Source organism: Microcoleus sp. T2B6, from assembly GCF_036700475.1.
Taxonomy (GTDB): Bacteria; Cyanobacteriota; Cyanobacteriia; order Cyanobacteriales; family Microcoleaceae; genus Microcoleus.
In genome coordinates this window covers 1-115,343 of the sequence record NZ_JAUBOZ010000010.1, presented here as the reverse complement: position 1 = coordinate 115,343, position 115,343 = coordinate 1, and the positions used below count along the sequence as shown (strand labels likewise).

Here is a 115,343-nt window from a genome sequence, read left to right as displayed (position 1 = left end):
TTGCAGGAGTTGCCTGCATGACTGTAGCGCCCGATTCAGTGATTGTTTTAGATAACTTGATTGGATCTATGGCGACTGCGCGACTAACAATCACAACGCGAGCACCAACTATTAACGGTAAGAAAAGTTCTAAAACAGCAATATCAAAGGATATCGTAGTGACTGCTAGTAGTACATCTCGCTCTGTCAATCCTGGTTCTTGTTTCATCGAGAGCAGAAGATTGACTACAGCAGCATGAAGAATTTGCACGCCTTTTGGTTTACCCGTTGAGCCAGAGGTATATATTGTATAGGCTCACTTATCGGGCGAGACTTCGCTATCTAAATTATCTTGGCTGAATTGCTCAATTTTTTGCCAATCTGAGTCTAAACATACCACTCGCATACCATTGCTTTTAGGTAGGGATCTGGGAAGATGGGTTTGGGTAATTAGTATCGGAAGCTGGGAGTCTTCCAACATAAAAGCTAACCGATCTTCGGGATAAGTTGGGTCAAGAGGGACGTAAGCACTACCGGCTTTTAAGACTGCCAGGAGTCCGATTAACATATTCAGCGATCGCTCAACGCATAGTCCAATAAGCGTTTCTGAATTCACCCCTAAGCTTTTCAGATAATGTGCTAATTGATTAGCTTTATTATTTAATTCTTGATAAGTTATTTGCTCGGTGCTAAAAAGAGCAGCAATAGCATTTGGTGTTTGCCTTACTTGGGATTCTACTAACTTATGAATGCAGAATTTTTCGAGGATTCTCATTACAAACCTTGACAAATAAGTTATTACGAACCTAGATGACGACGCTCAGTAGGATTTTAAGCATTGATTAGGTAGCCATTGCTGGTGCTTTACCGTCTTTATTGTGCTTGCAAAGGCAGTAATCAATCACACCAAACTTTTGGTCGTGGTATAGCCTTATACAATTTACTAGACCTCACTATGTTCATCCGGAACAAAAGGTCAATTTAGGTGAATTTATGACTCCCATTCCGCAGCCTCAACAGTCACATGGGTTATTTCGAGCTGATGGCGGTGGCTCAATCTCGGATTATTAAGTAAAAATACTGAGAAAATCAGTTATTAAGGAAGTCTTCGGTACGATCGGCTGTTCCGGTTGAAATTGGGAGCTTACACCAGAGGGAGTAGTACACAGAACTCTGGATCTGCATAAGCTGTTGTGCATTTAAATTGTATATTTCGATCCCCGATCAAAAATCGTCAAATCCTCTCCCCCGATCCCCTTCTCCCCCTCTCCCTCTCTAATACCATAGGCAATCTAGATGCAACACAGCTTAGCAGCTCACACCCCCTACCCCCCGCCTAGCTCTACCGTCTACAGACAAGTTGCTCGCTGACCCATATTGGAGAAACGCTGTTTCCTAAAATCTTGATTTCTCGTTTGGCCGAATCAATAACTTAAAATTCAGGAAAATAAGCTTCCTTTCTGAGATTCATGCGAAACTTGGGTTTCAGGAATGGTGTTAAAAGATTTCGGACTTGTGTGTACAGGCTAGCCGCCTAGCCAGAGAGCCATTTTCCCTCTTTTTTCTGGCCCATCAAAATAAATAAAAGTTGTCTTCGCTCCGGGGCAGGCAGTATTATCAGGTACAATCTTGGTAGACAGTCTGTTTTTACGGGCTGCTTTGGTAGATGGAATCATAAATACCTTCGCTCGCTCGATCGAATTTATGGTTGACCACTCCTGGAGGGGCTAGGTGCATCGACGATGGACTAAAAAATCTAAAATCTGAAGTCTCAAATCTCAAATCGGTTAATTTTGTGTCGTTTCTAGGACTGTTGTGACGAGTGCAACCCAATCCACATATGGTACTTCGCACAGAAGGCGGCAATCGCTACTTGCCGCTCTCCGGCAGCAATTGCTGGACAGTAGGGCGGAGCGATGACAATAATTTTGTACTGACAGATCGCTGGATTTCCCGTAATCACGCGATGTTACAGCAAATGGAGACAGGAGAGTTCTACCTGATCGACTTGGGCAGCCGCAATGGTTCCTTTGTCAACGGGCGGCGGGTCAGTATTCCTGTCACTCTCAGAAATGGCGATCGGATTATTTTCGGTCAAACCGAATTGGACTTCTACAACCCAACCGCTGGCCACCGACACGAGCCAATACACGAGACAGACTCTGAAGATTTTACGGCGACTTTGACGGTGCGTAGCCTGATTAGCGTCATGGTAATGGACATCCGAGACTTTACAGTTTTGACTAGGCAGCTAGACGAAACCCTCCTCTCGGAAGTTATCGGCAATTGGTTCCGCAAAGCAGGACAGATCATTCGCGAACACGGCAGTTGGGTGGACAAATACATCGGTGATGCCATCATGGCCGTCTGGTTCCACAAAACCAGCGATGTCAGCAGCGAGGAAATGATGCGGATTTGCCAAGCTTTGAGCGAACTGCACAAGGCAACAGACGAACTCAGCAGCCGTTACCCCCTGCCTTTTCCTTTGCGAGTCGGCGCCGGCATCAATACCGGTTATGCAATGGTGGGAAATTCTGGCAGCAGCGACCGCTCGGACTATACCGCCTTGGGAGATACTGTAAACGCAGCATTTCGCCTGGAATCTTGCACCAAGCAACTCGGCAAGGATATCGCTGTGGGACAAACTACCTACAAATACCTGACGCAATTGGGGGCCCAGGGCGCTTTCGAGCAGCACACTGTTTCTTTGAAGGGTTACGAGAATCCCAGCGTGGCTTACGGCGGTACTTATGCTGACTTGAACGCTTTTCTCAAAAGCAAAGGAAAGAGTTCTCGATAGCTAGAAAATTGGGTGCAGGGCAAAAATTAACCCTTTAAAATGGCAGTCCGAGTTTTTAATTTGGAGTGCCTTTGATAAACTTGCCTGCGATGCTTAAAAAGCCGATTATATCATATATCCTCAGATTTGTCAATACCTAAAGGTAAATTTTATAACAGATATCTGCCTGCTGCGGATTTGTCTGAAAAACTGCATAAGCAAAATGGTAGTCTCTACATAAATGCTGTGTATGAAATTGGGAGACAAAACTTCATGAAACGATTGGGTCGTCTATTGGCAGTATTGGGCTTAGTGCTGGGCTGCTTTGCATGGGCTGGAGACCAAAGCGCGATCGCGGCGTCATTAAGCCGTATCGTCTTGCCATCATCCTCGCTCCTAGCTGTTGAAGCTCCGGCTAGAACCAATCGCGCCGATGAGAAGCTTGCCACAGAATACGGCAAAAAACTTGATTTGAACAACAGCGCCGTCCGGGACTTTCGCCAATATCGAGGGTTGTATCCCACTTTAGCTGGACTAATTATTAAGAACGCTCCTTACGAAAAAGTTGAGGACGTACTCAACATTTCAGGTTTGACGGAAGCTCAGAAAAAAGTGCTGCAAGCTAACTTGGACAAATTCACCGTAACTGATGTCGAATCAGTCTTTATTGAAGGAGACACCAGGTTGAATAACGGTCTCTACGACTAGGTAGCAGCGGGCCTCATTTGAAGGCAGAAGTCATTGGGCAGAAGGCAAACGGCCGAAAGAAAAGATTTTTTTTCTCTTAGGCTGATGACTTCTGCCTTTAATTTATCAAGACTTACTTTCAACCACCATTCGGCAAAAGCCGACCAAAATTCGCTAGATTGAAATCAGCGGGTTCCCCTGATTCATCTAAAATCTAAAATCTAAAATCTAAAATCTAAAATCTAAAATCCCTTGAGTGACATTAGTTCAAGTCCCCAGATTCATCTGTAGACTCAATTCTAAAATCTAAAATCTAAAATCTAAAATCTAAAATCGACTGGCGGCAGACTTATGACTGACAAATTTGACGTATTGGTAATAGGTGCTGGCGCGGCCGGTTTGTACACGGCACTTTGCCTGCCAGAACATTTGCAGGTGGGCTTGATCAATAAAAATACCCTGCCTGTTTCTGCCAGCGATTGGGCTCAAGGAGGGATTGCCGCAGCGATCGCCCCTGAAGATTCCGCAGCGCTGCACGTTCAGGATACACTGGCTGCGGGAGCCGGTCTTTGCGATTTGGATGCGGTGAAATTTTTAGTCGAGGAAGCTGGTGCTTGCATTGACTCCCTGGTGAAAATGGGCGTTGCATTCGATCGCACCGGCCCAGATTTAGCCCTCACCCTAGAAGCCGCCCACTCCCGCCGCCGAGTTCTCCACGCCGCCGACACTACGGGCAAAGCCGTTATCAGTACGCTGACAGCAAAAGTATTGAGCCGCAAAAACATTCAACTCGTATCTCCTGCCTTTGCTTTGAGTCTGTGGCTAGACGAAACCGGGCGCTGTCAGGGGATTAGCTCGATTTGCGGCTCACAAGTCAAGTGGCTGCGGGCCCCAGCCGTGGTGCTGGCGACAGGCGGCGGCGGACAGGTTTTTGCTCAAACGACCAATCCGTCGGTAAGTACCGGGGACGGGGTGGCAATTGCGTGGCGCGCCGGGGCGCTGCTGCGAGATTTAGAATTTGTGCAGTTTCACCCGACGGCGCTGAGCACAGCGGGCGCGCCTCGGTTTCTCATTAGCGAAGCGGTGCGGGGAGAAGGAGCTCATTTGGTTGACAGTAAGGGATATCGCTTTGCTTTTGACTCTCACCCCAGCGGGGAACTCGCCCCTAGGGATGTTGTTAGTCGCGCTATTTTCCGCCACTTGCAGAAGACGGGGGAACCTCATGTTTGGCTGGATTTGCGCCCGATTGCGGTCGATCGACTGCGCTACAGGTTTCCAAATATTATTCAAGTGTGCGCTGATTGGGGAATTGATATTTTTTCCGAACCGGTGCCGGTGACGCCTGCGGCCCATTACTGGATGGGAGGAATTGTCGCTGACAAGTTTAACCAAACTTCGATTCCGGGTTTGTACGCGGTGGGAGAAACTGCGAGCACGGGGGTACACGGCGCTAATCGGTTGGCGAGCAATTCGCTGCTGGAATGTCTGGTTTTTGGGGCGCAGATGGGACTTTTGCAGCTAGAAGGTGGAAGGCCCGAGGCATTCGCCGATCAGTTCGAGGCGGGGGAAATCTTGGAAAAATCGATTTCTGAAAAGGACATTGAGGCGATCGAAAAGTTGCGCGTCGAATTGCCGAATTTGGTGTGGCAGAGTGCGGGAATTTGCCGGGGACAGCGGGATTTGGAAAGTGCGATCGTCCAACTTGAGATTTGGCGGCAAGAATTTGCTTCGTTGCCTTTGAGTCAAACGCTTGATAATTTACGGCCCGGACAAATTATTGATTTTTCCCCTGCTGAGACGGAGAATAGCTCAATTTTGCGAAATTGGGGAGAAGTTGGGAATTTATTGGATATCGGCTATTTAATTGTCAAAAGTGCTGCGTTTCGCACTGAAAGCCGTGGCGGTCATTACCGAGTGGACTATCCCCTCACCGATCCGGATTGGTGCGCCCACACATTAATTCACTACTGCAATTGGTACAAATCTGGGCGAATAGAAGATTGAAAATTTGGGGTCAGCGCGTTCCCGTACCGTCACTTTTAGGGTTCCCGTTCGGGTCTGGTTCGTATTGTTGGGGATTTCCAAACCTAGAGGTTGGTGTAACTGTCCCAACTCTGGGGGTCGATGGCGTCGGGATCTGGCCCGCGCTACGGGTTTTTGTTAAGTTGCTAGTTGAGTTGCTGGCAAATCGGGCCGCATTTGCGGTGCCGACTATATTCACTTGCAGGCAGGCCGCCAGGGTTGCCGTTGTTGTGAGCTGAATCAAAGTACGCATAGTATTCACAGCCTTATTCAAATCATCGCAATAGATCCACGTCTGTACCACCTATTATATCTATCAATTTCCGTATTTCCACTGATATCTTTACATTTACTTTAATTAACTTTCGTAAGTTTACATAATTTTTTTTACATTAAGGCTTTTTGGCGATTGGAATTTGGTTTCAGGCTGTGATTTTTTTTAATATTTTGTAACATTTAGATGACACGGCAAGTTGCTCTCATAAGTTTTATATTTGGCTAAATCTATCTAATGACAGATGACAAATTAGAAAATTTTAAGTTACGTAATTTGAGATTTCACTACTTTGGACATTTTTTTGAACAGTTTCAAAAAGCTTAGATGGTTTACAGTTTAAGGAGCGAGCTAGTTTTTTGAAGTTACAGCATATTCCATGTAGATGTAGATCGCGATCGACCGGGTTTCGAGCAACAGAATCAGTAATGATGCGAGAACTGTAAAGAAACCCGGTTAGGAGTGCGTACTTCATAAACCTGGAATACGCTGTAGCTGCACAGGGAAAACCTGAAATAATATCTCCCTCACGGCCCAATTAGGGTTTGAGGTCTAAAAATTGCTCAAATTTTGTCTGAAATAATTGAGATTTTAGATAAAACAATTGAATAATTACAAATGAGTTATCAATATCGGGGTGGGGACTTTACCTACAGTTGTATTATGTTTTTAACTAATCTTAATTAATAAAAGTGATATTGATTTTTCCCGCGTTCCTTAGCACGATACATCGCAACATCGGCATTCTTAACTAAAATCTCTGGCTCTTGACCGTCAATGGGATATAAACTAATGCCAATACTTGTAGTTACAGAAACTGTATGTTCTTCTAAAATAAAAGGCTGCATCATGGCATCGCAAATTTTTTCAGCTACTTTCGCAGCATCCTCGCGACCGGGAATTGCGGGCAAAATGACTGTGAACTCGTCGCCGCCCAACCGCGAGATTGTATCACTGCCACGCAAGCATTTTTTGAGCCGACTGGCAACTGTTTTTAAGAGTAAATCGCCCACATGGTGTCCGAGAGTGTCGTTGATTGACTTAAATCCATCTAAATCTAAAAACAGTAAAGCTACCAATTCCTGATTGCTGGAGGCTATTTCTAGAGACCGATGCAAGCATTCGTAGAACATTTGGCGGTTGGGCAAACCGGTAAGAGGATCGTGATAAGCTTGGTGGCTGAGTTCAGCGTTTTTTTGTTCTAGGGCTTTTGCACGAAGTTGGCGCTCCGTAATATCTCTGATTGCTCCGACTAAAAATAGGTTGCCTGCAGCATCTTTATGCAGGGATCTTTTAGTCGCAATCAGATGCGTAATTCCGTGAGCGTCAGTAAAATATTCTTCATTTTCTCGCGGCTGGTGAGTTTGAAATACTAATTCGTTTTGCTGCCAAAATATCTCGGCTTCAGCTTGGGGAAATAATTCGTAATCTGTTCGGCAAGTTAAAATCTCTAAAGGATAGCCAATAAACCGACAATATGCCTGATTCAAAACTATGCAGCGGTGATTTCGATCTTTGACAAAAATGGGGTCGGGAATTGTATCGATTAGCGATTGTAAAAATTCTTTAGACCGTTTTAATTCTTCTTGCAAGTGAGCCAGATAACCCACAACTGCGGCGCCAGAACCCACAAGACTGAGGATTGGAGGAATTAACGGTAGCCACCAACCTGCTAAAAATGCTAAGTATAAACTCGCACTCAACCCTAGACAGATACTTAATAAACAGTAAGCCGATCGACCAAGCGATCGCAAATTCCAACTCACATTTGCTCCCGCCCAAGACCACAGTAAAATCCACAGCAACTCCGCAGCCTCTGGCCAGACATTGATACCCCCGCGCCCGTCGAGAGCGGCACTCAAAATTTGGCTCAAGAAATGAGCCTGAAGCTCGACTCCCGGTATTTGCTGGGGAGGACCAAACCAACCGGAACTGTAAGAATTTTGGTAAAAGTCTTTGAGGCTGGGGGCATTTGAGCCGATCAAGACAAGGCGCGATCGTACAAAATCAGCAGGTACTTTGCCAGAAAGCACATCGCCCATCGATGCAGTGCGAAAACTGCCTCGCGGGCCGCGCAGGTTGGTCAAAATTTGATAGCCACGGCTGTCCGATCGAACGTAAGCACCGTCATTCGGTTGAAAAGGCCGAAAAACCCCCTTGCCTAACTGCAAGTATTTAGGATTGACTCTGGCTCGTTGAGGGGAAATCCCTTCGCTTTTGAGGTAAAGCAAAGCCAGTCTGAGTGCGAAACTTTGATGAGTTTTGCCGTCTCCGGGCCAAGCGTAGAGCAAAGTTCGCCGCACTTTTGAGTCAGCGTCGATGACAACGTTGTTGAAACCGATTCGATCGAGCTTGTCAAGTACCGGAGGCGGGCGAACTCCTAACCTAGTTTCGTCTGGCATCAACTCAATGCCGATTAAGTTGGGAATAGTTTTAAAAGTTTTGAGCAATTCGGCGTTACCCGGTTGAGTTGGCAAATCTCGGTAAATGTCGAGGCCGATCGCCCGCGGCTTGCCAGCGTGCAATTTTTGCAGCAATTGGGCCAAGGCAGCATCCGAAATTGGGTAGCCGTATTTTTGCAAGTCAGCTTCCTTAATTTCTACAATGACGATGCGCGAGTCAATGGGTTCGGCCGGCCGCCAGCGCACAAAGTGGTCGAAAGCAGCCCATTCCCACACCTGCAAAAATCCGAACCAGCGCATTACAATCACCGTACTAGCAACGGCACTCGCAGTAATCAATACTCGGCGTTCTCGATCGACCCATTTTTTGATAGTTTTTAGCATATTTTGGGGATTTGGGCCTCGCCCTTTGAGCATCTAAACTACTACTACCTATAGGTTTTACATCTCCGGGGCGATCGGCTCAGTCGATTTTAGATTTTAGATTTTAGATTATCCAATTTTTTGGTTTTTGGGTGGGGGCGAGTCGATTTTAGATGTTAGATTATCTAATTTTTTGGTTTTTGGGTGGGGGCGAGTCGATTTTAGATTTTAGGAATGAGAATTAAATAACTTACAATGCGTGATGGTTCTTGTGGGATGGGCGTCCCGCCCGTCCAGAAAGGGCGGGCTATAAGCCCAACCCCTACTCCCCACTTTCAAGAGTGTAAATTATTTAATTCGCGATCCTTAGTAGATCCCCGACTTCTAGCATTAGCTTTGATGTTAAGTCTGGGAAACGGTTGCAGAAGTCGGGGATCTGGTGTTATATAATTTAACTCATCTACGATATTGAACAGTCCAATCTCAAATGGTAAGGTGCGTCGCCACGCTTGAATCTGAAAGTTTCATTTAGTATCTCATAGCGACGCACCCTACAGATTACTGTCAACTGTCAACTGTCAACTGTCAACTGTCAACTGTCAACTTTCTAACTCATTACTTTTTGAGCTTGTCGGAGAGATTGAATAGTTGCGATCGCGTGTTGGGAAACTGCATCTATTTCTGCTTCGGTATTGAACCGGCCAATACCGAACCGAATTGAAGCATAAGCTAATTTGTCCGATCGCCCGATCGCTGCTAAAACATGAGATGGAGATATTTTCGCCGAAGTGCAAGCAGATCCCGAAGAAACTGCCGCCGCCGGTTGCAAACCCAACATCAACGCTTGACCGTCAACCCCGGCTACACTAATATTGAGATTCCCCGGCAATCTCTTAGTAGCATGACCGTTGAGAAAAACATCGCCCAATTCACTCAAGTTTTCCCACAAACGCTGCCGCAAATTAACCACTCGTTCTGTTTCCGACTCCATTTCCGCAATTGCCAATTCTACTGCTTTGGCAAACCCAACTATTTGCGGTGGGTAGAGAGTTCCCGATCGCATTCCCCTTTCGTGGCCTCCTCCGTGCATTTGCGGCGCTAGCTGCACTCTCGGTTTGTTGCGGCGCACGTAGAGAGCACCGATGCCTTTTGGCCCGTAGATTTTGTGGGCTGTCAAGGACATTAGATCGATATTCATCTCCTCTACGTCGAGGGGAATTTTGCCGATCGCCTGTGCCGCATCTGTGTGAAAAAGAATGTCATTTCCCCGACAAATTGCTGCAATTTCTGCGATCGGCTGGATGACGCCAATCTCATTATTTGCCGTCATCACTGAAACTAAAATTGTCTCGGCGCGAATCGCTTTGATCAAATCGCCTATATCAATCAGCCCGTCGCTTTTCACTGGTAAAACAGTAATGTCAAACCCCAATTTTTGCAAATAGGTACAGGGGTCTAGAATTGCATTATGTTCGGTTTTTACTGTGATAATGTGCTTTCCTTTACTGAAATAAGCTTCGGCGATGCCTTTGATCGCTAAGTTATTTGCTTCGCTGGCGCCACTGGTAAAAACAATTTCTTCTGGAGAAGCATTGATCGCTTCTGCTATGATTTGTCGTGACTGTTTTACTGCTGCTTCTGCTTCCCAGCCGTAGACGTGGTTGATGCTGGCTGCGTTGCCGAATTGTTCGGTGAAATACGGCAGCATCGCATCAAGTACCCTTGGATCTACGGGGGTTGTGGCGTGGTTGTCGAGGTATATAGGACGTGCGGACATAGTGCAGTTTTGGGTGAAAAAAGTGTTAGGTTTATTGTAGACGAGCCCCTTGTTCTACTACAAAACTTTATAATTAAGAAATATTTGTGAAGATTTATGCGAGCTGACATTCAGGGATTAGAAATTACTGTCGGTGAGCTCAAGCACCTCACAGGCGCGGGGCCCGATCGCGTATACCGCCCGCCGACAGCGACTAAGTTTGCCCGCGAAGCTTTGAAAACTGTCGGTTTAATTGTTTTGCTTCTAATCAGTTGTTGGCTGCTGGTTGCGATATTTCCTAGAGCTTATTTGTTGTGGTTCGCCCTCCACTTGGTTGCGATACTCGGTTTAATCCTTGAGGATGCGTGGAAAATTCGGTGCAGTCGGCAAAACAAAGATTTAATCAATCTTTTTGATGATGTGGATCGCTATAATGGTATAATCGAAGCGATCGCCATTAATGATCGGATAGAAGATGCTGGCAATGCGGGAGTCAAAATCGGCGATCGGGCAAAAGTCATTCAAGCCTTGCAGCTAATCAGAGACGATTTAGTTCGAGCTTTGAAAACCGAAAGAATTCTCAGGGAAAACAAAAAATTTGTCGCTACTAACTCCGAATTGTTTGCCAATAATTTGAGAACTTTGAATGCCCTGCAAATTAGCGATAGATCGAGCCAGCCGGGACGATTACTCAACGAAGCTTTGCAGGTAGCCGTGGGAGTTCAAGCAGAAATGAAAAAGTTGCAAGAGCGAAACGCTGCTAATTTTAAAAATGGCAAAAGTAAGTAGCGTGCACGGCTGCGTGCGCCTCTTACGCAGTAGCAATATGCAGCTTGCTGAACCGCAACAGGCAGGATGCCTGTTCCACTCGAACTCAAAGACATTTTTAAAATTATGAATTAGGAGAATTGTTGAAAAAATATCATAATTATTGTAAATTTTTACCTATTACGTAACAGGTAAGGATATCTTGGAAAGGTGACGTTAACAACCAGGTCAGTATGTCTTCTGCCAAACCCAAGATTATAGTTCTCGACGACGATCCGACAGGTTCTCAAACCGTGCACAGTTGCTTGCTGCTGACACGTTGGGACGAAGACACCCTGCGTTTGGGGCTGCGGGACAAGTGCCCGATTTTCTTCATACTGACAAATACTCGATCGCTAACTCCCGAAAAAGCAGCCTCCGTCACCCGCGAAGTGTGCCAAAATCTAAAAAGGGCGATCGCCAGCGAAAAAATCGAAGACTTCCTAATAGTTAGCCGTTCCGATTCTACCCTGCGCGGCCACTATCCCATCGAAACCGACGCGATCGCTGAAGAACTTGGTCCCTTCGACGCCCATTTTCTAATTCCCGCCTTTTTTGAAGGAGGTCGAATTACCCGCCACAGCGTGCACTACCTAATAGTTAACAGCGTCCCGACACCAGTACACGAAACCGAATTTGCCAAAGATTCAGTCTTCGGCTACAGTCACAGTTACCTGCCAGACTATGTAGAAGAAAAAACCAAAGGTCGCATCCCTGCTGATGCAGTCGATCGCATTTTACTCGGAGACATTCGCTACGGAAGTTTAGATCGACTGATGGATATGACAGACAACCAATGTGCGGTTGTTGACGGCCAAAGCCAAGGCGATTTAGACACATTTGCCAAACACATTCTCAATGCAGTCAGTCAAGGCAAAAAGTTTTTATTCCGCAGCGCGGCGAGTATTTTAACATCCTTAGCTGACCTCGGCCCGCAGCCAGTAGCAGCCGACGAAATGGCAAAATATGTGAGGGATGGCAAACCCGGTGCAGTAATAGTTGGTTCCCACGTTAAGAAAACTACTGAACAATTGGAGCGCTTGTTAAAAGAACCCAATATAGTTAGCATTGAAATAGATGTATCTCACTTGTTAGAAGATTCACCAGAGTATCGCACCCAACTGCTCGATGAAATTATCGAAAAAGCCCGCAATTCTCATGCCGATGGCAAAACGCCTGTAATTTATACCAGCCGCAAGGAACTCGAATTTGAAAATACCGAAGTCCGGTTAAAATTTGGAGAGGCGGTTTCTGCTTTATTGATGGATATCGTGCGGGGACTGCCTGCGGATATCGGGTTTTTGATTAGCAAGGGCGGCATTACTTCTAATGATGTTTTGAGTACAGGTTTGTCGCTCAAAAGTGTCAGGCAAATCGGTCAAATTATCGCAGGTTGTTCGGTGGTGAAAACCGAGGCTAATCATCCTCTGTTTCCCAATTTACCAGTGGTTTTGTTTCCGGGAAATGTGGGGGATAGCCATGCTTTGGCTACTGTTTACAAGCGGCTGAGCAAGTAACCAGCAGACGGAGTTCAAAAAACAAAATACTCAGAACCCCGACTTCTTAGAGAAGTCGGGGTTCTAACATCTTGAAATTTTCATGCCAGAGCCTGTCTTGACAATCCCCTCAAATAAGCCCAATGCTGCAACTCCTGTAAAACTCGCTCTTCAGATTACGAATAAAACGGCATCCTCGTTGCGCTTCTAATAGTTAAATACAACGTTACAGATTCTAGGGCAAGATGGTAAAAAACTGCGGTAGATTGTATCTATCGCTACTTTTTGCACCAAGCATCCGGGAGAGCCGTTCTACTGCTAGTAGTAGGGAAAATTGGTCTAAAAAAGTTCGGTATTTTTACGGTTACAAGATTAATAGATTTGTCCTCATATATACAGTCAAAGGGAACCCAGTTGACTACTTTACAATTACTGGCATTGATGATTTAGTTGGCGCAATAGTAGAAACAGCTTTTCCTATTCAACTAGCTTTTTTGGAAGAAAGAGGGTAGCAAATATGACATCAGGAGAATCTTTTGAGAAGAGTGTAATCGAAGTGGATGGTGTCCAATTTGAAACTTTAATGCCACAGCGCACGTTCAGTATTCCAGTGGAACCACTCAGCCCCGATGGCAATATGGATATCCCTGTGCAGTTGGGTATTCGCATTACCAACAACACACCTATGCCGTTTCGTTTCAGTTCCTATGGCAGATTAACTCCAGAACTTATGGGTGCGGACAGTCAATTACTACCCAGCATTTTCCTTCGCATTAGACGCCTAAAACCTAAAGAGTCATATTTTCTGTTAGCTATGCCTGAAGAAAGCATTACCTTCTTTCCAAATGCAAGGCTCATCTGGTCTAAGCGTGTGCACCAGTTAAAAATTAGCATTGCCAAAGGCACGGGTGGCTATTGGAATTTTGACATTCTCAATCCGGGAGAATATCATGTTCGATTTATCTACAGAAATGAAAACGAGGTTGATAGAATAAACGATCGAGGCCAAGAAGGGACAAAGCCAACATTATTAGAAAGATTATGGACTGGTAGGGTTATTACACCATTTGTCAAATTCTGCATAGTCTCATCCTGAACAGAAGTTACCTCACAAGTGTTGTCTACCAACACTAACAACATTCATTACATTGATTCCAGAAATGGTAGGACAAAATGGTCGATCGCTGCGACTACAAAAAGCTAGAGATCGATCGCAGCTATTAGCATAATAGGAGGATAACAAACATGACATCTAGTGAAGGTGATGGCTGCAGAGAATCTTTTGACAACAATGCCGTTGAAGCAAACGGCATATTCATAGAAGTCACGAATCCAAGTCCAAGGTTTTATCCTACCTTAGTCTTTCCCATCCCCAAAAATCTGCTTGGCTCCCATACTTCTATCCAAGTGACGCTGCGTATTATCAACAACACTTCAACTTCTTTTCGCGTCAACCCATCCCAAACCTTTATTCCAGAGGTTTGGACATCTGATAATCAAACAAGACAAAGACTTCGAGATATTGATTGTCTTGCAGCTAGCACTCACCCAAACAGACCTTTCGATCGAGAAGCAACGAGCGGGTTAGCTGGTTTAAGACCCAACTTAGCCCCTGCGATCGAACACAACGAGACGAGAAATTTTGATTGGTGGGAAATCAAACCAGAACTTCCAAGAATTATTTTTCTAACCGCATTGCTTTATTGGGATAATAACTTGCTTGTACTTAAAGTTCCTACTATTCCTGACAATTCTCGAAGTTCGATAGACCATAACAATTGCTGGTATTTCGAGGTAATCCCCGAAGAAACCTATCAGCTCCGATTCGTCTTGAATACCGATTGCAATACCACACCTGTTTCCGAGTCAGATACCAAAGCAGCAAGAACTGCACAAGAAACGGGATCGGGGCTGTTGGCAAGCCCTTTTGTGAATCTTCGCCTAGTTATGCCCCTATCGACTGATAGTAGTGCAATTGAAGTGGATGGCATTCAGTTCAAAACAGAGATGCCGGAGTCCGTGTTAATTATCCCTCCTAATCTGCCTGGTGCTCGGACTGCTGTGAAGCTAGGTATCCGGGCTACTAACAATACATCAACCGCTTTTCGCTTTCAGCAATTAGATTCCCTTGACTTAACACTAATAGGTGACGACGGTAAAGAAATAAAATGGAGGAGCGACCTCATGAGAACCTGGGTAGGTAAAGGGCCAAACTATTACTTAGCTCCACCAAGAGATAGTGCCTTATTTGTTTTAGATGGAAGGCTTTCCTGGCATTGGAATCAGCTTCTACTCGCAATTCCCAACCAAGCTGGAGGCTTCTATTATTTTTATGACCTCAAGCCCGGTACATATCATCTTGGACTTAGATACCACATTGGCGCACCAAGAGCAACTAACATCAAAGAACAGGTATTAGAAAAAGTCTGGACTGGTTGGATAGCGATGCCTTTTGTGGACTTACACCTAGTAAATTTATGAACCGAAGTTAAATAATCCTTGCCATTTCAGTCGGTTTTCAAAAAACTTAAATTGCTTTGTTTGGTAAATTAATGTTAGAGGAGCTACGAAAAATGCGTTTAAGACAATATTTGCTAGCTGGATTTACGTCTGCCTTGACAGTCATGCTGACGGGTCTGGCAAGTTTTGCATTTAATATTATACCTCCAAAACCCGGTGCTACTTCAAACTGGAGACCAGTTTCACGCTACAATATAGGTGATTTAGAAAACCCGATGGAAGGCGTGACGGAGGTAGATACAACATTATGGACAGAACCTATCCCCCAAGGAGGAACATGGCTATTTTCTGCAACACTTAATCTGTGGGCTTTGAGCTCTGAAAAAGGTATTGGGGGTTGGAATTTTCAGACTGCACAACAAGAATTAAGAGGTAATTTTGAGATCGTCAATTATCTCGCTTGCGGTTATGAAGTTCTGTGCGGTATTGAAAACCCAGGAGAGCGAGATCCACGAAGCAATGGAGTGGGCGCTACTTTTTATTTAAAGTACCATCCAGCACCTACCGATCCTCAACCTGGACAAGAAGGTAAACAACTCCACTGGATTCAAATGGTACGAGCAAACTATGGCGACGGCGTTGATGGTTTTATACCCCATATTCCCTTCATTGACAATGGATTTAGAAGCGACGATCCTTACTACGATACTACTGGTATGGCGGGCGAAAGCTTTTTTATAGACAGACCTTATTCTCCGGGTGAACTCGCAGCTCAAAGAAATAATTACTTTGACGCAGAAGTCTACCTAGTTGAGGAGATTTTACGGCCAGCAACCGAGCCAAGAGAAGTCACCATTTACAACGGAATTAGATGGGGTTGGAGAAACGAAGTAATTCGTCCTCAAACCTCTAAAAAGTTTTCCGACAGCCTCGCCTCCGGTTTTGAACTAGATCGTTTTAACCTCTCTGACCTTACCCCTGGTTCAAAATATATAGCCTGGACAAACAACGACCTCCCATCCAATCGCTGCAACCCCAACACATTCTTAAGCACTGATAATGACTCGGGTTTTCAGCTAGGATTTGACGACGACAGTAGCCGTGTAGGAAATGGCTTTGCCTCCGCACTAACTGGTACTGTGGGCAGCAGTGGCAATATCAACCTCAATGTCGGTGCTGCTGGTGGAGGTGCTCGCGGTCAAGACACAGGCAATTACGAGCTTTTTGTTGATGTTTACGACCCACAAGACTCGCCAGATTTTAGCGTAGCAAGTAGCGGCGGCGGCGGATTCGGAAAAGAAATGCGCGGCCTGACACAGCAAAACCCCATCCTTCCCAATTCTATCCAAAATGGCTGGCAAGTCTTCAACAAAGTTCCCGGCTGCCGCTGGTTTGACCCTCCAACTACTTACGGCTTTGAATTCCAATCTCTGGAAGACACTTTATTTACTGAAATTCTCGATTTTCCTGCGGGCGATGACCAGGAATTTACTGTTGCAGTAGGAGATTCGATACTCGGTAATTTCAGTCCGGGAGATAAATTAGACTTTGTTTCTTTGTTGGGTTATCCAGTAGACAAGTTTAGAATCACTGGGATTGATTCATTATTTGGTGAGACAGCAGAAACAGCATTTCCAATTCAATTAGCTTTTAAGGAACGGGAAGGAAGTTTCAAGATGCGGCAAATTTCCAAGCCAATTGATGCGGAATCTGTACCGGAACCTGGAAGTATTGTGGCGGCTAAGGGAATGGTGTTATGGTTCGCTGGGATGCGGCATATTTTGCGGAAAAAGCGACAGGCTGGTTAATTTTTATAGACCCTAATATCCAGACAGGGGCGGGTTTTTGAGATTGTCAATTATTAGCCGGTATTGTTGGTGAACCCGCCCCTACAGGAATCACTATCGAATGAGCCTAATATCCAGACAGGGGCGGGTTTTTGAGATTGTCAATTATTAGCAGATATTGTTGGTGAACCCGCCCCTACAGGAATCACTATCGAATGAACTGAAGATGCTGCGATTGCTTCGATTCGCTGGCACTGACACAAAGCTCGCAATTACACAACTATATTTCATATGAAAAATATTTACACTTTGCTATATGCTTTCAGTCTCATTCTCATCAACCCTTGGGGAGGCAGCCGCGGCGAAATTTGGACGCAACCTAAAGTTTTTGTTGTCCTGCTGATTGTGCTTTCAAATTTATCATTTTTATGGGAAGAAAGGAAACTTTTAACTTTTTCCCGGCAGTGGAAAGTCTGCCTGATTTTGTGGGGAGTGTTTTTGACGGTGGGAGCGATTTCTACCCTCAACAGTCCTTTCCCGGAGCGTTCTTTTTGGGGACAAGACCAAATGGGAGACGGCTGGCTGTACTGGCTGTTAATTTCTATTTTTAGCCTCACCAATAGGCTGCTGTTAAAACTGCATCCAGAATTGTTTTGCTGTCAAATACGGGGTTTGCTGATAGGAGGTGCGGTTGTAGCTGTTAGCGTTTTTCCGCAAGTTGTCAACTGGCAAATTGATTATACAGCAACGAACGGTCAGTTGGTCGCAAATGATGTTTTGGCTAGTACGATTTTTCGAGGACAGCAGCCGATCGCACTTTTCTCCCATCGCGGTCACGCAGCTATAGTATTGACTTTGACAGCCGTTATTTGTGCGGTAGGTTGGAAGCGGAAATTAATTAGCGATCGCACTGCCACTCTCGCTTTATTTCTCATTCTCCCCGCTTTGCTATTTACCAACACTCGCACAGCAGTTTTATCTTTAATAATAGCAATATTTTACTTATTGGGACGGCAATATTACAAACAATTAATTCCCGCTCTTGCGATCGGCTTTGTGGCCATTAGTGCGATGACTTTTACGCTAACCTCTGGACTGGAATCGGGTATCTGTGGCACAAGTAATGTCCAGCCGATCGCCCTTGTGGGAAATTTCCGTGCGCGGGATTCAAAAACGACCTCTCTTTGGCTGGGGTTTTAACGGATTTGGCATCGCATATCCTTTCGTCGCCACTCCCAATAAGGTTCCTGAAATTGTGAATTTAGGTCAGTTTTCTTATGATTATATTGCCCCAAACGGACAGGTTCGCACTGAAAAAATACCGAGTTATAAAGCTCACAATTGGATTTTAGATACTGCTATTTCTACAGGCATTCTGGGACTAATCGCTGCTGTTGCTTTGTGGGGATATTGCTTGAAATGCGCGATCGTGTCGCTAAATACCGATTTATCAGCAGTGGCGATCGGCTATTTAACTTTCATTCTGCCTTGGTTTGAGTGCGCTCAATACGCGCAGGTGCTTTGGTTAGCGCTAGATGGCTCCGAATCGAGTTTTCCGAGTCCAAAACTCTCAATCCTGCAATAATAGTCGGCTTTTATCTTGCACCCACCGCTAACAAATGATATTATTATAAGTCTGCCTGCAATTAAAACCTCAGCCAAAAATTAAAAATCGTACCCGTAACAAAAACTCTTAAAAAAATTAGATTGCCAAAAAAGTCATGCTCGATACTCCACATCTAGGGCTGACCCCCCAAGTCCCACTCCTATCGGTAGCGTTTTGATACTTGTATCTGGCTGAGCCGGAAAACTCAGTACAAATTTTTGCCTCGTAATTTTTAGCTGAAAGGATTAACATATAAGGGTGACAGAACATTATCATCCCCTAAACTCATTAAAAGATGGCCATTGGTTCAAGCTGATCTGTGGGGCGAGCTTTCAGCACCTACCGGCTGTACGGAATCTCACCTTGGCTTACACCTTAGCAGGCGCTGACTGTATCGATGTCGCGGCAGATCCCGCCGCCGTCGCCGCAGCGAAAGAAGCCCTACAAGTGGCCAGCGAATTACAGGCAAGAACTCAAAACCGCAGGTTTGGCGGCAAAGGGTTGCCGTTGCTGATGGTGAGTTTAAACGATGGGGAAGACCCGCATTTTCGCAAAGCCGAATTCAACCCAGCCGATTGTCCGGTGGACTGCTGGCGGCCGTGCGAAAAAATATGTCCAGCCGAAGCAATAGTTTTTCAGAGTGCTGGCAGTGGTTTTTCCGGGGTGATAGACCAGCAATGCTATGGCTGCGGTCGCTGTCTGCCGATTTGTCCGAGCCAACTGATTTATACTCGTTCTTACGTGTCTGCTCCCGCCGCGATCGCACCTTTAATCTTGCAATCCGGTGCGGATGCCCTAGAAATTCACACGCAAGTAGGCAGAGAGGCAGATTTTGCGCGACTTTGGTCGAGCATAGCTCCCTGGGTCGCTCAACTCAAGGTAATAGCAATTAGTTGCCCCGATGGAGACGGTTTGATTGATTATTTGCGGACACTGTATCAAATAATTTCCCCCCTTCCTTGTCCCCTAATTTGGCAAACGGACGGTAGGCCAATGAGCGGAGATATCGGAACAGGAACTACTAGAGCCGCGGTCAAACTCGGTCAAAAAGTTTTGGCTGCCCAGTTGCCGGGATACGTGCAACTTGCAGGCGGCACTAATGCTCACACTGTCAGCAAGCTGAGAGCCGAGGGACTGATGAAGGATGCCGGGAAAAATTTGTCAGTTCCCCCTGTCCCATACATTGCAGGTGTAGCTTACGGCAGCTATGCCAGGGTTTTGCTATCGCCAATTTTAGAACAATTAGAAACAATGCAGACCGATCGAGCCTATGCCGTTCCGGTGGCAGTCGCGCGGCCAGCAGCCGGAGTTCAAACATCTCGGCTACCTCAGCTCGAAGCCGTCCCAGAACTTCTCTCACAGGCCGTGAGTTTAGCTTGTTCTCTAGTTTCCCAGCTCAAAGAAATTTAGTCACAAGTCATTAGTCATTAGTCATTAGTCATTAGTCATTAGTTACAAGTAAAAAACAACTGACAACTGACAACTGACAACTGACAACTGACAACTGACTAAAAAGTTGAAAAAGTCACCGAACACATCGAGGCGAATGCAGATTACAGACGACCTCAACAGATTATTAGACATCGTGCCAGATGAGATCCGGCAGCCCTTAGAGCAGCACCCGCAGCGCAACAATCTCATTGAGATTGTCATGGATTTGGGCCGCCAACCAGAAGCTCGTTTTCCATCCTTGGCCGAACCTCTTTCCCAAACTCCGATTACCAAAGCACACCTCAACTATTGCATCGAGCGAGTCGGCCACTTCGGCGGCGACAATCGAGCCGGTATCGAGAAAACCCTGCACCGAATTAGCGCCCTTCGCAACCGCAGCGGCGAGATTATCGGCTTGACTTTGAGGGTAGGCCGCGCTGTGTTTGGGACGATCGGCATTATCCGCGATTTGGTGGAAACCGGTCAGTCAATTTTGATGCTCGGCCGCCCCGGTGTTGGCAAAACCACGGCCCTGCGGGAAATTGCCCGCGTGCTCGCCGATGACTTGGAAAAACGGGTGGTAATCATCGACACCTCCAACGAAATTGCCGGAGATGGAGATATTCCCCACCCAGCGATCGGCAGAGCTCGCAGAATGCAAGTTTCCCGCCCCGAACTCCAGCACCAAGTCATGATCGAAGCAGTGGAAAACCATATGCCGGAAGTGATCGTGATTGACGAAATCGGCACGGAGCTCGAAGCTTTGGCGGCTCGGACGATCGCCGAAAGGGGCGTGCAGTTGGTGGGTACCGCCCACGGGAACCGGCTCGAAAACTTGATGAAAAACCCGACTCTGGCCGATTTAATTGGGGGCATCCAAGCGGTGACGCTGGGAGATGACGAAGCAAGACGGCGCGGTTCTCAAAAGACGGTTTTGGAGCGCAAATCACCGCCAACTTTTGAAATAGCCGTCGAAATGCTGGAACGCCAGCGCTGGGTAATACACGAGCGAGTTGCAGATTCGATCGACACTCTGCTGCGGGGACGCGAACCCAACCAGCAAATCAGAAGCGTCAGCGAGACAGGAGAAGTAATTATCGAGCGCGACTCAGCCGCTCCCCCCGCACGGTTTCCGGGGATGGCAGCTTCCGGCGGCCCGGCTGCTGTATCGGCAATCCGGCCCGTCACACCGATCTCTGGGTGGCGGAGTGCTGGCAAAATGGTGCCGATGCCCGCTCAAGGCGAGAACTTCGCTGCTAAAAGCGCGCCGGTTTCTGAGACTCGGTATTTCGAGCAACTGCTCGAAGAATCCCTGTCCGTCGAACCAGTACCCACCCCCGGACGCTATTCCCATAATGTCGGCCCTAACGGCGAAGATTTGCCCCTCCACGTTTATCCTTACGGCATACCTCGACACCAGCTCGAACAGGTGATTTCGACGCTGAATCTGCCGGTGCTGCTGACGAAGGATATTGAGAGTGCTGACGTGGTTTTGGCTTTGCGATCGAACGTTCGGAACCAGTCGAAATTGAGGCACTTGGCCAAAACTCGCCAAGTTCCCCTGCACACAATTAAGGCCGCCACTATTCCCCACGTAGCGAGAGCTTTGCGGCGCCTGTTGGACATGGATGACCCAGGTACCCCGGAAGTGGCCGACCTCGCTTTATTCGCCCGCAGCGGTTCTTCTGACGAGCTCGAAGCTCTCGAAGAAACGCGCTTAGCAGTGGAGCAAATTGTCATTCCGAAGGGACAGCCGGTGGAACTCCTGCCCCGTTCTCCCAACGTCCGCAAAATGCAGCACGAACTTGTGGAACACTATCACCTGAAATCCCACAGTTTTGGGGAAGAACCCAATCGCCGCCTGCGGATATATCCAGCTTAAAGTGGGAGGTTGATGCCTGTGAAGGCAGAAGGTAGAAGGCAGAAGGCAGAATTTTTTCCTGGCTTCTGTCTTTTACCTTTTGCCTTTTTCCTTTAAGTAGCTGACCACTTTCTGATATGATGTTGTGTGATACTGTTCTTGTTAAGGCGATCGGCTAAATTCTCAATTTATAATTCCAAATTCCCCAATTTCCAATTACCAATACTTCGACTACACGAGCTTACAAGTTCCCCAATTCCCAATAGTTCGGCTACCCACTTCCCTTCGGCTTCGCGAACCGACGAGCCGCAGGCTAGCAGCTATGCTCAGCACAAACTCAGCACCAGCTCAGTAAAAGTTGCCACTTCCCAAATTATTAAATGAATCTACCTCAGTTGACATGAATGATTCAATAATTCAGCTATTTATTAACTTAATTACTACTCAGATTGGTTTGCGAATACGGTCGCAAGATCGTTCGGCTTTGTCTCACAAAATTTTGACTCGGATGAGAGCCAAAAAAATTGCCGAACCCGAAAAATATTATAAACTTTTAACTGCCCAAACTTTGGAAAGTAAAAACGAATGGACAGAATTAGTATTACTATTAACAACAATTGAAAGTTATTTTATGCGAGATAAAGGACAGTTTTCTCTGTTAAATAGAGTAATTTTTCCTGAATTGATAGAGCAGAAAAGAAACTTGCACAAGACCTTGGGAATGCAGCCGACGCTGCGAATCTGGAGTGCGGGGTGCTCCACCGGTGAAGAACCTTATTCTTTAGCTATTGTTTTAAAACAGTTGATTCCCGATTGGGATCAATGGAAAATATTAATTTTAGGTACAGATATCAATGAAAAAGTAATCAAAAAAGCGCCCCAGGGAGTTTACAGTCATTGGTCGTTTCGCTTGGTTGAACCGCAGATACAAAAGCAATATTTTCATCCGAGGGAAAATGATTGGGAAATTAATCTAGAATTGCGCCAAAGTGTAAACTTTAGCTGTGTAAATTTAATCACAGATGAGTTTCCTAATATTTACCAAAATCTTTATAACATAGACTTAATTTTGTGTAGAAACGTTTTTGTGTATTTTGAACATAAGTATATTTCACTGGTACTGAAAAAATTTTCCAATACCCTGAGACCTGGAGGATATTTAATGACCGGTCACGCTGAAGTTTACGGTCAAATTATGAACGAGTTTGAACCCAAGATTTTTCCGGAGTCGGTGGTGTATCAGCGTCGGGATGCAGTACCGGAGGAAGGCGGTCAAATAGAGTCTAGGGTTGCAACGGTAAGGGAAGCCAACTCGGCATTTCGGGAATTCCCGAAAGCAGATACTATGGGCGATGATAGTGGTGAGTTGCTAACATGGGAAACTATGCCACCTAGTTTTACTACTAACAGCAATTTTACAGAGATAGAGATGCCGCCCGTATTAAAAATAAGTAATCCGCTGGGGAAGATGCTGCCATCTCCCTATCTGGAGGAGGGCTTGCCGAACAATGCCGTTTCAGTTACAGAAAAAATAATAGCAGAAAATACTCAAAATAAAACGCCTCAAATGCTAATTTTAGAGGCTAAAAAATCATTTAAGAATAAAAATTATGCTGAGGCGCTCAACAAGGCACAAGAGGCAATAGACTTGCAGGGACATAATTTTGAGGCTTATTATTTGATGGCTCAAGTTCAGGCAAATTCCGGCAATTATTCTCAGGCAATAGAATACTGTAATCGAGCTAGAAAAGTCGATCCGGGCTCAGTATTTACTGATTATTTACAAGCTCACATTGCTGAAGAACAGGGGCAATTGGAAACAGCAAAGAATTTATTAAAGAGGACTATTTATATGTGTCCCTCTTTTGTTTCAGCTTATATAGAACTAGGAAATATATACAATAAAGAAGGTCAAGTAAAAAGAGCTATTAAAATGTACAATTCATCTTGTGAAATCCTGAAAGCACTACCGCCAAATACTCCCATAGATTCACAGGGAAAAATGACAGCTAATCAAGTGCTGATGAATGTTAAAAAAAAATTGTTAAAATTATACAGTAAAGAAACTGTACATTAAAATATGGAAACTAAACCGTATCTTATTTTTGAACAGAACGGTTTTCTCTGCGGTATAGAAGCCTGTTACGTTCGGGAAATTTTCTTTCTGCCGGAGTTGACAGCAATTGCAGAAGCACCTCAAGATATTGTTGGGGCGATCGACCTTCGGGGCGAAATTCTGCCCGTGATGGATCTGAATCTTCGTTTTGGATACGTTTGGCAAGAGTATGCTGTGACAGATAGTACGATCGTCCTAGAGTGGCAAGAATCGAAACTCGGTATAATTGTCAATCAAGTTCGCGAAGTTAAGGAAATCTCAGAAGATGCCATCACTCCGCAGCTATCTTACGGGCGAGATAATTCAGAAGCCTCTCATCATTTTGTAGCGGGATTGGCCCGCTGCGAAGCGGATATTATCATGCTGCTGAATCTCGATTCCTTAATTAGATATTCTCCCAAAAAGTCAGAGGAAAGCTGGCCTCTTTCTCCAAGCAGTGCAGGTAGTGAAGAAACAGCAGGTGAGGCAGAGACGAAAAATTTAAAGTGGCAAATAAATGGAAAATGGTTAGGCGAAACTCCTAAAATTCTGAGCAAGCGGGACGTTTTTTGCCCGCAGGCTACGCCGGAAGAAAAGGCAATTTTTAAATTGCGGGCTAATAATTTAAGGCGGCAAGGCGAGGGGGAAAATGGTGCTGCACTTAATATGTCTTTGGCAGTGTTTGCTTTGAATGGCGAATACTTGGGTATTCCTTTAGATTTAGTGCGCGAATTTACTGACATTGGTCAAGTAACTCCTGTTCCTTGCACTCCAGATCGCATAGTGGGAAATATAAATTTACGGGGAGAAATTGTGACGCTAATTGATATTCGCAGTGTTTTAAATATGTCTTTAAATATGTCGGACTCTGCCAATTATCTCTCTAAGGCGATCGTTGTTGAAGTTGGGGATTTAGTCACTGGTATAGTTGTTGACGAAATATTAGATATTATATACTTAAATGTGTCGGAAATTGCGGCTGTTCCGACTGCACTGTATTCTGCCAACCGCGAATATCTAAGGGGGACAGCTCTTTACGGGGAAAAAATGATGGCTATTCTGAACTTGCCCAAACTCCTGAGCAAAGGAGGACTTGTTGTTGATGAGGAGGTTTGAATCAACAAGTTATCTCAATTATATCAATTTCGGTTGCACGATCGCGATGATTGTTGACGTTTCACGGTTGAGACTGAACGATTGACAGTGAGTCGAAAAGGTGCAAATTGCGCTGATATATGGAAGATACATATGGAGACGACTTGACTCGACTTTACCACGACGATGCTAGCAGATTTTATCTTCTATAGTGCGTCTAAATGAGTTGTAAAATTAAGGTATGTCCACTCCCCCCGTGCTTAAGCGGATCGGGGTAGGCACTCTTGCCACTAACCCTACCAATCTGCATAAATGATTTAGACTTGCTATATAGCAACCGCCAATACGGTGAGGAAGTTGTTTATGGCCCAAATCATTGATTTTATTGCTTCTTCCTTCTTTTTAACTTGCCATTCGACTAGGCTCAGGGGGCCGATCGCGCCCTGATCGTAACCGAATGGCGATCGGCTTCGCCTCCCCTGAGCGTAGTCAAAGGGAAGCGAGCCGAAGCGGCTTCTTCCTTCTTCCTTCAACATACGCTATACCAAATCCCCTCGCTTTTCAAGCCATATTGGACTAAAATTAAGGAGAAAAATATGTTTGCTAACTTAATAAAATTCAATATTAGAAAGAGAATGCTGCTTGCATATGTAGCGCCAGCAACTATATACTTGGGTTTTCCCGTGCTAGTTTATACAACCACTAATCAGGTATTGAGTAATTTTCAAGAAGTAGAAAGGATCGAAAATGTGATCAGACACACAAATAATATGTCTGCAGGTGCCGAGCAAATGGTACGGGGGTTGCGCGGGTATTTAATTAATAATAAAAACACTGACTTTTTAAATGATTTTCAAACAGGTTTAGAATTAGCTCGCCAGTCGGCTAATAGTGTTGAGTCAATGATCCAAAATCCTGAACAAAAAGAACGTTTAGAGAAGATGCTACAACTCTGCAACCAATATTATGAGAGTTCTAACGAAATGATGGTTTTTTTACAACAAAATAAGAGGGCGGAAGCCGTGGCTATATTTAACACCGGAAAACAGACAAAATTTGTGAATGAATTTGTGGAAGTGAATAAGCAATTTCGCGACATTGAAGTCAATGCGATTAAGCAAGCCACCGCAAAAACTAAGGAATCTTTAGTTTTCTTGCTCTGGGCTGTGGTATTTGCTTCCGTACTTTTATTGGTGTTAGGTACTATTATAGCTGGGTTGATTTCGTCAGGAATTGCCCAAACTATCGATCGGGCAATTAGCTCGATCGCCACTTCTTCCACTGAGATTGCAGCCACCGTGGAAGAACAGGAACGCATGGCAAGTCAGCAAGCTGCTTCAGTAAATGAAACTACTACTACAATGGACGAATTGGGAGCATCTTCCAGGGCTACCTCACAGCAGATAGAAACAGCCGTGGTTCAAGCAATGCAAGCTTTGAATTTAGCTGGAGGTGGCACAAAAGCTGTAGAACAAACTTTAGAAGCAATGGCAACTCTCAAAACTAAAGTTCAGGATATCCAAGGACAAATTATAGAGTTGAGCGAACAAACAGATCACATTGGTAATATCTCAACTGTAGTTAGCGATTTGGCAAATCAGACTAATATGTTAGCACTCAATGCTGCTGTGGAAGCCGTGCGGGCGGGGGAACATGGCAAGGGGTTTGGCGTGGTGGCGTCAGAAATTCGCAAACTTGCCGATCGCAGTAAAAAATCTGGAGCGCAAATTAATCTATTAGTTGCTGATATTCAAAGGGCGATTAACTCAACTGTAATGGTGACAGACGAAGGAACTAAAACAGTGGAATCCGGCGTGAATATTGCCTCAGAAACCGCAGTGGCATTTGCAGGAGTTGCCAATGCCATTAACAATGTGGTTTTGAGCTCTCAGCAAATTTCTCTGAATGCCAAACAGCAAGCGATCGCGATCGAACAGGTAGTGCAAGCTATGAACTCCCTCAATCAAGCGGCAGCCCAAACCGCTTGCGGTATCAGTCAAACTAAAGTCGGCACTCAAAAATTGAATGAAGCAGCCTTAGATTTGAAAGCAGTTTTGTAGGAGATCGATGAATTATGAGTAGTTCCCAAAAAAGGCCCAATATATCCTTAAAAATTAAATCAATTGCTTTGGCGATCGGCATCGCTACAATTCCAGCGATATTAACGGGAGTAATAACTTGTTTCTGGGCAAATCAGAACCTAATCTCAAATCAGCAGTGTAGTTAGTTGTGATTTGTGAGTTATTATTTGGGAGTTGTTATTTTTTCTTTAGTACCAATTCCCAATTCCCTATACTTAGGCTACGCGAGCGTACAATTTTCCAATTCCCTATATTTCGGCTACGCGAGCGTACAAGTTCCCAATTCCCTATACTTAGACTATGCGAGCGTACAAGTTCCCAGTAACCAATCCTCCGTAACCAATGATGAACAAATTTTTCCAAAAAATGCAGCACCGACTGCTCCTACTCCTAATTTTAAGTACCTTGATTCCAGTATCTCTGGTTGGTTGGTATGGAATTTCTTCTTCAACAGAAGCACTACAAAATTTAGCATTAATAACCCTTAGTGACAGTGTTAATTCCACCGCCAATCAAATGATTAACCAATTTGACAATCTGAGAGCCGATATTTTGTTTCTCCGCAAAACTCCCCCAGTTCAGGGAATGATTAGAGCTAGAGAAGGAAAGGGAGTAGACAAACAAACTAATTCAACTTATAAAGATTGGGTTTATCGAATGCAACTCACATTTTTATCGTTGATGGAAGCCAAGCCCTATTATATGCAATTGCGTTACATAGATAACAGCGGTAAGGAGATCGTGCGCGTAGATTCTGACGGCACAAATCTCCAAGTTATTCCAGATTCTCAACTACAAAATAAAGCAGACGCAGATTACTTTTCGGCAACTATGAAGCTAAAATCAGGAGAAGTCTATGTGTCTTCCTTAAATCTGAATGAGGAAAGGGGGAAAATAGAAATTCCTTACAAGCCAACCATTCGCTACGCCACTCCAATTTTTAATGCCAAAGGACAAAGACAAGGCTTTGTCATTACGAATGCTCTGGGTAGCACTTTGCTCGATATGGTTAAAAATTTTAATCCTGAACTATCAGACCAATCTTTTATCTTAAATCAAGATGGGTATTATCTGGCTCATCCCAATCCTCAAAAAGCATGGGGATTGGAACTCAAAACTAAGGAAAATGTCAAAAATGATTATTCAGGAGACATTGTTGCTAAAATACTCTCAGGTGGCAAGGGAAATATTGACAAGACGGATCTAGTGATTAGCTATAATACAGTTTTTCCCAGCCAGGAAAATAAAAATAAATTTTTAGTAATTGTGGATACTTCACCCAAAAGGTTGCTATTTTCTTCTATTGATTCTCTTCAGAAAATAGCAGCGTTTATTGCTATTGTTTCCCTGGCTGTGGTGCTGGGATTTGGCTGGTTTTTTTTGCAACAGATTGTTGCTCTCATTCGGGGGTTGATTTACCAAATATCGTCATTTTCACTGCAAATAGAATCTAATATGAATCGGCAAGAGCAAATAGCAGATCGGCAATTTGTCTCTGTCAATCAAACAACTATAACTCTAGAAAATTTGGGCAGATCTTCTCAGCAAACAGCCGAGCAAGCTGAGTCTGTTGCCGCTGCCGCTCGCCAAGCTTTAAATCTCGCCGAAGAAGGTACTAAAAAGGTAGATCAAACTCTCAATCAAATGCTGAATCTTAGAGAAGCTGTGGTGGCAATTTCTAAGCAAAATCATCGACTCGACGACAGCACGAGTCAGATTGGCAATATATCGACTCTCGCAAGTTTGGTTAGCGATTTAGCCAGCCAAACTAATATGCTGGCTCTCAACGCTGCTGTTGAAGCAGTCAGAGCCGGTGAGTACGGTAAAGGTTTTGCGGTGGTAGCAAGCGAAATTCGTAAGTTAGCAGATGAAAGCCAACAAGCAGCACAAAAGATTAATGGTATTGTTCCAGAAATTAAGGGCGCGATCGACTCTACGGTGAAAGCAACTGAAGATAGTCGCAAAACGGTTGCAGAAGGGGTGAAAACAGCACAAGATACGGCCGAAGCTTTTACGGGTGTGAGGGAAGCTTGCAATCTGGTGTTTGCTAGCAACCAGCAAATTTCATTTAATGTTAAACAGCAGGCGAGCGCAATTCAGCAAGTAGGTGATGCCATGAGTTCTATGAAGGAATCTGCGTCTCAAACAGTCAGCGGCATTAATCAAGTTAAAATCGGTACTCAACAACTCACAGAAGCTGCATTTAATCTTAAAAAAGTAGTGTAGTCAGTAGTCATTAGTCATTAGTCATTAGTCATTAGTCATTAGTCATTAGTCAGTAGTCATTAGTCATTAGTCATTAGTCATTAGTCATTAGTCATTAGTCATTAGTCATTAGTCATTGCCAATTTCCCATACTTCGGCTACGCGGTTCCTGACCTGCCACTACGCGGTTCCTGAGCGTAGTCGAAGGGCCGTACAAGTTCCCAATTCCTTGTATTCAGGACACGGAAGTCAGAGATACAGCAATAGTTGTTTTTCCGTTCTTCCTTCTTCCTTCTTCCTTCTTCCCTCGGACTGACATCCGTTATATCCGTTACATCCGTTACATAATCCGTTGCCGAACTTCTTCCTTCTTCCCCCTTCCCAGCAGTTACTGGACTGCAATTCTAGCCAAAGTAGCACCTCGGTAATAGTGCAACAAAATCTGCTGGTAGCCGTATCCCTGTCTGGCCAAATTGTAGGCCCCCCACTGACTCATTCCTACAGCGTGACCGAAACCTTTGCCAGCAACTTGAAAACCGGTAGGAGCTTGGCCGCTGTTCCTTGGGTTCCCACCGCCCCCATACTGAGGAATCACGGTAAACCGGGTACTCCTCAAATTTAGAACCCGGCGTAAATCTGCGCCAGTCATGACCCTAGAACCGCCATCTCCAACTACTTTCATCTTCAAAACGCTGCCGTGAGCGGTAGTGCGTTCTGGCTTCATCGAGATCACATTACCCACGCCAGAAATCCTATTGCTGATTTGAGCCCGGGAAAAATTTTCTTTCCATTGGTAAACCGGGGCCCCTTGGTCGAAGTCAGGAACAGCACGCAGGTAAGGCAGAGGTTCCGTCCAAACATCCTCGACATTTTCAGTATGTCCCCCAGAGGCAGAGTGGAAAGCGGCTAAAATAATCTGACCGTTGTAGGCCAGAACTTGACCGGCGGTTGCATCGACTGCGGAATAAGTGCCAGAAGATTCTGTTTGCAGTCCTTTGTAAACTTGGGAATACTGAGTGCTGTCCACGTCGTAAAGGTCGGTTTCGCTTTTGAGGCGCTGGTGGATAGCGTAGGAACGGGCGGCGACTGCTTGGGCTTTCAAAGCCTCTTGAGGCCAATTGCCACTCATCTCGGCGCCGAGAACGCTGTAGAGATATTGTTCGATATTGACGTAGTTGATGGCAGTCAAGCCTCCTTTTTGGGGAACTAGAAGCGTGCGTCCCCGATACCAACGATCGCCAATCCAGACATAACCGTTCCCCGTCGGCTCGATCCAAACTTGGTTGGCGGCCCAGCGACCAATTGCCACTGTTCCCGATCGAAATTGAGCTGACTGAGAACTGTTTGCCGGCAGTTCGCCCAAATTGCGCCCGCTACCGTCGCGGATTGCAGCCTTTGTAGAACTGCCGATTTTTATCTGACTTGCCCCGTCTTGTACCGCAACTCGCAAGATCAGCGCGGCCTGTGCTGGGGCTACCATTACCAGCCAAAACAACAGCGAAATCCAAAAGTAGCGTTTTTTTAATGTCGAAAAAACGGAACCAAAAAATACTCCTGACTGCATTTGAAAATTTTCCTCCTGTGCTGTATGAGTTTAAGAATTTTTAAGGGAAGGCAAGGCAAGGGAAAAAGGAAGGGGAACGGAAGAAAGAAAACGTTAGAATTGGGTTGATCGCTCTGTGCGCTTGTCGAAAATGATTTTAGCAACTAGATGTTCGCAGGAACAGCGATTTATCCCGGTTCCTGGCTGCGACTATTTCCTGTATGTCGGAGCAGCCGCACTCTGGATATATGTAACATATTTTTTAAGACTTAATTGAGGTGATTTGACTCTTGCAGATTACATTTCTCGGAACTAGCTCCGGCGTACCCACGCGATCACGCAACGTTTCCAGCATCGCCCTCCGGTTGCCCCAGCGAGCGGAACTCTGGCTGTTTGACTGCGGCGAAGGAACTCAGCACCAGTTTCTCCGCAGCGATCTCAAAGTCAGCCAACTGAGCCGCATTTTCATCACTCACCTGCACGGCGACCATATTTTCGGCTTAATGGGTTTGCTGGCTAGCTGCGGTTTGGCGGGGAATGTCAAGCGCATCGATCTTTACGGGCCTCCGGGACTTGAAGAATATTTGCAAGCTGGTGTTCGCTATTCTCAAACTCATTTTTCTTACCCGGTTAAGGTACACAAAATTCACGAGGGAGTTATCTATGAAGATGACGAATATATTGTTAGTTGTGGCCCTTTGAAGCACCGAGTTACTGCTTTTGGTTATCGAGTAACTGAGAAAGATCGTGCGGGACATTTTGATGTAGAAAAAGCGAAGGCAGCGGGCATTCCTTCCGGGCCAATTTACGGCGAGTTAAAACAAGGAAAGACGGTAAAGTTAGAGGACGGGCGACAGTTTAAAGGTACTGATTTTTGTGGCCCGGATCAAGTGGGGCGCAAGTTTGTTTACTGTACTGACACGGTTTTTTGTGACGGGGCGGTGGAATTGGCGAAGGATGCTGATTTGTTGGTGCATGAAGCTACTTTTGCTCATCAAGATGCTCAAATGGCTTTCGATCGCCTCCATTCAACTTCGACAATGGCGGCTCAAGTGGCTTTGATCGCTGGGGCGAAACAGCTAATTATGACGCATTTTAGCCCGCGTTACGCTCCGGGGAATGCGATCGTCCTGGATGATTTGCTCAAGGAAGCGCAGGCAATTTTTCCGAATACGAAAATGGCCTATGACTTTTTGACTTACGAAGTGCCCAGGCCTGTTTAAAACTAGGGTTTATCTGACCTGAGATGTGACAGCATTTTCCATAAGGGCGATCGGGGCGGGCAAGATGCCCAACCCCTACTCCCCACAAAAACATTAATCTCTTGTGGAACAGGCATCTTGCCTGTTGCTAAAATTAATCCCACAAAAACATTAATCTCTTGTGGAACAGGCATCTTGCCTGTTGCGGAAATTAATCCTACAAAAACATTAATCTCTTGTCGAACAGGCATCTTGCCTGTTACGCCCTGGAATTGTCAATAAGCATATATACCTCAGTGGCGATCGCTACCCACCTTCACCAACTTCAATCTAAAATCTAAAATCTCAAATCCAAAATCGAGCGATCGACCGCAGCCACGGCCGATGAGGGTCAATGGTTGCTACAATCGGGGAGGGTATATGTTGTGGCTAACACTACAGCCCGTAACCCTGAAAGCTAATAGCTAAATTATTAAAAATCTGCCTCTCCTGCCATGTTTAAAAATCTGCTAGGCGATCCCAACGCGCGCAAACTTAGAAAATTTCAGCCTTGGGTAGCTGATATCAATATTTTGGAAGAAGACTTCCGCGCACTCTCAGACGACGACCTCAGAGGCAAAACGGCGGAGTTTCAAGAACGTCTGGCAAAAGCGAGATCTCTCAACGAAGAGAAAGAGATCCTAGACGAAATCTTGCCCGAGGCTTTTGCAGTGGTGCGGGAAGCGGGACAACGGGTTTTAGGAATGCGCCACTTTGATGTCCAACTCCTCGGGGGCATTATCCTGCACAAAGGCCAAATTGCCGAAATGAAAACCGGTGAAGGCAAAACTCTGGTGGCGACGCTGCCGGCTTACCTCAACGCCCTCAACGGTAAAGGCGTACACATCATCACCGTCAACGATTATCTCGCAAGACGGGACGCGGAATGGATGGGACAGGTGCACCGCTTCCTGGGATTGACTGTGGGACTGATTCAGCAGGGCATGGATCAGGTGGAACGCAAGAAAAATTATAGCTGCGATATTACCTACGCCACTAACAGCGAAGTCGGCTTTGATTATTTGCGCGACAACATGGCTACTGTCATGGAAGATGTAGTGCAGCGTCCTTTTAATTTCTGCGTGATTGACGAGGTTGACTCGGTGCTGATTGATGAAGCACGCACGCCTTTAATTATTTCCGGCCAGGTGGAACGCCCCAGCGAGAAGTATATACGGGCGGCTGAGGTAGCTGCTGCTCTGAGAAAGGAAAATGAAGAACATTACGAGGTTGACGAAAAGGCTCGGAATGTGCTATTGACCGATGAAGGCTTTGGTGAAGCTGAGCGGTTGTTGGGTGTTACGGATTTGTACGACCCGGCTGACCCTTGGGCGCATTACATTTTTAATGCGATTAAGGCGAAGGAATTGTTTATTAAGGATATTAACTATATCGTCACTCCCGATCGCGAAGTCGTGATTGTGGATGAGTTTACCGGCCGGGTGATGCCGGGACGGCGCTGGAGTGACGGTTTGCACCAGGCGATCGAAGCCAAGGAACGGGCGGAAATTCAGCCGGAAACTCAGACGCTGGCGACGATTACCTATCAGAATTTCTTTTTGCTTTATCCGAAGCTGTCGGGGATGACTGGGACGGCAAAAACTGAAGAGACCGAGTTTGAGAAGATTTACAAACTGGAAGTGACGCTGATTCCCACTAACCGCATTACCAGCCGCACAGACCTTTCGGATATGGTTTACAAGGCGGAGGCTGGGAAGTGGAATGCCATCGCCCAAGAATGCGCGGAAATGCACGAGGTGGGTCGGCCGGTGCTGGTGGGCACGACAAGCGTAGAAAAGTCGGAGTTGCTGTCGCGGCTGCTGCTGGAGAGGAAAATTCCTCACAATTTGCTTAATGCTAAACCGGAAAATGTGGAGCGGGAATCAGAAATTATCGCTCAAGCCGGACGCAAAGGCGCTGTGACGATCGCGACAAACATGGCGGGACGCGGTACTGATATTATTTTGGGCGGTAATTCTGAGTACATGGCGCGCCTGAAGTTGCGGGAGTATTTTATGCCCCGGATCGTGCAACCCGAAGATGACGAGGGGTTTTCGTTGGTGCAAGTGCCTGGTATTAATGCCCGCCCCGCACCTCAAGGTTTTGATCCGACTAAGAAAAAGGTAAAGTCTTGGAAAGCTTCGGCGCAGATTTTCCCGACGGAACTATCGAACAATGCCAAACAAATGCTCGTGGCGGCCGTGGAATTGGCGGTGAAGGAGTACGGCGCGCGATCGCTCACGGAATTGCAAGCCGATGATATCGTGGCTATAGCTTCGGAAAAAGCGCCGACAAAAGACCCGGTAATTCAAAAATTGCGGGAAGCTTACAATTTAACTCGCAGGGAGTACGATGCTTTTACCAGCACCGAACACGATGAAGTCGTGCAGTTGGGAGGCTTGCACGTCATCGGTACTGAACGCCACGAATCGCGCCGGATCGACAATCAGTTGCGCGGCCGGGCGGGACGCCAAGGAGACCCTGGTTCTACGCGGTTTTTCTTGAGTTTGGAAGACAATTTGCTCAGGATTTTCGGCGGCGAACGGGTGGCCGGTTTGATGAAGGCTTTCGGTGTTGAGGAAGATATGCCGATCGAATCTGGAATGCTGACTCGTTCCCTCGAAGGCGCTCAGAAAAAAGTCGAAACCTACTATTACGATATCCGCAAGCAGGTATTTGAATACGACGAAGTGATGAACAATCAGCGTCGAGCAATCTATGCGGAACGTCGCCGAGTCTTGGAAGGTTTGGACTCGAAAGAACAGGTAATTAGATATGCCGAACAGACGATGGATGACATCGTGGGAGCATACATCAATCCCGATTTACCTTCGGAAGAATGGGAACTCGACAAACTTGTGAGCAAGGTGAAGGAATTTGTTTATCTGCTCGCTGACATGACGCCGGATCAGCTAGAAGATTTGTCCGTTGAGGAAATTAAAACATTCCTGCACGAACAAGTCCGCAATGCTTACGACATTAAAGAAGCGGAAGTTAATGCAATCCGAGCTGAATTAATGCGAGATGCGGAACGATTCTTTATTTTGCAGCAAATTGATACTTTGTGGCGGGAACACTTGCAGCAAATGGATGCTTTGCGCGAGTCTGTAGGGCTGCGCGGTTACGGGCAGAAAGACCCGCTGATCGAGTACAAAACTGAAGGTTACGAGCTGTTTTTGGACATGATGACGGATATCCGCCGCAATGTGGTTTATTCGCTGTTCCAGTTCCAGCCGCAGCCGGCAATGCAAGTTTCGCCAGAGATGGTTTGAAGATAGTTAACAGTTGACAGTTGACAGTTAACTGTTGACTGTTGACTGTTGACTGTTGACTGTTGACTGTTGCTTCCAGGCTCTTCCTGGAAGTTGATTTTACCGAAGAATGGGGTCTAAAGCCCCGTCCTTTTAGGACGGCTTTTCCTCTTTAAGCTTATCAATCCAGTCCTCTACAAGTTGGGTCATTGTTTTTTCTTTCTGTTTGGCAATTCTCCGCAACTTCTCTAGCCGACTCACGGCAATGCGAATACTTAATCTTTCTCTGACCATTTGGCTACCCACTTGCTACCTATTATGTTATCATAGTTAGCATGAAAACATTGAAGTTCAAGCTATATCAAAGCAAGCGGAATAAACACCTCAAGCGAAGTATCAATGCTGCGGGGGTGATTTATAACCATTGCATTGCACTCCATAAACGGTACTACCGGATGTGGGGAAAGCATTTGAATTGTGCAAAACTTCAATCGCATATTGCCAAACACAGAAAGCGTAAAGCGTTCTGGCAAACGGTCGGCTCTCAAGCTGTGCAGGATATCTGCCAACGAATCTCGATCGCCTACCAACTGTTTTTTAAGCATCACAAGAAAGGAGTTAGACCTCCCGGATTCAAGAAAGTTCGCAGATACAAATCGTTCACTCTCAAGCAAGCTGGCTACAAATTATTAGGCGGCAATCGAATTAAGATTGGGAATCGCGTTTATCAGTATTGGAATTCCAGAGAGATAGAAGGGAAGGTTAAGACGTTAACCATTAAACGCACGACATTAGGAGAGTTGTTCATGGTTGTGGTCGTTGACAGCGTTGGAGAGCCTGAAACCAAAGTCGAGACGAGTAAAATCGCTGGCTTTGATTTCGGCTTGAAAACGTTTCTCACCTGCTCAGATGGAACAAAAATCGAATCACCGCAATTTCTGAAACAGTCCCTCAGCGCTATTAAGAAAGCAAATCGTCAGCATTCCCAAAAACGGAAAGGCTCAGCGAACCGAGAAAGAGCAAGACTTAATCTAGTTCGCAAACATGAAGCCGTAGTGAATCGTCGCTCTGATTGGTTCTGGAAATTGGCTCACGAACTAACTGATAAGTTCGACGTGCTGTGCTTTGAGACGTTGAATCTAAAAGGAATGCAACGACTTTGGGGACGTAAAATCTCAGACCTGGCATTCGGCGAATTTCTCCAAATTCTCGAATGGGTTGCCAAGAAGAAAGGAAAACAAGTAGTTTTCATTGATCGTTGGTATCCATCTAGTAAGACTTGTTCCCATTGTGGACACGTTCTGAAAAAGTTGGATCTGTCAGTTCGTGAATGGCGCTGTCCGTCCTGTCAAAAGGTGAATGATAGAGACGAGAATGCAGCTAAAATTATTTGTGCGGTTGGGGCATCAACCGTTAAGTTAGGTGATGTTAGACAGGCTATGCCTGCAATTGCTGTTTGAGCTTAGAATCCCCTCGCCTGAAGGCCCGGGAGTATGTCAAACCACCCGTGTCATGGAAGAAGAATATAAGAAGACCAAATACAGATATTGGCATTGAAATATTGTATAACCGGGAATTATGCCAACTATTTTACGAATAGGCCCTTACCGACTTTACTTTTACAGCCATGAACCAAATGAACCACCTCATGTTCATATTGACAGAGACAAATAATCGGTTAAATTTTGGTTGGAGCCAGTCAGTTTAGGAAACAACCTTGGTTTTAGTGCTAAAGAACTTCGTAAAATACAGTCGGTAGTACAAGAAAATAAACAAACGCTATTGGAGGCTTGGTATGGGTATTTTGGCGATTCGAGCGGACGAGAGAGTTAAGCACATTCATTTTACAGAAGAAACCATTAGTGTTGATTTGATGGATGGACGAATCATTACCGTGCCTTTAATTTGGTATCCAAGATTGTTTCATGCAACGCCAGATCAAAGGGAAAAATGGGAAGTATGTGGAGGAGGCTATGGCATTCACTGGGAAGAAATTGATGAAGACCTCAGTACAGAAGGAATGCTGCGAGGTGCACCGGCTCCGAGGCCTAAAATTACTCATTAATTTCGATCGCTAGTTCACTTCTAAGCTTTGGTAAGATAGCCTTTCTCACGTAAGAGATAAAGGAGGTATTTAAGGTATATTTGAGATTAAAGCCAATCTTCTTGATCGCTTTTTTGTCGCCTGTAAACCTCACCTGTAGCGTGAATTTTACGGGTTTGTTCATAAAGAGTTTCTTCGGTATGATTCCATTTGTGCAGGACTTTTTTTAAGTCTGATTGAATATCTCTAGCGCCGGGAAAGCCTCGGTAGCGAATTATCAATCTTGCTAATTCCGATAAATTGTAGTCGGTTGCTTCTCCTGCTAATAAAGTATTGACACTGGCTCGATCGCGCTTGTATTGCGGATGCTGCTGATCTTGAGTTTTTTCTATTGAATCCATACTATTTATATTTCCCAATCATATCAAATCCGTTGACATCGGAATCATTATCTCTCTCTCTTCTCTTTCTCTGTGTCCTCTGTGCCCTCTGTGGTTTAATATTCCGATATAACCGGAATTGATATCATTTGAAAATGATGCTACAAGCAACCGCCACCCAAAAGCGCGGACATAAATAACTATCATGAATAGAGTCTTAAATCCGCGCTTCATAAACGGTTTGATTCGGGTATCATAACAGTTATTAGTCATTAGTCATTAGTCATTAGTCATTAGTCATTAGTCATTAGTCATTAGCCATTAGTCATTAGTCATTAGTCACCCGTCAATTGTTTAAATGGTCGCTTCAGTCAGTCCCAGAAATTTTTGTGCTTGTTCAGTAATACCAAATAGTCGATCGCCGTGACAAAAGATTTCCCAGGCGCGAATTCCCATAAAACCAATACCTGCAACCGCCAAGGGCATCGCTGCGGCACCTAAAAGCGCGGCAATTGGGGGAAATATCATACAGAGTGTTAAGAGAATGGCGGTAATTGCACCACCAGCAATGCCAGCTTTGGCGGTGGCGGTGGTCACTTTTTCGACTAACTCTGACTGGGTAATTTTGCCTTCCACGCACAATAGCGAGTTTTCTAAGATAGAAAATATTAACTCAATTACTGCTGCTGCGATCGCCCCTTTCATTGCAGCCCCAACGATTTCGGCCACTGCTGCTTTAAACGCTGCATCCGCTAAAACTTGCTTAGCGACTGCTAATTCTGCCGCAGTCATGTCTGCACCACCGCGAGCACGATTCACCCAAAAATATTCAAAAATCCCGTTAGCAGCTTCGCTTCCGCCTCCATTGACGTGCGCTTGGATGTGACTCCAATCTTTATCTTGACAGAAGTTGCGAATTGCTTCTGGGCCTTGGGCTCGAATTTGGGCGGGTATGGATTCAAATACTTTTGCTGCTTCTTGAACATTTCGCATTCCGTCACGCACCCCAGCCCTAGCAAATTTGAATTGCAGATTAGTTGGCAGGTTCTCAAAACGGATGTTATGTGCTATTTTAAAAGCTTCTTGAGTGGCGAGCGCCCCGGCACTAACCATTGAACTTGGCGCTGATTGTACCCACGCCGTTAATACAGTTGCACTTTCATCAAATTTTGCATCAATTTGGTTGCCTAAGTTTTGGATATCGGCAACAGTTTCTTGTACTTTAGCCGTTAGCAATTCGAGCGGATTCTGGTTAATTTCCATGTGGCTCCAGCTTGCATCGTTAATGATTGAATTATTTTGACTATAACATTCCTCTTCAGTAAGTGTTATTTTTTACTAAATTGCTTCTATTTTCTAACTCCGGCTGTAAATTTAGAGCTTTTTTTTGATAAAATAAACCTTCATTGATTCGCCCTTGATCTTCCAAACTTTTGCCTAAATTCCAATAAGCGACGGCTAAATCTGGTTGAAGAGCAATAGATTTTTGATAGTAAGTTATCGCGTCATCGAGCAGGCCTTGTTTGTAAAACATACTGCCCAAATTAACATATGCTTCGACAAAATTAGGGTCGAATTCGATCGCCTTGGAGTAGGCGCGAATCGCCGCGTCTATTTTGCCTTGGGCTTGCAGGATATTGCCTATAGTTTTGTAGGCGACGGCGAAATTGGGTTGCTGGCGAAGTGCTTGGTAACAGGATGCGATCGCCTCTGCAAATTTTTGTTGAGCATAGTAAACTTCAGCGATCTTGTTGAGTGCGATCGCACTATCCGCTTGAATGGCTAGTAATTTTTGATATTGAGCGATCGCCTCCTCAAGCTTTCCTGATTTCTGAAGGCTATCGCCCGCTGACAAATACTGCTGTGCTAACTCGGAATTTGCGGTCATAGATTTTACTTTAACAGCCGACACTACTTTACCACAACTGTTAGTTAACAACCGCGATTTCTAAAAATATTCTGACTATTTGAGATTTTAATTTTGTTTCTGTACCGGAATGCGGAAAAAAATAGTAGGATTATTTTGAACCAGCATCAACGCTAATTGCAGAGGAAATCTCATGGCATCACTAGCAGGAAAAGTGGCAATTGTGACGGGTGCATCGCGGGGAATAGGACGCGCGATCGCCCTCCGATTATCCCAAGAAGGCGCATCAGTTGTCGTCAACTACGCCAGAGGCGCAGAACAGGCTAAAGATGTTGTGTCAGCGATTGAAGCAGCAGGCGGCAAAGCATTAGCCGTGCAAGCCGATGTCAGCAAAACCGCAGAAATTCGCAATTTGTTCGATCGCACTCAGGAAACCTATTCACAAGTCGATATTTTAGTCAATAATGCAGGAGTAATTCTTTACAAACCTGTAGCCGAAGTTACCGAAGCAGAGTTTGATAATCTTTTTGCAATTAACGTCAAAGGCACGTTTTTTGCTTGTCAAGAAGCTGCTAAACGCATGGCGGAGGGAGGAAGAATTGTTAATTTTTCCAGTTCGACAACGGCGATAATGATGCCAACTTACGGGGTTTACGTGGCGACAAAAGGCGCGGTGGAACAGCTAACTCGATCGCTGGCTAAGGAATTGGGCGATCGCCAAATTACAGTCAATGTAATTTCTCCGGGCCCAACAGATACAGAACTCTTCACGATCGGCAAAACCGCCGAACAAATACAAAGATTTACCCAAATGACTGCTTTGGGAAGACTCGGAAAAGTTGAAGATATTGCCGATGTAACGGCTTTTTTGTGCAGCGACCAAGCCCGGTGGATTACCGGACAAAATATTCGCGTTAACGGCGGGACTGCCTAAATGTATACTTTAGTCCGCTTGAAGTGGACTTCGTTTGTATAGCAGCGATTTCAATCGCCGAGTTTAAGAATCTCCAACCAAAATCTTTGATTGTGGTTGGAGACTCTTAAACTTCGATCGCGCGGAAAATCGAAAAAATTAAGGAGACAGCCGCCACACCTTAATCGTGTCGTCAAAACTGCCACTGATCAGAGTTTTGTCTTGAGGATTAAAAGCCAATTCCACCCAAGTAGAATGACCCTTCAGCGTGCCCGCGATTTCGCCGGAACTCATGCGCCACAGCTTGATAGTCCCGCTCAAATCGGCGCTGGCGAGTTTGTCTCCGTCGGGAGTGAAAGCCAAGGACTTAACCTTGTCGGAATGGCCGCTCAAAGTCCGTAGCAGAGAACCGTTGGGCTGCCCGAACTGATTATTTGCGCTGATATCCCACAACTTCACCGTCTTGTCCCAACTGCCGCTGGCGAGAGTTTGACCGTCCGGACTGATGGCCAGAGACCAAACCGCCTCGGAATGACCCCAAAGAGTGTCTTTCAATTCCCCAGTCTGCCAGTTCCACAGGCTGATCTTACCGTCGCTGCTGCCGATCGCCAAAGTTTCTCGATCGGGACTGAAAGCCACCGACTGCACCTCGTCAAAAACCCCGTTGAGAGTTTCCAACTCGGCCCCGCCTTCGACTTGCCACAACTTCAAAGTTTTGTCCTTACCGACACTGGCCACGGCCTGGCTATCGGGACTGAAAACCACCGAGAACACGCCGTCTGTGTGTCCGTCCAAAGTCCGAATTAACTTGCCCGAATAGAAACTCCACAATTTAATCGTACCGTCAACGCCACCGCTGGCGATCGTCCTGCCGTCGGGACTGACAGCCACCGACCACACCGGCCCCAAATGTCCTGCTAAAACCTTGAGCAGCTTGCCGTGACGCTTGTGTCGCAGGTGAATTGTGCCGTCGTTGTTCGCGCTGACTATCACCCGGCCCTGGGGAGCAACTGCTACCGCCCAAATTGGGTTTTTGTCTTGATCCGCCAGAGTCCGTACAGCAGGCCCTGACGGCGATGCCTCACCCCTGAAATTCTGCATCGGGGGCGGATTGAACCGAATTTCGGGAATGCTAGAAGCAGGCTCACCAGAAGTGAAAGCCTGCGGTGCAGGAGATGGCAAGCGAACACCCAGCACTACGGAAAGCAGGGCAACCGTAGTTGCTCCCCACATTGCCAAAGTCCACTTGGGTTTGCTGAGAATCACGTCTACCGGTGCCGGGCCGTATTTCATGTCTGTGAGAATGGCCTCGGTCGATCGATAGCGTTTTGATGGTTCTCGCTGCACCATTTTATCCAGAATGCGGCCGAGTCGCGCCGAAACTGGTACTTTCAAATAATGTCTCCAAGTCCAACTTTCGGCTTTGATGTCAAACAAATCAAAGGGCGACATTCCCGTTAACAAGTGAATGCAAGTGACGCCCAAACTGTAGATATCGCTGCTCTTAATCGCTTTGCCTTTAATTTGTTCCGGGGCCGCGTATTCCGCAGAACCTGTCACCGTTTCGGTTTTGAGCGGCCCGCTATTAGCCGGAATTGCCGCGCCGAAATCGACTAAAACTAGCCCAGAGGCACTTTCCTGAGACACGGAATGTAAATCCTCTTTCCCTGCCAAAGCTGGGGATGCTTGGGGAGTTTTCCGGTGAATAATATTCGACGGTTTGATATCTCCGTGAATCAGTTGATTTTCGTGAACAAATTGCAGGACTGGCAACAATTCGCTCAGCAGATACCAAATTTGAATTTCTTTAACAACACCTTTTTCTGAAAGCCGAGCGGCTAAATTGCGGCCTTCGATGTATTCTTGCACTAAATACTGGCAGCCTTCGAGTTCAAAAGATGCCAGCAGTTTCGGTATTTGCGGATGTTTCCCCAACTCGTCGAGAACTGAGGCTGATCCGCGAAATGTCCGGTTTAGGGGGTTTTGACCGTCCGCTGTGCCTGCGGGCGCGCAGAACTGTTGAATGACGCAACGGGGCTGCGAAGGTTGGTCTTCATCGACGGCTAAGAAGGTGCGGCAAGTGAGACTTTGACCGAGGGTGTGAAAGACTCGGTAGCGGCCTTTTAGCAGCAAGTTCGACTCGCAACTTTTGCAGACTGTCGCGCGATCGAGATTTTGGGGATTCTGGCAATGGGGATTGATGCAGTAACTCATTTGTCTTTCCGCTGGAGACCCCCGTCCGACATTATTGCTGATGGGGGAGGAAAGCGGGGCGGTGCGTGCCGCTTCCTGTGGACAAATTAAATAATTAATTGGAATCTTTGCTTGATCATAATTGTTTCCCAGATTTTCGCCACAATTGCTGCCGTCGATCGCGCGTAAATAATTGCTGACTTTCCTGCGAGCGAGGTTTAATAGGTCGAGCATACGGGCGGGATATCCTGCCCAACCCCTACTCCCCACAAGAAAATCATTCTTTGTGGAACAGGCCGGAAAGCCTGTTCTTTAGGATGGTGCAATATCTCACTTGTTACCGAATTAAGCTATACTGTCATTGCGAATACTTGCATTGCGATCGCACCAAATCAATCGCGAGAGCTTGCCAAATATCCGCGATTCTTTGTTCTATGGAGTTAATCTAAAAGTTCAAATCTCCCATCTCAAATCGACTAACCGGTTAAAACTCAGGCAATTTTTTCCCAACTAACTACTAACTTTTAACTATTACTTATGCCGTTAATTCGCGTTCCCAAACCTTGGGAAATTCTCGAACCCCAAATTACCCCAGAAACAGCCTTTCTCAACCGCCGCCGGTTCATGACAAATTTAATCGGCGCCGGCGTGACAGCTTCGCTGCTGCCGCTGACCGGCTGCCAAAGCAATGCTAGCTCAAAAACTGCTCTGGATCAAAGCTCAACCCAAGCATATTCGGAATTGAGCCGGAATCCCGACTTTGCGAAAGTCGATCGAGCGATTACCGACGAAGCCTTAGCTACAAAATACAACAATTTTTACGAATACGGCGGCACAAAATCTATTTGGCAAGCCGCTCAAGCTTTGCCAACAGAAAACTGGAAGGTAGAAGTAGGCGGTTTAGTAAAAAATCCCCGTACTTATGATATTGACGACCTCTACAAAAAATTTCCTATCGAAGAACGAGTTTATCGATTTCGCTGTGTAGAAGCCTGGGCGATGGTAGTTCCTTGGGTCGGATTTCCCATGAAATTACTGATGGCTGATGTCGAACCGCAATCGAAAGCTAAATTCGTTCGCTTTACCTCATTTTACGACCCCAAAATTACTCCCGGCCCCGGTTTGATGTCGCAATTTTATCCTTGGCCTTATACCGAAGGTCTGCGAATTGAAGAAATGGCCAACGATTTAGCATTTTTCGCCACAGGCTTGTATGGCCGAAGGCTACCTAAGCAAAATGGTGCGCCACTGCGGCAAGTGATTCCTTGGAAGTACGGTTTTAAGGGCGCAAAGTCTATTGTAAAAATTGAATTTGTCGAACAACAGCCCGCCACTTTTTGGAATACAATCGGCCCCAACGAATACGCCTTTGAAGCAAATGTGGAACCCGACAAACCGCACCCCAGATGGTCGCAGGCCAGCGAACGGATAGTCGGTCCCGGTAACAGTTGGTCGTGGGAAACTCGCCCAACTTTGCCCTATAACGGTTACGGCGAATATGTAGCTAGTTTGTACAGTTAATTAACTACGCGAGATGTAATTCCCCTCGTTTCTAGGCTCTGCCTAGGAACGCAGATCCGGAGGCTCTGCCTCCTTATTCCCGCGAGGCAGAGCCTCCAATCCCCTCGTTTAGATGGGAAATATGAAATGTGCGATCGCAGTTTAGCATTTCCCTTTTTACCAGTTGCTGAAATTCCCGGTTTCATAGAACAAAGCCGAACAATCGGACAGCGTGCTGCTGTGCGTTTGTTTCGGCAAAGAATTAAAGAAATTTTGCCTAGTCAAAGTTAACCTCAAGTTATATAATACAGCATATTGCACCTCTATTTTGTAAAATTTACCTATGGTTGAAATAAATCCTTTCCCTGAAAAAATTTTAGACCAAGCCAGAGAACAAGCAGCCTCCACCACCCAGAGAGAAAAAGACATCAAAGCGCAGGCTGAGGAAGTAGAACGCCTTTGCAAGCTCTGGGACAACCTTAACCGGTTCCTCCACAAACAGTGGCCGCTGCACTGCCTGGATTTATTGGATAAGCACAAGCACCTTATAGAGAAGATGAGGGTTGATCAGTCCTCGGAAGTTTCCCTACTGGATGATATTTATCGGGTAGCCAAAGAGCGGGCCCAAGAGCTTAAGCCACATCGGTTTCCGGCCTATTTAGAAAAAGCTTGTCAGGCGACTAGCTTACAGTTAGATCAAGACAGTCGTCATCCCCGCTACAAGTTTGAGAAAGGATTCTTTCAGCTTTATATAGATGACCAGAAAAAAACAGCAAGCTTGTCTAACTATGAATCATCAAAAATGGTTGAATTCCCTGCTGACATAGGAGCTATAGTTGAGGTTGTACAACGAGAACACAAGAGGATTTTTGGGCGAACTTTTGATGGCAAAAAGTTTCTTAAAAAGCTCCTATCCCAATATTTGGCAATACTAAAGAAAGATAAACTATCAGATGGAGCAACGATTCCTATTCGCAATATCACGCAACGTCTCGGAAAGAACGAAAGTGGATTTCGTACAGATGAATTCCTCATCGACCTTTCACGGCTGGTTGAGCAAGGGCCAATAGAGATTGATGGCTGCCGTCTGGAATTACAACAGACGAAAGAAACTACTCAAGGAATGCTTCTTCACATAGAGCAAAAACGCTATATCGGTTTCATGTTCTTTAAAAAGGTGTAATTATGGAACAGCACATTGCTACTCAAGTTGTTGAGTCACTTCGCAAAGGTACTCCACCCCAGCGTGGTGTTGATTTATATTCCGTAGGAAATGAAAAATTAATCGCAGGGATTAAAAAATTTCATTTAAGCGGCATAGAAGAAAAGGGACTCATCCGTTTTCTCAGCGGTTCGTGGGGAGCCGGAAAAACCCATTTCTTTAGGTTGCTTCGGGAAGTCGCCTTTCAAAATAACTGCCTAGTCTCTAATGTACAGTTGGATCAAGCAGCAGCTTTAAATAAGTTTGAGAGCGTTTTTTATTCTATTTTGCAGAATATTTCAACGGCATCTTACTTAACTGAAACTGAAGCAGCACCCTTTGGGCAAGTTTTAAAAGAATCTTTAGCTTATTTATCTACAGGCAATCGTGAAGTTAGTAACGAAGTTTCCTACGAGGATTACGTTAAAGCTAGAGAAGCTCTGATTCTCGATAGGAGCATTGATATTGATTTTAAAAAGATGATTCAAAAATACTGGGAAACTTTTCTGCCTGACTCTCCCGATCTAGCTCTTCAAGAAAAAAATAGAGGTGAAATTCTCGAATGGTTCAGTGGAAAAGGTAGCGTGGCCATGTACCGGAAGCGATTTGAAGTTAATAAAATTGTCAACAAAGATAATGCAAAACTAATGCTACAATCCCTTGCCGGATTTGTGCGTCTTTCCGGCTACAAAGGATTACTCATTCTGTTTGATGAGGCTGAACAGTCTTACTCTATTATGCGTAAATCCTCTCTACGGGATGCTCACAACAATTTGTTATCTCTGATCAATAATATTGAAGCCCTGAAGGGTCTGTTTCTCATCTATGCAACCACGCCTGACTTTTTCAGCGACCCCAGACACGGAATCATAACTTATGGAGCTTTGTCAGGACGAATCGGCGAGCCAAAAAAAGAAGGTCAACCGAGAGCATTAGATACTATCTGGAATTTTGATCAGGTAGTAACAGACCTATCAGACTATCAGACTGCGGCTAAGAAAATCCTGAGTATTTATGCAACTGCTTATCCAGAAGGAGCAAGAGAATTACCTTCTGAAGCTAAAGTGGAAAATTTTGTCAAAGAACTTTATGACCAACCTTCGGTATCTTTTTTTAGCTTTTGGCGCGTCCTAGTAATAGCTTTGATTATACATTTTGATGACCATCTTGAAGGAGAAATCAGGTCAGCGGAAACTCTATGCGACGACGTAATGGCTCGTGCGAGGGAGGAATAATCGGTGAATGTAGAAGTGCAGCGAGTTATTGAATCTCTTCGCCTTGGAATTCCCCCTGATGGTCAGGTACGCTACTTCACAGTAGGTAGACTGTCAGAGATTACGGAGCTGACCGCTAGGCTTCAACAAGGAAAAACCGATGCGCTCTTGCTAAAAGCTAACTACGGTTCTGGCAAAAGTCACTTGTTGCGATTTATCCGTGAAACCGCTTTAAAAGCAAATTTTGCTGTTAGTTCCGTAACACTGGATGCTAAATCTGCTGTCCGTTTCAATCGCATGGATCAGATGTTGGGTGCAATCTGGCGTGGTTTAGAGATTCCAAACAACTCTGAAGATAGAGGTGTCCGCCCTTTCTTCGACTGGGTTTGCCAACAAGCGCGTGAGAGTAAAGGAACAGCAGGTAAGCAATGGCAAAAAATAACGAATAACGGGCAATGGAATTTTTCTCAATCCCTTGAATCTCCAGCTACTTTTATTGCCTTGCGCGCTTGGATGAGCGGAAGAGTTAATAAAGATTTAGTAGAGGATTGGCTGTTTCAAAAAAGTAATTATAAGACACAGGATCTTTATCAGGAGTTGATACATAAAAACCGGATGGCTTACAGAGAAGAACTAGCATTAACTCGCACGATTAGGTGGCAAAACTATACAACAAAGGCACTTTTGTTTGACTTTAAATCTCAAGGTTACGCTCAGTCGTGGGCAGCAATTAGAGATATTCATACCCTTGCCTGTGCTTCGGGAATGAGGGGGCTTATCATACTTTTCGATGAATTTGAGGATGTTTTATCTAACATTACCAATATAGCCCATCAAGAAATGGCATTTCAAAATCTATTCCAGTTTTTTGCAGGTCAGCAATTTCAGGGCATGAGTTTTTTTGCTGTGACACCAGAATTTGTCAGCAAGTGCAGGAATCGTCTGATTAGTAAGGGTCGGTGGGATTATGACTATGCTCAATTGGATGCGCTTTCTACCTTTGAAATGAGTCCCCTAGAACTCAGTCAGTTACAAGAGTTAACCATAAAGATTAAGGACTTTCATGGAATTGCTTATGGATGGGATACTAATTCATCGGCTATTGAACTAGGTCTGACTGCAATTGTCAAAAAAACTGGCACTATTGCAGTTCAAGACCGTACTCGTCAAACGATTAAGGAAGTTGTGAAGTTTTTAGACCGACAGCTTGAGGAAATAGAATGAGTAGCATTGAATTGTTGGAGCGCCGTGTTGCTTCAGCATTTTATGGAAGTTTTACAGCTTTGCGTCCGGTACAAGAAGCAGCTATTGAACCGCTAGTAAATGGTCAAAATATTGTCCTATCTTCTGGTACTGGTTCTGGGAAAACTGAGGCTGTTTTGGCTCCCTTGCTAAGTCGTTATTGGCGAAAAGCTGTCACAACTGAAGCCTTGACTCTGATTTATATTGCGCCTACTAAGGCACTGCTTAATGATTTAGAAAAGCGGCTGTATCCGCCATTGGCTCAATTGGGACTTCGTGTTGGCATACGTCATGGCGATCGCGATGATTTAGTATCTGGGCAAACACCCCATGTTCTAGTAACAACGCCAGAATCGCTGGAAGTGCTACTTTTCCGCAAAGATGCAACTTTACAAACAGTTTGCGCTGTAGTTATTGACGAGGTGCATCTTCTCTACAACACGCAGAGAGGATTGCAACTATCTATCCTATTTCAAAGACTCCAAAAAAGCTTAGGACAAGAGTTGCAATGGGCTGCCTTATCTGCAACAGTGGGGAGACTTTCAGACGTGCGCGATTTCTTGTTTGGATCAGCAGCTAGTGCTGAATTCCTTCAATTTCCTGCTCATCGTTCTATTGATGCCCATGTCCGGCATATTGCTGATGAAGCCAGCTTTCTGAAGCTCATTCGCAAGTTGACAGAAGGGAGGCAGACTAAACTATTGATTTTTACTAATTCTCGCCGAGAATGTGAACGGTTAGCAGGAATTTTGCAGCATGAAAAAAGCTTAAATCCCCTCATTTTTACTCATTACTCATCTCTCTCGCCAGAAGTTAGAGCGGAAACTGAGCAAAAATTTACTGCTGCAAGAACTGCGATCTGTATTGCTACCAGTACATTAGAACTTGGTATTGACATCGGTGATATTGATGCTGTAATTCTTTGGGGATTACCCAGCGGGGTTGAATCATTCCTACAGCGAATTGGTCGCAGTAATCGACGCGCCAATAAAACAAATGTTATCTGCCTAGTACCGGATAATTCCGATCATATAATCTTTGAGTCGTTGCGTTTTATTGCTCTTGTCGATGCAGCGAAAAAAGGTGAGTTACCTATTCGCTCTCCCTATGAATTATTTGGAGCGATTGGGCAACAGTGTCTCAGCGTCATTGCATCGGAGGGTGGTCGCTTCACTCGAATTGCAGAATTGTGCAAGCTATTCGATCACCAAGACTATCTAGATCGCTCATCTATCGAAACAATACTTGGTGAATTAGCTAATAATAGTTATCTTCAGCGTCATGGTTTCAAAAATCAATATGGTGCTGATGCAAACCTGCACAAACTTGTCGATTATCGAATGATCTACGGTAACTTTGGCCGGAGTTCCCAAACCATACAATTACGTTACACATCTAAAGTTTTAGGTGAAGTTCCTGCTGAGAACTTACTCAGAGTTAGACCAGGAATTCTGGTACGTTTTGCAGGTAAAATTTGGCGGGTACGCAAGGCTTCGATGGCTGGTATCCTTGTTGAACCATCATCTGAAAAAGGTAGTGCCATTGATTTTACCTATGGGGGTAGAGGAATTAGCACAGATGCTTTTGTTTGCGATCGTGTCTGGCAAATCATCCACAAGGAGGAATTGCCGAGTGAGGTTTTAACCCGGAGCCTACACGAAAGTTTAGAAAAAGCAAGAGATAACCTGCGGAGGATTTGTCGGATTGACCAAATTCCCTATATTCGTTCATCTAAAGGTATCCGCTATTTTACATTTGGAGGCTACTTGGTAAATAAGGCTGTAGCTCTGATTAATAAGCAACTAGATTACAAAGCTGATGATGTTTCGCTGCTGGTAATATCACCCATTAACTGGGCATCAATTCCCACAGAAGCACAAGCCTACGAATCAGTTTTTCATCGGCTGTTAGAGACATCTTCTGAACGCTCTATTTACCAAACATTGCTACCTGCTGAGCTTCAATTGCGCGAATTCCTGCAAGATTGGTTAAGAAATGAGACATTCTGCAGAGTATTGGTGAGATTGGCTCATTCTGATCCGGTGCTCGCCTCTCCTCAAATAGAAGTTTTATTTCCTGCTACTTATCGCTGAAAGGTTCAATATGATCTCACAGCTTTCTTAGATCATGGTCGTCCTTACTACGAACTTATTAACATGATTATTTGCGAGCCCCAAAATCTTCGTTGACAAATTCTTGCACTTTCTGCCAAACTCGCTCCAATAAATCTGGCGTGCTAACATCAAACCATTCAATTTCAGGATAGGCCCGGAACCACGTCCCCTGTCTCTTCGCAAATTGCCGCGTGTGCAAAATTGTTAATTCTTTAGCTTCTTCCAGCTTAATGTCGCCAGCCAAATATTGTTTCATTTCCTGATAGCCCAGCGTGTTCAACAGTGGCAAGTCGCAGCCGTATTTTTTACACAAATATTCTACTTCCGCGATCCAACCGCGTTCTAGCATTTGTTCGGTGCGCTGTTTGATACGATCGACCAAAACATCGATCGCGCAATCCAACCCAATTTGTAAAATAGGATAATTGGGAGGATTTTCGCCCTGCTGTTCGGAAATAGGGCGACCGGTCGCATAAAATACTTCCAGTGCTCTTAAAGTTCTTACTGGGTCATTGAGGTGAATTTTCTCAGCCGCAGAGCGATCGACCTGCTGCAACATCGCGTAACATTGAGATTGTCCGAGCTCCGCAAGTTGCGATCGCAATTCGGGCATCGGTGCTACCCTCGGAATTTTTAAACCGCGCACGATCGATTTAATATATAAGCCCGTCCCTCCCACCAACAACACAGGAGAATCAACAGCAGCAATTAAATTTTGAGCTTGTTGCTGGTAATCTGCTAGTGTCAGAGTTTCTGTCGGATCGCAGATGTCAATTAAGTGATGCGGTACACAAGTGCGATCGACCGCCGTCGGTTTTGCGGTTCCGATGTCAAATTCGCGGTACACTTGACGGGAGTCCGCACTCAGAATCGAAGATTGCAGTCGCCCCGCCAAAGCCAAAGCCACTCCCGACTTCCCCGTCGCCGTCGCCCCGCAAATCGTAATTAATCTAGGCATAAGCTGTCGCAAATTTCCCTATAAAAACTCTCAAATCCTCTCCTCTCCATGCTTTCCCCTCTCTCCTACACTGATTCACCGCGATCGGGCAGGGCATTCCTCCAGCAATCTGAAAACTATTCCCCTCCCTCCCCCCAATAAATTTCCCTTCAGAAAGCCCTAGCATCGCCTTTAACGGTTTTGTGCTATAATTTTAGGAGTTTTCCCATTTTAGAAGCTTTCGGGGCTTTAGGCCTCATTATTGGAGCTATTTTTGTATGACCAGCAGCTACAGCGCCGACCAGATTCAAGTTCTCGAAGGTCTCGAAGCAGTCCGTAAACGACCGGGGATGTACATCGGTACCACCGGGCCGCGAGGACTCCACCATCTAGTTTACGAGGTTGTGGACAATTCCATAGATGAGGCGCTGGCTGGCCACTGCACTCACATCGAGATTGACATCAACGCCGACGGTTCCGTTACCGTGACAGACGACGGCCGGGGTATTCCCACCGGCATCGTTGCCAAGACTGGCAAATCGGGAATAGAAACAGTAATGACTGTACTCCACGCCGGCGGTAAATTTGGCGGTGGTGGCTACAAGGTTTCTGGAGGATTGCACGGTGTAGGTATTTCTGTTGTTAACGCGCTGTCCGAGTGGGTAGAAGTGACAGTTTGGCGCGACCAAAAAGAACATTTACAGCGCTACGAAAGAGGCAATCCAGTTACTGAACTTACTGCCAAGCCCAACAAAGGCACTCGCGCCGGCACTTCAGTTTCTTTCTTGCCAGATACTCAAATATTTAGCACTGGCATTGAATTTGATTACACTACACTCGCGGGGCGCTTGCGAGAATTGGGTTACTTGAATGCGGGCGTGAGAATTACGTTTAGCGACCACCGTTTGGAACTGCTCAAAAGTAGCGAACCTCGCATCGAAACATACTGTTACGAGGGCGGAATCAAGGAATATATCGCCTACATGAACCGCGAAAAGCAGCCTCTGCACGAAGAAGTGATCTACGTGCAAGGCGAACGCAACAACGTGCAGATAGAAGTGGCTTTGCAGTGGTGCGTCGATGCTTTTAGCGACAACGTTCTAGGTTTTGCTAACAACATTCGGACGATCGACGGTGGCACGCACTTAGAAGGTTTGAAGGCAGTTTTGACGCGGACGATGAATTCGATCGCCCGCAAGCGCAACAAAATCAAAGAAAACGAGCCCAACCTCGCCGGCGAAAACGTTCGCGAAGGTTTGACAGCCGTCATTTCTGTGAAAGTCCCAGACCCGGAATTTGAAGGCCAAACTAAAACTAAACTGGGCAATACCGAAGTCCGGGGAATTGTGGATTCCTTGGTAGGCGAAGTATTGACAGAATATTTGGAGTTTCGCCCCCAAGTAGCCGACGCTATTTTGGAAAAAGCAATTCAGGCATTTAAGGCCGCTGAAGCAGCCCGTCGTGCCCGCGATTTAGTCCGCCGCAAATCAGTCTTAGAATCGTCTCCTTTGCCTGGAAAATTAGCGGACTGTAGCTCCAGAGACCCCGCCCTGTCTGAGATATACCTGGTCGAGGGGGATTCCGCGGGGGGCTGTTTTTTTTCATTTCAAGAAATAAAATTAGCTGACGGTACGACAAAAACTATCAAACAGATAGTTGACGAACAAGCAGAAGGCAAAGAACACTTTTGCTACACCATTCGCGAGAGTGGAAACATCGGGTTTGAGCGAATAACTAATGCTCGGATGACTAAAGCAAATGCTGAAGTTGTCAAACTGACATTAGACAATGGGGAGACAATAACTTGCACTCCCGACCATCCATTCATGTTGCGGGATGGCACTTACAAAGCAGCCGCCATGCTGACACCGGAAGATTCATTAATGCCGTTCCACAGCAAGTTGTCGGAAAAAAACAAACAGGGTCAGGGACTTAACGGTTACGAAATGGTTTGGAATCCCAACAGTGATAAGTGGATTTACACCCATCTTTTAGCGGATTTCTACAACCTGAAACACGGCGTTTATCAAGCATCTGACGGCAATCACCGCCACCACGTTGACTTTAACAAACTCAACAACAATCCGACAAATATTCAGCGAATGTCGGCTGAGGATCACTTGGCTTTACACCGCGCGAACCTTGAGAAAACCTTGCACAGGCCCGATGTCATTGAAAAGAGCCGTCAAGCTCACATGACCGATGAATTTCGGGCGATGATGAAAGAGCGGATGCGGCAGCCGGAAACGCGACAAATTCTTTCGGAACAGGCGAAAGCTCAGTGGGAAGATGAAGAGTATAAAGCTTACATGATGAGCAAGTGGCGGGAGTTTTACGATACTGATGAAACTTATCGCCAGCAGAATAATGAACTGCTGAACCAAGCCCAGCAAGAGTATTGGAGTTCCGAAGAAAACCGTTTGGCTCAGTCGGAACGGGTTCGCAATCATTTTGCTAACAATCCTGAAGCACGGGAGACTCATTCTCAACTTGCTCAAGAACAGTGGCAAGATGAGAATTTGTTGGAGTGGCGGCGCGAAAAAACTAAGGAACAGTGGACGCCGGAGTTTCGCCAGAAACGTAAAGAAGCTTTGAACGAAACTTATTACCGCAAAACTCTTGAAGCTTTGAAGGCTGTTGAGATGAAAATGGGCTGGATTGATGTTGATTATTACAATATCTACCGCCGCACGAAAAAAGATAAGTGTTTGTTGAAGTATGAGAGTTTTTGCGATCGCTACTTTAATGGTGATGCACTATATGCTCGCCAAGCGGTTCGGAATTACAACCACCGCGTTGTCAAGATCGAAGCTGTAGAGGAACGCTACGATGTTTACGACATCGAAGTGCCCAACAGTCACAACTTTGCATTAGGGGCGGGAATTTTTGTCCATAACAGTGCAAAACAAGGGCGCGATCGCCAATTCCAAGCAATCCTGCCTTTGCGCGGTAAAATTCTCAACATTGAGAAAACCGACGACGCCAAAATCTACAAAAATAACGAAATTCAATCGTTAATTACAGCCCTGGGTTTGGGCATCAAAGGCGAAGAATTCGATCCGGGTCAATTGCGGTATCACCACATCGTAATTATGACTGACGCTGACGTGGATGGTGCTCACATCCGCACGCTGTTGCTGACTTTCTTCTACCGCTATCAGCGTGCGCTTGTAGAACAAGGTTACATCTATATTGCTTGTCCTCCTCTCTATAAAGTGGAACGGGGACGCAATCATTACTACTGTTACAGCGATCGCGAAATGAACAATCTCATCCGCAATGAATTTCCGGCGAATGCTAACTACACCATTCAGCGGTTCAAAGGTTTGGGGGAAATGATGCCGACACAGTTGTGGGATACGACGATGAACCCAGAAACTCGGACGCTGAAACGGGTGGAGATTGAAGACGCTGCTGAGGCCGATCGCATCTTTACGATCTTAATGGGCGATCGTGTCGCCCCCCGCCGCGAATTCATTGAAACCTACGGCCCCAAACTCAACCTCCTCGACTTGGACATCTAAATTAGCTCGTAGTCAGTAGTCATTAGTCATTAGTCATTAGTCATTAGTCAGTAGTCATTCGCTAACAGCCAAGGACTAAGGACTAATGACTAAACTTTTTGTGCCTTCTACCTTCGGAGGCCTTCTGCGGAGTCTAGGTTTTGTTATAAAAATTAATACAATCTCTCATCAAATCGATCTAAGGTAAATGCTTAGGTAATTTTTAGATTTTTGGCGCATCCATCAACTACCACAAAAATAGAAGGTTGGACAGTATAGCGTCAACGACCCAGGTCTAAAGAGATTGGGCTTCTAGCCTAAGACTTAAACCACAGTTGACCAGACTCAGTACCTGCGTACTACGTTAACGGTAAGAGTTAAAGACCTACCAGGGAATGCGAAGCTAGTTCCTTGCTCTAGAAATTTAGGATTAAACAGACTTATTGGGTTAAATCAGTGTCCTAGATATAGTACCGGCCGTTAACTTTGTCGAAGCTAACATCACCCCGAAAGGGAGGCTCGAAAGAGCAAACATTATGTGATCGCGGGTTGCAAAATTAGAGAGGGTAATTTCGATGCACGCTCGCGTAGCCGAAGTGTCCCATCGAAATTACATTACATTCCTTACACTCCCATCTAGCAATCCTCGTGTAATGCCAAGATTCACGGCGGTTTCAACCGCCGATCCGTTTCCCTCTCAGGTCTAAAGACGCTGAGTTTCCCACTTACCGAATTTTTTTATGAGCATCAATTTAGCGACCAAATTGCGTGAGGGAACCAAAAAATCCCACACAATGGCAGAAAACGTCGGTTTTGTCAAGTGTTTTTTAAAAGGCGTTGTAGAAAAAACTTCTTACCGGAAGTTAGTAGGAAACCTCTACTTTGTCTACTCGGCAATGGAAGAGGAAATGGAACGCCAAAAGCAGCATCCGGTTGTTTCAAAAATTTACTTTTCTGAGTTGAATCGCAAACACAGCTTAGAGCAAGATTTATTTTACTACTACGGTGCGAATTGGCGCGAACAAGTAGCCCCCTCAGCCGCAGCTAAAGCTTATGTGCAGCGAATTCGCGAGATTTCGGCGACCGCACCGGAACTGTTAGTAGCTCACTCTTACACTCGCTACCTTGGCGATTTATCGGGCGGACAAATCCTCAAGGGAATTGCCCAGCGCGGGATGAATCTTTCCGACGGAGAAGGCACTGCTTTCTATGAATTCCAGGATATTCCTGATGAAAAAGAATTCAAGGCTAACTACCGTCAGGCAATGAATGAACTGCCGATTGACGAAGCAACAGCAGAGCGAATTGTTGACGAAGCTAATGCAGCTTTTGGCATGAACATGAAGATGTTTATGGAGTTAGAAGGCAATTTGATTAAAGCTGTCGGTCAGATGCTTTTCAATACCCTGACTCGGAAGCGCGGCGGTGCTAGTACCGAATTGGCTACTGCTGATTAAGTTAAAGCTCACTGGGGATAATTTGAGCCTCGTTTAAGAGGAAAACTTTAAATCCTGGGGGTTTGATGGCTGCTTTTACAGTCACCAAAGCTCCGGGATTTTGCATGGTGTTTGAATTGCGGGCGATCGACTTTTTAACTCATATCGTTTCCGGTTGTATCGGAATGATTTAACCGCAGAGGGCGCAGAGAACGCAGAGGGAGAGAATACAGAGAGGAATAATTCCGATGATACCGGATTTGATATCACAATTCAACACTATCACCTTCCCACGCCGCGATCGGGAGGCTCCTCGTCGGGGACAGGCAAAGAACTGGGCCTTACCTGTCGCTCCAAATACTTGCTCAAAGCGTAAGCGATATCTCCACGAGTCATCGGCTTCAAAGGATTAATCTTATTAGTTGCGATATCAACATTAACAAACCCTTCATAAAGTGCAGTAGCTATAGACTTTCTAGCCCAATTAGGAATTTCGCCTGCATCTGGATACTTAGCTAAAATTTCGGAAATGCTGGGATCGGGAAACTGAAAAACCCCGTAAGCCTGAGCAAAAATCGCCAAAGCTTCAGCGCGAGTCACCCTTTGATTTGGGAAAAACATTCCGTCGCGATATCCACTCATCGTTCCCGTTTTCAAAGCAGTTTGAATCGCACTGTAAGCCCAGTAACTCTTCGGTACGTCCGGCAATTCCCTATCCGGTTTCTGAGCGGTTTTCCGGCGTTCCAAACCAAAAGTTTTCACTAAAATCACCGCCAAATCGGCGCGACTGACAAGGCCATCAGCATTAAAATTGCCACTGGCATCTTTATTCATCAATCCAGCACTCACAACCCGATCGATCGGGTCAATTATTTGTTGAGATTGAACCGCCATTGGGACTCCTTGCATTAGCGCGATCGCCAAAAAAATACTCACTAACTTTTTCACGATTTTAATCCTTTCTGTCGCTAAAACCATCATGAAAACAGCAGTAATATTTTTTCTGGTTCCATCGGAATTATTCTGTGGTTTCGGCGGTGCGCTAGATTTGGGGATTATATATTAAAATCAAACATTTGCTTCTGGCAAAGCGCCCTGCATTTTACCCAACCAATCAATCAAATTATCCAATTGCTTTTGGGCCGTCAAAACCGCCATACCCCGAATAGTAACCTTCCCCTTGCTGTAGACAAAACGAGAGCGCAAATGTTCCGGCAAATTAGCCTTGAGCAAATTCCAAGCAGGCTCTTCCATAGCTGTTTCCAAAACTATGTTCTGCTTATTCTCCGGCTTAATCCGAGAAAAACCGATTTTTTTAGCGATTTGTTTGAGTTCGACCACACGGATAAGTTGCTGGGCTGGCAGAGGAATTGGCCCATAACGATCGCACCAATCAGCCTGAATCTGCTGTAACTCTTCTGAGTTATTAGCAGAAGCCACAGACCGGTAAGCGCTCATCTTTTGATCCAAATCTGCGATGTAATCAGCAGGAATAAACGCCGTCAAAGTGAGGTCAATTTGCGCGTCCTCCACTTTCGGAATTTCCTGACCCTTAATTTCCCGAATAGCCTCCTCTAACATTTCAGCATACAAATCAAAACCGATCGCCTCCATTTGACCAGATTGTTCAGTACCCAAAACATCACCCGAACCGCGAATTTCCATATCTCGGACAGCCAACTGATAGCCCGAACCCAACTGCGCGAACTCTTGAATTGCCCGCAGCCTCTGCCTTGCAGCATCAGACAGTTGGTTCTGCTTGGGGTAAAACAGCCAAGCATGAGCTTGAATCCCCGCGCGTCCCACCCGTCCCCGCAACTGGTAAAGCTGACCCAAACCAAACTTCTGCGCGTCTTCAATTAAAATGGTATTGACTCGCGGAATATCCAAACCCGACTCAATAATCGTCGTGCACACCAAAATATCAAACTCCGCCGCGCTGAAAGTCAGCATGATTGATTCTAGTTCCGAAGCCTCCATTTGACCGTGGGCGATCGCAATTCTGGCAGACGGAACCATCTCCTGCAACTGAACGGCCAACTCATCAATCCCCTCAATCCGCGGCACCACGTAAAAAACCTGACCGCCCCTATCCAATTCTTGACGAATTGCCGATCGCACCACTTCCGGGTTATAGGGAGCCAAATGCGTCTGAATCGGGCGCCTGCTGGGAGGCGGAGTCGCAATCAAACTCATCTCGCGAATCCCCGACAGCGACATATACAAAGTCCGGGGAATCGGCGTTGCTGTCAGAGTCAGAACATCTACCTCTGTTTTGAGAGATTTAATTGCTTCCTTTTGCTTAACTCCAAACCGCTGTTCTTCATCCACCACCAACAAGCCCAAATCCCGAAATTTAATCGCTTTGCTCAAAACAGCTTGAGTACCGACAATCACATCTAATTCCCCAGTCGCCAAACGCTTGTGAATCTCCCGGCGCTCGGTTTCCGTGCGAAAGCGATTGAGCAAACCAACTTCGATCGGATAAGGGGAAAAACGCTCCGAGAGCGTGTGATAGTGCTGTTGGGTCAAAATCGTCGTCGGCGCGAGCAAAGCCACCTGTTTGCCCGCCGTAACCGCCTTAAAAATCGCTCTCAGAGCCACTTCTGTCTTACCAAAACCGACATCGCCGCAGACCAAGCGATCCATCGGTCGATCGCCCTCCATGTCGCGTTTCACATCCTGAGTTGCCTTCAACTGATCCGGCGTTGGCTGGTAAGGAAAAGAATCCTCCAACTCTTGTTGCCAAGGCATATCAGGAGGGAAAGCGTAACCTGTTTGTTTAGCTCTTTTAGCATAAAGATTCAGCAAATCCACTGCCAATTTCTTAACAGCTTTGCGAACCTTAGTTTTAGTTTTTTCCCAAGTTTGACCTGTCAGCTTGTTTAAATCCGGTACTTTATCGCCTACAGTCCGAAACCTGGACAAAGCGCCTAATTGATCTGCCGCCACCCTCAGAGTACCGTCAGCGTATTGAATCAATAAATATTCGCGAGTTTCCCGATCGATCGTCAAACGTTCCAACTTGATAAATTTGCCCACTCCGTGCTGGCGGTGAACTACATAATCACCAGGGCTTAATTTATTCGGGTCTACTTGCTTAGAAGCAGCGCGACGGCGCTTGCGGACGTAGCTAAAAGTAGCGAGAGAATGCTGACCGTAAAATTCCCGATCGGTAATTAAAACAATCCGAAAAGTCGGCAGAATAAAACCTTCCAATTCTGCCAGCCCGCTGTACTTCAAAGCAACCGGAACGTGCTGCAATTGCAACTTGTCGATCGCCAAATAATCGCGCGGATTCACCACAAACTGAGCCGGACAGTCGTGTTCCGACAGCAGAGAAACAGAACGGCTGGGTTGAGCCGAAACCAGGAAAATAGTAAAACCCCGATCGCGCTCTTCCCTGAGCATTTGAGACAGCTTTGCAAATTGGTGAGGCATCACCGGCACAGGTCTAGAAGCCAAATTAATCGCAGACGGTAGCTGGTCGCCCTCCGCAGAGCTTTGAATTTTTTTAGCCGTAGAATCTTCTGCCAATTCTGAAAGTTCTAGCCTCTCGAAAGCTGCGACATCTGCCATAGATTCAGCAAAAGTGCGGTGAATTTTCGGAACTTTCAAATTAGCAATTGGCAGCTTTTCTGTTTCCGCACCAGCAACGGCAGATTCCCGATTGCAATTATTCCACTGTTCCTGTGCATTCTCAAACCAGCGGTCGCTGTGAGCTTCGCACCCTTGGGGTTCGTCAATAACCACTAAAGTATTTTCTGGCAAATAATCCAACAAAGATGCAGGTTGCTCGAACGCTAAACCCAACAACCTGCGGACAAATTTTTCCGCTTCATTTTCGGGTTCATTTTCTGTGTCAACAGAGCCTATGTGGTTGATTTCGTCAACTTTTTTTTCAGATAAAACTGCTTTAATAATTGTGTTAAAATTAGTAGGAGTTAACACCAACCGATCGACCTTATCGAGCGATCGCTGGGAAGACGGGTCAAACTCCCGAATTTGCTCCAAATCATCTCCGAACCATTCCAGGCGCACCGGCAACTCCGCCGCTACCGGAAAGACATCGACAATATCACCCCGGCGACTCCACTGGCCCTCCATTTCTACCAGATTCACCCGATCGTACCCCATCGACACCAGTTGGCGGTCAAGTATCTTCGAGTCTTGAACCGCACCTCGCTTCAGCGTCAGACAGTAGGGTTCAAAAGCAGCAGGCGGCGGCAAGTGAGACTGGAGAGCTCTTTCGGTAGCTACAATCGCGATCGGCTTAGAATTAGGGTTTGTTTCTTGTTTCTCGACCAAATCCGCCAGCACCTGCATTTGTCCCCAAGTCATTTCGTTCTCGTCGGAGTAAGATAGCTCGTAGGGCGAAGCCTCTGAAGTCGGGTAAAAATGTACGGTTTGCCAGCCCATCGCCTCTAAAGAGGCAACCCAGCGGCCGGCTTCTTCTAGAGTTGCTGTCACTACCAGTAAACTCCGCCCTTCTTGTTGTGCGAGGGCGGAAGCTACTAAACCTTTGGGCAAACGGGCTACGCCGGACAGTTGCACGTAGCGATGGCGCTTGAGCTTGTTGAGGAGTTCTGTTGCTAGGGGCGATCGCCCCAGGGTACGAATTATTGAAGAGAAAGTCATGCGCTTTTAATTTTAATCCCTGATCGGCGAAGGCTCTTTCCCTTTGCCTGTTAAGGAGATTGTACGACAAACATCCATGATTGTGCCGCTCTGCTGTTGACGGCTGGGAACTTAACTGGAGATAGATTTCTGCTTTAATGTGTCGATCCAGCGATCGGGATCGAGCCAGTTCCGTTAATCTAGTGACAGGTTTAGAAAAAATTTCGATTTTGCGATCGAGATTTGCAGCTTCCAGACCTCTCCTGTCAGAAACCTCAGCCTAAAGGCGTGAGGCTTGAAAGAGAAATCTAACAGGCCATTCTGACCAGACTAAGCTTTAAATAGCTATGTTATTTAGGTCACGACACCCGCTTGATGCGAAGCTAGTCCCTTGCTCTGTCGCTAGTGGTTAAACAGTCTTAAGGTCACTGAGACAGTGCTGCTAGCCTAACAAGCCTTTATAACTTTGTCCAAGCTAACTTTACCCCAGAAATGGGAGTTTGGGGCAACCATTCCCCAAAAATCGGAGAGGTTGCATTAAATTCCCTCTCCGACCCCGAAAGGGGATTTAATTCAATGTAAAGCCGTCCTATAAGGACGGGGCTTCAGACCCAGTTTTTTGGTGACTGCACCCAAAGACGGATACCCTGCCACGTACTCAAGTTGTGAAGATCGAAGAATTTTAGACATTAGGGAAATCCCCCAGATACTGGCGGCGTCGTCAATCTAAAATCTAAAATCTAAAATCTAAAATCGACTAACCGGGCAGAGCGCTTCGCCGTTACTACCGAAAATTTTAGAAATGTCCCCAAGTACCGATATTCTGATTGTTCTCCTGCTAATTTTCCTCAATGGCTTGTTTGTGATGTCAGAGATGGCCATCATCTCTGTACGGAAGGTGAGACTGCAACAGATGGCCAACCAAGGTTCCGCCAATGCCCGCGTAGCTTTGGATCTGGCTAATGCCCCCAATCAGTTCTTGCCGACAGTTCAAATCGGGATTACGATGCTGGCCATTCTGTCGGGCGCTTTCGGAGAAACGACGATTTCTAGAAGGGTAGAGCCTTTGTTGCGGCTGATTCCTGCCCTCGCGCCCTATTCTCAGACGATCGCCTCAGTAGTAGCAGTTTTAACCATCACTTATCTGACCTTAATTATCGGCGAACTCGTGCCGAAGCGGCTAGCGCTCAACAACCCGGAGCCGATCGCCTCAAGCGTAGCAATTCCCATGCGAATGCTCTCAAAAATTGGCGCTCCTGCGGTTTATTTGTTAAGTCATTCCACTGACTTAGTGATGCGGCTGATGAGGATATCGCCCTCGACAGAACCGCAAGTTACAGAAGAGGAAATTAAAGTTTTAATCGAGCAAGGAACCGAAGCCGGAACCTTTGAAGAAGCCGAACAAGACATGGTAGAAAGAGTCTTTCGTTTGGGCGATCGGCGAGTCAGCGCCTTAATGACCCCGCGTCCCGATCTTACCTGGCTCGATCTGGATGATTCAGTGGAAGAAAATCGCCAAAAAATGCTCGGCAGTGGTCATTCTCGGTTTCCCGTGTGTCAGGGAGGGCTAGACAACGTTGTCGGTTTAGTACACGTTACTGATATGCTGTCTCGGACTTTAACTGGTCAACCCCTAGATTTAAGCGCTTCTTTACGACGACCGTTATTTGTACCGGAAAGCACGCGGGGTTTAAAAGTATTAGAACTTTTCAAACAATCTAGCAATCAAATTGCCTTGGTAGTAGACGAATACGGCGTAATTCAAGGATTGGTTACAGTCAACGACATTTTAGTCGAACTCGTTGGCGACTTTCCCTCGATTGAAGATGCTGACGAGCCGGAAGCCGTGCAGCGCGAAGACGGTTCTTGGCTGTTAGACGGAATGCTAGCAGTTGAAGATTTTTTTGAGCTGTTTGGAATCGAAGAGTCAGCAGAACACAAAGGAAGTTACCACACAATGGGCGGCTTTGTAATTACCAATTTGGGGAAAATTCCCACAGCAGCCGAGCATTTTGAGTGGAACGGTTTGCGCGTGGAAGTAGTGGATATGGACGGGAACCGAGTTGATAAAGTCTTGGTAATGCCGATCGACTCAGCGGGCGATCGCTCCCCCAGCCAGCCAAAAACCCAAAACTAAAAACCATGTAATTTTAATCCATCCACATAATACCCGTAGGGGCGGGTTCACCAACCCTCATCGCCGGAAACAAACAATCTCAAAAACCCGCCCCCACCCAACGATAAATCATCACCTACATTTAGGAATTAAATATAAATATCAGGTTGATGTGAATTATTGGTGAGTGGGGCGGGTTTTTATATATTGTTGGTTATCGTTATATATTGTTGGTGAACCCGCTCCTACGAGTTCGCAAATTGTACAATAACGAATCAACCAGACATAATATCAATTCTTCTTTTTTCTTTCCTCCTTCCGCAAAGCTTCCAGAATAGAACGGCCCACATAATCACTAAAAATTACTTCCCCAGCTTTATTGTAATGACAGCAGCTATCTACATAAACAGCATCTTTAGTCCGATCAAATACATTTACACCATTCAATATATTAATATTATTTTTTTCCAAATTAGGAAACTTTGTGAAAAGAGCCGGATATCCAATTTCTACAGATTTAGCATAAGGAGTCTCCTTGTTAAAAGCAATCTTCTTTTCGGCTTCACCAAACACCCTTTTCGTCTGATAATATTGATTAGGCTGAAGAACATGAAAATAAGGCACATTACTAGCTGACAGCACTTTGTGCATAAAAATTGAACTTTTTGCCCAATTCCCTGCCATTTTTTCAAAAGCTACTGAATCCGGTAAAACCGCCTTATTAGTATTGATATAAATAACGCTACTACGGTCATCTTTTTGTTGTTTAGTCTGTTCTTCTTCAAACTTAAGAACATCTGTTTTATAGTTATTTACTAGATGTTGAACGTAAACAGAAGTCACAGCATCGCACGCAGCTAAAGAGCAGTTTTGTAAACGTTCCAAACCCTGATTAATCCTAGTTTTATTTTCTTGAATTCTGAGAGTTGCTTCCATAGCCTTAGTAGAAAGACTATTATTCGCGAAGTTAGCCAGTGGCAAAATATGCTGAATGCTTGGCATCGCAAAATCGACTTTATTTTTATTGTTTAAATTAGAAAGTGCTACTTCATTAAAACCATCTATATTGACGACCATATCTAATTCTTGACCTAAAGCCAAAAAGTAGTTTAAAATTAATAATTGCTGCGGCTGTTTGTAGCCTCCCGTTGCAAAAGACAAAATTACAAATTCTTTATCTTTTAAACCGGGCAACTGTTTGAGGTATTTAGGTAAAATTTGATTCTGAACTTGAAATATTGCATAATCGGAAGCCACAGAACCGCCAAAAACTCCGATAAAAAACTGATTATTTTTAGTTTTTTTGAGAGGGTAATCGTAAGGAGAAATAAACCCATAATTATTGACTTTAAAACCCGGTCGAAAATCGCGGCTGGGTTTTTGAATAAACCCAAAAAAAGGATGAAATCTTTCCACAATAGACTGATTCAGCCGCACTCCTTCTAAATTTATTCCTAAATCCGACTTATCTTGCACTTTTTCTCTAGTATAGAAAAATTGCTTGTGCTTGACAAAATACCATCCCAAGGAACCGAGTTCCAGGAAAACCAGTAAAAGCGCTAAGTTAATCAAAGTTATCTTGAGAACTTGTTGTCCGTTTTTGAGGAATTTTAAATCTTTCATAGACTTTTATTTCGACTCTCTTACTACTTTAATAATTGAACTAGAAACATAGTTTGCCAATACTTCGTCTCCGACTGAATTATAGTGGCAGCAGGCATCTTTGTAAACCGTCTCTTTTGTATTATCTAAAATATTCACTGCGCTAAAAACATTAACCCCAGCTTTTTGCAAATCATCGACTTTAGACAACAATACCGGATAACCTTTTTTCACCCCTTCAATGTAGGGACTCTCTGTGTTAATCGCGATTTCCTTTTCCTTGGCGGTAAACGCTCGCTTAGTAGGATAATACTGGTTGGGCTGGATAAAGTGAAAATACTTAATCTTTCTACTTGATAAAATTTGATTCATCCCGATCGACGATTGGTACCACATTGATGCCATTTTGTCAAAAGCAGCGGCATCCTGCAAAACAGAGTCAGCTTTGGGAATGTACACTATACTGCTATTTGCCGTGTCTGGGTTGGATGGTTTAACTTGCGAATCGTACTTGAGCACTGCTTGCTGGTAATTGTTGACTAATTGTTTCACCTGTAGCGAGGTGACAGCGTGACACAAAGCAAGTTGACAAGTTTGCAATTTGTCAATACCTGCTTTCAATTGTTTTTTGGTTTCGTTAATTTTCACTATGGAACTCATCACTTCTGGCGACAAGTTATTGCTCGCTAAACCTGTTAACGGCTGTATGTGCTGAACGCTGGGCATTCCTATTTCAACTTGGGCTTTGTTGTTTAAATTTGACAGTGCTACTTCGTTAAAACCGTCAATATTGATGACTATATCTAACTCTTGACCCAAAGCCAAAAAGTAATTTAAAATTAACAATTGTTGCGGCTGTTTGTAGCCTCCGTTGCCAAAATTTAAAACAATAATTTCCTTGTTGGCAAATTCTCGATAAGTCTTCAATTTGTTAGACAATCGACGATTTACGTATTCAGCAACGGCAAAATTATTTGCAACTGAACCGCCAAAAACTCCGATGATAACTTGATTTTTATTGGTTTTCACAACCGGATATTCGTAGAGGGAAAAAAAACCCTGTTTGTTGACTTTTAACTTTAATTTTTCATTAGTGAAAGCACCTTGTTTTAGCACATACCCAAAAAGGGGGTGCAGTCTTTCTACGATAGATTCATCAAGTCTAATACCGATCCTTTCAATATCTTCTACTACTTTTTCTTTGGCTTTAGTTCGGGTATAAAAAAACTGCTTTTGGTTGATAAAATAAAAAGCTAGCGACAAAGCTTCCAGACAAATAAAGGCGATCGCCAAATTAACCGCGATTATAATTAATATGTTTTTGCTTTTTTTTAGCGCCGTTGAATCTTTCATGAAATTTGACTGATTACGGTTGTTTTTTGGGTACTTGAGACTGCTTCAAATTTTCGCACAAATTTCGGTTAATCAGGATACTAGCCAGCCGATGTCCGAGTTCATTCCAGTGACCCCCACAGGGTACAGAATTCTCAAAACCGTGGGCGCAGACTTGATATTTTTCAGTGTAACCTTGGATCTGTTCGGATAAATTCAGTACCCGAAAACCCTCGCGCGCGCCCAATTTTTCCAGCCGCCTATCGGGATAAAACAAATCCTGAATGTTGTTCTTTGTCATAAAATCTTTTCGCACCGGGGCCTCCGGTCTAACTTGCGTCGGATCGCCGATCGTCACAAGCAAGAAATCAGCATTTTTCTGCACGACTTCATTCCGCATCGTCACAATCAAACCCTCTGTCACCCTCCAAGCCTCTTGCCAAGCTGCATTCTGAGGTTCCTTGAGGTTTTGGGTACTTAAATTGGTAAAATCCTCAGATAACTCGCGCTTTTTCCTTTCTAAGTCTACTTTTTTAATAACCTGCAAAATGCGCGAATTGTTGACTAGCCAACTTGGCATCCTGTCTACGAAGGAAACTGCTCTTTCGTTGCGATCGATCGGCGGCAGATTGCGAAAAGACATATCCGGTACTAACTTGCCACTAGAATCATAAGCAAAAAATGGTCGGTAGCGATCGTATTCCAGTTTCGGAGAATTATTTATCACATCATTGCCAATAAAAAAAGCAAGAATTACAATATCAGGATTGTAATCCCACACTTTTTTTCGCAGCATAATTAATTCTTGAGCAGTACCGTAGCCCTGCACCCCGAAATTAATTACCTCAACATTTTTGCGTCCCTTAACAGCTTCGCAGTTGCCTAACTTTCGTTCCAATTTTGACCAGAAAGTTTGTTCGACAGGTACGTGAATTGCTTCGGTGAAAGAATCGCCCAAAACCGCAACGCGCAAAGTATTTGGAGGTTTTGCTTTTGTATGTTCCCGATCGCGCAAACCCTCGCTATTCACCTGCACAAAACTCGCACCTTCCCCATTCCACTCGCCCGACACACCAGGTTTCAGCTTCCAGCCCAAATTCGGATCGGAAGTGTGAAAACGAGTTGGCGCAGAGTCTGCGAAATCTCCTATTTTTGGATAGCCCTCAACTTTAGCCACTCGCAATCCAATTTCACCAATTACCACCCCCATCAATAAACCGCCGAGTGTCAAACCCAAATTGACACCCAAATCTTTCAACTTGCTCATTATTTCAAAACAGGGTGTAAATAAATGGAGCAATCACAGAACCCTGACTCAATACAATCAAAGCTCCCAAAAAGACTAAAGTCACAATGAGCGGCAACAGCCAATACTTTTGGCGTTCTTTCATAAACGCCCACAAATCTTTGATAAAATCTAAAGTTGCTTCAAACACTTAGAAAGGACGCTCCATACTAACTTTTGTTCTTGCTTTACTTGGGACGCGGTAAGTATCCATTTTAGGATTGAGTTTTCGCCGCATGGCATCTTCGCCGAAAATGTTTTTGATCACTCCCATCGGCCAAACTATCAGGTAAAAAACTATCCCTAGGACGATCGGCGTTTCGATTTTGTTAAGAATAATTCCAAAGCGCATCCACCCGTGATAAACGGGATTAAGCGATTTCGGCGCCACCAATGCTAGCAGCACCATCACCCCGCAGATTGCCCAAGGCCACCAAGGTAGAGAATGCCGCCGCAGTAAAGGTACTGCTAAACCGAACAGCACTGCAATCAAGCCGCCAATTAGCAGCCCGAAATCGCGCAAGCCTTTTTTGTCGAGTTTTTTAATTTCGTCGCTCATTAGAAATGGGGAATGGGGAATGGGGAATGGGGAATGGGGAATGGGGAATTAGTTATTAGTTATTAGTTATTCGTTCCAACTAATAACTAATGACTAATGACTAATGACTAATGACTAATCTAGTTCAAATTCATTTTTCCAAGCATCATCTTGTTTCCAAGGAATTTGTTCGGACTTGGGAAGCAAGTAATTTTCCAAAACCAGATAGTCCATTTCGGTTCGCATGAAACAGCGGTAAGCATCCTCTGGAGTGCAAACAATGGGTTCGCCTCGGACGTTGAAAGAAGTATTTACCACAATAGAACAGCCCGATCGCTTTTCAAAATGGCTGATTAAGTCATAGTAGCGAGGATTGGTTTCTTTGTGAACAGTTTGGATGCGAGCCGAGTAATCGACGTGGGTGACAGCCGGAATCTCGGAACGCGGAATGTTGAGCTTTTCAATGCCAAACAACTGCTCTTGTTCCGCAGTCATCGGAATGCGGAGACTGGCTTTGACAGGTGCTACTAATAGCATATAAGGGCTAGAATGGTCAATCTCGAAATAATCCGCCACTCGTTCGGCTAAGATTGACGGCGCAAAAGGTCGAAAAGATTCCCGATATTTAATTTTCAGGTTCATCACGGACTGCATTTTAGCACTGCGGGGATCGCCAATGATCGATCGACCGCCCAGAGCCCGCGGCCCAAATTCCATCCGCCCCTGGAACCATCCCACCACATTTCCCTGTTCCAAAATTTCCGCCAACTGCGGCATTAATTCGGCATCATCTAATCGGTGATAGCTGGCTTTGACAGCATCCAAATATTCCAGAATTTCTGCGTCAGTAAACCTCGGCCCCAAATATGAGCCCCGCATTTGATCGTGACAAGTTAAATGAGCAACAGACTTCGCCACAGTTGCCACCGCTGGGTTTGCAGTGAGAACTTCAGTCCTCTCCTCAACCGCTGCGTTTGTAGTGATAAGTTCAGTTTTGAGGGATTCTATACTATTTGCTGTCGAGTTCGCGCTCACAGTGCGAGTTTGTTCGCAATACTGATACCAAATCGCCAAAGCCGCGCCCAAAGCACCGCCAGCATCTCCCGCCGCCGGCTGAATCCAAATATCTTTGAAAATACCTTCCCGCAAGAGTCTGCCGTTAGCAACACAGTTGAGAGCAACGCCGCCGGCAAGACAAAGATAATCGACATCCAATTCTTTTTTAACTGTTCTGCAAAGTCGCAAAACAACTTCTTCGGTAACAACTTGAATGGAAGCGGCAATGTCCATTTCCCGCTGAGTCAATTTTCCTTCAGCTTGACGCGGTGGCCCTTCAAATAGTTCGTCAAACTTCTTATTTGTCATGGTTAAGCCAACAGTATAGTTGAAATAATCCATGTTCAAACGGAAAGTTCCGTCATCTTTGAGGTCGATTAAATAGTTGAGAATCTTGTCTACATACTTGGGTTCGCCGTAAGGAGCTAAACCCATGAGTTTGTATTCACCAGAGTTGACTTTGAAGCCGGTATAATAGGTGAAAGCTGAATAAAGCAAACCCAAGGAGTGGGGAAAATCGATTTCCCACTGAGGTGTAAGTTGGTTCCCGTCTCCCAACCAAACTGAGGTTGTGGCCCACTCGCCCACGCCGTCGAGGCACAAAACGGCTGCTTTTTGAAACGGGCTGGGGAAAAATGCCGATGCTGCGTGGGATTGGTGGTGTTCGGTAAATAGCAGAGATGGCAGTTTATTTGTTTTGCAGTTTGCTATTGCTGCCAAATCTCTTTTGAGCATGGTTTTGAGGTAAAGCTTTTCTTTGAGCCATATCGGCATGGCTGCTAGGAAAGAGCGAAAACCTTGGGGTGCGTAGGCTAAATAGGTTTCGAGAAGGCGCTCGAATTTGACTAAAGGTTTGTCGTAAAAAACTATTCGATCGAGTTCCCGCAAATCTATTTTCGCTTCTTTCAAGCAATAAGCGATCGCATTCTTAGGGAATCTGGCGTCATGCTTTTTGCGGGAAAATCTTTCTTCCTGCGCTGCTGCTATAATTTCTCCGTCGCGAATTAAGGCTGCGGCGCTGTCGTGATAGTACGCCGAGATTCCAAGTATGTTCATCGCTCTCCTCACAAATCGCAATGCGTTTGCTTTTGACTATTTAGAATAGCTAACGATTATAGCTGCATAAGTGCTGATTGGGAATTGAATTTTGCGATCGCCTCTAATTTTACCTGGATCGATGTCGGTGGGCCGCCTTCGGACGATCGGCTGTTAGAGAGCATTTAAGCTAGCGCCGGCGTATCCTGCGCCCCCAAGCTCTGAAGTAAGTGACGACCGGGAATTGATAAAATTCACCTATCAACCACAGCACAATGCCTAAATGCGACAAAAAAGCTAAGCCTGTCCAAGCTAGGGGCAGCCACGACAACCGGCTGCCGGGAACCGGGGGAAAATAGTAAGCTGAAAGTCCCAGCAAGGTAGTGGGAAGGAAAATTAGACCCAAAGCCGCTGCCAAGTAGGGCCATCCGAATTCTACGCCTTCGAGGTGGGCTCCTATCCACTGTTTGCCGTTCCAGTGCCAAGTTACGGGCGGTTGGCGATCGGCCATTTGGAGCGATTGTCTTTCAACGCTGGCGGTATAAATGTGCTGGCAGAAGTTGCAAGCTAGGGCGTCCATCAGTGCTAGGGTGGAAATTTGACCGGTGCGGCACACGGGACAGGGATAGGTATCTTGAGGGTTGAAAGGTCGGGTTGATTTTTTGAAAATCTGCATAGATTAGGCTGTTTGTCAAGATATTGAGCGATCTTAACAAAGTACAGAGATTATGGGTTGGGTAAGGTGGGTTTTGCCTGTAAAATAGCATCCTGTAGGGGCGGGTTTTACGAATAATATTTAATGACCGCAAACCATCTATATAAACCCGCCCCCACACAACTAATAACCCATATCAACCTTTCTTTCGCTCGAAGCATAAAAATGTAAATTGCGATTTATGGCCTTGTGGGGGCGGGTTTATGAGATTATTGATTTTAGGCGATTATTGTTGGTAAAACCCGCCCCTACAGATTAATAATTAATGGTGGATGATTCGGATTAATTGCGGTGATTGTTGCTGTACCGAATTCTGGCTCCTGCCCAGTGAAGTTTTTCCCTCAAAGTGTTGAAATAAGAATAGTTTTCCCGCAAAATGATAAACTTGGCTTCGCAGTCTGCCCTCCGCACGTCTACGCGGTGTCCTGGCCAAATTGCAGTACCTAAAACCCCGTCTGTCCAGAGTTTGGTACTGAGTTCGTAATCTGCTAAAGGCCAAATGCTGACGACTGAACCGGGCGGCAGGACGATCGCCCGACTGGATAAACTCAAAGGGCAAATTGGAGTAACTGCGATCGCCTCCATTCCTGAGTGCATAATCGGCCCGTTGGCAGATGCGGTGTAGCAAGTCGAACCGGTGGGAGTTGCCACAATTAAACCGTCACCTTGATATTGATCGACTACTTCGCCGTCAACTTCCATTTCTAGAATACAGCTCGGCATTCGATCGGCTGAAGCAGGTTTGACGCACATTTCATTTAGTGCCAAAAATCGATCGCTTTGGGGTTCGAGATTGCTTCTGTTTCCCTCAAAAACTGTTGCCTGCAACATCATCCGCGTCTGCACAGCATACCTGTCTTCCGAAAGTCTGTCCCAAATCTCCTCAGTATTTTGGAAATCATCAAAAGACTCGGTTAAAAAACCCAGATGTCCCCCCACATTCGCTGCCAAAATCGGGATGCCGTCAGCCGCCAAATTCCGCGCCGCAGCTAGGGCAGTACCGTCGCCGCCGAGCACTACCGCTAAATCTATTGGGCTGTTACTAGAAGCTAAAAACACCGGATACGGGTTATCTTTGGGGCCACTCGGCCCCATTAAAACCTGACACCCGCGACTTTCTAATTGGCGGGCACACTGTTCTGCCCACCGCTGGCTGAGGGTATCTCTGGCTTTGTGGGCGATAATTACTTGTTTTAGTTGCACAACCTATCGATTTTAGATTTTAGATTTTGGATTTTGGATTGTTAGATTTTAGAGTGATCTCACAATCTATCGATTTTGGATTTTGGATTGTTAGATTTTAGGCTGAGCGAAATATCTTAAAATGTTCGATCGCACAAATTGGTTTTGGACATCAGGTTAGATTTTAAACTATTTTTGAGCATTGCGAGGCAGAGCCTGTGGATCTGTGTTACCAGGATTTGCCTGGTAAAAAGAAAGCCGGGAATAAGAAATATTATTATGACTGCATTTCCACATCTTCCGACTTCCCTCGGACTGACATCCGTTACATCCGTTACATCCGTTACATCCGTTACATCCGTTACAGAATCCGTTGCCGAACTTCCTTCACCCGTCGCTGCGGCTGGATTTGGGCCGTGGCCAGATAATGCTGGAATCGGCAGCGAGTAGGCTAGAAACTGCGCTCGCCCCAAAGCGGTTGAGGTGGCTGGGGTCCAAAAAATAGTCGTTGCGGCCAGGCCACCGCTGCGACAAGTCGCGGAAAGCGAAGCCTTTTTGCCGCGAGAGTTGCTGCATTCGCTGCCGGAACTGCTGTTCTGCCCGCAGGCGAGTTCCGTCTAAGTAGTCGTCGGTGAGGGGCAAATTGACGAAAATCAGGGGAATTTTGCGAGCTTTGGTAAATGCTACAACTGAATTAAAGGCAGTTGCTTGTTTGCCTCCGAGGTTGAAGTTTTCGTAGTCGCGATCGTACTGGCCTGAAACGTAAGCGCGTTCTCGATAATAAGTGTTGGGATTGTACTTGCCCGACATAGCCATGAATCCGTTGGAGTCGATCGAATCTGCCAATTGGTTGAGTTGTCGGATGGCTACTGTTGTGCGTCGCGAGACTGGAATCACTTGTGCTTTTTGGGTTGCTGCATCTGCTGCGATCGGTTTTAACTCATATTTTGCAGCCTTCTCAGCAACGGGCAAGATGCCCGTTCCACTAGATAGGAATTTGATTGTGGGGAGTAGGGGTTGGGTGTTAGCAACGGGCAAGATGCCCGTTCCACTAGATAGGAATTTGATTTTGGGGAGTAGGGGTTGGGTGTTAGCAACGGGCAAGATGCCCGTTCCACTAGAGAGGGATTTGATTGTGAGGAGTAGGGGTTGGGTGTTAGCAACGGGCAAGATGCCCGTTCCACTAGATAGGAATTTGATTGTGGGGAGTAGGGGGTGCGCGTCTTGCCCGCCCGTGAAAGGTCGATCGACAGATGCCCATGCTTTGCGGAAAGTATTTTTAGCGCAGGGCTGCGGGAATCTGTAACACTGGGGAATCACATTCGGTTCATCCAACTCCAGTTCGGGGCGAACGCCTGCGGCTATAAGTTGGCTGCCTTCAGAATCGAGGATCGAATTAAAAGTGCGATCGTCCCGGCCGCTGTTAAATGCGCGCACACCATCCGCCCAGACAATCATTTGAGGCAAATGATCCGGCTTCAAAAGCCGCCGCAGTTGAAAGTCAACTACTTGTGCAGTTGCACCGTTGACTGAAAAGTTAAATACTTTTAAGCCCGGACGGCCCCTTTGGGCCAAAGATTGTTTTAGCTGTTTGGGATCTACGCCCTGCAATGCGCGGGAACTGCCGACAATCAAAACATCTGGTGGCCCGACGGCAGCAACGTAGGATAGGTAAAGTTCGAGTTGTTCGTTGAGTAAATCGCTGCTGAAGCTGACTGTACTGGCTTGCGATCCGTTTGCGCCCGCTTGCTGTTGGGAATAAACCAGGTTTCTCATGTACTCCACCACTTTTTTCTCCGCAAAAGCCCGCCTGGGACTGCCGGGGGGAACGGCTTGCATCCAGGCGACGGCCTGCACCCACAGGGCGGCTACTTCGTCCCAGTCTTCTTTTGAATTGGCTGATTGAGCCAAATTAGAAGCTTGGGTGGCAAAGTTAACTGACTCCGTGAAGGCATCGTTTTGGGGGCATGAGGGAACGCTGAGGGATTTTCTGGTTTTGTTGGGGTTTTGAGCTAACAGAGACGTTGGCGACTGCGCTAGGACTGTGGATTCGATCGAACCCGATGGCCCTGCGGTGTTGGGTGGCTTCGTTGACGAACATCCCAAAGTTACGGCTAATACAGCGGCTGCGGCGCAGGTACGTTTGAGGATGCTGGTGCTGATGCTAGCAATGTAGCGGCGAATCATAAAGCTTTCAGCGATCGCGAAACATTACTAGATATTACTCATTATTCGGCGGATCGAGCAATTAGCTCAAACAGATGTTTTAACCATTCAATAAAAATTAAGGCGATCGGGCAATCGCACCTGAGCACCTGCGCTGTTATTGCTTGTCCCATCGGCATTGCAGGCGTTTTCTGCCATGCCAGCCAAGTGTGGATTAGCGCTTTGGGATGATGAGTTAAAGTGTAGCGGTTAAGTCCGGCTTGTTCGATCTCTTGTAAAATTGCTTCTGCTTTCGGATGCAGGGTGTCGCCAGGAGGGATGAGATAGGCGACAAAATCTTCTAACATTCCAGGAAGTTGATTGTTTGGCATCAACCAAACTCCGACGCGAGGCAAGTATGGATCTGAAGGTGTGCAAACCCAGCCTTCGGGAGGGGGAGATTGCGGGATGTCTCGATAGCCGATCGAACTCAGTTTATCTTTAAGAGATTGCCACCGCCCACTTAAATTGCGATCGGCATCTACCACAATTCCCAACGTGCGTAAATTCTCTGCTTTCAATCTTTCTGGCAAGCCATTTAGCAGCGCATCAACTCCTTCTGTACTTCCTTCTCTACCTTCTTCTTGCGGTACTTCGACGGAAAATGTTTCTGGCAGTTGATATTGCTGGCACAAAGCCCAGATTACGTGTCGGTCATTCTTACCTTCTACCAATAACTGTTGAGGTTTTGATTGAGGAGGTTTTCGTGCTTTTGGCATCAGCGCACCTCGATACTTTGGCGCACTGCAACGGACAATTCATCGGGAGTGTATTCAACTGCACGAATATCCTCGCCGCGCCGGCTCAAGCGAAATAATTTGCCAACCGAACTATCTTCTGACTGTTCTAAGGCTTCTTGAAATGCGGCTATACAATCCCAACTGTGGGTAGTTGCAAAGACTTGAACGTTCAATCGCTGTGCTGTTTCAAATATCAATCGCCACATATCAGTTTGGGTTTGATAGTAAAGACCTGTATCAATTTCATCAACCAACAAAAACCCATTCTCTGATGAGACGGCTGCCATTGCTATACTAAGAATTCGTTGCATACCCTCTCCCATACTGCCTAGAGGAACTGGGTGAGGCTGTCCCCGAAGTTTAAGCAAAATACCACTATTAGAAGTCTGGCGACTGGTGAAACTAATCCGTTCCACATCCGGCTCCAGAATTTGCAATGCTTCTACTACACTTTGTTCTTTCGGTGTGAGTGTTATTCTATCCCACAGTAGAGACAGTTGCTGAAAGCTTCTCTTAGTGGTTGTCAGAAAATAATTTTGATGGCTGCTCCTTGTAGGAACAACTAACTGAGATGTGTTGCCCAACTCCAAGTAACGCCAATCGCCAGTTCTATCAGTACGGATAGGAATTCTTATTGGGGTATACTGTCCGTAGGAAACAACTAGCTCAGCGACTAACTCTCCACTTGGAACTAAATCTTCAAATCCTGGAAGTGTAAGTTGTTGGAGAATACGATTAGGCTGAATATTCAATGAAAGCAGATGCTCTTTTGTAGAGCAGATATCAATAGCCAGATCGAAGTTATTAAGTTGATGTCCGTAAAAAATATGTAAAATATGATAATAATAACGCCTAGAAACGACTTCGCCATTTCTTTGTCTAGAACGATCGAGTGTTATTTCACCTCTGCTATTTAGCACCTCAAACAGAAAGGGAATATTTCCTTCATTAACTAATAAATAAATGGCTTCCAAAAAAGTAGTTTTACCGCTATTGTTCTGACCGACTATCAGATTAACCCTAGCTAGATCGTCGATATGAAAATCTTTAAAACAGCGATAATTTTGGATGGTGAGATCGCGCAACATTGATTCCTCGCATATTAACTAAATTCTATCATTTCTCCGTTCAGACTAGAAACCAGTATGGGATTCGAGGACTGCTTCGGCTTGCAGGGCGATCGACCTCAATTTATCCAATGTATCCTGGTTCGCACTCTGCCACAACCCCCGCTGACGAGCTTCTAGCAATCTTTCCGCCATATCTCGCAGTGCCCAAGGATTGTTTTCTTGAATAAATGCCTGCACTTTCTCATCAAAAATGTAAGCCTCTGCGATTCCTTCATACATAAAATCCTCTACACAATTTGCCGTAGCATCGTAAGCAAACAAAAAATCTACAGTTGCTGCTATTTCAAAAGCGCCTTTATAACCGTGTCGCATCGCACCTTCTATCCATTTGGGATTCACAGCCCTGCTGCGATAAACCCGCGCAATTTCTTCTCGCAGTTGCCGCACTTTCGGATTCTCAGGAATCGAATTATCTCCGAAATAGGTTTCAGGATTTTTGCCTTGCAAATTGCGAATTGCGGCCGTCATTCCGCCTTGGAATTGATAATAATCGTCCGAGTCGAGGATGTCGTGTTCGCGGTTGTCTTGGTTTTGCAGAACTATTTGCATTTGACCGAGGCGTTGTTCAAATGCTTCGGGTGCAGAACATCCCCATTCACTCTGTTTAACTCCTGCTACATCTCCCGGCAAATTTGAGGAACTAGAGGAGGTATAGGCGTAACTGCTCCAATTAATGTAAGCTTTTGCTAAATCGCTGTCGTCTGTCCAGTTTTGAGCTTCAATTATGCCTTGAAGTCCTGCCCCGTAAGCACCCGGTTTTGAGCCAAACACTCGAAATTGCGATCGCCCTTGCGCCTCTTCCTGACTCAAACCTGTAGATTCCCAATACAAAATCTCTTCCTTAACTTGTGCTGCTAAAGGGTTGTCTTCTGCTGATTCGTCTAAATCTGCCACAGCTTTTACCGCACTATCAAACAAATCAATTAAATTAAAAAAAGCATCGCGGAAAAAGCCAGAAATTCGCAAAGTAACATCAACCCGCGGCCGCCCCAAAACAGAAACGGGCAAGATTTCAAAATCTACAACCCGGCGCGAAGGGCCATCCCAAACTGGTTGAACTCCTATCAATGCTAGGGCTTCGGCGATGTCGTCTCCCCCTGTCCGCATGGTGGATGTTCCCCACACTGACAAACCCAAAGTTTTCGGATATTCGCCGTTTTCTTGGGTGTATCTTTCGATTAAAGTTTCAGCAGCAACTCTGCCAACTCTCCAGGCGGTTTCTGTGGGAATCGCGCGGATATCTACTGAGTAAAAATTCCGACCTGTGGGCAATACATCTGGTCGGCCACGAGTGGGCGCGCCGGATGCGCCGCTGGGTATGTGCCGCCCATCTAGTCCGCGCAAAAGGTTGGTAATTTCTTGGTCTGTTTGGAGGAGTGAAGGTAAAAGATAGTTATTTATCCAGTTTAATTCTTGTTGGGTCGCTTCTCCAATTTGCGGATTTGTAACCGCAGATGAACGCGGATTGACGCGGATGTTTTCGATTAAGTTATCTACTAATTCAGCGGCTTTTTCTTCGAGTTCTGCTGTTAAATCGCCTGCTGTGCGGTGCTGAATTATCGACATTGGATCGCAGGTTAAGGGGTCGAAATCGTAGCCTGAGTCTTCTGCTAGGGCGCGGGTTAAGCCCGATCGCCCGTTGGTGGGATGGCGGGCGATCGCAATTATCAAATCTCTCAACTGTCTACCTTCGGGACACTGCCCGAAAATGTGCAATCCGTCACGAATCTGGGATTCTTTGAGTTCGCAAAGATAGCCATCTGTGCGGGTGATAAATTCTGTAAATTCTGATTTATTTAGTTGTATTCCTAAGTCTTTATCTAAGTTTTCTTTGTTGGTGAGGGCGAGAATGCGATCGCGAATCATGGGCAATCTGGACGGATCTAAACTTTGGGCTTCGCAATACTCGTCGATTAAGGTTTCCAACTGTTGCAAAGGCCCGTAGAGTTCGGCGCGAGTCATCGGCGGCGTCAGGTGGTCGATAATCACAGCTTGCGATCGTCTTTTTGCCTGGGAACCTTCCCCCGGATCGTTGACAATGAAGGGATAAAAATTCGGCATCGCGCCTAATGCTACTTCTGGATAACATTTGTTAGACAAGGCTATACTTTTACCGGGAAGCCATTCTAAGTTGCCGTGTTTTCCAGCATGAATTATAGCGTCAATTCCCAATTTTTCTCGCAACCAATAATAGTAAGCTAGATAATTGTGAGTTGGTTCTAAGTCTGGGGCATGATAATTTAACGCGGGGTCAAGTTCGTATCCCCGCGATGGTTGAATTCCTACAAATACATTACCGAACTGAATCCCCGGAATCGGAAAAGACGTATTGTTACTTATAAAGTCTTGTGCATAGCTTCCCGGAATCCCCCATCTTTTACAAATCCCATCTTGCACTTCCTGCGGCAAACTAGCAAAATATTCTTCATATTCTGCCAAATCCAAAGATTGATGAACAGGCCGCAATTCGCGTCCTTCGGGGTCATTTGTCACGCCAGAAGTCAGGAGTTCAATTAACTCGTTGCCACTAGCCGGGATGTTTTCAATTTGATAGCCAGCTTGCTGCATAGCTTTGAGGATTTCGACACAGCTAGCGGGGGTATCTAAGCCGACCCCGTTGGCTAAGCGGGCGTTGCGAGTGGGGTAATTTGCCAGAATTATGGCGATGCGTCTGTTGGCGGCTGGGGTTTGTTTCATTTTCACCCAATTCGCGGTTAAATCTGCTACAAATGAAATGCGATCGCCCGCTGCTACATAGCCTACTACATCTGTTTCTAATTCGCTGTTCCAAGTCTGTACGGCTTTAAAAGAAACAGCCCTAGTAATGATTTTTCCGTCTACTTCTGGCAATGCTACATTCATCGCCACATCGCGGGGCGAAAGTCCCTGAAGTTCCGTTTCCCACTGTTCCAAACCGCCACCGCTGAAGATTGCTTGCAATACTGGAACGTCTAAGGATTTTAAGCTGTTTTGTTGCGGTTCTTGACTGCTGAAACCGGAGACGGCAAAACTTGTGGTGTTGAGCAATAATTGAATTGGTTCTGATTCTTTAGGTTGGAAATATTCCAGCAATTCTATTTGCAAATCTGGTTCCCGCAGAGAAGACACAAAGACGGGAACTGGTACTAAGTTTCGCTCTGCTAGAGCTTGACAAAGTGCATCAATTGGTGCTAAGTTTCCTGATAAATAATGAGCGCGATAAAATAATATTCCGACCGTAGGGGCGGTGCCCCCGTGCCCGCCCTCGTCGTGCCTTTTAGGGAGTGTTTCCCAACCCGGAGATCCCCCCCAGCCCCCCTTAATAAGGGGGGAGCAAGAAGTTGTCAAAGTCTCCCTTGTTAAGGGGGATTTAGGGGGATCTGAATCTGGTGGTAAACCCGGAGATCCCCCCCAGCCCCCCTTAAGAAGGGGGGAGCAAGAAGTTGTCAAAGTCCCCCTTCTTAAGGGGGATTTAGGGGGCTGAGCGTCGGTTGGTAAACCCGGAGATCCCCCCCTGCCCCCCTTAATAAGGGGGGGGCAAGAAGCGGTCAAAGTCCCCCTTATTAAGGGGGATTTAGGGGGATCTGAATCGGGTGGTAAAGTTTCAAAACACTCCTCCCCGCGCCCGATCCAATCATAAATTCCGACGCGGGAGACTGTTTGAGGTAGCGGTGGATTATAAGCAGTTTTCAGGCAAGTATCGGCGGCAAATTTGAGTGCGTTAACAAAGTTTTGGACTCCGCCTTCTGTGAAGTAGCGCCACAGTTTATTGACTGCTGACAGCGATACATTGGAATGGCTGATTAAATCTGGATCGGGACTGTCTTCTCCCGGCATTACAATCAGTGCTGCGTTAGTTTTCTGCACTGTTTCCCGCAGAATCTCTAAGCCGTAAGACCAATAAGAACGCCCTCCTAACAGTCTTAAGATTATGACCTCTGCGCGTTCTAAAACTTCCTCTGCATAAGTATCAATTGTTAGTTGTTGCTGCAACTGAAGCAGATTTACTGCGCGCACTTTGGGAAAATTTGCCGGCATTTTGGATGCGGCGGCTGCGAGAGTTTGAATGTCGGTGTCAGCAGCACTAATAAATACTATTGGTGCAGGGGTTTGCTGAATAAAAATTACTCCTTCTGATTGAGGGTTCCAACCTCCGGGCGTGGCTGCTATTTTGTGCATTAATTTTTTTTATTTTAATAAATAGTGAGAGAAAGTGCGATCGCCTTGAGTATAACATGACTTATACATAAATAGAGGCTAGAGCGTGTTTCCCAACCCGGACATTCCCGGCAAACCGAGAGAGGGCGGGCACGGAGGCACCGCCCCTACATTCGGGGGGAGAATGAGCGTCAATCGATTTTAGATTTTAGATTTTAGATTTTAGATTTACCCCACGGATAAATGCGGGGGCAATAAGTGATTTTCGATTTTCGATTTTGGATTGATTCCACGGATAAATCACGTGGCGAATACCCTCAATAAATTCGTGGTCAAAGTCCCGGAAATCTCAAACTATAAACTGATCAATAAAACTCCCAAAATCATGATTCCGGCCCCTAATAATCTTTGTTGAATATCTTTTTCCTTAAAAATGAAATGACCGAATAATACACCCATTAACACGCTAGTACGCTTAATCGCGATCACTTGCACTACCAAAGTTAATGTCAAAGCTTGCATTTGAAAAAGCACTCCAATAGCATTGAAAGACCCCATAGCAGCTAGCATTGGTAATTGTTTGAGAATTTTTCGCCCTGAATTTGGGGTTTTGTGCAATAAAACTGGCAGTAGCAAGACACTGATTGTACCAAACAAAGAGAATACCCAAAAAATAGGGGATGAATTTGTAACTCCTATTTTGTCAAAATTTGAGGCAATACTCCATAGTAATGCGACGATTAACATCAATTTGGGTCCTGGTTCATTCAGCAGTGCTTTGAATGGGGCTAAATATCCTTTTGATTTCTCTTTTATATTTAATAAATAAGAGCCTCCTACGATTAGTAAAATGCCAATATAATCAAAAAGTTGGGGATATTCACCGACAATTAACGGTGAAGTTACCAACATGAATAATGGTGTCAAAGCTACCAGCGGTAGTGTTAGGGATAAATCTGATACTTTGATGGCTTTGATGTAGAGGAGGGATGTGACAGCGTTGATGCTACCTCCGATTAATAGGGCAAGCCAAAATTGAGAGTTTAATGGCGGAATTCCTGTATATAATACCCAGGGAATCAAAAAGATGACTGAAAAAAATGAGAGAGACCAAGCGACGACATATTCGTCACTTTTTTTGAGGTTTTGTTTCCCAAAAACGTCTTTGACGGCTTCAAAAAAAGCGGTCAAGAGTCCTAAAATTAACCAAGTCATCCTAAATATGCGCTCCTGACTCGCTCGTCGTTTAGCAACTCCGCTCCCATACCTGTGAGAGTAATGTTACCAGCTTCTAGCACGTAACCCCGATCGGCAATTTGCAGTGCTAAACTGGCGTTTTGTTCGACTAAAAGGATTGTAACGCCTGTGGAACGCAGGTTGTGAATAATTCCGAAAATTTCTTTGACGATCGCGGGTGCTAAGCCTAAACTAGGCTCGTCTAATAGTAGCAGTTTGGGGCGCGACATCAACGCGCGGGCGATCGCCAGCATTTGCTGTTCCCCGCCGCTGAGGGTTCCTGCTAGCTGGCGGCGTCTTTCTGCTAAGCGCGGAAATATCTCAAATTGGCGCTCTAAATCGGCTTTTACTGCCGCCGAGTCCGATCGAATATAGGCCCCTAATTCTAAGTTAGTTAACACCGTTTGCTGCGCCAAAACCCGCCGCCCTTCTGGACTGTGGGCGATTCCCAATTTCACAACTTCGTGAGCTTGGCGGCGGCTAATGTCGCGCCCGTTATAAATAATTTGTCCTTGTCGCAAATTAACTATTTTAGAAATCGCTCTCAATGTGGTACTTTTGCCCGCACCGTTGGCACCGATGAGACTGACAACCTCGCCTGCATTAATCGTGAGATTAATATTTTGTATGGCTTGAATGCCACCATAATTTACCGAAAGATTCTTGAGTTCTAAGAGGATATTTTGAGATATTTTGGGTGGGCTTTCGTGCATTTTCTGTGACTTTGAGGTAGATTCCGATTTACCGTTGGGTGGGGGCGGGTTTATGAGATTGTTATTTTTAGGCAATTATTGTCGGTGAACCCGCCCCTACAGAATGTGTAATAATGGTGCAATATGTGATTTTTTAATATTACTCTTAGTCCGCGTAGGCGGACATTGTTTGTGTAGACGCGATTTCCAATCGCCGGGTTTCCTTAGTTATTTTTCATCTCCCAAATAAGCCTCAATCACAGCCGGGTCATTCCTCACAACAGCAGGCTCGCCCAAGGCAATAAGCTGACCGAAATGCAAGACGGCAATGCGATCGCACAATCCCATAACTAGCGGTACATGATGCTCGATCAATATTACAGTTAAATTGAATTGTTGTCGTACTTCGCGGATAAATTCGCTTAATTTGTGCTTTTCATTGGGATTCATCCCCGCTGCCGGTTCATCTAACAAGAGTATTTGCGGTTCTAGGGCTAAAGCGCGGGCAATTTCTAAGCGCCTCTGGTCGCCGTAGGACAAGTTTTTGGCTTGTTCGCCCGCGCGATCGCCCAATCCGACTAACTCCAACAATTCTAAGGCTTTCCGCTGGGTTGTGCGTTCCATTGCGTTAGATGCTGGCAAGCCGAAAATCCCCGCCAGCACCGATAAAACTGGATTGCCCGATCGACTATGGATGTGTCGGGCGATCGCCACATTTTCCACAGCAGAAAGTTCCCCAAATAACCGGATATTTTGAAAAGTTCTGGCAATACCTTTATTGGCAATTTGATAAGGCTTCAATTGGGAAATATTTTCATTTTGATAAATCAGGTTGCCACTAGAAGCAGGTATCAGTCCAGTCATGAGATTAAATAGAGTTGTCTTGCCCGCGCCGTTAGGGCCGATTAATCCAAAAATTTCGTGTTTTTGAACTGTGAAAGATACGTCGTTTACCGCAATTAAACCACCAAAACGACGAGTTAATCCTTTGGCTGCTAAAACAGGATTGCTTGTTGAGAGGGTAAGGGGTTCGGAAATCATAAACACATCATAGAACGAATATAAGATATCTCATTATGCCTTAGACTGCCGAATGTTCTTAAAGTCCCCCTTTTCAAGCAGTATTTAGGGCGATCGATTTCACCACGGACAAGCACAAATTTAGATGCCCCGGAGTCCTGAAACAGTTTGATGAGAATGTATACACAATTATTCCAATGGCTGAGACGGCTCATCAAACACAAGGATTCTAGCCCATGACGAAGCACTGCCGACAAAGATTAGCTGCCGTAATTGCCCTCTCGTTTCTATCTTTCACATCGCCTTTGCTGTTGACTCGCAATGCTGCGGGTGGAATTGGGGAGGAACCCACAGCTAATCCCAAACAGATTGCCTCCCTCACCGACAAGTTAAAGAGTAACAATGAAACGGCACTTGATGCAGCTATTAAGCTGTTACGAAAAATAGGTGAACCCGCCATCCCTGATTGGATGGAAGCTTTGCAGGATCAGAATTTGTCAGTCGGCCAGAGTGCTGCTGAGGTTCTAAGACAAATTGGTTTTCCTGCTATTCCTGCCTTTGTCAAAACCTTGAAAGACTCAGATGTGTCGGTGGGTGCAGAAGCTAAAATTGCACTGCCGCAGCTAATTCTGTTGCTGAAAGACTCCGATGCAACTGTGCGTAGCCGTGCAGACTATGCTTTGGGAAGGATGGGTGCAGAAGCTAAAACTGCTGTGCCGCAGCTAATTCTGTTGCTGAAAGACTCCGATGCCACTGTGCGTAGCCGTGCAGCCAATGCTTTGGGAAGTATCGGTGCAGAAGCTAAAATTGCACTGCCGCAGCTAATTCTGTTGCTGAAAGACTCCGATGCCACTGTGCGTAGCCGTGCAGACTATGCTTTGGCAAGGATGCGTGCAGAAGTTAAAACTGCTGTGCCACAGCTAATTTCCCTGCTTCAAGACTCAGATGCAACTGTGCGTAGTAGTGCAGCCAATGCTTTGGGGATGATTGGTGCAGAAGCTAAAACTGCACTGCCGCAGCTAATTGTCTTGCTGAAAGACTCCAATCCAAATGTGCGTAGTAGTACAGCCTCTGCTTTGAATAAAATCCGTGCAAAAGCTTAAACTGCACTGCCGCAGCTAATTGTCTTGCTGAAAGACTCCAATCCAAATGTGCGTAGGTAGTGCAACCTCTGCTTTGAGGAGGATTGGTGCAGAAGCTAAAACTGTTGTGCCGCAGCTAGTTCCGCTGCTGAAAGACTCCGATGCAAATGTGCGTAGCCCTGCGGCCCCTGTCTTGCTAAGTATTGCTCTTCACCTTCAAGAAAAAGCAAAGACGCTAACTTCACCGGAGTTAAATCAGGCTGTATCAAACCTAGAATCAGCATTGAAAATTTTGGCACAACCTGAAGCTAATTGCTCACAATCAACGATCGCAAATCTCCGTGTATATAGCGGTTCTCAAGCGTGGTGAGGTATGCCCACGGAGGCCTATGCCCACGGAGGCCTATGCCCCCGGAGGCCTATGCCCATGAGTACCTCATCTTTCTGAGAAAGGCTATACATCAATGCTCTCAAAGCTGAACAAAGCAATCGCCCCTTCATCAAATCACTTCCCAAAAATGCCTACATCTGGGGAATTTACATATTTGTCCTCTTGGGAAACTTTGCCATCAACCCACTGCGGCTGCTCAAAATCTACGAAACCTTAAAACCGAAATAGCCGGCGACAGAAACATCACCGTTTTGCTAGCCCAACTTTCTGGCAACCCACTCATTGCCAAGAAAGAAGGCACAACAGACGGCCATTCACCAGCTAATTTTTTTGAGTTAAGGCTGCACTATTTAAACCCAATAAACCGCAGCGGAACAGAGGATAAACTCAGCGATTGCACCGCTAGATATTAACGACCAAGATGAGAGTTAATGGCAATATTTATTGAAGGTAGCCGACTCCCCAAATTCATCAGAAGCGATCGCAGGCTTTCTGTTAGCAGTAAAAAATTGCTATCTCGATAAAATTCCCGGTGCAAAAGATACCGACTTTCTGCAGCAAGAAATCACATCGCGCTATAATATTACAATTGCCGTACCGCTTCAATCTCCTCAAGCCGTCTCGCCCGGGTAATCTTATGACGATGTACGTACCGGATTCGCAGCATTCCCAGACAAAAGTCCTCCCTACGATGTACGATCTACCCAGTGAAGACCCGGAGGAACCAGGTTTGCCTGACGAATATCATCGGTGGCAAGCACAACTTTTGTGCGATAGCTGCCTCCCCTCTAATTATCCACCCGATCGCCTCTTCTCGGCCAGCGATCTCAATCTATACTACGACTCCAACCATCCCAATTGGTACAAAAGACCCGATTGGTATTTAGTTGTGGGGGTTTCGAGATTTTACCAAGACAGAGACTTGCGCCAAAGTTACGTGATTTGGGACGAAGCAGTAACTCCTTTAATTGCGATCGAATTTCTGTCACCTGGTACGGAAGATGAAGATTTAGGACTGACAGAATCAGAACCAAACAAACCGCCGACTAAGTGGCAGGTTTACGAAATAATTTTGAAGATTCCTTATTACTTTGTTTTTAGCAAATACAACAACCAATTGAGGGTATTTCGGTTAATTGGCAACCGTTACCGCGAACAATTGTTAACAGGTTCTCGATTTTGGATACCGGAAATACAGTTAAGTTTGGGTTTGTGGGAAGGTGCTTTCCTGCAAAATCAAAGGTTGTGGTTGCGCTGGTATGATATTAATGGCAATTTGATTCTGACTCCAGAAGAATTTGAAAGACAGCGAGCTCAATTGGAAAGCCAACGAGCCGAGTTTGAAAGGCAGCAAGCTGAAATTGAAAGACAGCAAGCTGAATCAGAAAGGCAACGAGCCGAGTTTGAAAGGCAACGAGCTGAATCAGAAAGAGAGCGAGCAAATCGTTTAGCCGATCGACTGCGAGCAATGGGCATTAATCCAGATGAGCTGTAAAATTAAATAGCAGCATGAAATTGTGCAAGCTGCAAGCGCTGTCGATAAAAACTTATTAACTAAAAATAAATTATGCCTGAATCTACCTCATTGCGCGATCGCTACCTAGCACTAATCGACAAAATTGTCGAAATCACCCTCAAAGGTCAAATTCGCTCCAAAGAACAAGTTTATCAAATGCTGGTGCAAGACATTAGCACCGGTACTGGCGAAATATTTGAACGCTGTTTCGGCGAACGCCTTGATGCCGCCGAAAATCAACTCAGAAATGAAAAAGACGAAATCAAACAAGCAAAGGCAAATCGCAGCCTCCGAGCGCTCAAAACCATCCAAGGAGAATGGGAACGCTGGCAGAAAGATAACCGCGTCGATCGCGCAATTGCATCCTCAATCCAACAAATCGTTACCGCCGAATCTAACGCCCGCCTCCTGGCATTATTGCAAGTAATCGATCCGAATAAAGAACATCCGCTGACTCTCGATCAATTGCAGCAATTAGCCAAATCTCTGCACCAACAAATGCTGCAAACTTCTAATCCCGAAACCGAACAAGATTTGCAGCAAATCACCGCCGGCATCGCTAAAGGTTTAGAATCTTGGCAGCGTTTGGAACCGGAACTTGTGGGCTGGATTTATCAGCCGCAGCAGCTAGGATTTGCCGGTAGTCCCGAACAAAATGGGCCTTGGGCTTTTTGGGCTAAAAAAGTTAACAGTCCCTTTCCCCAGGCTCTTTTGAATACTATTGCGCTAGGTGAATCTGTAGTTCAATTCGCAGCCCAGCAATCGAATTTAGATTTAGGCATATTGGTGGAAGTGGCGATTATTTTGCAGTGCTTGCAGCGGGCGTTGGCGACATGGTTTGACAAGCAAGTTTACGATTCCAAAGTGTCAACAAAAGCTTCAATTTCTACTTACATTACTTTTGCGGTAATTTGGAGTCAGCTAGCTAGTGGGTTTAATAATTCTACCAAGAGCGGGGAGCAGTTGGCAAATGCTTGTTTTCAAGTAACTTTGCAAATTTTGCGCGCTTTTTCTCAGCGAGAATACTTTCCACTTTACGGGGGGATTTTCGCTTCCTTTGATGGTAAAGCTCTGCGGCATACTTTGGATTATTTAGACGAACCGCTGCGCCGAGTTGAGGGCACTCAAGCAAAAGCTCGGATTCTGACGCTTTTGGGTTATTCGATGCAGGCGGCTGGGGCCTACGAGCGATCGATCTTGCTGCACAAGCAAGCGCTGGAAATTGCCCGTACCGAAGGAGACAAAGCTTGTGAAGTTGCCAATCTCAATCACATCAGCCGCAACTATGTTGCTCAAAAAAATTATCAGGAAGCGATTAATTACAGCCAGCGGGCTTTAATTATGGCACGACAAGCGGGAGAGCGACAAGGCGAGGCAAATGCTCTGGCTAATTTGGGTTACAGCGAAGTGTTTCAAGCGCGGCAGTTGGAGGAAGTGGAACCAGAGGTTTATGAGAGTGCGATCGGTTATTTGGAACAAGGTTTGTTGCTATCGGAAAGATTGGGAGACAGGCAAAGTCAAGCTTTTTGTTCCAGCAGTCTCGGTATCGCTAAAATCGCCCTGGAAAATGCTGAAGGTGCGATCGAATATTTGCTCAAAGGTTGGCAAGCGGCTCAATTCTCAGGGGATTTATATTTGCAAGGTCTGAATTTGGCTTACTTGGCTCAAGCTTATTACAGAATCAACTCACTAGAAAAAGCGATATTTGCCGGCAGTTTGGGGATGTATACTTTGGAGCAAATTGGTGCGATGGAGTGGCGTCAATCGGCTGGTTTGTTGACAATTTTGCGGGGTCAAATGGGGGCGGAATCTTTTAAACAAGCTTTGGCGAAAAGTCGAGCGAATATCATTCCGGCGATCGGTGTTGATGGCTACGATTACATCCCGGAGTTGCTGGAAAAATATCAGCAATCTATTTAATATCAAAATCGCTCGGCGGTTGAAACCGCTACTATACAAACGAAGTCCGCCTACGCGGACTAAGAAATTCTTCAGTCCGCGCAGGCGGACTTTGTATGTGTAGCCGCGATTTCAATCGCCGGGAATTATCATATCATGTCCGATCGATTAACCATAATATCCCGGTCGGGGCGGGTTTTTGAGATGGTCAATTATTAGTAGGTATTGTTGGTGAACCCGCCCCTACAAAAACCGCGGTCGCTCGACCGGACATGATATCACTCATTCTCCAGTTTAAAATCGAGACCATTACTACCTTTAAATACCTTGACGAGAACTGGTTTTTGGCCTTCGCGCTCACCGTTAACAAAACTTAGTGGACTTCCTGAAGTTTCATTTGCTGTAAGATTAATAGATTTGAGGTTTTTCAATACAGCATCGCGGGAGGGTTTTTGAGCCACAGGCAGAGCTTTAATTAAAGCTTGAGTCGCATCATAACTGGTTGCTGTGCGCCAGCTAACATTCCCTTTCCATCTTTCCTTAGCTTCAGCAGCAAATGTTTTTGAATTTTTTTGATCTCGAAACCAAGGTACAGCTAAAACCAAACCTTCCACAGCTTCTCCGCCGTCGAAAATCTTTGGATTGTACAAAGCATCCGCTCCGAGTAGCTGTAGCTTTTTGGTTCCAGACTGGCTTAGTTTTTCCTGGGCGCTGGCAATTTCAATTGCCACAGAAATTGTCTCTGTGTCTGGCAACAATACAGAGGCATTAGCTTGATTATTAAGCATTGTTGCAACTACGCCAGAAGCATCCAGTGCAGGATAGGTCAAATCAATCGGCTCTCCTACAACTTGTCTACCGTCTTTTTCAAAAGAGTCTGTAAACGCCTTTGTTAGGCTATCACTATATGTATTATTAGGGTTATTGCAAATACCAACTTTTGTGTATTTTTTGGCATAAATAGCTAATTTTTTAGCAGTTTCTGTGTCGTTCGGCACGGTTCTGAAAAAAACCCGGCTCTCCGGTTGAGCGCTAGTGAGTGTAGGGCTAGTGCTAGTGGTAGTGGGGGAGATTATGGCTAGCTCACCTGTTTGATACTGAGGTAGTGCAGCTTCCGTAACTGTACTGGTATTGTGTCCAATCACTCCCATAATATCTTGGTTTTTTATGAGCTTTTTAGCAACTTCTTCTGCTTTCTTGGGGTCATTCCCATCCTTAGCTATTAGAATCTTCAAGAATCGGTTCTGTTTTTTGTCGTTGAATTTATATTGTGCTTGTGCAACTCCTCGCAAGATTTCCTGAGCGATTTCGTCTTTACTATCCAGAGGTACAACTACTGCAAGAGTGACTAATTCTTTCTTTTCCTTGTTTCCGGATTTCTGCTCTTTCAAAGCTTTGGCATTATTGAAATAAATTTCTACTTCTGGATCTTTACGATCGGCTATTCTCGCTTTTTTAAAAAACCTATAAGCTTCTTCATATTTATGTTTTTTGAAAGCTTCAATACCTTTATCTCGATTAGAATTTTCAATGCCCTTAAAGAGAGTCCGCTCACCTCCGCTAGATAATTTATCATTCACATCCTTAATATGCCAGTTAGACCCGCCGACTACCAAAACCAAACCCACTAGGCTTACACAAATTGTTGAGATCAAGTGGCCCTGGCTCTGACGAATTGTTGAGATCAACTGGCCCTGGATCTCTCGCTCTTTCAATTCTATGCTTTTCATTATAAAATCATTGTCTTCTGGGCTTAATGTTTTACCCTCATACCATTCGCGTGCCTTAGTTAATTTTTGCCCGCGCAACAGTTTGGATTCGGGTCGATTATTAGCAAGCCATTGCGTTATTTCGTGTTGGTAAGGTCGCTGATTCTGTAGCTGATTTGATATCTGACTTTCGACCGATCTTAGCTGTTGTTTAAGCCATTGAAAATTAAAAATAATCCGATAAATAGGATTGTAAATCCTTAGTTTACTATCCTGTTTAACGACCAACCCTGATAACAGCAATTCTTGTTGTTCATAACTGTCATCAGCAGGGATTTCATCATTATCTAAAATTTGCTCATATAGCCTTAGTAATCGATCTACACTTTGCAGACGGGAGAGTATGTGACCAATACCACCGGGAACAATGCGAGCGTGTATAGTCCTCAAATGCTCCGGGTTATCCTGGGATTCCCAGTTTTGGACAATCTGCTGTTTCACCAATTGTTCTACTCCCGATGCCTCCATACCATCTGTTATAAGAGCGCAAAGTTTTTGGGTAAGAAAAGGTTGCCCACCCGTCCAAGCTAAGACCTCTTGCAGTACCGCTTGGGGATTGCTAACTCTCCCCTCTAATCCCTGAAGCAAAGGTCTAGCTTCATCCAGATGAAAGCGCTTAAGCTCAATTGCCGTACCAATATTAAACGAGGTGATCTTTGGATCTGCGATCAATTCTGAGATAGTAGCTACCCCTAACAGCACGAAAGTTATACGCTTGAATTCTGGTTGACTAGCCCCTTGGTTAGAACAACTTCGGATCAATGCGAAAAAGTCATCTAGCTTGCCCTTGAGGCTATTACTGAGCACAGAGTCGATTTCATCTACAAAAATGACAATTTTGTTGGGATGAGGAACCAATTTCTCTTCAATAAATTTTCTCAATCGATACACCGCCGACTGTTCACGATAAAGATTGCACCAGCTAGTGACATTAAAATCGGGGGGATTTATGCGTGTTGCCAGACAATCGATCACCGTTGCATACCATTGATCTATTGTGATATCCTTGCCGATCATATTAAGGTCAATATCAATACAATCAAACCCTTCTGTTTCCAACCGTTGCATTGTTCTCACTTTCAAACTTGATTTGCCAGTTTGTCGCGGACTCAGGACATAACAAAACTTCCCTGATATCAATGCTTTGTATAAGTTTTCATCTGCCTCACGCTCGACGTATGTGGGCGAATTGAGGGGTAAATTTCCTGAGAATTCGTACATAAATTAATTCTCCAATTACTGTGAAATACTGTTGATACCAATTATGCAAATGTGAAACCTCATTGTCTCGCTTCTGGCTATAAAAAATTAATTACTACTCCTACAGAAAAAGGCGGATTGTGGTCTTGAGAATACACAATTACCAACCGCAGTTTTTCCCAAGTCTTGTTGTTTGCAGCCTTATTACGCCAAGCTTTCAGCAATCGAAAAAAGTCGTCATCGCTCGCTCGATCTTCAAGAATCAACTCCACGTTATACAAGACCAAGACAAGGGCGGTTGGGATTTTCGGTAACAGGTATTTTTCAAAATAGTCAGTACAGTTCATGTTGCTCGATCTTTCTCCCTGCCAAGACTCAGCTAGTGTATTTTGTAGCTGAAGTTCCGACGTAATTTGGGCACAGAACCACTGCAATAACTGATCAGAGTTGGTTAAATCATTGTTTGCAAACTGAAAGTTCACGCGAACTGCTTTATAGTTTTTCGGAGTGTGAACCTTGATAATTTCATTGGGTATTAAATAGATTGTGGCCCTGGGTCTGGAAGTTTTTACGCGTATTAATGCCCCTGGTTGCTCAATCGCCTGATAAAGTTGTGAGCGTACAACTGATGGTTCTTGGGGAATTGATGGCGTTGTTTCACTAATCCGCTCATCAATTATTACTGGTGTGGGTGGAACTGGTTGATCTTGTTGTACTCTTTTTTTTTTAAGAGTTTTTTAATTCCCGCAAATACCCTTTTCAAGGAGATTTCTGTATCTAGTTCAAGCTCATAAGACATAATCCCAGGTATAAAAGGCAGAGTGGCTATCAGCTTACCTGCTGCAGGTGTCTGCGGTTCATTCACCTTGTCGAGAATCTTCTGCAACTTCTGCATAAACTCATCGGGATATTGATTAGGTTGGCTTTGAATCAGTTTTACTTCCTCCACAACCTTAACAATGGCGTGACTCGCAGCCACTTCGTCCACGCAATCGGGTGGTTCTTCCGCCAAAAGCGACCAATACTCCTCCTCGTACTTGCGAATTTCTGGTAAAACTTCCCGGCGAAGTCTTTGCTTTATCGAGTTTTTTTCAAAGATATCGTTAGCATAGGCACGACGCTTTTGTGCCTCACCGAGAGTTTCATATAACGAATCCAGAATATTTTCTAAGTCAGCTAACCTTTGCTTTGAGTTCATGCAAGCCTAACTCCTGTTAAATTAACGATATATCGTAGTCAGCTTCACCATTACTAGAAGCAATAGCTGCTGATACCTTGTTTTGTTTGTTACCTTAATCTTTTAGTATTATCATTGAGTCGCACAACCGATCCGGAGGGTAAAGAAATCTTTAGCCAATTCTGTGCTGACATTGGTGCGGTATTCAAAATGCGGTACCAACGGGGAAAATGCCCGATCGCTTTTCAACTATCCAACCAGCCGCCAAGGTGCGATCGAATATTTGGTCAAATCCGGGTTCGTTACTCGATCCCTCGGCGGTTGAAACCACACCCCTTGATCCCTCGGCGGTTGAAACCGCTACTATACAAACGAAGTCCGCCTACGCGGACTAAGAAATTCTTCAGTCCGCGCAGGCGGACTTTGTATGTGTAGCCGCGATTTCAATCGCCGGGAATTGATGTTTTTATACTTGCTAATAACTAATGCTCAACTATCACCGGTGTGCCAACTACGACTTTCTCAAATAAAGCCTGTGCGTCTTTATCAAACATTCTGACACAACCGTGAGAAGCCGCCCCCCCGATCGACTCTGGATTCGGAGTACCATGAAAACCAATCACATTCTTGCCATCCGTCCAAAACCCCATCCACCTACTCCCTAATGGATTGTCTGGCCCAGCAGGAATAAGTTCTCCTGTCCAAGGATTTTGCCAAACGGGATCTTTGATCATTTGCATAACTTTAAAATTGCCGGTAGGAGTTTCCCACCCGCCTTTTCCCACAGCAACCGGGAAACTGGTTTGCACCTTATTTCGTCGGTAAACATAGACGCGGCGTTCTCGCAATTTCAGCACTAAACGCACTTCCTCAATAGGATTTACCGCAGGATTTGGTTCCTGGGGAAGATAACGAAATGGTTCTCCCAAGGGCGGCAGTTCTGGGGCTCCGAGATTCGGCAATTGTGTCTCGGAGGTGGGCCGCTGCGCTGCGATCGCACTATTACTTGAATTAGCCACAACTTCGGCCGTCGCCTGCTGCTGTATGCCCACCGACAGCGCGGCTGCACTCAAGCTAAGCACAACTAGCTTATTAAATAAAAATTTGCTGTTCACCATTTTTTTGTTCGCTAAACTCCTAACCAGCAGTTCCTACAAAGTTCCTATCTAATTATCCGCCAACCGCACCCGATCCGAAAAATTTTGATATGGCTTTTTGACCAAGAATTTCAAAGGTGGTACCCGCCACGTGATTTATCCGTGGAATCAATCCCAAATCCAAAATCCTTGCATCCTCAAGCCCCCGGATTTATCCGTGGTGTCAATCTAAAATCTAAAATTTAAAATCTAAAATCGAATGACGGCAACTGCGCTGCACAGTTTTTAGTTGAAATTCCACCACCGATCACTTGTAACTCAACACAAAGCTTAGGCAATAATACCAAAACAACAAGGTTTTTATAAGCTGCTCAGTCGAGTTCCGCAATAGAATGTCGTTACAAAACCCGGTTTAGGCGTACATCTTGCCAGAAAATGATTAAATTTTACCTCCGACTAATTTGATTTTTTAGCAATGACCAGCGGGCGATCGAGTATTCAAACTATGGCGCTGCAGTATCCGGCAAGCACAATCTGTCTTTGGGTAGAGTTCCTCCCAGCAACAGTTAGGTCTGCGGAAAAAAACTGCTACGGTCGCTCGAATAAACTCAATATATCACGGCAACACTCTAGAGATGCAAACCGCTGAACTTGTTGTAAATCGGGAACTTATGATGTAAAATTTAGTCTTTCAATACTTGTTCGATAATCTTTTTTTGAGATTGTCATAAATTTCCTACTCTGGGGATTAAACTGGATTAGGTATAGAAGTTGGGACTTTCGTGCAGCGGAAGCAAACCCAACCCTGAATAGCAGTTAATGTGAGGTTTCAATGCGTCTTCAGAACATCAAATTATTGACAGGTGCAACACTGTCGGTGCTAATTTCGGCGGTCTCAGTACATCCTGCGATGGCTAACCCTGCAACTCAAATAGCCCAAACGCAGACCACCACCACAGCAAACACTACAACCATTGTCGGTTTTGTCAAAGATATTGTCGGCGATGTAGTAACTATTCGCGAAGAAAACGCGCCGTACAGGACTCTCAGGATTCAAAGATGCGTCCTGAGAATTATTGGCCTAGTACCGGGAATGAAAGTCAGAGCCACCGTCGCCGGATCTCAGATACAAAATATCGCGGTGATCCCCGATTATAAGGTCGTAGCCACAACGGTTGCTCGTCCCGCAACCCCAGCACCAGCACCGCGTCCGGCTCCAGAACCGCCACCGCGTCCGGCTCCTCGTCCGGCTCCTCGTCCGGCTCCGATGCCGGCTCCCCGTCCAATTCCGGCTCCGGCTCCTCGTCCGGCTCCTGTGAGAGGACTTTGGTAGAGCTAGGCTATACTATTTTCGGTTTTTGATTTTGGATTTTCGATTGGGAATTGGCAATGACAATCAAGCAATTTGATCCGGGGCCCCCGGATTCATTCGTGGGGTCGCGTTCTTCAATCTAAAATCTAAAATCTAAAATCTAAAATCTAAAATCGATTGACTGATCGAGCTCAAGGTTTGGATCGCTGGCCTACAATTGCATTGTTTTGTACAACTGGTATCAGTAAATAAAATTAAGCCACCGCCTGCGCGGTGGCTTAGCTGTTTAATAGCAGTTAGAATAATAGAATTGTCCAGCAATTGTGGAGAAATCGCTGCTATGTATTACCTGCATTTCTTGCTGCTAATTCTGCTGTTGCCGATGATTGCGTGCGATCGAGCTACAGATGCGATCGCCCCTGCTGTGGGCGACAACAGCCCCGTCTCGCAAATTCCCTCCCGTGCACCGGTGACAAATGTTGGGACAAATCAAATTGTACCGACCAAACCGCTGTCGCCGCAGCCAATCCGTATTGTTGCAACTTCTTTGCCGCAGCCAGGAGCCAGCGAAAGCGCCTCAAAACCTCCTCAAGTAATACCGATTCCCGCATCGCCAGTGCTGCGAGTGCCTCCTGGCTTTGTCGTCAACGTTTTTGCTGACAATTTAGACGCTCCCCGATGGCTAGCTGTGACGCCGACAGGCGATGTTTTGGTAACAGAAACCCGGCAGAATCGGATTACGCTGTTGCGAGATGCCAACGGCGACGGGGTTGCTGAGGTTCGCAAGACTTTTGCAAGTGCCCAAAACGGGTTAAATATTCCCTTTGGCATGGCTTTTGCCGATCGCTATTTTTTCCTAGGAAATACCGCTGAAGTCCGCCGATTTCCCTACACAAAAGGGCAGGAACAATTAACTGGTACAGGTCAAAAAATTGCCGATTTACCGGGCGGCGGCTACAACCAACACTGGACGCGAAATGTTGTCGTTTCCCCCGACAATAGCAAGCTTTTCGTCTCAGTTGGATCGCAGTCTAATGCCGATGTCGAACCGCTGCCGAGGGCGTCTGTTCAAGTCATGAATTTGGACGGCAAGAACCAGCAAATTTTTGCTTCCGGTTTGCGAAATCCGGTGGGATTGGATTTTCACCCAAAAACCAATCAACTCTACACGACAGTCAACGAACGCGACGGTTTGGGAGATGATTTGGTGCCGGATTACTTGACAAGAATTCGTCAAGGTGAGTTTTACGGCTGGCCTTACACTTATTTTAAGCCGAATTTGCTCGACCCGCGACACGCCAGAAATGGCAATAGCGATCGACCTGATTTAGCTGCTAAAACATTAATGCCAGACGTGCTGTTTCATGCGCACTCGGCCGCTTTGGGGCTTCAGTTTTACGACGGCAAAACGTTTCCCAAAAGATTTCTCAACGGCGCATTTGTGGCGTTTCGCGGCAGTTGGAATCGGAACGCTGGAACTGGTTATAAAATCGTGTTTGTACCTTTTAATGCGGCGAACGGACGCCCTCAAGGTTATTATGAGGATTTTCTGACTGGTTTTCTCACAGATCCGTCGGGCCCGAAAACTTGGGGGAGGCCGGTTGGTTTGCTGGTTTTACCTGACGGGAGTTTGCTGTTTACCGAGGAAGCGAATAACCGGATTTATCGGGTGCAGTATCGCCGCTGAGGATTGGGCGATCTATTAGATACCGACTTTTTCAAGAAGTCGGGGATCTGGTTTTTTAGTCAGCTTCAAACCTTGCTCAGTTGAGATTCGCCGGAAATTTCTTGAATAATTAATAACCTATCTTGTTCAGCAGTTTCGCGATTTAAATCAGACAGTTCGTAATAGGAATCTGTTTCGGGCAAGTAGATTGCCGGTAAATTTTCAGGCAGAATTAAATAAGTGTTTTTCACCTGTAAATCATTGTCTATATCTAATGAATATAGAAATCCGTCAACAGGATTTACAATTAACTCGTGCAATGAAACTTGTCCCTCTATGTAAAGCTTGAGAGTTAGTTGTGCAACTCTGAAAACCAACCAGCGATTGTACAAATTATCTACATCGCACCAAGAATAAAGATAGCTATCGCCGTATTCATTCTCAAAAAGCGATAGTAGCGGGCCCTCGAAATACTCTAAATTGACTATGCTTCTGAGAGTTAGAGGAAATTTACTTAGTTTAAATCCTATTAATTGTTCCATATATTCCAATAGGGTTCAGTTAAGCCCGATCCCGCCGGCGCCTAGGGCGGGCACGGGGGCACCGCCCCTACGAAGGGGGGGACAAGAACTTACTCTTGCGTCCCCCAACAATCAGGGGGATTTAGGGGGATATCGCCCGGAATAAACAGTTTTAACCCAAGCGTATTGCCATATATTCTTGGTGTTTGAAGCACATATTGATAATTTAAGTAGCCTAAAGGTTTTGCGAGCGCGCTTTAAAATCCCGAACCGGGTTGTTTCAGAAACTCGGCTTCTTCGGGAGTTGTTTCGCGGCCGAGAATTTGATTGCGGTGGGGAAATCTCCCAAAACGCTCGATTATTTCTAAATGCTGCATCCCGTATTCAATGAGTGAATCGCTGTCAGGTTCGCCGCTGAGTTGGCGAAATAGTTCGACAGATTTTTGCTGGTTTTCTAAATTTTCGCTGTGTTGAAAAGGCAGATAAACAAATAATTTTTGTACAGTCAGCAATTGGCGATCGAATTTATTATTAACAGCGTATTCGGCGGTGGCTAAAGCTTTGTTGTCTGTGGCGAATGCTTGAGGCGTTCCGCGAAACATATTGCGCGGAAATTGATCGAGCAGTATAATTAATGCGAGGCAGTTGTCGGGGGAATCTTGCCATGAGTCGAGTTTACCGGAGGCGGCTAGTTTGTATTGCGGCAGAAAGCGCGATCGCACTTGGGCATCAAAATCCGCATCTTTTTCAAACCATTTCTTTTGAACTTTGCCAAACTCAGGAGAGTTCGATCGACCAAACCAAAAATCTAAAACTTCATTCATTAGCAATCTAGTAGGCGATTGATTGTTGATTAAAGCTTCTGTGTCTGTAGTTGCACAAAATGCGCTATCTGTCCAACTACAAACCGCAGCGATTAATGATTAGCAATGATGACTCCACCCAAACACAGGTACTTGCTTTCCGAGGCTATCGAGGGTCTAGAAAAAAAATTAGATTACAGAGTTTAAGCTTCCAGATTCATCTGTTATCGAGTAAATCTAAAATCTAAAATCTAAAATCTAAAATCGACTGACTTAGGAACCTTTGTTGTCCGGTGCTTAAAGTTACAAACTAGCAAACAGTCTGTCCCAAGTTTTGCCTCCCACAACTCCGTCTACAGGAATATCCGCTTGTCGCTGAAATCTTTTCACTGCATCTTCGGTTGTCGGACCGAACACGCCATCAATTACGATCGGGTGTGGGGACAATCCCCGCGCGTTCAACAACTTTTGCAGTTTCTTCACATCGTGCCCTTTCGAGCCGCATTTTAAAATCCTTTTATGGTGTTTCACTGCTGGTTGATGGCAATCATCAGTGTGGCAAACTGCGGAGCCTGCTGCATAGTTGGCTCTACTTGTGCCAGTCAAAACTAATAGAGCGAGAATTGCTAGTAAATAATAAAAAGTCTGTGTTCCGGCCATACTTTCCCTGTTAAATTTTCAAGCGTTTTTTGTAATTTGGACGATTGTTTGAGGGTGAGAAACCGGGTTTATAGGATGGGGGCATCCAATCTTGATTGACCAGGTTTCTGGCAACAGTCAACCGACATTCTACAATATAAGTGGCTTTACTGCAAAATCTCCGATCGTGCAAGTTAAATTTTGTTGCTGTTTGGTAGCAGCAAAGGTAACAATTACTTCGCAAGCAACTGCAACCGTCAGCATTACCAAGTTTCGCGCCAGCGGGTAATCGCAAACGTCATCATTCGCCGCTGAAGGAACCCGATAGTGTTGGTTCCAAATTATTTCGGAATAATCGGCAGCTAATCCGACGTGCACGCAGGGAAGGGAGGCACTCGCACAGTAATCCTTGACTGCTTGCCGCCCGACACTGTTATCAAAAGTATCGATGACTGTGGCGCTGTTGGCAAGCAGCCGATCGGCATTTGCGGGTGTCAATTCTTTTGAGTGCGCGTCAATGCTGACTCCCAAAGCCCGGTAGAGGTTGTTGGCGAGAATTTTGGCTTTGAATGCGCCGATGTCCGATCGATAATAGGGTTGAGTGGAAAGGTTGCGTTCCTCGATGCGATCGCGATCGATGACTTTTAACTGACAAAAGCCCGATCTCGCCAGACTTTCTGTAATATTCGCACCCAAAGCGCCCGCCCCGCACACCGTTACCGGGAAATTTTTGATCTGCGACATCACTGCGGCACTTCTGTAAAGTTGTTCGTGAAAAAATATGCTCATGGTCAGTAGTCAGTAGTCAGTAGTCAGTAGTCAGTAGTCATTATTTCCTATCTATCTTCAACTACTCCAACCAATGATTGCAAGTCGAAGTCTTTGTCCAATCCGCTGAGACAAATGCCAGCACTCATAACTGTCAAGTCATTTTTGGCGATCGCAGAAGTGTGATGTTCTCCAGTCCCGCTAGTCCATTCAACCAGCCAATAATGTTTGCGATCGCAAAAATCCCGCAATTCACCGCCACCCATTTTTAGCGCCCGCTGCAAGCGCTGTTGATCCCGCACTTTCGGATCGAAATCTTTAATATTTCGGGACACCAATTCGTAAACAGTTCGCATTTCCGGCGTCATCCCTTTAAAGCGAACTTCTTGAGGCAAAATCAACTTTTTCAAAGCAGCTTTTAAGTTCTCAGACTGCCGCGGATCGGCGCGCCTGTCAATCTCTTCAAACCACAAACAATGACCGTCCCACCGCGCAACGATCTGCTCAAACTGCGAACCTTTAGTTACTAAATGCACTGCTACGGGTTTCGCAACACCAGTACGCTGTTTAGCATCAGATTCATTAACAGGATAAGCCAGCCACGTTTGCCCTTGCAGCACGCAGGCTAAGTGCAAGCGAACGGGTACGAGCAGTTGCAAATACTCTGCCACTTGCGGCAAAATCGGCTCCTCAATTACTGCAGCAATTTCCTCATTAATCGGCCTAAAAATCGCCCATCCTTCAAAGTTGCGCGGCTGCGGTTGAAAAGTATAAACCATTGAGCTAACTCTTACCCGCACGCTTCCCCCGCGCACGCATGGAGCCAGGAATTGGGTATCGAGTAGCTGCCCTTCTTGGGCAGCGAGTTGGCTGAGGATTTTGCGGATATCTGCCACTGAATTGACCTCCATCATCTTACTTTTCGTTACCTAAAACACTTTTAATTTAAAAGAAATATAAAGATTGTTTAACACTATTGACAGGACTTAATCTCCTAATCTAATATTGAGCGAACCTCGCAACTTAACCTGGTAAATATCGTAAGTAAATATGCTGAAAAAGCTTTTTTCTAAGTGGGTTGTAGTCACAGCTTTGACACTTCCTCTTTTTGGCTCAGTCCAGGTAGCTAAAGCTCAGGACAGCTATGGAGCTACTGCTTATTCTCCGACTTCTGACGCCACTGGTATTAGTTGGGATTATGCTACAGAGAAAGAAGCACTAAACGCTGCAGTAGCCGTCTGCAATGAACAAAGCGGAGGTGCTAACGATTGCGAAGCGCTGACATCTAATAGTAATAATTGTGGAGCGATCGCAGTAGGCAAAGGAGGAGCCGGTGCGGGCTGGGGCGACGATCAAGCCGCAGCAGAAGCTCAAGCTCTCGCCGGTTGCAGCGAACTAGAGGGCGGCAGTTGTAAAGTGCAGCTTTCAGCTTGCAACAACTAATTAAACTGATAAAAATCGGTGGAAGAGGTGTATATGTTGGCTGCTAAAACAGCTTAAAAAATAGTAAATGTATGGTGTGCATTGCACACCATACCAAATACAACTCAGCTAAAATTAGGGTACGCAATGCACACCCTACGCAGTTAATCTCCTACTTCGGAAGTAACTGCATCTGGTGGCAGCAAACTTTCTAATCTATCTTTAGACCAATATTCAGTAGGGTAAGCCAGTGCAATAATATCAGAGAGTCGAATCAGCCACGTAACTTGTCCGTAAGCATCGATATGTTCCGCCTGTTCGTTAGGGGGAACTATCACCAAAAGTTCCACAAACTCCCCGAACAAATTAATCGGGATGCCGCCGAAACTGCTATTATTTGTTTTAATCCAAACTTTGCTGCCTCGATCGAGAGCTTCTTGGAGTCGCTGGCAGAGCAAACTGGATTTTTTGACCTGGGATTTTTTGGCTTTCGACTTTTTTCCCATAGTTTTAAGTAGTTAAAGTAGTTGTATTGTGGATTGCACAGTGGGTTGCACAGTTCGTTAGACAGTGGGTTAAGATCTAGTGCGCTCGCGGTTTGGTATTGAAACGGACTGAAGCAAAAAGGTATCTCGCCCCGTCCCTACCCCATTACTCTAGTCTATAAGAAAGTGCTGTACTGCGATCGTAATAACAATTTAATGGCAAAATCGCGAAATGACACCAGTTCCCAAAAAATGCGACTCTAGCCAAGCTTCAAACCCTTAATTCATCAGTGATTCCCAATCTAAAATCTAAAATCTAAAATCTAAAATGGTATGACCTGCGGTGGCACTGTTACAAAGTCAGTCAACGATATCCGTGTTTCTACTGTGTCCAAATGCAGTATAATCGGCGGAATCTTCCCAAATCGTTTAAGTAAAACAATGGACTGGCGAAAGCTCATTCATCCAAACCCGAAAGCTTCAACAAGTCAACCAGCAGCGCCAGAAACTCGATTGTCTGTAGAATTTTTGCTAGGGCTCTTTGCTGCGGGATGGACTCAACAGCAGGTGTTAGAAAAATATCCCGCACTGACTTCGGAAAAGTTACGCGCTGCTTTGGCTGCTGCGGATTCCCACTTAGTCTCAGCCATCGCTAATCCAGAATTACAAGAAATTATTGATCAAACTAGAGAATAATTGAAAAAAGGTAAAAAGTTGTTGCTTGAGGATATTGAGGGAGATGTTTGGTAGTAAAGAACGATATTAAATCTCAGCTTCCCCTTAAATTTTCTCTAACTCTTTCCCGAAACTCCAACACAGCCTCAAGGGGGTCAGGCCGTTGTACATACTCTGCAATCACTGATAAATCCAAATTCGGCAGCAACTCGCTTTGCTGCATTTTTTCATATTCCTCTCCCCGAAGATGATAAACCTCAAAGCGACGATTTTTCCAGAACCAAACCTCTGTGATTCCGAGCTTTTTGTAAACTGCTAACTTGTCCAGGCCGCCACTGCTGAGTACAACCTCGATCGCCAAATCAGGAAATTCTTTTTCTGTACCGATACAATAGCACTCGTCCGGTTCTGTACCGCCCTTTTTTGCTTGAATGCGGAAGGTAGTTGAACCCAATCCCCAAAACCTAGTCCGTGTTTCTTGAAAATACGCTTCTAGCAGCATCCCAATATTGGTTTTATCTCGATCGTGACGGCGACTTGGGGACATAATTTCCAGCACTTCATCTAAATAAGTAACCCGATACCAAGGACTATCTCCCAGTTGAGTCAGTAATTGTTCATACTGTTGCCAACTTACCCCACTGGTAATAAATCTTTCCACGGGATCTTCGGTAAGAAGCTCTAGTTCGTTTGCCAAATCTTTGATTAATATTGAAGTCACCAACAGCTCCTCCCAAGTTTAGAGTATAGTTGAAGATTGTGATGTAAATATCTACCTAAAAAATTACGATTCTGTTTCTGTGAATTGTCGCTGATGCTGACGCATTCCTCCTAGCATAGCTTGCTGTAAGGGATCTAGTCCATCTGCATAATCATCATTGATGCTGTCTAGCAGTTGTCGATCGCGATCGGTTTGTAAGCTGTTACTAGCGATCGCTACCTTATCCTCAGTATCATCCTCTTCATCAAGCCCAAATTTTTTGCAAATTTCATCGAGTGTCTGAGGTTGAACAACTCTTGCTTTAGCTCTCTTTAATGCTGTCAGCAAACGAGTTGCATTAACGGGCGATCTCAACAAATAAAGAGTTTCTAGCAAACTTTCTAATTCGACCTCAGACATCAAAACCGCATTTTTGCCGTTAGGTCTAGTAATAACTATTACTTCCCCCGTTTCAACAGTGCGGTCGCAGAGATTTTCTAAATTTGCTTGAGCTTCAGCATATGTAATCTCAGTTGACATAAAATTCTAACTCCCACTAAATTAAGGTTTCAACTTTGCTCGCTTTACTAATAGTGATAGCGCCCTTTAAGAAAATTGATACGCTCATCACTTACTAAATAAACAATACGATGTTCTTTATTCAAGCGACGCGACCACGCGCCCGACAACTCGTATTTCAGGGGTTCCGGCTTGCCAATGCCTTCAAACGGGTCTCGCAGAATTTCTCTGACCATTTTGATTAAGCGTAACGCCATCTTGCGGTCAGTTTGTACCCAATATTCTAGGTCTTCTAAAAACTCAGGCTGAAAAACTGCCTGACGTTCTACGCGATCGCTCTCACCCTCAGCACTCATCTGGCAAACCCTGAATCATTTTTTCAATTTTATGCTCCCTGCTAGAAAAAATAAGGTGAGCATTGCTCGCCAGCTTAACTGACGAGTCATGCCCAATTATATCACTTATCATCCCTCACAGGCAACGAAGTATCCAGAATTTCCATCAACAATTCCAGCCGCGAAGGACGACTCAACATCGGCACTAAATTCGGCAAGGAGTAGTAATCGCCGGCAAACGTAAAGGTTTCCACCGATACTTGTTTGTCCTTTAATTGCTTCTGGACATATTCGCACCAAGAACCAACTCGCACAATCACCACATCAGGAATTACCCCCAAACTGCGGCAGTAATTCTGATAAGCATCCGCGAAATAAGGTGCAGCATTTTCGCCTTCATCTGTTACCATAATGAATTGCTCGACAACCTGCTTTTTAAGCCGCATTGCTTCCACCGCGCAACCGCAACTTGTGCCGCCGCCAGCGCGAATGTGCTTGAAAGCGCCTTCCCAGTCTGTCAATTCGCTGCCGTTTGCTTCCACTCGATACGGCATCGTGTCAAAGGCATAAACGAACAGTGCAGCCTTGGAAATGCCGGAAATCAAAGCAGCGAGACGCTTCCCGACTTCGATCGCACTTTCCATCGAACCAGACTTGTCAATCAACAAACCAGTTGCTTTCGCAATCTTGCCGCGCTTCTTCACCTGTTCGTTTGTCACCGCTTCCAGCTTCGCCGCCGTTGCTGCGTCGAAGTTCGCGCCCGCACCCGCAACACTCGCTTTGTAAGCAGAAACCCGATCGCACTTTGCCGCTTCATCCAGCTTCGAGTCAATCAACTGCTTGACTTCCGCGTGATCCATCGCCCCGCGCGACTGAATCGATTTCAAATTGTTGATGACTTCCTGCGGCGACATCGAGTTAATCAGCGCGGCCAAAACTGTTGGCGTTAGCTGTCTGATCGCACCAACTGCGATCGTATACGGAATCTTGTACTCAACAATCAAATTCGCCTGTTCCGCAGGTGTCGCCGCCTTTGCCAACTGCTTCAAAACGAATGCCAGAGAGTCTTCCGGCGGATTGTCTTTAAACAGAATAGCATTAGCGCGATCGCTCGGCTTGACGTGCAGCGTTGCGTACAAATGCTTCATCGCCTTGCGGTTGCGGAGGGCGGCGCGATCGAAAAACTGTGCATTCTTTTCCCGCGATTTCAGATAGCGAGTGACAGCAGTGCGCGCGCTGCGAGGCATCTTATTCTGGTGCCGCTTCATAAAGTCCACAATCCGCGAAACTTCGTAGGGAGGGAACTCTTGCAGCATCATAAACCCGGCATCCCGGTGTTCCGTCAGTGCCGAAGTCAGCAAATTTCCGACAAAAACTTCCTTGTGGTCGCGCACGTCGCCTTGACGCTGATACCAGACTGCTAAATGACCGTAAAAAATCGGGTCTAATTCGACAATTAACTTGTGGATTTCTGCTACTTTTTCTAATTGGCGGTGAGGAGTTGTGAGGAGACTGTTGAGCATTTCCAAACGTAAATCGCGTTCTACTGTATTCATATTCATTGGTGTCACCTAATATTTTGCACCTAGCGCCTTAGTCCGCCAGGGATTGAAATCCCTGGCTCAAAGCTTAAGTCCTCTTAAGAGGACTGAAATGCGTGTTTAAAAATGTATTTTCTGTGATTAAAAACCAACAAAAACAAATATCTTTAGTCCTCTTCAGAGGACTTTAGCTATTAGACAGGGATTTCAATCCCTGGCGGACTATTTCGGAGTCGAGTGACTTCAAATCGGGTTCAACCCAGTTAATTCGAGCTTCCGAAGACATCAGCCGATCGCGCGTGTAATAGGTAAAAGGTAAAGTACGCGCGTGCGGAGCTATCCCGTAGGGAATCGGCATATTTTGCAATCAAACCGTTAGCCAGATGTACGATCGAGCGATTTTGGCTTTCATCGGCGAGATACCGGCGAATAGTTCGCACCCAAAACAGCGTTAGTGTTTCGTGATACCCGCTGTTTTTTGTAGTTTCAATTCCTTGAGCCGAGTTGTAACGTTTAATGCCATTCCGCACCGCATTTATCGCTTCTGGCTCCGAGTCATAACACAGATACCACAGGGCAACGGTTAAATGTGCTTCGTGCGTCCATTGACTTCGCGACAGGTTGCCTTCTTGGAAGGCATGAATCAGACTGTCTATCTCCTTGGGCGATCGGTAAATTGCCAGTTTTTTTCTCATGGCTAATACCCAATTTATTTTTGAGGACGGAAGTCTTCAATACAAACAGGATTACTTAATTATTATCCTGAATTAACAACAAGAGTTTATAGCGCCTAAAATGTCACTTCGCGCAAGTCAAGAAAGCCGTTGGCACATACGCAGGAGTTGAACCCGCGACCAGTTCCTTAAAAGGGAATTGCTCTACCAATGAGCTAGTATGTAAGCTTCCTTTGTTGGGGCGCGAAGTGGAACTTTTAAGCGTCGGATAGATATAAAAAATTTAGCTATAAAAGGCAGCGCACAAGTCAGAGAAGCTTTTTTTCACGCTCTCGAAAGGTAGGAATTGAACCTACTATTCGATTTTAAGTGGAACGTTTTTAGTTTGTAAGCTTCTTTAGTTGGGGTGCGCTGTCTAATACGTGCTTTAAGTGAATTTCTAGCCGTAAACAGCTTCTGGCCGAACAATTAAATCACCGCTGGGACGGCGATCCAGAACGTAAGACTCGAAGCGAGATCCCTTGACATCAAAATGATTTGCCAGACGTTCCTTAATAGCCTTGTCGCTCATTCCTGCCGCGATACCCAGTTGGTCTTCGGCCAGATCGTAGGAACGTCCTTCAAAACGAATGTGAACCATTACCGATACCTCCTAGAGCAATTGTGGATTTTGGATTAGTAGCTTATCTGCTCTCGACTTTGGCTTTTTGTAAGACTTGGCAAATTGCCAGTATCGGTAAAGATTCACGAAATCTGATAATCTTTACTGAAAGAAGCGCCGTTCTAAATGATAAGCTTGTTTAATTTTGCGGATTTCCTCAGCCTTTTTGGTTGATTGAAATCTGGCTGAACTTGTCTGTTCTGAATCCGCATCAAATTCGTTGAAATTAGACTGATTTCGTACAACATCTGACTCATGCCGAGTCAGTTTGTAACCGAACAGTCTCGTATAAAGTAACAACATGACCATCGAGTCTATATTACAAGACTTTCAAATTGATCTTCGTTGAAATTTTGAGCAATATTTAGTTGTCAAGGTTCAGAATTTGCACGAAAAATACAGGTTTTTGCTTGTCCTGCGCTTTCCATATTTATATACTACATAGGTACTACACAGGTGTCAAGGGGGTAGCAAAAGTTTTTTTAGATCGGATATCTCGCACTATTGTCAGGAACAGGCAAGATGCCTGTTCCACAAAGAATGAATTTGATTGTGGGGTGGGCATCCTGCCCGCCTGTGAATTTGATTGTGGGGAGTAGGGGTTGGGCAGGAGAGCCCGCCCATAATTAGATAGGACTTATGCACGGGTAGGCAGAAACCGGGTTGTTTCACCAAAAAATATCGATTAAACATCCTTAACATAGGAAATGCTGTTGCGAATATTGTGGAAGCCAGCAGACTCGTAAAGTCGCATCGCACCTGATGAATTTTCAGCATCGACGCCGAGAATAGCAGTAGCCACACCGGCAGCTTTGAGTCGATGCAAACCAGCGAGCAACATCGCTCGTCCCAATCCCATTTTGCGGAAGCCGCGCCGAGTGCCGAGACAAGCAATCCAGCCTTCATTGCGCCCGGTACGATCGCACTCTTGCACACTAATCTGGCAGTAACAAAAACTGACAAATGTGCCGTCATCAGCAACAGCAATCAGGTCTAAATCATTTCTGTAATCGGGTTTAGCTAACTCGTGCTTAAATTTATTCACTGTTAAATCGTGATGATTCCAGTGATCGATAAACGACTGGTTGAACATTTCTACCCAAGCTGGGGCATCCTGTTCGCCGGGGAACTGACGCAGCGCGAAACCTTCGGGGAAGTGCGGTTCGGGGATCGGTTCAGAGAGCGATCGCGCCATGCGGCAAAAATAGCGATCGACCTTAAAACCGCAACTTGTCAGCACAGAAATGCGATCGCAATCCTCAGCGCGAGCGTAGGTTCGCAGCTTCACGCGCCCGCCCCGCATCGCAGACACCTCGCGCATCCGCACTTCACCCCAGGCGATCGCGGCTGCTTCCACATCGCCTCCGCGCGCACCTGGGTGAACGCGAAACCACAGCCAACCGTCAATTACTTCCCCCGGTACAGAAACCGACAACTGAGCAAAACCGATTAATTTTCCCTCCGCATCTTCCCAAAGGCGGATATCGCGGGCTTGGTCTAGAGACGGTGCGTTAAATTCTTGTTGTAGTTCCGAGATGGAAGTGCCTTCATCGAGCCGATCGACTTCTTCGCAAGTATTGATTAAATGGGCGATCGCATCTAAATCGCGATCGCCCGCATAGCAGCGCCCTGAGAGATTTGCCATCATAGCTAATCACCATTTCCTGTTGTTATTCAGTTTCAAAATAGCTTGGGCGATCGCACTTTTATCGATCGGATGAGCCGATTGACATTAAAAATCCGACAACGCAAACACTCACTGTAATCCAACCGCTACCGCCCTTGGCTGCTATCGTGAGCGAAAAATGGGCGAAAAGGGACATACTAGAGACAGTTTAAAGTCTCAAAGCCTTGTGAATAGTAGGTTATTGGGGATGGGAGTAGAAGGACTTGAACCTTCGACCTTGAGATTAAGAGTCACCTGCTCTAACCAACTGAGCTATACTCCCGCATCTAGAATAGTATAACACAATATTTTAATTTTCGCATATTTCACCTTTTTTATTAAGTTGTGTGGTTACTGGGTGCTTCTGAATGTAACCAATAGGTCCAATCGCTCCCTTGGTTAGAGATTTGCGATCGACCTTTTTATTTGTTAGCGTACAGTTTCGCAGCAGCAGCCATTTTATCGCGCTGCGCCCGCATCTCTACAGACGATCGCAGCAAGGTGCGATCGGTACTCCGAAAGAGGATAAGCTGGTGTCAACTAAACATGACTGCTTGAAATGGCTGACAAAGAAGAGACTGCTGTGATTAAAGTCACAGTTCCCAAGCGTTTGCACGAAAAACTGAGAAACATCTCCCAGCAGACAGGAGTTCCTATGTCCACTCTGCTAGTCATGGCGGCCGTCAAGGAATACAACCTCGTGGAGGAAACTGAAACTAAGTAAGTCATAGTATACTATGAGTACCCTTGAAAGGTACTATATGGTATATTCCAGGAATAGTCAACCCTGGAGGTGTGCTTGTGACTCAAGATGAACTCGAAGCCCTTGTCGATGAACTCGGCTTAGTGTCAGTCGTCAGCCTGCTGGCAAATATCTGCCACAACAAAGCCCGACAAACCTTGTGCCTGAAGGGACAAGGGGCTACTCCTTATACCGCTTGGAACAGCAACGGCTTCTTGCTGAAGCAGTTGATGACCAGACTGCGGCCAATCGGCAGCTACGATCGGGATTTAGACCTCAAGAACAACTGAGGTTCTGAGGTTCAACCCGTGCAAGTGCGTAAAGCATTGGTTTTAGTCGGTTAACAGCCGAGTATGTATGCTTTAACTGTTAGGGCACGGGTTGAAACTCTTCGATTTGGACTTGAACCTTGAATGGAGAGGACGGGACTCGAACCCGCATCAATCGACAGCAACTTTCAGGAAACGCGCTTCCTTACTGCCCGCAAGCAGACGGGAACTGCCCCCATCTCGGACTGTTAATTCCTTTCAGTGCCTCCGCAACCCCCTGCCAGTTTGCATTTTCAGGGAACGTCGCCAAGCAACTTTTTACCCTACTCAACAAACCCGATCGTCCTTTTGGGAGCCGCTTTTCCAAAGTTTTTACGGTGCCATTCCATTTAGGCGACCTCCCCATAATTTTTCTCAGTATATGAGAGCAAAGCTCGTGAAAAAATCAACCATAATTCTCCCTTATTTATATATAAAATCATAAGAAATCCACCGGGGAGGTACTGCCCCTCCTACCTCTGCGTTATCAGCACAGCACCTCGCTTCTCGGCTTCCGGTGGTTAATTAAAAGGAAGATGAAGGAATCGAACCCTTACAGTTACCTGTACCCCAGTTTTCAAGACTGGTTGCCAACCATTTAGCGGCATCTTCCTTATTAATCATGCTATGATTGAGTCTGAAGTTAATTTACCAGTTTACTTAACTCTCATTGCATATCGATAGGAGTCGAACTACAATTTCGGTAATTGCAAATTAGCTACTTTCCTTTTGGCATTGCATACCTGTATGATTTCGACTCTGTTTTGCCCAGTAACCCCTAGTAGGTTTCTCAATGTCATAAGCTTTACACCATTTCTCCACTGCTTTGTCACTCACACCAAAATCTATAGCTATATGAGTAGTTGGTTTTTCCCAGACTAGCTTTTGCAAATCCTCTTTAGAAGGACGCTCAACTTTTCTGGAGTTAATTCTTGGAGAGCCACATTTCTTCATTCTTACTTTTATTTCTTTTTTCCCATTGGCACAATCATTTATCCTCCCATTTTCTGAAGCAATATGTGTCTCTAATACTTGGTTGTCGATTGCCTGCTTTACTCTTTGATTTTTGTTACCCCAATTTTCTGTTTGTTGATGGCAATTTGGACATAAGAACCTGAGATTTTCTAATCGATTGTCATCTTGAACTCCATTAATGTGATCTAAGTGCAAAGCTAAGGGCTTATCTCTCCACTGGTCAATCCCGCATTCATTACATTTATAATCCCAACCTTTTTGAATTAATCTTTTAGTCAACTTGGGGCCACCATTATAAGTTGAACACTCTACAAATACCTCCTCATCAGGATATGTATTCTTAGTTCGATTCTGCCAAATTGCAGGATTACTACTAGCAGTTTCTCCCTTAGCCCAAGAAGCCCCAACAAAATGTTGAGTTGAAATTCCTAAGTTTTTAAGACGCGAACTAATATTCCTGCGATTCCCTCCTGTTTTTCCCAAACCCAATTTTTTAAGCACCTCAGTAAGCGTAATGCTTTCCCTGACGATGGGCTCTAAAAGCTCCTTGGTGTACTTAGATTTTTTAGGCATTTGTAGTGTTTTCAGTCTTTACTAAACAATATAGCGCGATAATGAGTACGTCGTTAGTTGAAATAACCAACGTCTCGATCTCTTCGATTTCAGACACCGAAAGTGGAGTCAAGGAGAATCGAACTCCTGGCCTCTTGCGTGCAAAGCAAGCGCTCTACCAATTGAGCTATGACCCCGCGTAAAAGATTCACCTGTTGAGTAAATCTCAAATCTAAAATCTAAAATCGAATGACCGCGCTTAAAAGATTTACCTGTGAAGTAAATCTCAAATCTCAAATCTCAAATCTCAAATTGGTGTGGTGGATCGCGATCGGATTTGAACCGATATCTTTCTAACAGCCAGTTAGATGCTTTACCAATTAAGCTACGAACCCCAGACAGCAGGAGCGGTAGGACTTGAACCCACAACTTTCGAGGTAGAAGCTCGACACTCTATCCAGTTGAGTTACACTCCCATGTTTTTTGTTAATGTGCGATTCCCTACGGGATAGCTGCGCTTCACGCATTTTGACGTGCAAGTTATCAGAGCATTGCGTTTTCTCAGTTACTAGAGGGACTCCGCCGATGAGTTGCTACACACTCTTTAAAGGATGGCTACCTTTAAGCCAACCTGCCGGGTTCAATGCACTCCTCGTTCTCAAACGCCCGCTGATTTTGACAGCGGTACCTTTCCTCTCGTACTAAAGTATGTAGGCTCCAAAGATTGGGACACGCAAAGGGCGTTAGCGAAGCCCTCGAAGAGGATCGCTCTTAATATAAAAAATTATCCATTCAATGGAATCAACCTCCTTAAATTAAATAAAAAACAACGAGAGTGGTAGGACTTGAACCCACAACATCCGCGTCCGAAGCGCGGCGCTCTATCCATTGAGCTACACTCCCATAAATTGGTAGTCCTGACAGGAGATTACCCCGCGTCTGCTTGTAAGGCAAACGCTCTACCCTCGAAGATCAGGACTACAAAAGCGGATGATGGGACTCGAACCCATGCGCTGAGAATGGCATACTCAGATGCTAGCCGCTACATGACATCCGCAAACTGATTTGAGATTGGAAATTTGAGATTTAACTGAGATGTTGCACCATTGTCAATAAGCCTTTTATGAACAGGCTTTTCGGCCTGTTCCACAAAGAGTAGATTTTCTTGTGGAACAGGCCGGAAAGCCTGTTAAGCGAGAATGGTGCAAGATGTGAGATTTAACAAACCTCTTGTTTAACCAAGCGGATAACGAGGCTCGAACTCGTGCCTAGAGTTTGGAAGACTCGAATGCTACCGTTACACCATATCCGCAATTAGTTTAGCGATTGTATCTCTTTAACCTCAACATACAGCCTTTACAAAATTGTCAAGTAAGTTTGCGTTGGACTGATGGGTAAAGTTACTAATCGCTGATTTTTTAAATCTAATTCAATTCCCAGGGCTTCTAGAGGAATCACGCCTAATAAAGGATTCATACCTCCGGGCAATTCCAAACACTCAAACGTGCCTTCGCGTCCTACTAAAGAAATTTTAGCATCCTGAAAAATTCTGGCTTTACCAATGCCATTAGCAGTCTCTACATCCACTTCTTTGAGCAATTCTAAACCGAGTTGTGCAATGATACTTGCAGGCAAACACAATGTTGTTGCACCTGTATCAACTAGCACATTATTTAGAGTGACTGAACGGATTTGGTCGGAAGGCATAAATCCTCTGGCTGCGACATTTTGATCGGCGCGGTTAGTCACGGTGAGTGTGGTAATAATTTTTCCCATTGAGGTGTTGTCAGTTGCTAGCATAGTTTAACCTTGAACTACTCAACTTCAATTATGACAATTTTTTGGAAAAATTAGTGCGATCGCCCTTAGCTATTTGCTAAACTAGCGCTCGGAGATAAAACACATGAAACTTATACTTACAGCACCCAATACCGAACTATTTGCGGCATTCCAAGAACATTTTTTCTACTTACCCAATCTCGAAATTACCAACAAATGTTTCGAGGATTTAACCGAGTATGACTGTTTGGTGAGTCCCGCTAATTCATTTGGCATGATGGATGGCGGTATCGACGCAGCTATCGTTGGTTTTTTCGGTCATTCTCTGATGGTTAGGGTGCAGCAGCATATCTTGGAAGACTATTTAGGCGAACAACCCGTTGGCACGTCATTCATCATCGAAACTCACCATCCCAAACATCCTTTTCTCGCTCATACTCCCACCATGCGCGTACCTATGTCTGTTGTGGGTACAGACGTTCCGTATGTGGCAATGTGGGCAATGCTATTAACAATTCGGCGCTACAATCGACACGCAGAACGTAAAATTGAGAGTGTCGTTTGTCCGGGTTTAGGAACGGGGATAGGCAGAGCTCCTTATCGCGAAGCCGCGCGGCAAATGGCACTGGCTTACGACTATTTTGTTTATCCGACGCCGTATGTAAACTGTTTTGTTGCCGCAGAACGACAACTGCAAATTTGGGAAGGTGGCGATCGCAATTCTGGCTAAATAGCGATCGTATTTTCCCAAGCACGTGACAGGAGTTGAACCTGCAAGAAAGCTTTACAAGAGCCTCATGTTGCCAATTACATCACACCTGCATTTTTGGTGGCGGGGGCAGGAGTTGAACCTGCTATTAAGAGGCTTATGAGACCTCCAAGCCTACCCAGGCTACTTCACCCGCGATGTCACCAAATACCCCTGACTGGCATCGAACCAGCACTAACTAGATCCTAAATCTAGCGCCTCTACCGATTGGGCTACAGGGGCAAAACCGATTTGAGATTTGAGATTTGAGATTTGAGATTGAATAAAACCTCATACCCCTGACAGCCCTCGAACCTGCAAAAAACACTCGTTCTGAGCGAGTGATGTTTTCCAATTACATCACAGGGGTAAAGTCGGGATGGTTGGATTTGAACCAACGACTCCATGCTCCCAAAGCATGGCTTCTGGCCGCTGAATTACATCCCGTTCATGCTCCTAGTGAGACTCGAACTCACACTCAAAATAAAACAGATTTTAAGTCTGCCGCGTCTGCCAATTCCGCCACAGGAGCAAGTAGAAACTTAGTTGAAAATTTGGTACTTTGGAGTGAGATTTGAACTCACACAACACAACTTTTGAAATTGCGGCCTCTGCCAATTGGGCTACAGGAGTGTAATTGATCTGCTTTGGTAATAGCAGAACTGGGAAGGCAGGGATCGAACCTGCATTTTGCCGCTTTCAAAGAGCGGTGCCATACCGATTAGGCGACTTCCCAATAACATTTACTCAACTTACTAAATATTTAGATATTTAATATTTTTTATTTCGCTGCCAATATCCTCTTGGCGGTTTCTGAATTCCATAAGTCTTACACCATTTTTCTATTGCCTTGCCACTGACACCAAACTCTTTTGCTAAGCAAGCGGTTGGTTTTTCCCAAAGCATTTTTTCTAGCTCTTCTTTAGAGGGACGATCAACTTTTCTGGCTTTCATATGAGGAACTCTTTTGTTCTGGTGAGCTATGTAATTATTTGCTTCCTGCTCTCTGCGTTTACTTCCATAATTTTCAGTTTGTCTGTGACAGTTAGGGCAAATAAATCTCAGATTCTCTTGCCTATTATCTTGCCAATTCCCATTGATGTGATCGATGTCTAAAACTAACTTCTCTCCTAACCATTCACTTTGCACAAAACATTTATTGTTTTCACATTTATACTCTCTCCCAATCTCCATTAATGCTCTTCTAAGTTGGAATGTTGGTGTTCTTTGATTGCGCGAACTTAGAACCAAAATTTCTTGGCAATGCTTTTTGGGATTAAGCCCTTTCAAACTTTGATCGGATTGTTTAAAGTGAGAGGTATCAATACCCAACTCTTTAATCCGCTTAGTTATGTGACCATGACTTCCCCCACCTGCTATACCAAGTTGCCTTAAAACCCCACTGATAGAAAATGAATGTTTAACAGATTCTTCCAAGATTTCTTTGGTGTATTTCATGAAAAGTGTAGAACTCAAGTAATTATTATTATAAATGAGTTCTGCACCATGCTTTACCAACTTTTTAACGTTGTGTAAAATGGCTGCCCCAGTAGGACTCGAACCTACAACCTAGCGGTTAACAACCGCTTGCTCTACCATTGAGCTATAAGGCAACGCAATCCCCCAAGTCAGTATCGAACTGACGCCCTCTTGTTCTTCACACAAGCGCTCTACCAACTGAGCTATCGGGGGAAAACGGAGAAGGAGGGATTTGAACCCTCGACGGCTGTTAAACCGCTCTTTCTTAGCAGGAAAGCGCCTTAAGCCACTCGGCCACCTCTCCTCAGCGAGCGAGAACGGAGGGATTTGAACCCTCAATCTTCAGCTTTATTAACTGAGATGTTATCCGGCTACACCACGTTCTCAAGATTGCAACTGCATATTAAATGCAGTTACAAATGGGTCGGGCTGGAATTGAACCAGCAACGCTTTAAGCTACTGTTTTACAGACAGCTACCCACACCAATAGGAGGGCCGACCCAAGATAGAAATTTTGGTAGGTCGTCGAGGAATTGAACCTCGATCCATCCGCTTAAAAGGCGGCTGCAAAACCATTCTGCCAACGACCCACGAGAAGTGCTGACGGGAGTTGAACCCGCAAATCACTTGGGTGAAAACCAAGCGGCTTAAACCATTTGCCTACAGCACTATAAATTGGCACAGGAACTGAGATTTGAACTCAGAATGCTGGTTTTGGAGACCAGAGTGTTGCCAGTTACACCATCCCTGCTTTTGGTGGCAGCGGCGGGATTTGCACCCGCATTGACCAAGGTATGAACTTGGCGCTTTACTATTAAGCTACGCTGCAATGTCACTTTCGCTTCGTTCCTTTTCAAAGTTAAAAATTTCAATTAAAAGACTGTTAGTTTAATCTTTTAATTTCTAATTTTAATTCCTGATTGGGAACAGAGGTTAGGGCGGGATTTGAACCCGCGAAAATCGGTTTTGCAGACCGACGCTTTGAGCCACTCAGCCACCTAACCTGGGAGTCCCGACGAGGTTTGCACTCGCAATCTTCTCCTTGAGGGGGAGACGGCTTGACTTTTGCCTACGGGACTTTGACCCCCGCCGAAAAACGGATACTTGCTTTCCGACAGGAGGTGTGGATTTTAGACCAAAGTTCCAGCTTCGAGATTCTTCTCCTGTGGAGTAAATCTAAAATCTAAAATCTAAAATCTAAAATCGACTTACGGGAGTAACGAGACTTGAACTCGCAACCTTTCGCTCGACAGGCGACTGCTCTGACCGGTTGAGCTATACCCCCGCGAAAATGAACAATATTCTGTCCTTGAATTACTCAAGTTGGGACGGGGTGGCGGTTGATTCCGCGTACTACAACCCGATCGGGCTATTGTTGCCGGAGTCTACACCGCCGATGTCCACAATTATGTGACACGATTAACTTCCTATTCTGTTTTCAAGGTTCATATTGCTTCTGGGGTAAGGCTTTGAAGCTCTTTCCCCTTCGCCATACATTTATACTACATTGTGTAATACAAGACTGTCAAGGGGGTAATACAACTTTTTTTTAAATTGGGTTTTTTAAAGGGGTGTCGATCGCTCCAACCAATCCTCTGCGTCCCCCACAACCCTTATAAATCAAGAAATTTGGCGGCTAAACTGATGTTGTGGCGTAAGGTAAATCTGATGCTGAAACTGTACTACACTCCAATGTCTCTGAATTCTCGCCGTCGCGCGAGGTGGCACTTCGGGAAAATGCGATAATCAGCTTTTAAATATCAAATAAGCTGTCAAACATCTAAACTGCATTAACTAAGTTACCTTTATTTTTTATTTTTCGGTTCCATTTCATAATTA

At 45.3% G+C, this 115,343-nt stretch carries 94 protein-coding genes, 26 tRNA genes and 2 pseudogenes (1 of these 122 running past the window's edge); 45 read left to right on the top strand and 77 right to left on the bottom strand.

Translation table 11 applies throughout. The features are described 5' to 3' along the window. A pseudogene (locus QUA00_RS07170) lies at window positions 1-754 on the bottom strand (AMP-binding protein) (it extends 95 nt beyond the left edge of the window). Between the two features lie 751 nt (window positions 755-1,505). Beyond that, complete coding sequence (locus QUA00_RS07165; RefSeq protein ID WP_333144022.1) at window positions 1,506-1,655, bottom strand: hypothetical protein; 150 nt, start codon at window positions 1,653-1,655, stop codon at window positions 1,506-1,508. Between the two features lie 164 nt (window positions 1,656-1,819). On the opposite strand from QUA00_RS07165, the gene QUA00_RS07160 reads away from it, so the two are divergent. From QUA00_RS07160 to nadB, 3 genes are all read left to right on the top strand, one after another. Then, a complete protein-coding gene (locus QUA00_RS07160) occupies window positions 1,820-2,779 on the top strand; it encodes an adenylate/guanylate cyclase domain-containing protein (RefSeq protein ID WP_333144021.1) in 960 nt (319 codons plus the stop codon). Between the two features lie 252 nt (window positions 2,780-3,031). Next, window positions 3,032-3,466, top strand: coding sequence for a photosystem II complex extrinsic protein PsbU (psbU, locus tag QUA00_RS07155; protein ID WP_333144020.1), 435 nt, complete (start codon window positions 3,032-3,034; stop codon window positions 3,464-3,466). A 330-nt stretch (window positions 3,467-3,796) separates the two neighbouring features. After that, window positions 3,797-5,449 (top strand): L-aspartate oxidase, encoded by a 1,653-nt coding sequence (nadB, locus tag QUA00_RS07150; RefSeq protein WP_333409195.1) that lies wholly within the window; start codon window positions 3,797-3,799, stop codon window positions 5,447-5,449. A gap of 10 nt (window positions 5,450-5,459) precedes the next feature. On the opposite strand, the gene QUA00_RS07145 is transcribed toward nadB, so the two are convergent. From QUA00_RS07145 to QUA00_RS07135, 3 genes are all read right to left on the bottom strand, one after another. Beyond that, the gene (locus tag QUA00_RS07145) at window positions 5,460-5,720 is read right to left on the bottom strand and encodes a hypothetical protein (RefSeq protein ID WP_333144018.1); all 261 of its coding nucleotides are present in this window, start codon (window positions 5,718-5,720) and stop codon (window positions 5,460-5,462) included. A 704-nt stretch (window positions 5,721-6,424) separates the two neighbouring features. Next, window positions 6,425-8,560, bottom strand: coding sequence for a CHASE2 domain-containing protein (locus QUA00_RS07140; RefSeq protein WP_445305722.1), 2,136 nt, complete (start codon window positions 8,558-8,560; stop codon window positions 6,425-6,427). A 553-nt stretch (window positions 8,561-9,113) separates the two neighbouring features. Further along, window positions 9,114-10,283: an IscS subfamily cysteine desulfurase gene (locus tag QUA00_RS07135; RefSeq protein WP_333143904.1), complete on the bottom strand. Its 1,170-nt coding sequence runs from the start codon at window positions 10,281-10,283 to the stop codon at window positions 9,114-9,116. A gap of 96 nt (window positions 10,284-10,379) precedes the next feature. Between QUA00_RS07135 and QUA00_RS07130 the strand changes: the two genes are divergently transcribed. The 12 genes from QUA00_RS07130 to QUA00_RS07075 all read left to right on the top strand — a co-directional run bounded on the left by QUA00_RS07130 (window position 10,380) and on the right by QUA00_RS07075 (window position 24,921). Then, complete coding sequence (locus QUA00_RS07130) at window positions 10,380-11,051, top strand: hypothetical protein (RefSeq protein ID WP_333143903.1); 672 nt, start codon at window positions 10,380-10,382, stop codon at window positions 11,049-11,051. 212 nt (window positions 11,052-11,263) lie between these two features. Next, a complete protein-coding gene (locus QUA00_RS07125) occupies window positions 11,264-12,586 on the top strand; it encodes a four-carbon acid sugar kinase family protein (RefSeq protein ID WP_333143902.1) in 1,323 nt (440 codons plus the stop codon). A 224-nt stretch (window positions 12,587-12,810) separates the two neighbouring features. Next, on the top strand, window positions 12,811-13,077 hold the full coding sequence (locus QUA00_RS07120; RefSeq protein ID WP_333143901.1) for a hypothetical protein: 267 nt from the start codon (window positions 12,811-12,813) through the stop codon (window positions 13,075-13,077). A 5-nt stretch (window positions 13,078-13,082) separates the two neighbouring features. Further along, entirely contained in the window at window positions 13,083-13,661 is a 579-nt protein-coding gene (locus QUA00_RS07115) for a hypothetical protein (RefSeq protein WP_333143900.1), read from the top strand. A gap of 149 nt (window positions 13,662-13,810) precedes the next feature. Then, complete coding sequence (locus QUA00_RS07110) at window positions 13,811-15,046, top strand: hypothetical protein (RefSeq protein WP_333143899.1); 1,236 nt, start codon at window positions 13,811-13,813, stop codon at window positions 15,044-15,046. Between the two features lie 92 nt (window positions 15,047-15,138). Continuing rightward, on the top strand, window positions 15,139-16,833 hold the full coding sequence (locus tag QUA00_RS07105) for a hypothetical protein (RefSeq protein ID WP_333409193.1): 1,695 nt from the start codon (window positions 15,139-15,141) through the stop codon (window positions 16,831-16,833). Window positions 16,834-17,103: 270 nt separating this feature from the next. Then, window positions 17,104-18,012, top strand: a complete 909-nt coding sequence (locus QUA00_RS07100; protein WP_333409192.1) for a hypothetical protein — start codon at window positions 17,104-17,106, stop codon at window positions 18,010-18,012. Then, window positions 17,924-18,397: an O-antigen ligase family protein gene (locus tag QUA00_RS07095; RefSeq protein ID WP_333143896.1), complete on the top strand. Its 474-nt coding sequence runs from the start codon at window positions 17,924-17,926 to the stop codon at window positions 18,395-18,397. Before QUA00_RS07100 ends, QUA00_RS07095 begins: the two co-directional genes overlap by 89 nt. 279 nt (window positions 18,398-18,676) lie before the next feature. Beyond that, window positions 18,677-19,828, top strand: a complete 1,152-nt coding sequence (ldpA, locus tag QUA00_RS07090; protein ID WP_333143895.1) for a circadian clock protein LdpA — start codon at window positions 18,677-18,679, stop codon at window positions 19,826-19,828. 136 nt (window positions 19,829-19,964) lie between these two features. Beyond that, complete coding sequence (locus QUA00_RS07085) at window positions 19,965-21,731, top strand: R3H domain-containing nucleic acid-binding protein (RefSeq protein ID WP_333409191.1); 1,767 nt, start codon at window positions 19,965-19,967, stop codon at window positions 21,729-21,731. A 379-nt stretch (window positions 21,732-22,110) separates the two neighbouring features. Next, window positions 22,111-23,787 (top strand): CheR family methyltransferase, encoded by a 1,677-nt coding sequence (locus QUA00_RS07080; protein ID WP_333305050.1) that lies wholly within the window; start codon window positions 22,111-22,113, stop codon window positions 23,785-23,787. 3 nt (window positions 23,788-23,790) lie between these two features. After that, window positions 23,791-24,921: a chemotaxis protein CheW gene (locus tag QUA00_RS07075; protein ID WP_333409190.1), complete on the top strand. Its 1,131-nt coding sequence runs from the start codon at window positions 23,791-23,793 to the stop codon at window positions 24,919-24,921. Between the two features lie 305 nt (window positions 24,922-25,226). Here QUA00_RS07075 and QUA00_RS07070 read toward each other — a convergent pair whose 3' ends face one another. After that, window positions 25,227-25,436: a hypothetical protein gene (locus QUA00_RS07070; RefSeq protein ID WP_333143891.1), complete on the bottom strand. Its 210-nt coding sequence runs from the start codon at window positions 25,434-25,436 to the stop codon at window positions 25,227-25,229. Window positions 25,437-25,496: 60 nt separating this feature from the next. On the opposite strand from QUA00_RS07070, the gene QUA00_RS07065 reads away from it, so the two are divergent. Then, window positions 25,497-26,960, top strand: coding sequence for a methyl-accepting chemotaxis protein (locus tag QUA00_RS07065; protein WP_333305054.1), 1,464 nt, complete (start codon window positions 25,497-25,499; stop codon window positions 26,958-26,960). Between the two features lie 363 nt (window positions 26,961-27,323). After that, window positions 27,324-29,207, top strand: coding sequence for a methyl-accepting chemotaxis protein (locus tag QUA00_RS07060; RefSeq protein WP_333143889.1), 1,884 nt, complete (start codon window positions 27,324-27,326; stop codon window positions 29,205-29,207). 367 nt (window positions 29,208-29,574) lie between these two features. On the opposite strand, the gene QUA00_RS07055 is transcribed toward QUA00_RS07060, so the two are convergent. Then, the gene (locus tag QUA00_RS07055; protein ID WP_333145442.1) at window positions 29,575-30,750 is read right to left on the bottom strand and encodes a SpoIID/LytB domain-containing protein; all 1,176 of its coding nucleotides are present in this window, start codon (window positions 30,748-30,750) and stop codon (window positions 29,575-29,577) included. Window positions 30,751-31,019: 269 nt separating this feature from the next. On the opposite strand from QUA00_RS07055, the gene QUA00_RS07050 reads away from it, so the two are divergent. Continuing rightward, a complete protein-coding gene (locus tag QUA00_RS07050) occupies window positions 31,020-31,952 on the top strand; it encodes a ribonuclease Z (protein WP_333108095.1) in 933 nt (310 codons plus the stop codon). 2 nt (window positions 31,953-31,954) lie between these two features. On the opposite strand, the gene QUA00_RS07045 is transcribed toward QUA00_RS07050, so the two are convergent. Then, window positions 31,955-32,182, bottom strand: a complete 228-nt coding sequence (locus QUA00_RS07045) for a hypothetical protein (protein WP_333409189.1) — start codon at window positions 32,180-32,182, stop codon at window positions 31,955-31,957. A 243-nt stretch (window positions 32,183-32,425) separates the two neighbouring features. Between QUA00_RS07045 and secA the strand changes: the two genes are divergently transcribed. The 4 genes and pseudogenes from secA to QUA00_RS07025 all read left to right on the top strand — a co-directional run bounded on the left by secA (window position 32,426) and on the right by QUA00_RS07025 (window position 37,286). Then, a complete protein-coding gene (gene secA / locus QUA00_RS07040; RefSeq protein WP_333409188.1) occupies window positions 32,426-35,242 on the top strand; it encodes a preprotein translocase subunit SecA in 2,817 nt (938 codons plus the stop codon). A 314-nt stretch (window positions 35,243-35,556) separates the two neighbouring features. Then, a complete protein-coding gene (locus QUA00_RS07035; protein WP_333409187.1) occupies window positions 35,557-36,681 on the top strand; it encodes an RNA-guided endonuclease TnpB family protein in 1,125 nt (374 codons plus the stop codon). 118 nt (window positions 36,682-36,799) lie between these two features. Then, window positions 36,800-37,054, top strand: a pseudogene (locus QUA00_RS07030) (DUF4160 domain-containing protein). Beyond that, window positions 37,017-37,286 (top strand): DUF2442 domain-containing protein, encoded by a 270-nt coding sequence (locus tag QUA00_RS07025; RefSeq protein ID WP_333108088.1) that lies wholly within the window; start codon window positions 37,017-37,019, stop codon window positions 37,284-37,286. Before QUA00_RS07030 ends, QUA00_RS07025 begins: the two are co-directional and overlap by 38 nt. An 86-nt stretch (window positions 37,287-37,372) precedes the next feature. Here QUA00_RS07025 and QUA00_RS07020 read toward each other — a convergent pair whose 3' ends face one another. The 3 genes from QUA00_RS07020 to QUA00_RS07010 form a co-directional block, all read right to left on the bottom strand. Continuing rightward, a complete protein-coding gene (locus QUA00_RS07020; RefSeq protein ID WP_333409186.1) occupies window positions 37,373-37,666 on the bottom strand; it encodes a DUF3288 family protein in 294 nt (97 codons plus the stop codon). A 333-nt stretch (window positions 37,667-37,999) separates the two neighbouring features. Beyond that, on the bottom strand, window positions 38,000-38,908 hold the full coding sequence (locus QUA00_RS07015; protein WP_333409185.1) for a hypothetical protein: 909 nt from the start codon (window positions 38,906-38,908) through the stop codon (window positions 38,000-38,002). 55 nt (window positions 38,909-38,963) lie between these two features. After that, window positions 38,964-39,533: a tetratricopeptide repeat protein gene (locus tag QUA00_RS07010; RefSeq protein WP_333409184.1), complete on the bottom strand. Its 570-nt coding sequence runs from the start codon at window positions 39,531-39,533 to the stop codon at window positions 38,964-38,966. Between the two features lie 172 nt (window positions 39,534-39,705). Between QUA00_RS07010 and QUA00_RS07005 the strand changes: the two genes are divergently transcribed. Next, window positions 39,706-40,446, top strand: coding sequence for an SDR family oxidoreductase (locus tag QUA00_RS07005; protein ID WP_333409183.1), 741 nt, complete (start codon window positions 39,706-39,708; stop codon window positions 40,444-40,446). 138 nt (window positions 40,447-40,584) lie between these two features. Here the strand turns inward: QUA00_RS07005 and QUA00_RS07000 are convergent, their stop codons facing one another. Further along, window positions 40,585-42,852, bottom strand: a complete 2,268-nt coding sequence (locus tag QUA00_RS07000) for a serine/threonine-protein kinase (RefSeq protein WP_333409182.1) — start codon at window positions 42,850-42,852, stop codon at window positions 40,585-40,587. 303 nt (window positions 42,853-43,155) lie between these two features. On the opposite strand from QUA00_RS07000, the gene msrP reads away from it, so the two are divergent. From msrP to QUA00_RS06970, 6 genes are all read left to right on the top strand, one after another. Then, window positions 43,156-44,139: a protein-methionine-sulfoxide reductase catalytic subunit MsrP gene (gene msrP, locus QUA00_RS06995; protein ID WP_333246116.1), complete on the top strand. Its 984-nt coding sequence runs from the start codon at window positions 43,156-43,158 to the stop codon at window positions 44,137-44,139. Between the two features lie 126 nt (window positions 44,140-44,265). Then, a complete protein-coding gene (locus QUA00_RS06990; RefSeq protein ID WP_333409181.1) occupies window positions 44,266-44,409 on the top strand; it encodes a hypothetical protein in 144 nt (47 codons plus the stop codon). Between the two features lie 52 nt (window positions 44,410-44,461). Next, window positions 44,462-45,301 (top strand): hypothetical protein, encoded by an 840-nt coding sequence (locus tag QUA00_RS06985; RefSeq protein ID WP_333409180.1) that lies wholly within the window; start codon window positions 44,462-44,464, stop codon window positions 45,299-45,301. 2 nt (window positions 45,302-45,303) lie between these two features. Next, on the top strand, window positions 45,304-46,554 hold the full coding sequence (locus QUA00_RS06980) for a BREX system ATP-binding domain-containing protein (protein ID WP_333409179.1): 1,251 nt from the start codon (window positions 45,304-45,306) through the stop codon (window positions 46,552-46,554). Window positions 46,555-46,557: 3 nt separating this feature from the next. Continuing rightward, on the top strand, window positions 46,558-47,757 hold the full coding sequence (locus QUA00_RS06975) for a BREX system ATP-binding domain-containing protein (protein ID WP_333409178.1): 1,200 nt from the start codon (window positions 46,558-46,560) through the stop codon (window positions 47,755-47,757). Further along, complete coding sequence (locus tag QUA00_RS06970) at window positions 47,754-49,868, top strand: DEAD/DEAH box helicase (RefSeq protein WP_333409177.1); 2,115 nt, start codon at window positions 47,754-47,756, stop codon at window positions 49,866-49,868. Before QUA00_RS06975 ends, QUA00_RS06970 begins: the two co-directional genes overlap by 4 nt. Window positions 49,869-49,935: 67 nt before the next feature. Here the strand turns inward: QUA00_RS06970 and miaA are convergent, their stop codons facing one another. Then, window positions 49,936-50,847, bottom strand: a complete 912-nt coding sequence (gene miaA / locus QUA00_RS06965) for a tRNA (adenosine(37)-N6)-dimethylallyltransferase MiaA (RefSeq protein WP_333409176.1) — start codon at window positions 50,845-50,847, stop codon at window positions 49,936-49,938. A 257-nt stretch (window positions 50,848-51,104) separates the two neighbouring features. Here miaA and gyrB point away from each other — a divergent pair, with 257 nt between their 5' ends. Beyond that, window positions 51,105-54,350, top strand: coding sequence for a DNA topoisomerase (ATP-hydrolyzing) subunit B (gyrB, locus tag QUA00_RS06960; RefSeq protein ID WP_333409175.1), 3,246 nt, complete (start codon window positions 51,105-51,107; stop codon window positions 54,348-54,350). 719 nt (window positions 54,351-55,069) lie between these two features. Continuing rightward, entirely contained in the window at window positions 55,070-55,786 is a 717-nt protein-coding gene (locus QUA00_RS06955) for a heme oxygenase (biliverdin-producing) (RefSeq protein WP_333154412.1), read from the top strand. Window positions 55,787-56,047: 261 nt separating this feature from the next. Here QUA00_RS06955 and QUA00_RS06950 read toward each other — a convergent pair whose 3' ends face one another. Beyond that, window positions 56,048-56,713, bottom strand: coding sequence for an S-layer homology domain-containing protein (locus QUA00_RS06950; protein WP_333409174.1), 666 nt, complete (start codon window positions 56,711-56,713; stop codon window positions 56,048-56,050). A gap of 120 nt (window positions 56,714-56,833) precedes the next feature. Continuing rightward, window positions 56,834-60,403: a transcription-repair coupling factor gene (gene mfd / locus QUA00_RS06945; protein WP_333409173.1), complete on the bottom strand. Its 3,570-nt coding sequence runs from the start codon at window positions 60,401-60,403 to the stop codon at window positions 56,834-56,836. 781 nt (window positions 60,404-61,184) lie between these two features. On the opposite strand from mfd, the gene QUA00_RS06940 reads away from it, so the two are divergent. Beyond that, a complete protein-coding gene (locus QUA00_RS06940) occupies window positions 61,185-62,519 on the top strand; it encodes a hemolysin family protein (RefSeq protein WP_333409172.1) in 1,335 nt (444 codons plus the stop codon). A gap of 270 nt (window positions 62,520-62,789) precedes the next feature. Here QUA00_RS06940 and QUA00_RS06935 read toward each other — a convergent pair whose 3' ends face one another. The 15 genes from QUA00_RS06935 to QUA00_RS06865 form a co-directional block, all read right to left on the bottom strand. Next, complete coding sequence (locus tag QUA00_RS06935; protein ID WP_333409171.1) at window positions 62,790-64,121, bottom strand: hypothetical protein; 1,332 nt, start codon at window positions 64,119-64,121, stop codon at window positions 62,790-62,792. A 6-nt stretch (window positions 64,122-64,127) separates the two neighbouring features. Continuing rightward, window positions 64,128-65,453: a hypothetical protein gene (locus QUA00_RS06930; RefSeq protein ID WP_333307820.1), complete on the bottom strand. Its 1,326-nt coding sequence runs from the start codon at window positions 65,451-65,453 to the stop codon at window positions 64,128-64,130. A gap of 13 nt (window positions 65,454-65,466) precedes the next feature. Continuing rightward, window positions 65,467-66,699: an SGNH/GDSL hydrolase family protein gene (locus QUA00_RS06925; RefSeq protein ID WP_333307818.1), complete on the bottom strand. Its 1,233-nt coding sequence runs from the start codon at window positions 66,697-66,699 to the stop codon at window positions 65,467-65,469. A 4-nt stretch (window positions 66,700-66,703) separates the two neighbouring features. Beyond that, the gene (locus tag QUA00_RS06920) at window positions 66,704-66,868 is read right to left on the bottom strand and encodes a DUF5989 family protein (RefSeq protein ID WP_333127910.1); all 165 of its coding nucleotides are present in this window, start codon (window positions 66,866-66,868) and stop codon (window positions 66,704-66,706) included. After that, window positions 66,869-67,276 (bottom strand): SxtJ family membrane protein, encoded by a 408-nt coding sequence (locus QUA00_RS06915; RefSeq protein ID WP_333409170.1) that lies wholly within the window; start codon window positions 67,274-67,276, stop codon window positions 66,869-66,871. 114 nt (window positions 67,277-67,390) lie between these two features. Next, window positions 67,391-69,367 (bottom strand): carbamoyltransferase, encoded by a 1,977-nt coding sequence (locus tag QUA00_RS06910; RefSeq protein ID WP_333409169.1) that lies wholly within the window; start codon window positions 69,365-69,367, stop codon window positions 67,391-67,393. Between the two features lie 169 nt (window positions 69,368-69,536). Then, window positions 69,537-70,022, bottom strand: a complete 486-nt coding sequence (locus QUA00_RS06905; protein WP_333409168.1) for a hypothetical protein — start codon at window positions 70,020-70,022, stop codon at window positions 69,537-69,539. A gap of 321 nt (window positions 70,023-70,343) precedes the next feature. Next, complete coding sequence (locus QUA00_RS06900) at window positions 70,344-71,264, bottom strand: NAD(+) kinase (RefSeq protein WP_333409167.1); 921 nt, start codon at window positions 71,262-71,264, stop codon at window positions 70,344-70,346. 366 nt (window positions 71,265-71,630) lie between these two features. Then, window positions 71,631-73,430 (bottom strand): hypothetical protein, encoded by a 1,800-nt coding sequence (locus tag QUA00_RS06895; protein ID WP_333409166.1) that lies wholly within the window; start codon window positions 73,428-73,430, stop codon window positions 71,631-71,633. 41 nt (window positions 73,431-73,471) lie between these two features. Next, entirely contained in the window at window positions 73,472-74,167 is a 696-nt protein-coding gene (locus QUA00_RS06890; protein ID WP_333409165.1) for a DUF3226 domain-containing protein, read from the bottom strand. After that, window positions 74,167-75,276 carry an AAA family ATPase gene (locus QUA00_RS06885; RefSeq protein ID WP_333409164.1) on the bottom strand — a complete coding sequence of 370 codons (1,110 nt, stop codon included), beginning with the start codon at window positions 75,274-75,276 and terminating at the stop codon, window positions 74,167-74,169. The genes QUA00_RS06890 and QUA00_RS06885 overlap by 1 nt, the downstream gene beginning before the upstream one ends. 45 nt (window positions 75,277-75,321) lie before the next feature. After that, window positions 75,322-79,476, bottom strand: a complete 4,155-nt coding sequence (gene cobN / locus QUA00_RS06880) for a cobaltochelatase subunit CobN (protein ID WP_333409163.1) — start codon at window positions 79,474-79,476, stop codon at window positions 75,322-75,324. 333 nt (window positions 79,477-79,809) lie between these two features. Beyond that, a complete protein-coding gene (locus tag QUA00_RS06875; RefSeq protein ID WP_333409162.1) occupies window positions 79,810-80,670 on the bottom strand; it encodes an EamA family transporter in 861 nt (286 codons plus the stop codon). Continuing rightward, the gene (locus tag QUA00_RS06870) at window positions 80,667-81,404 is read right to left on the bottom strand and encodes an ABC transporter ATP-binding protein (protein ID WP_333147456.1); all 738 of its coding nucleotides are present in this window, start codon (window positions 81,402-81,404) and stop codon (window positions 80,667-80,669) included. Before QUA00_RS06870 ends, QUA00_RS06875 begins: the two co-directional genes overlap by 4 nt. A gap of 207 nt (window positions 81,405-81,611) precedes the next feature. Next, on the bottom strand, window positions 81,612-82,424 hold the full coding sequence (locus QUA00_RS06865; protein ID WP_333147458.1) for an ABC transporter ATP-binding protein: 813 nt from the start codon (window positions 82,422-82,424) through the stop codon (window positions 81,612-81,614). A 215-nt stretch (window positions 82,425-82,639) separates the two neighbouring features. Between QUA00_RS06865 and QUA00_RS06860 the strand changes: the two genes are divergently transcribed. From QUA00_RS06860 to QUA00_RS06840, 5 genes are all read left to right on the top strand, one after another. Continuing rightward, window positions 82,640-83,506 carry a HEAT repeat domain-containing protein gene (locus QUA00_RS06860; RefSeq protein ID WP_333147460.1) on the top strand — a complete coding sequence of 289 codons (867 nt, stop codon included), beginning with the start codon at window positions 82,640-82,642 and terminating at the stop codon, window positions 83,504-83,506. A gap of 46 nt (window positions 83,507-83,552) precedes the next feature. Beyond that, complete coding sequence (locus QUA00_RS06855) at window positions 83,553-83,855, top strand: hypothetical protein (RefSeq protein WP_333409161.1); 303 nt, start codon at window positions 83,553-83,555, stop codon at window positions 83,853-83,855. A 465-nt stretch (window positions 83,856-84,320) separates the two neighbouring features. Beyond that, entirely contained in the window at window positions 84,321-84,509 is a 189-nt protein-coding gene (locus tag QUA00_RS06850) for a hypothetical protein (RefSeq protein WP_333147463.1), read from the top strand. A 4-nt stretch (window positions 84,510-84,513) separates the two neighbouring features. After that, window positions 84,514-85,371, top strand: a complete 858-nt coding sequence (locus QUA00_RS06845) for a Uma2 family endonuclease (protein ID WP_333409160.1) — start codon at window positions 84,514-84,516, stop codon at window positions 85,369-85,371. Between the two features lie 72 nt (window positions 85,372-85,443). Continuing rightward, window positions 85,444-87,312, top strand: coding sequence for a tetratricopeptide repeat protein (locus tag QUA00_RS06840; protein ID WP_333409159.1), 1,869 nt, complete (start codon window positions 85,444-85,446; stop codon window positions 87,310-87,312). Window positions 87,313-87,569: 257 nt separating this feature from the next. Here QUA00_RS06840 and QUA00_RS06835 read toward each other — a convergent pair whose 3' ends face one another. From QUA00_RS06835 to QUA00_RS06815, 5 genes are all read right to left on the bottom strand, one after another. Further along, window positions 87,570-90,281, bottom strand: a complete 2,712-nt coding sequence (locus QUA00_RS06835) for an ABC transporter substrate-binding protein (protein WP_333409158.1) — start codon at window positions 90,279-90,281, stop codon at window positions 87,570-87,572. Window positions 90,282-90,358: 77 nt separating this feature from the next. Continuing rightward, window positions 90,359-90,904 (bottom strand): AAA-like domain-containing protein, encoded by a 546-nt coding sequence (locus tag QUA00_RS06830; protein ID WP_333409200.1) that lies wholly within the window; start codon window positions 90,902-90,904, stop codon window positions 90,359-90,361. Window positions 90,905-90,939: 35 nt separating this feature from the next. Continuing rightward, on the bottom strand, window positions 90,940-91,458 hold the full coding sequence (locus QUA00_RS06825) for a hypothetical protein (protein ID WP_333409157.1): 519 nt from the start codon (window positions 91,456-91,458) through the stop codon (window positions 90,940-90,942). A 184-nt stretch (window positions 91,459-91,642) separates the two neighbouring features. Next, on the bottom strand, window positions 91,643-91,768 hold the full coding sequence (locus QUA00_RS06820) for a hypothetical protein (protein WP_333101647.1): 126 nt from the start codon (window positions 91,766-91,768) through the stop codon (window positions 91,643-91,645). A gap of 151 nt (window positions 91,769-91,919) precedes the next feature. Then, window positions 91,920-92,555: a L,D-transpeptidase gene (locus QUA00_RS06815; protein ID WP_333409156.1), complete on the bottom strand. Its 636-nt coding sequence runs from the start codon at window positions 92,553-92,555 to the stop codon at window positions 91,920-91,922. Between the two features lie 811 nt (window positions 92,556-93,366). Here QUA00_RS06815 and QUA00_RS06810 point away from each other — a divergent pair. Together QUA00_RS06810 and QUA00_RS06805 are read left to right on the top strand one after the other, a co-directional pair. Next, a complete protein-coding gene (locus tag QUA00_RS06810; protein WP_333409155.1) occupies window positions 93,367-93,867 on the top strand; it encodes an autotransporter in 501 nt (166 codons plus the stop codon). 319 nt (window positions 93,868-94,186) lie between these two features. Continuing rightward, the gene (locus QUA00_RS06805; protein WP_333409154.1) at window positions 94,187-95,533 is read left to right on the top strand and encodes a sorbosone dehydrogenase family protein; all 1,347 of its coding nucleotides are present in this window, start codon (window positions 94,187-94,189) and stop codon (window positions 95,531-95,533) included. 65 nt (window positions 95,534-95,598) lie between these two features. On the opposite strand, the gene QUA00_RS06800 is transcribed toward QUA00_RS06805, so the two are convergent. The 5 genes from QUA00_RS06800 to QUA00_RS06780 all read right to left on the bottom strand — a co-directional run bounded on the left by QUA00_RS06800 (window position 95,599) and on the right by QUA00_RS06780 (window position 99,157). Next, complete coding sequence (locus tag QUA00_RS06800) at window positions 95,599-96,054, bottom strand: DUF6575 domain-containing protein (RefSeq protein ID WP_333409153.1); 456 nt, start codon at window positions 96,052-96,054, stop codon at window positions 95,599-95,601. 236 nt (window positions 96,055-96,290) lie between these two features. Then, window positions 96,291-96,857, bottom strand: coding sequence for a DUF924 family protein (locus tag QUA00_RS06795; protein ID WP_333409152.1), 567 nt, complete (start codon window positions 96,855-96,857; stop codon window positions 96,291-96,293). Window positions 96,858-97,139: 282 nt separating this feature from the next. Further along, window positions 97,140-97,496 (bottom strand): peptidoglycan-binding domain-containing protein, encoded by a 357-nt coding sequence (locus QUA00_RS06790; protein ID WP_333145280.1) that lies wholly within the window; start codon window positions 97,494-97,496, stop codon window positions 97,140-97,142. 129 nt (window positions 97,497-97,625) lie between these two features. Next, window positions 97,626-98,264 (bottom strand): ThiF family adenylyltransferase, encoded by a 639-nt coding sequence (locus QUA00_RS06785; protein ID WP_333145281.1) that lies wholly within the window; start codon window positions 98,262-98,264, stop codon window positions 97,626-97,628. A gap of 47 nt (window positions 98,265-98,311) precedes the next feature. Beyond that, window positions 98,312-99,157 (bottom strand): hypothetical protein, encoded by an 846-nt coding sequence (locus tag QUA00_RS06780; RefSeq protein WP_333145282.1) that lies wholly within the window; start codon window positions 99,155-99,157, stop codon window positions 98,312-98,314. A gap of 136 nt (window positions 99,158-99,293) precedes the next feature. Between QUA00_RS06780 and QUA00_RS06775 the strand changes: the two genes are divergently transcribed. Beyond that, on the top strand, window positions 99,294-99,686 hold the full coding sequence (locus QUA00_RS06775) for a DUF4189 domain-containing protein (protein WP_333309265.1): 393 nt from the start codon (window positions 99,294-99,296) through the stop codon (window positions 99,684-99,686). A gap of 143 nt (window positions 99,687-99,829) precedes the next feature. Here QUA00_RS06775 and QUA00_RS06770 read toward each other — a convergent pair whose 3' ends face one another. Next, on the bottom strand, window positions 99,830-100,171 hold the full coding sequence (locus QUA00_RS06770; RefSeq protein WP_333039029.1) for a hypothetical protein: 342 nt from the start codon (window positions 100,169-100,171) through the stop codon (window positions 99,830-99,832). A 312-nt stretch (window positions 100,172-100,483) separates the two neighbouring features. Between QUA00_RS06770 and QUA00_RS06765 the strand changes: the two genes are divergently transcribed. Then, a complete protein-coding gene (locus tag QUA00_RS06765; RefSeq protein WP_333409151.1) occupies window positions 100,484-100,846 on the top strand; it encodes a DUF433 domain-containing protein in 363 nt (120 codons plus the stop codon). A 73-nt stretch (window positions 100,847-100,919) separates the two neighbouring features. Here the strand turns inward: QUA00_RS06765 and QUA00_RS06760 are convergent, their stop codons facing one another. The 9 genes from QUA00_RS06760 to QUA00_RS06720 all read right to left on the bottom strand — a co-directional run bounded on the left by QUA00_RS06760 (window position 100,920) and on the right by QUA00_RS06720 (window position 107,204). Continuing rightward, the gene (locus QUA00_RS06760; RefSeq protein ID WP_333145285.1) at window positions 100,920-101,546 is read right to left on the bottom strand and encodes a Uma2 family endonuclease; all 627 of its coding nucleotides are present in this window, start codon (window positions 101,544-101,546) and stop codon (window positions 100,920-100,922) included. Window positions 101,547-101,609: 63 nt separating this feature from the next. Further along, a complete protein-coding gene (locus QUA00_RS06755; RefSeq protein ID WP_333145286.1) occupies window positions 101,610-102,065 on the bottom strand; it encodes a type II toxin-antitoxin system prevent-host-death family antitoxin in 456 nt (151 codons plus the stop codon). A 47-nt stretch (window positions 102,066-102,112) separates the two neighbouring features. Beyond that, window positions 102,113-102,400, bottom strand: coding sequence for a Txe/YoeB family addiction module toxin (locus QUA00_RS06750; protein ID WP_333145287.1), 288 nt, complete (start codon window positions 102,398-102,400; stop codon window positions 102,113-102,115). Between the two features lie 101 nt (window positions 102,401-102,501). Next, entirely contained in the window at window positions 102,502-103,941 is a 1,440-nt protein-coding gene (locus QUA00_RS06745) for a hypothetical protein (RefSeq protein WP_333409150.1), read from the bottom strand. A gap of 242 nt (window positions 103,942-104,183) precedes the next feature. Next, on the bottom strand, window positions 104,184-104,615 hold the full coding sequence (locus QUA00_RS06740) for a hypothetical protein (protein ID WP_333409149.1): 432 nt from the start codon (window positions 104,613-104,615) through the stop codon (window positions 104,184-104,186). Window positions 104,616-104,745: 130 nt separating this feature from the next. Then, a tRNA-Lys gene (locus QUA00_RS06735) sits at window positions 104,746-104,818 on the bottom strand. A 215-nt stretch (window positions 104,819-105,033) separates the two neighbouring features. Further along, the gene (locus QUA00_RS06730; protein WP_333101629.1) at window positions 105,034-105,234 is read right to left on the bottom strand and encodes a hypothetical protein; all 201 of its coding nucleotides are present in this window, start codon (window positions 105,232-105,234) and stop codon (window positions 105,034-105,036) included. Window positions 105,235-105,940: 706 nt separating this feature from the next. Further along, the gene (locus tag QUA00_RS06725; protein WP_333145291.1) at window positions 105,941-106,903 is read right to left on the bottom strand and encodes a GNAT family N-acetyltransferase; all 963 of its coding nucleotides are present in this window, start codon (window positions 106,901-106,903) and stop codon (window positions 105,941-105,943) included. A 227-nt stretch (window positions 106,904-107,130) separates the two neighbouring features. Continuing rightward, window positions 107,131-107,204 (bottom strand) — tRNA-Lys (locus QUA00_RS06720). A 124-nt stretch (window positions 107,205-107,328) separates the two neighbouring features. Here QUA00_RS06720 and QUA00_RS06715 point away from each other — a divergent pair. The 3 genes from QUA00_RS06715 to QUA00_RS06705 all read left to right on the top strand — a co-directional run bounded on the left by QUA00_RS06715 (window position 107,329) and on the right by QUA00_RS06705 (window position 107,953). Further along, window positions 107,329-107,508: a hypothetical protein gene (locus QUA00_RS06715; protein ID WP_333409148.1), complete on the top strand. Its 180-nt coding sequence runs from the start codon at window positions 107,329-107,331 to the stop codon at window positions 107,506-107,508. Continuing rightward, on the top strand, window positions 107,505-107,645 hold the full coding sequence (locus QUA00_RS06710) for a ribbon-helix-helix domain-containing protein (RefSeq protein ID WP_333409147.1): 141 nt from the start codon (window positions 107,505-107,507) through the stop codon (window positions 107,643-107,645). The genes QUA00_RS06715 and QUA00_RS06710 overlap by 4 nt, the downstream gene beginning before the upstream one ends. A gap of 77 nt (window positions 107,646-107,722) precedes the next feature. Then, window positions 107,723-107,953, top strand: coding sequence for a hypothetical protein (locus tag QUA00_RS06705; protein ID WP_333033740.1), 231 nt, complete (start codon window positions 107,723-107,725; stop codon window positions 107,951-107,953). Between the two features lie 547 nt (window positions 107,954-108,500). On the opposite strand, the gene QUA00_RS06700 is transcribed toward QUA00_RS06705, so the two are convergent. The 9 genes from QUA00_RS06700 to QUA00_RS06660 all read right to left on the bottom strand — a co-directional run bounded on the left by QUA00_RS06700 (window position 108,501) and on the right by QUA00_RS06660 (window position 111,298). Next, window positions 108,501-108,585 (bottom strand) — tRNA-OTHER (locus QUA00_RS06700). Window positions 108,586-108,685: 100 nt separating this feature from the next. Further along, on the bottom strand, window positions 108,686-109,519 hold the full coding sequence (locus QUA00_RS06695) for an HNH endonuclease signature motif containing protein (RefSeq protein WP_333409146.1): 834 nt from the start codon (window positions 109,517-109,519) through the stop codon (window positions 108,686-108,688). Window positions 109,520-109,622: 103 nt separating this feature from the next. Then, window positions 109,623-109,695: transfer RNA gene (locus tag QUA00_RS06690), tRNA-Ala, on the bottom strand. Window positions 109,696-109,816: 121 nt separating this feature from the next. Continuing rightward, a tRNA-Ala gene (locus QUA00_RS06685) sits at window positions 109,817-109,893 on the bottom strand. 7 nt (window positions 109,894-109,900) lie between these two features. Next, a tRNA-Arg gene (locus tag QUA00_RS06680) sits at window positions 109,901-109,974 on the bottom strand. A 354-nt stretch (window positions 109,975-110,328) separates the two neighbouring features. Then, window positions 110,329-110,401, bottom strand: a tRNA-Arg gene (locus QUA00_RS06675). Between the two features lie 82 nt (window positions 110,402-110,483). Further along, window positions 110,484-110,555: transfer RNA gene (locus tag QUA00_RS06670), tRNA-Gly, on the bottom strand. 184 nt (window positions 110,556-110,739) lie between these two features. Further along, window positions 110,740-110,810: transfer RNA gene (locus tag QUA00_RS06665), tRNA-Gly, on the bottom strand. A gap of 44 nt (window positions 110,811-110,854) precedes the next feature. Then, window positions 110,855-111,298 (bottom strand): retroviral-like aspartic protease family protein, encoded by a 444-nt coding sequence (locus QUA00_RS06660; RefSeq protein ID WP_333101624.1) that lies wholly within the window; start codon window positions 111,296-111,298, stop codon window positions 110,855-110,857. Between the two features lie 103 nt (window positions 111,299-111,401). Between QUA00_RS06660 and QUA00_RS06655 the strand changes: the two genes are divergently transcribed. Then, entirely contained in the window at window positions 111,402-112,007 is a 606-nt protein-coding gene (locus tag QUA00_RS06655) for a macro domain-containing protein (RefSeq protein WP_333409145.1), read from the top strand. Window positions 112,008-112,027: 20 nt separating this feature from the next. Here QUA00_RS06655 and QUA00_RS06650 read toward each other — a convergent pair. The 18 genes from QUA00_RS06650 to QUA00_RS06565 all read right to left on the bottom strand — a co-directional run bounded on the left by QUA00_RS06650 (window position 112,028) and on the right by QUA00_RS06565 (window position 114,789). Further along, window positions 112,028-112,099: transfer RNA gene (locus QUA00_RS06650), tRNA-Thr, on the bottom strand. A gap of 95 nt (window positions 112,100-112,194) precedes the next feature. Further along, window positions 112,195-112,268: transfer RNA gene (locus QUA00_RS06645), tRNA-Leu, on the bottom strand. Window positions 112,269-112,399: 131 nt separating this feature from the next. Beyond that, a tRNA-Pro gene (locus tag QUA00_RS06640) sits at window positions 112,400-112,472 on the bottom strand. Window positions 112,473-112,476: 4 nt separating this feature from the next. Further along, window positions 112,477-112,557: transfer RNA gene (locus tag QUA00_RS06635), tRNA-Leu, on the bottom strand. A 130-nt stretch (window positions 112,558-112,687) separates the two neighbouring features. Then, window positions 112,688-112,761, bottom strand: a tRNA-Gln gene (locus QUA00_RS06630). A gap of 35 nt (window positions 112,762-112,796) precedes the next feature. Then, a complete protein-coding gene (locus QUA00_RS06625; protein ID WP_333409144.1) occupies window positions 112,797-113,483 on the bottom strand; it encodes a hypothetical protein in 687 nt (228 codons plus the stop codon). 80 nt (window positions 113,484-113,563) lie between these two features. Beyond that, window positions 113,564-113,638, bottom strand: a tRNA-Asn gene (locus tag QUA00_RS06620). A 6-nt stretch (window positions 113,639-113,644) separates the two neighbouring features. Further along, window positions 113,645-113,717 (bottom strand) — tRNA-Phe (locus QUA00_RS06615). A 4-nt stretch (window positions 113,718-113,721) separates the two neighbouring features. Then, window positions 113,722-113,808 (bottom strand) — tRNA-Ser (locus QUA00_RS06610). Between the two features lie 8 nt (window positions 113,809-113,816). After that, window positions 113,817-113,890 (bottom strand) — tRNA-Tyr (locus QUA00_RS06605). Between the two features lie 34 nt (window positions 113,891-113,924). Further along, window positions 113,925-114,006: transfer RNA gene (locus QUA00_RS06600), tRNA-Tyr, on the bottom strand. A gap of 13 nt (window positions 114,007-114,019) precedes the next feature. Then, window positions 114,020-114,094, bottom strand: a tRNA-Lys gene (locus QUA00_RS06595). A 5-nt stretch (window positions 114,095-114,099) separates the two neighbouring features. Beyond that, window positions 114,100-114,174: transfer RNA gene (locus tag QUA00_RS06590), tRNA-Glu, on the bottom strand. 6 nt (window positions 114,175-114,180) lie between these two features. Next, window positions 114,181-114,255, bottom strand: a tRNA-Trp gene (locus QUA00_RS06585). A 3-nt stretch (window positions 114,256-114,258) separates the two neighbouring features. Continuing rightward, window positions 114,259-114,333, bottom strand: a tRNA-Met gene (locus tag QUA00_RS06580). Window positions 114,334-114,434: 101 nt separating this feature from the next. After that, window positions 114,435-114,508 (bottom strand) — tRNA-Cys (locus QUA00_RS06575). Then, window positions 114,509-114,583: transfer RNA gene (locus QUA00_RS06570), tRNA-Glu, on the bottom strand. Window positions 114,584-114,715: 132 nt separating this feature from the next. After that, a tRNA-Asp gene (locus tag QUA00_RS06565) sits at window positions 114,716-114,789 on the bottom strand. Between the last annotated feature and the right edge of the window lie 554 nt (window positions 114,790-115,343).

Bases quoted from the DNA above. Each gene is read 5' to 3' on its own strand.
- QUA00_RS07075 (WP_333409190.1), top strand. From the start codon at position 23,791: ATGGAAACTAAACCGTATCTTATTTTTGAACAGAACGGTTTTCTCTGC.
- QUA00_RS07105 (WP_333409193.1), top strand. From the start codon at position 15,139: ATGCGTTTAAGACAATATTTGCTAGCTGGATTTACGTCTGCCTTGACA.
- QUA00_RS06915 (WP_333409170.1), bottom strand. From the start codon at position 67,276: ATGAGCGACGAAATTAAAAAACTCGACAAAAAAGGCTTGCGCGATTTC.
- QUA00_RS07005 (WP_333409183.1), top strand. From the start codon at position 39,706: ATGGCATCACTAGCAGGAAAAGTGGCAATTGTGACGGGTGCATCGCGG.
- QUA00_RS07115 (WP_333143900.1), top strand. From the start codon at position 13,083: ATGACATCAGGAGAATCTTTTGAGAAGAGTGTAATCGAAGTGGATGGT.
- QUA00_RS07135 (WP_333143904.1), bottom strand. From the start codon at position 10,283: ATGTCCGCACGTCCTATATACCTCGACAACCACGCCACAACCCCCGTA.
- QUA00_RS06910 (WP_333409169.1), bottom strand. From the start codon at position 69,367: ATGAACATACTTGGAATCTCGGCGTACTATCACGACAGCGCCGCAGCC.
- QUA00_RS06790 (WP_333145280.1), bottom strand. From the start codon at position 97,496: ATGGCCGGAACACAGACTTTTTATTATTTACTAGCAATTCTCGCTCTA.
- QUA00_RS06875 (WP_333409162.1), bottom strand. From the start codon at position 80,670: ATGACTTGGTTAATTTTAGGACTCTTGACCGCTTTTTTTGAAGCCGTC.
- mfd (WP_333409173.1), bottom strand. From the start codon at position 60,403: ATGACTTTCTCTTCAATAATTCGTACCCTGGGGCGATCGCCCCTAGCA.
- QUA00_RS06970 (WP_333409177.1), top strand. From the start codon at position 47,754: ATGAGTAGCATTGAATTGTTGGAGCGCCGTGTTGCTTCAGCATTTTAT.
- cobN (WP_333409163.1), bottom strand. From the start codon at position 79,476: ATGCACAAAATAGCAGCCACGCCCGGAGGTTGGAACCCTCAATCAGAA.
- QUA00_RS07165 (WP_333144022.1), bottom strand. From the start codon at position 1,655: ATGATTCCATCTACCAAAGCAGCCCGTAAAAACAGACTGTCTACCAAG.
- QUA00_RS06930 (WP_333307820.1), bottom strand. From the start codon at position 65,453: ATGAAAGATTCAACGGCGCTAAAAAAAAGCAAAAACATATTAATTATA.
- QUA00_RS06985 (WP_333409180.1), top strand. From the start codon at position 44,462: ATGGTTGAAATAAATCCTTTCCCTGAAAAAATTTTAGACCAAGCCAGA.
- QUA00_RS06810 (WP_333409155.1), top strand. From the start codon at position 93,367: ATGCGTCTTCAGAACATCAAATTATTGACAGGTGCAACACTGTCGGTG.
- QUA00_RS06905 (WP_333409168.1), bottom strand. From the start codon at position 70,022: ATGCAGATTTTCAAAAAATCAACCCGACCTTTCAACCCTCAAGATACC.
- QUA00_RS07070 (WP_333143891.1), bottom strand. From the start codon at position 25,436: ATGTTGAAGGAAGAAGGAAGAAGCCGCTTCGGCTCGCTTCCCTTTGAC.
- QUA00_RS07085 (WP_333409191.1), top strand. From the start codon at position 19,965: ATGCAGATTACAGACGACCTCAACAGATTATTAGACATCGTGCCAGAT.
- QUA00_RS07015 (WP_333409185.1), bottom strand. From the start codon at position 38,908: ATGGAAATTAACCAGAATCCGCTCGAATTGCTAACGGCTAAAGTACAA.
- QUA00_RS06890 (WP_333409165.1), bottom strand. From the start codon at position 74,167: ATGCCAAAAGCACGAAAACCTCCTCAATCAAAACCTCAACAGTTATTG.
- QUA00_RS06795 (WP_333409152.1), bottom strand. From the start codon at position 96,857: ATGAATGAAGTTTTAGATTTTTGGTTTGGTCGATCGAACTCTCCTGAG.
- QUA00_RS07130 (WP_333143903.1), top strand. From the start codon at position 10,380: ATGCGAGCTGACATTCAGGGATTAGAAATTACTGTCGGTGAGCTCAAG.
- QUA00_RS06655 (WP_333409145.1), top strand. From the start codon at position 111,402: ATGAAACTTATACTTACAGCACCCAATACCGAACTATTTGCGGCATTC.
- gyrB (WP_333409175.1), top strand. From the start codon at position 51,105: ATGACCAGCAGCTACAGCGCCGACCAGATTCAAGTTCTCGAAGGTCTC.
- QUA00_RS06770 (WP_333039029.1), bottom strand. From the start codon at position 100,171: ATGGGAAAAAAGTCGAAAGCCAAAAAATCCCAGGTCAAAAAATCCAGT.
- QUA00_RS06805 (WP_333409154.1), top strand. From the start codon at position 94,187: ATGTATTACCTGCATTTCTTGCTGCTAATTCTGCTGTTGCCGATGATT.
- QUA00_RS06800 (WP_333409153.1), bottom strand. From the start codon at position 96,054: ATGGAACAATTAATAGGATTTAAACTAAGTAAATTTCCTCTAACTCTC.
- QUA00_RS06865 (WP_333147458.1), bottom strand. From the start codon at position 82,424: ATGATTTCCGAACCCCTTACCCTCTCAACAAGCAATCCTGTTTTAGCA.
- QUA00_RS06730 (WP_333101629.1), bottom strand. From the start codon at position 105,234: ATGGTTCACATTCGTTTTGAAGGACGTTCCTACGATCTGGCCGAAGAC.
- QUA00_RS06845 (WP_333409160.1), top strand. From the start codon at position 84,514: ATGACGATGTACGTACCGGATTCGCAGCATTCCCAGACAAAAGTCCTC.
- QUA00_RS06750 (WP_333145287.1), bottom strand. From the start codon at position 102,400: ATGAGTGCTGAGGGTGAGAGCGATCGCGTAGAACGTCAGGCAGTTTTT.
- QUA00_RS06980 (WP_333409179.1), top strand. From the start codon at position 45,304: ATGGAACAGCACATTGCTACTCAAGTTGTTGAGTCACTTCGCAAAGGT.
- nadB (WP_333409195.1), top strand. From the start codon at position 3,797: ATGACTGACAAATTTGACGTATTGGTAATAGGTGCTGGCGCGGCCGGT.
- QUA00_RS07120 (WP_333143901.1), top strand. From the start codon at position 12,811: ATGGTAAAAAACTGCGGTAGATTGTATCTATCGCTACTTTTTGCACCA.
- QUA00_RS06870 (WP_333147456.1), bottom strand. From the start codon at position 81,404: ATGCACGAAAGCCCACCCAAAATATCTCAAAATATCCTCTTAGAACTC.
- QUA00_RS06885 (WP_333409164.1), bottom strand. From the start codon at position 75,276: ATGTTGCGCGATCTCACCATCCAAAATTATCGCTGTTTTAAAGATTTT.
- QUA00_RS06840 (WP_333409159.1), top strand. From the start codon at position 85,444: ATGCCTGAATCTACCTCATTGCGCGATCGCTACCTAGCACTAATCGAC.
- QUA00_RS06785 (WP_333145281.1), bottom strand. From the start codon at position 98,264: ATGAGCATATTTTTTCACGAACAACTTTACAGAAGTGCCGCAGTGATG.
- QUA00_RS06940 (WP_333409172.1), top strand. From the start codon at position 61,185: ATGTCCCCAAGTACCGATATTCTGATTGTTCTCCTGCTAATTTTCCTC.
- QUA00_RS06825 (WP_333409157.1), bottom strand. From the start codon at position 91,458: ATGAACTCAAAGCAAAGGTTAGCTGACTTAGAAAATATTCTGGATTCG.
- QUA00_RS06895 (WP_333409166.1), bottom strand. From the start codon at position 73,430: ATGATTCGCCGCTACATTGCTAGCATCAGCACCAGCATCCTCAAACGT.
- QUA00_RS06990 (WP_333409181.1), top strand. From the start codon at position 44,266: ATGTGCGATCGCAGTTTAGCATTTCCCTTTTTACCAGTTGCTGAAATT.
- QUA00_RS06740 (WP_333409149.1), bottom strand. From the start codon at position 104,615: ATGAGAAAAAAACTGGCAATTTACCGATCGCCCAAGGAGATAGACAGT.
- QUA00_RS07100 (WP_333409192.1), top strand. From the start codon at position 17,104: ATGAAAAATATTTACACTTTGCTATATGCTTTCAGTCTCATTCTCATC.
- QUA00_RS07160 (WP_333144021.1), top strand. From the start codon at position 1,820: ATGGTACTTCGCACAGAAGGCGGCAATCGCTACTTGCCGCTCTCCGGC.
- QUA00_RS06775 (WP_333309265.1), top strand. From the start codon at position 99,294: ATGCTGAAAAAGCTTTTTTCTAAGTGGGTTGTAGTCACAGCTTTGACA.
- QUA00_RS07020 (WP_333409186.1), bottom strand. From the start codon at position 37,666: ATGGATTCAATAGAAAAAACTCAAGATCAGCAGCATCCGCAATACAAG.
- secA (WP_333409188.1), top strand. From the start codon at position 32,426: ATGTTTAAAAATCTGCTAGGCGATCCCAACGCGCGCAAACTTAGAAAA.
- psbU (WP_333144020.1), top strand. From the start codon at position 3,032: ATGAAACGATTGGGTCGTCTATTGGCAGTATTGGGCTTAGTGCTGGGC.
- QUA00_RS07145 (WP_333144018.1), bottom strand. From the start codon at position 5,720: ATGCGTACTTTGATTCAGCTCACAACAACGGCAACCCTGGCGGCCTGC.
- QUA00_RS07010 (WP_333409184.1), bottom strand. From the start codon at position 39,533: ATGACCGCAAATTCCGAGTTAGCACAGCAGTATTTGTCAGCGGGCGAT.
- msrP (WP_333246116.1), top strand. From the start codon at position 43,156: ATGCCGTTAATTCGCGTTCCCAAACCTTGGGAAATTCTCGAACCCCAA.
- QUA00_RS06765 (WP_333409151.1), top strand. From the start codon at position 100,484: ATGACCTGCGGTGGCACTGTTACAAAGTCAGTCAACGATATCCGTGTT.
- QUA00_RS07055 (WP_333145442.1), bottom strand. From the start codon at position 30,750: ATGCAGTCAGGAGTATTTTTTGGTTCCGTTTTTTCGACATTAAAAAAA.
- QUA00_RS06695 (WP_333409146.1), bottom strand. From the start codon at position 109,519: ATGCCTAAAAAATCTAAGTACACCAAGGAGCTTTTAGAGCCCATCGTC.
- QUA00_RS06955 (WP_333154412.1), top strand. From the start codon at position 55,070: ATGAGCATCAATTTAGCGACCAAATTGCGTGAGGGAACCAAAAAATCC.
- QUA00_RS06660 (WP_333101624.1), bottom strand. From the start codon at position 111,298: ATGCTAGCAACTGACAACACCTCAATGGGAAAAATTATTACCACACTC.
- QUA00_RS06745 (WP_333409150.1), bottom strand. From the start codon at position 103,941: ATGAATATGAATACAGTAGAACGCGATTTACGTTTGGAAATGCTCAAC.
- QUA00_RS06780 (WP_333145282.1), bottom strand. From the start codon at position 99,157: ATGATGGAGGTCAATTCAGTGGCAGATATCCGCAAAATCCTCAGCCAA.
- QUA00_RS07110 (WP_333143899.1), top strand. From the start codon at position 13,811: ATGACATCTAGTGAAGGTGATGGCTGCAGAGAATCTTTTGACAACAAT.
- QUA00_RS07140 (WP_445305722.1), bottom strand. From the start codon at position 8,560: ATGCTCAAAGGGCGAGGCCCAAATCCCCAAAATATGCTAAAAACTATC.
- QUA00_RS06925 (WP_333307818.1), bottom strand. From the start codon at position 66,699: ATGAGCAAGTTGAAAGATTTGGGTGTCAATTTGGGTTTGACACTCGGC.
- QUA00_RS06855 (WP_333409161.1), top strand. From the start codon at position 83,553: ATGTGCGTAGGTAGTGCAACCTCTGCTTTGAGGAGGATTGGTGCAGAA.
- QUA00_RS07000 (WP_333409182.1), bottom strand. From the start codon at position 42,852: ATGCTCGACCTATTAAACCTCGCTCGCAGGAAAGTCAGCAATTATTTA.
- QUA00_RS07045 (WP_333409189.1), bottom strand. From the start codon at position 32,182: ATGCCTGTTCGACAAGAGATTAATGTTTTTGTAGGATTAATTTCCGCA.
- QUA00_RS07025 (WP_333108088.1), top strand. From the start codon at position 37,017: ATGGGTATTTTGGCGATTCGAGCGGACGAGAGAGTTAAGCACATTCAT.
- QUA00_RS07080 (WP_333305050.1), top strand. From the start codon at position 22,111: ATGAATGATTCAATAATTCAGCTATTTATTAACTTAATTACTACTCAG.
- QUA00_RS06815 (WP_333409156.1), bottom strand. From the start codon at position 92,555: ATGGTGAACAGCAAATTTTTATTTAATAAGCTAGTTGTGCTTAGCTTG.
- QUA00_RS06935 (WP_333409171.1), bottom strand. From the start codon at position 64,121: ATGAAAGATTTAAAATTCCTCAAAAACGGACAACAAGTTCTCAAGATA.
- QUA00_RS06725 (WP_333145291.1), bottom strand. From the start codon at position 106,903: ATGATGGCAAATCTCTCAGGGCGCTGCTATGCGGGCGATCGCGATTTA.
- QUA00_RS06625 (WP_333409144.1), bottom strand. From the start codon at position 113,483: ATGAAATACACCAAAGAAATCTTGGAAGAATCTGTTAAACATTCATTT.
- QUA00_RS07035 (WP_333409187.1), top strand. From the start codon at position 35,557: ATGAAAACATTGAAGTTCAAGCTATATCAAAGCAAGCGGAATAAACAC.
- QUA00_RS07065 (WP_333305054.1), top strand. From the start codon at position 25,497: ATGTTTGCTAACTTAATAAAATTCAATATTAGAAAGAGAATGCTGCTT.
- QUA00_RS06860 (WP_333147460.1), top strand. From the start codon at position 82,640: ATGACGAAGCACTGCCGACAAAGATTAGCTGCCGTAATTGCCCTCTCG.
- miaA (WP_333409176.1), bottom strand. From the start codon at position 50,847: ATGCCTAGATTAATTACGATTTGCGGGGCGACGGCGACGGGGAAGTCG.
- QUA00_RS07125 (WP_333143902.1), top strand. From the start codon at position 11,264: ATGTCTTCTGCCAAACCCAAGATTATAGTTCTCGACGACGATCCGACA.
- QUA00_RS06755 (WP_333145286.1), bottom strand. From the start codon at position 102,065: ATGTCAACTGAGATTACATATGCTGAAGCTCAAGCAAATTTAGAAAAT.
- QUA00_RS06835 (WP_333409158.1), bottom strand. From the start codon at position 90,281: ATGTACGAATTCTCAGGAAATTTACCCCTCAATTCGCCCACATACGTC.
- QUA00_RS07060 (WP_333143889.1), top strand. From the start codon at position 27,324: ATGATGAACAAATTTTTCCAAAAAATGCAGCACCGACTGCTCCTACTC.